We start from the raw sequence: 113,605 nt of genomic DNA, 5'->3' as shown, positions 1-113,605 counted from the left end.
ACCTGTGGGGACCTTGATGCGCGCCTCGACGCGGCCGTAGGTGAACATGTACTTGTTCGACGTGTTCATGCGGCCCGAGGTGTACTGCGCCCCGCCTGCGGCCTCCTTGCGGGCCTGGATGACCAGGTGACCCTGACCGTCCATGTTGAGGTTGCCCGACGGCGTGTAGTACTGCTGCTCGCCGTTCTGGCCGGTACCGGCGTCCACCGTCCACTTGGAGGTGTCCGGGCCCGAACCTGCAGCGCCGTTGAACTCGTCCGCGAACGCGAGGCGCGTGAAGTTCGGCGCCGGGATGTTCGAGGTCGGCGGCTGGACGGGCTGGCCGCCGGTGCCGTAGACGTCGAACCCGTACAGCGAGTACCCGTAGGCGCTGCTGCGCTTGGTCAGGTTGAGGCGGACGTAGCGACCGTCACCGGTGACGTTCAGGGTCTCCTTGAGGCCCTTGCCCGTGGTCGTCGTGTAGATGGTGTTCCAGGTGGTGCCGTTGGGCGAGACCTGGATCTGGTAGCCCGTGGCGTACGCGGGGTCCCACTGCAGGACGACCTTGGTGATGTGTGCGGTCGCGGCGAGGTCCACCTGGATCCAGCCCGGGTCGACCCAGCCGGCCGGGTTGGCGGAGGCCCAGCGCGAGGCGGCGTCGGCGTCGAGCGCCTTGTCCGGTGTGCACTGGTAGCAGGTGCCGTCATCCTGGCTGGACGACGCCGTGCCCGGCTTCTTGTAGCTGAGGAGCACGGACGTGCCGGGGTCGACCGGAGGCGTCGTGACCGGGGGTGTGGTGACCGGAGGGGTGGTCACGGGCGGGGTGGTCGAGCCGGCGGAGCCGAAGACCTCGAACTCCCAGAGCGAGACGCCGTAGCCGGTGGCCCGTGCGGTCGCGTTGAGGCGGACGTAGCGCGCGACGCCGCTCAACGCGATCGACTGCTTCGCGTTGCTCGTGATGCTCTGCGTCGACGCCGTGTTCCAGGTGGTGCCATCCGTGGACGTCTGGATCGTGTACTTGCTGGCGTAGGCCGCCTCCCAGGTGAGGTCCACCCGGCTGAGCGTCGTCGGCGAGCCGAGGTCGACCTGGAGCCACTGCGGGTCGGCGAACGCGCTCGACCAGCGGGTGCCGAGGTCGCCGTCCGTTGCCGAGCTCGCCGGCGTGGCGGCCGACTCGGAGGACGACGCCGTCGTCGGCTTGCCCTTCGAGACGAGTGTCGGGTTGGCGGGCGGGGTGGTCGAGCCGAGGACCTGGAACTCGAACAGCGAGATCCCGTACCCGGTCGCCCGAGTGGTGCCGGTGAGGCGCACGTAGCGCCCGGAGCCGTTGATCGCGAGCGCCTGCTTGGCCGGCGACGTCGCCGTGCCGTTGCTCAGGGTGTTCCAGGTCGAGCCGTTGTCCGAGACCGCGATCGTGTAGGCGGAGGCGTAGGCCGCCTCCCAGGTGAGGTCGATCTCGGTGAACGTCTGCGTCGATCCGAGGTCCACCTGGATCCACTGGTTGTCCGCGAACGAGCTGGACCAGCGGGTGCCGGCGTTGCCATCGGTGGCCGAGCTCGCGGGGGTCGCGGCGGACTCGACGGAAGAGGCGGTGGTCGTCTTGCCCTGCGACAGGACGACGGTCGCGGCGTGCGCCTGGTCGGCGTGGACCGCCGCCAGTCCGAGCGCCACCGCGAGCACTGCGAGTGCGGCGATTGCCGTGCGGCCGGCGGAACGGCCTCCCACAGCCGGCGGACCGGCTGCTGGGCGTAGAACGGGAGCCATGCTTCCCCCAAGGGTCGTCATTGACAGGGTGGGATCGGGCGGGAGAGCGCGAGGGAGCGCTCTCTGAGGGATGACCTTCTACCCGGACAAACCCCCTGTCAAGGTGAACCGAGAAGTTCCAGGGAGCGCTCCCTCGAACGTGTCACGCATCAAGACGACCGAGCGCAGCGGGTGAAAAACCGCTAGGTGTGGTCCACCGGTCACGAAGCCGCAGGCGGCCCGTCGTTTCGGCGTCGCTCTTCGTCGAGCCGACGCAGGAAGTCCGGGTCGTCGTCGGGTGCCGACGAGCGCAGGCGTTCGGGTCGCTTGGCGGGAGGAGCGTCGGAGAGCTCCGCGTAGGCGGCACGCCGGGACCAGCGCACCCCGAGCCACACCAGCACGCCCAGCAGCGGGACGAAGAGCACGAACACGATCCAGAGCAAGGGGTGGATCCCGAGCCGCTCGTCGCGCGTGCTGCGCACGATGTCGAACAGGCAGTAGATCGCCAGGCCGATGAGCGCCAGGACGACGAGGTTGCGCATCTCGTCACAATAGACGCCTGCGCGCACGGCGTCGGCTCCACCCGGCCTACCCTGTGACCGTGCCCGTCCTGCTCTTCTCGCTCCTGCGCCTGGCCCTGTTCGCGGTCTCCTTCGTCGTGCTCTGGGCCGTCGGCATGCACTCGTGGCTCGCGCCGGTCGTGGCCGCGTTCCTGGCGTGGGGCTTCTCCTACGTCCTGTTGTCAGGACCGCGGGACTCCGCCGCGCGGTACCTGGCGGACCGGTCGCAGCGGGCGCGACGAACGGACGACGACGCGGCCGTCGAGGACGCGGCCGACGACGCCGCCCGCCACGAGAGTGCCTAGAGCGGCTCAGAGCGCCAACCCGACCCCGAGCAGCACGCCGAACGCCAGCTCGAGCAGCCCGGTGAACATGAGCACCGGCACCAGGGCCCGACCGCGGGCGCCGAGCAGCACGGTCGCGGCCAGCGCGACCGACGGGAACAGCAGCAGCAGCACGATGAGCGTCCACGGGTTCGCGAACGCGCACACGATCCCGCCCAGCAGCACGGGCAGCACGACCAGCGCCGCGTACACCCGCCGGGACCGGTGGTCGCCGAGGCGCACGGCCAGCGTCCTTTTGCCGACGAGGGCGTCGGTGGGCACGTCCCGCAGGTTGTTGGCCATCAGCAGGGCGCACGCGAGCATCCCGACGGCGACAGCACCGACCCAGGCGGCCCAGGACAGCTCACCGGCCTGCGTGTAGGTGGTGCCCAGCACGGCGACCAGTCCGAAGAACGTGAAGACGCCGACCTCGCCCAGCCCGCGGTAGCCGTACGGTCTGCGGCCACCCGTGTACCCCCAGGCCGCGAGGATCGAGACGGCGCCGACGGCGAGCAGCCACCACTGGCCGGCGAGCGAGACGAGCCACAGACCCAGGATCGCGGCGATGCCGAACGCCGTGAACGCCGCGCCCTTCACGGTTCGGGGGCTCGCGGTCCCGGACGCGGTCAGGCGCAGGGGCCCGACCCGGTCGACGTCCGTGCCGCGGATGCCGTCGGAGTAGTCGTTGGCGTAGTTGACGCCCACCTGGAGGGCCAGGGCGACCCCGAGCGCCAGCGCGGCGCGGCCCAGGTCGAACGCGTCGAGCTGGGCGGCCGCGCCGCTGCCGACGAGGACCGGCGCGGCGGCGGCGGGCAGCGTGCGCAGTCGTGCGCCCTGCACCCAGTCGCTGGCAGTGGTCACGTGTCGTTCCTCCCGGTCGGGTTCGCTCGTGCGAGCAGGTCGTCGGCGAGCTGCGTGGCGGCCCGACGGTCGATCTTGCCCGGCCCGCGCAGCGGGAGCGAACCCGTGACCACGAGGTGGCGGGGTGCGTGGGCAGCGCCGAGGCGGTCGGTGACGGCGGCGCGCGCCTGCTCGAGGGTCGGCACCGTCCCCGGGCGGGGGACGACGAGCGCGACGACGACCTGCCCCCACTCGTCGTCGGCGATCCCCACGACGACCACCTCGCCGAGCGGTTCGAGCACTGCCTCGACCGCCTGCGGGGACACCTTGGTGCCCCCGCTGACCAGCACGTCGTCGGACCGACCGAGCACGGTGAGCCGGGTGCCGTCCCAGGAGCCGAGGTCGGAGGTGCGGAGCCAGCGGGTGCCTTCGAGGTGGACGAACGAGTCCTCGGCACCTGTCGTGTACCCCGTGGCGAGCACCGGACCGGCCAGCATGATGCGGCCGTCGTCGCCGATCCTGACGGAGACCCCGTCCAGCGGGACGCCGTCGTACACGCAGCCGCCGCACGTCTCGGACATGCCGTACGTGGTGACGACGACGACCCGGGCGAGTCGGGCGCGGTCGAGCAGCTCTGGTCCGGTCGCCGCCCCGCCGACGAGCACCGCGTCGAACGTGCGCAGCGCGTCGGTGCCCTCCGCGTCGTCGAGGAGGCGGGCCAGCTGGGTGGGCACGAGGGACGTGTACCGCGGGCCTGCAGCCATCGTCGCGACGGCCTGCACGAAGCGCGGTGGGCGGAACGGCCCGTCGGGGACGACGACCGGTTCGGTCCCCGCGAGCACCGACCGCACGAGCACCTGGAGACCCGCGATGTGCTGGGTCGGAAGGGCGAGCAGCCAGCTCCCCGGTCCGTCGAGCCGGTCCGCCGTGGCCTGCGCGGACGCGCGGAGGGCCGACGCCGAGAGCAGCACCCGGCGTGGCTCACCCGTCGACCCGGACGTCCGCACGACGAGGGCGACGTCGTCGGGAACCTCGACCGGCTCGTCCCCGACGCCGACGCCGACCGCCGGACCGGCACCGTCGAGGGCCGCCGCGAGGGCGGGGATCAGGAGGTCGGCGCGTGCGGGGAGGTCGCGCAGGGGCCGGCTCACCGGCTCACCCTAAGGCGCGGCCCCGGGTCCCGGGCCCGCACGGCAGGGCGCCGTAGAGTGTCGGGCGGTCCGACTGAAGGAGCTCACCGTGCCCACTGCCCTCATCCGCGCTCGCCGTGTCCCGGCGCTGCTCGTCGTCGCCGTGGGTGCCATGTCGTTGCTCGCCGCCTGCAGCGGCGGGTCGAACGACACTCCCACGCAGACCCCGCTCCCGAACGTCTCCAAGGCGGCCGCGATCGAGCCCGCGAAGGTCCCGCCACCGGCACCCGTCGTCCCGCCGCGCTGGCCGTTGACGGGCATCGCGGCCACGGACATGCCGGTGCGTCCCGCTCTGGCGGTCAAGATCGAGAACTCCAGCGACGCCCGCCCGCAGACGGGTCTGGACCAGGCGGACAACATCTGGGAAGAGGTCGTCGAGGGCGGCATCAGCCGGTTCGTGGCCGTCTACCACTCGCAGGTGCCGGCCGAGCTCGGACCCATCCGGTCGGTGCGCCCGATGGACCCCGCGATCCTGGCTCCGATGCACGGACTCATCGCGTTCTCGGGCGGGCAGGCGCCCTTCGTCGCCGCCCTCAAGGTCGCCGGCATCCAGACGATCAGCATGGACGCCGGTGCCGACGGGTTCTACCGCAAGAAGGGCGTCGGCCCGGCCCCGCACAACGTGTACGGCACGCCGCAGACGTTCTGGGGCCAGGCGGACGCCGACCACGGTGCCGCCCCGGCGCCGCAGTTCGTCGTCGCCAAGCAGGCCGATGCCGCGACCGCCATCGCGTCCGGCGCGCCCGCCGGGACGGTCCGCGTGCAGCTGTCCGGCTCCGAGAAGCCGACCTGGTCATGGGACGCGGGCTCGGGCACCTACCTGCGCTCCGAGGGCAGCACTCCGGCGGTCGTCCGCTCGGGGACACGGATCAGCGCGACCAACATCGTCACGCTGTCCGTCCAGCTGGTCGACTCCGGCACCATCGACCCCGCCGGCAACCCGGTCCCCGCCACGGTCCTCGAGGGCACCGGCGAGGGCACGCTGTCCACCGGCGGCAAGTCGGTCTCGGTGACCTGGAAGAAGGGCTCCGTGAACGAGGTGCTCACCCTGACGGCCGCCGACGGTTCCACCGCGACCCTGGCCCCCGGCGTCACGTGGATCGAGCTGGTGCCCAGGGGAACCGGTTCCGTCACGATGAGCTGACCCGGCCTGTGCTCCCGCGCCCGAACGACGGCCCGTGGGAACCTGAGGCATGAGGTCTGGGACGACAAGGGGAGTCGGTATGAGGGCAAGGACGCGTGTCGGGTCGATCGGCCTGGGGCTCGGTGCGCTGCTGGTGCTCGTGGCCTGCGGCTCTCCGGATCCCGAGCCGACTGCCGGTCCGACGAGCGTCACGGTAGGACCGACGCTCTCGTCGGAGAAGGGGGCCGCGCCCGCCCCTGCGGTGACTCCGCGCTGGCCCCTGACCGGTATCGCCGGAGACCCTGCCGCTCGGCCGTCGCTCGCGGTCAAGATCGAGAACACCTCGGCGGCCCGGCCGCAGTCGGGCCTGGAGCAGGCCGACATGGTCTGGGAGACGATCGTCGAGTTCGACGTGGCCCGGTTCGTCGCCGTGTTCCACTCGCAGGTGCCTGCCGAGGTGGGTCCCATCCGATCTGTGCGTCCGATGGACCCGCTGATCCTCGCGCCGATGCACGGGCTGCTCGCGTTCTCGGGCGGCCAGCCAGGCATCCTCGAGCTCGTCGCCGCGAGCGGCGTGCAGATGATCAGCCACGACGCAGGCGCCCCCGGCATGTACCGGACCTCGGACCGGGCGGCGCCGCACAACGTGTACGGCACCCCGACCAAGTTCTGGGCCCAGGCGGACGCAGACCACCAGGCGCCGCCGGCCGAGCAGTTCCTCATCGGGCGCAGCGCCGACCGGGCGACGGCGGTCCTCCGCGGCACTCCCGCGACCACGCTCTCCTTCCACCTGTCCACGGCGTCCAGCCCCACCTGGGCGTGGAACGCGGCGTCGAACACCTGGCTCCGGTCCGAAGGGGCCACCCCCTCCGTCGCCCGTGGGGGAGCCCGACTTTCCGCCGTGAACGTCGTCTCGATCACGGCTGCCCACCCGCCCACCAAGTACCACGCGCAGAACCACGCGTCCGTGCCGACCTATTCGCTCGTCGGATCGGGCGAGGGCGTCGTCGCGACGGGCGGCAAGGTGGTGCCGGTGACCTGGAAGAAGGACTCCCAGGACGCGTCGATGCGTCTCTTCGCGGCCGACGGCACGCCCGCCTACCTGGCGCCGGGCAACACGTGGGTCGAGCTGGTGCCCAAGGGCTCGGGATCCCTCACCGTCGGCTGACTTCGTCGGCGGAGTCCGTCGCAGGGATGACGCGCCGCCTCAGGCACGCGACCGTGGGCCGATGCGTGCGGGGGGTGTGCCCGGCGAGCCTGGGGGCATGGCAGATCTCACGCACTCCCAGAGCCGCGAGCACGACGTCCGGTCGATGGTCGCCGTCGTCGTGTCGGGTGTCGTCCTGGTCGCGCTGCTCGTCGCCGCGGCGGGCGTCGTCGGCGCCGTGGTCGACCTCGCAGGCTGGGCGGTCGGCGGTCGGTGAACCCCGGTCGCCAGGCCGGCCGGCCGGCCGGACCGGTCAGTAGGCGTACGGGAAGCCCGACCAGTCGGGCTCGCGGCGCTGCAGGAACGCGTCGCGTCCCTCGACGGCTTCGTCCGTCATGTAGGCCAGCCGCGTCGCCTCGCCGGCGAACACCTGCTGGCCGGCCAGGCCGTCGTCGGCGAGGTTGAACGCGAACTTCAGCATCCGGATGGCCTGCGGCGACTTGGTCGCGACGATCCGCGCGTACTCGAGCCCGGCCTCCTCGAGGTCTGCGTGCGCCACGACGTCGTTGACCGCGCCCCACGCGAGGGCCTGGTCCGCCGAGTACTCGCGGGCCAGGAAGAAGATCTCCCTCGCCCGCTTCTGCCCGACCTGCTTGGCCAGCAGCGCGGAGCCGTAGCCACCGTCGAACGAGCCGACGTTCGCGTCGGTCTGCATGAACCGTGCGTGCTCGCGACTGGCGATCGTCAGGTCGGCGACGACGTGCAGCGAGTGGCCCCCACCGGCCGCCCAGCCGTTGACCAGCGCGACCACGACCTTGGGCATTGTGCGGATGAGCCGCTGGACCTCGAGGATGTGCAGCCTCCCGGCCCGTGCCGGGTCGATGCCCTCGGCGGTCTCGCCCTCGGCGTACCGGTAGCCGTCACGCCCACGGATGCGCTGGTCACCCCCCGAGCAGAACGCCCAGACGCCGTCCTTCGGCGCCGGTCCGTTCCCGGTCAGGAGCACGGTGCCGACCGTCGAGGTGGTGCGCGCGTGGTCGAGCACCCGGTACAGCTCGTCGACGGTGTGCGGCCGGAAGGCGTTGCGGACCTCGGGACGGTCGAAGGCGATGCGGACGACGGGGAGGTCGGACTCGGCGCCCTCTGCTCGCGCCACGCCGCGGTGGTACGTGAGGTCGGTGAGGTCCTCGAATCCGTGGACCGTCCGCCACCGCGTGGGGTCGAAGGTGTCGCTGACGGCTGCCGGAAGGTTCACGGCACCCACCCTAACCTTTTGGTACACTTGTACCAGAACGTGCGCGTGACGGCGGACACTGCCACCCGGCGCACATGCTCGAGCGGCCCGTGGATCGTCCGGGCAGCACTGCACGGGGGTGCATCTCTATGGCGTGGGTCGTCCTCATCCTGTCCGGCACGCTGGAGGCCGGCTGGGCGCTGAGCCTCAAGGCGTCCGACGGCTTCACCAAGCTCTGGCCGAGCGTGCTCTTCGTCGTCATGCTCGTCGCGTCGATGGGCGGCCTGGCGTGGGCGCTCAAGTCGCTGCCCGTCGGTGTCGCGTACGGCGTCTGGGTGGGCATCGGCGCGGCGCTCACCGCGGTCCTCGCCATCGTGTTCCTGGGCGAGTCGGTGTCGGTGCTGAAGATCGTCTCGCTCGTCCTCGTCGTCGCCGGGGTGGTGGGGCTCAACCTCTCCGGCGGAGGCCACTGATGTCGACGTCGACCGTGCGGCCGAGGGTCGGATCCACCGGCAAGGGCGAGCGTCGCCGCGCCGATCTCGCCCGCGCGGCGGCCACGCTCATGCTCCGGGAGGGGCCGGGTGCGCTGACGCACCGCCGGGTCGCACAGGAGGCCGGGGCCTCGGTCTCCGCCACGACCTACTACTTCGGGAGTCTCGACGAGCTCGCGGAGGCGGCGGGCGCTGCCCTGGCGCAGGCGTGGGCGGCACACGCACGATCCGCCCGGTACGACGGTCAACGTGTCTCGCAGGACCCGCATGCGGCGGCGACCCTCGTCGCCGACGCCGTCCTGCCGGCAGGCGACGACGGCGAGGTGCGCAGCCACTACGAGCACCTTCTGGGTGGTGGCCGAGATGCCGCACTGGCCCGCGCGTTCGCGGCGGGCCGTTCGTCCGTCGACGACGCCGTCGAGCGGTTGGTGTCCCTCGTCGGTGCCCCGACGAGCGCTCCCGTGACGATCGCGATCGTCGACGGCGCCGTGGTGAGCGCCCTGACGGAGAACCGACCGATCCGGCCGACGGCCCAGGCCCTGCTCGTCGCGGCCTGGAGGTCTCCCGCCGACGGACGGTCGTAGGGTTGTGGCATGCCCGCTGACCTGCACGTCTGGGCCGTACCGCTGCGGACCAGGTTCCGTGGGCTGACGGTCCGCGACGGCGTCCTCGTCCGCGGGGACGCGGGCTGGGGCGAGTTCAGCCCGTTCTGGGACTACGACGCGCAGGAGTCGCTGGCGTGGTGGCGCGCGGCCCGCGAGGCCGCCGACGAGGGGTGGCCGGCGCCCGTCCGTGACCGCATCCCGGTGAACGTGACCATCCCGGCGGTCGACGCTGCCACCGCGCACCGGTTGGTGGGGGAATCGGGCGGATGCCGGACCGCCAAGGTCAAGGTCGCCGAGCCCGGGCAGTCGATCGCCGACGAGATCGCTCGCCTGGAAGCGGTCCGCGACGCCCTCGGCCCGTCCGGCGCGATCCGCGTCGACGCCAATGCCGCGTGGGACGTCGACACAGCCGTGGCACGGCTGAGGGTGCTCGACCGCGCTGCGGGGGGGCTCGAGTACGCCGAGCAGCCCGTGCCGACGGTCGACGACCTGGCGGCCCTGCGCCGACGCAGCCATGTGCCGCTCGCCGCAGACGAGTCCATCCGCCGCGCCCAGGACCCGCTGGCGGTGGCACGGGCGCAGGCCGCGGACGTGGTCGTGCTCAAGGTGCAGCCGCTGGGGGGCGTCCGTGCGTGCCTGGAGCTCGCCGAGGCGATCCGGCTGCCCGTGGTCGTGTCGAGCGCCCTGGAGTCGTCGATCGGGCTGGCGGCCGGGATCGCGCTCGCCGCCGCCCTGCCCGAGCTGCCGTACGCCTGCGGGCTCGCGACCGCGCAGCTGCTCGCGGTCGACCTCGTCGCGGAACCGCTCCTCCCGCAGGACGGTGCGATCGCGGTCCGTCGACCCGCGCCGGACAGCGCGTCGCTGACGCGCTCCGCCGCGGCGCCGGACCTGGCCGACCGGTGGCGCCGACGCATCGCGGCCGTCGAGGCTCGGGCATGATGGCAGGCGTGACGACGACGGGCGCCGGGGCTGATCCCGCGACATCTGCGGCCCGTGTCCTCGTCCAGGCGCTCGCGGCTCTCGGTGTCGAGGACGTGGTGCTCGCGCCGGGTTCCCGGAGCGCACCCCTGGCGTACGCGCTGGCGGATGCCGCGCGGGCGGACCGACCCGCGGGGGCGCCGGCGCTGCGGCTGCACGTGCGCATCGACGAGCGGTCCGCGGCGTTCGTCGCCCTCGGGCTCGTCCGCGCGTCGGCGGTCGGGATCGACGGCGGACCTGTCCCGCCGCGTCCGGTCGCGGTGGTCACGACCTCGGGGACCGCCGCCGCCAACCTGCACCCGGCGGTCCTCGAGGCGCACCACAGCGGCCTGCCGCTGGTCGTGCTCACCGCCGACCGCCCGCATGAGCTGCGGGGCACGGGTGCGAACCAGACCACCGTGCAGGTCGGCCTGTTCGGTAGCGCCGTCCGGCTCGGTCTCGACCTGCCTGCGCCCGACGGGCGGCCCGAGGAGGCCCGTGACCTGCGCCGGACGGTCGCGCGCGCGCTCGCGGCCGCGACGGGTGCGCGCACCGGCGACCCCGGCCCCGTGCACCTGAACCTCGCGTTCCGCGAGCCCCTCGTGCCCGGACCCGGACCGTGGCCGGAGCCGTCCGCCGTCGGGCTGACCCACGTGCAGCCTCGCCCCGTCCTCGCCGTGACGCCGGCTGCGGAACCGACCGCCGGCGGCCGGCGCGGTGGTGCGCCGACGGTCGTCGTGGCCGGTGACGAGGCCGGACCGCTGGCGCGCCGGCTTGCCGAGGCGAACGGCTGGCCGTTGCTCGCCGAACCGTCGTCGGGTGCGCGAGGCGGCCCCAACGCGATCGCGACCTACGTGCACCTCCTCGCGCACCCCGTGCTCGGTGGCTCCGTGCGGCGGGCGATCGTGCTCGGGCGCCCGACCCTGTCCCGGCCGGTGCAGCGGCTGCTCGGGCGCGCCGACGTCGAGGTCGTCGTCATCGGGACGCGGGGCGTCGACTGGCCGGACGCCAGCCGCAACGCGAGCGAGGTGCTGCTCGACGCGCCCGCGCGGATGCGCAACGGGCGGATGCGGGCCCCGGAGGGCTGGCTCGAGGTGTGGCAGGCCGCCGACAAGGCCGCCGGTGGTGCCGTCGACGGCGTGCTCGACGGCGCGGACGAGGGCCGGCGGTCCCGCAGCGGCACCCGGGTCACCGGTCCCGCGCTCGCGCGTGCGGTCGCCGAGGTCAGCGCGCCCGACGACGTCCTCGTGGTCGGCTCGTCGAACCCGGTGCGCGACCTCGACCTGGTGGCGCGCTGGTCGGCACCGCCCGTCGTCGTCGCCAACCGCGGCCTCGCCGGGATCGACGGCACCATCAGCACCGCGGTCGGCGTCGCCCTCGGCCTGCCGGACCGCCGCGTCCGCGCGCTCCTCGGCGACCTGACGTTCCTGCACGACGTCGGCGGGCTGCTTCGAGGACCGCTCGAGCAGGGGGCGCACCTGCAGCTCGTCGTCGCCAACGACGACGGCGGTTCGATCTTCGCGACGCTGGAACCGGGTGAGCCCGAGCGGTCGGACGTGTTCGAGCGGGTGTTCGCGACCCCGCACGGTGCCGACATCGCGGCCCTCTGCGCGGGCTACGGCGTCCGGCACACCCGGGTCGTCGACGTCGACGGCCTCCTGCCCGCCCTCGCCGCACCCGGACCGGGCCTCAGCGTGGTCGAGGTGCGTGTCGACCGGAACGGTCGACGAGCCCTCGGCGAGCGTCTGGCCTCGGAGGTTGCCGCGGCCGTGGCGCACGCGATCCAGGACTGAGGTCCTGGATCCATGTGAAACTCGCAGACAATTCCCAGGTTCTGCAGAGGGTGGTTCCAGCGCCGGCATGTGTAGTGGTACTCGACCAAGGAGGCCACAGACATGACCAGCACCCCCGAGCACGGCGCCGACGCCGGCGACCTGCACGCTGAGAACCCGACCGAGCCGATCACGCCCGTCGCGCCGAGCCAGCCCGTCGTCGCCTCGACGCAGCCCGTCGTCGCCTCGACCCAGCCGCTTCCGCCCGTCCAGGCGACGCAGCCGCTGCCGGTCGCCCCCGCGGCGCACCCCACCAACCCGTTCACCCCGCCGCACCCGGCCGCCCCGGCCGACCAGCGCGCCGCGTACGACGCCGCCCAGGCAGCCGCCGCCCAGCAGGCGGCGCTCGCCGCCCAGGCCGAGGCCGTCCGTCGGGCCCAGTGGGACGCCGCGCAGCGCGCCTCGATGCAGGACCCGGCGCTGGTGCAGCAGCCGATCGCCCACCAGTCGGCGCCCTACCAGGTGCCGCTGCAGGTGCCTGCCGGTCAGCAGCAGCTCCCGCCGACGGCCCCGGCACCGCGCAAGCGGCGCACGTGGATCCCGATCACGTCCGCGGCCGCTGCCGCCGCGATCGTCGCGGCCGTCGCGACCGGCGGCGTCGTGCACTCCCTCTCGGACGACGACGCCTCGGGCTCGGTCGGCCGTCCGGCCTCGCTCGCGACGATCGGCGCGGACAACAACAACGCCGTCCCGGTCTCCGGCTCCTCGAACGACAACCCCGACTGGGAGGCGGTCTCCAAGGCCGTGCAGGCCTCGGTCGTCGCCATCTCGGTGACCTTGAACGGCGGCAGCAGCGGCGCCGAGGGCTCCGGCGTGATCGTCGACGACACCGGCCACATCGTGACCAACAACCACGTCGTCGGCGACGCCGACAAGGACAGCATCTCCGTCACGCTCAGCGACGGCCGCATCTTCAAGGCCACCGTCGTCGGCACCGACCCGACCACCGACCTCGCGGTCATCAAGCTCACCGACCCGCCGAAGGACCTGAAGGCTGCCGCGTTCGGCAGCTCCTCGAAGGTCGTCGTCGGCCAGCCGGTCATGGCCGTGGGCAACCCGCTCGGCCTGGCGAGCACCGTCACGACGGGCATCGTGTCCGCGGTCGACCGTCCGGTCTCCACGTCGGGCGAGAACGGCGGCGACGCGACCGTCACCAACGCCATCCAGGTGGACGCCGCGGTGAACCCGGGCAACTCCGGTGGCCCGCTGTTCGACGCCTCCGGCCGCGTGATCGGGATCAACTCCTCGATCGCCACGCTGTCGCAGCAGTCCGGCTCGATCGGGCTCGGCTTCGCCATCCCGGTCGACCTGGTGAAGAACATCGCCGCACAGCTCGTCGAGGACGGCACGGCCGAGCACGCCTTCCTGGGCGTGTCCCTCTCGGACGGCACCGCGACCGCTGACGACGTGACCCGCCGCGGTGCGGTCGTCGACTCGGTCAGCGACGGCTCGCCCGCCGCGAAGGGCGGCATCAAGGCGAAGGACGCGATCGTCGCCATCGACGGCAAGGCCGTCGCCGGTGCGGAGTCCCTCACCGCCTACGTCCGGGCGCTCCCGTCCGACACCAAGGTCACGCTGACGGTCGTCCGCGACGGCAAGTCGTCGGACATCGACGTCACGCTCGCGGTCCGCCCCGAGTCCGCGGCGTCCTCGAACGGCGGCAGCAACGACAACGGCGGCAGCGACAACGGCGGCAGCGACAACGGCGGCAGCGACAACGGTGGCGACGGAAGCCAGCAGGCCCCCGACCTCGGCCAGGGCAACGGCTCCGACCAGGGTGGCGCCAACGGCCTCCCGGGCGGCATGAGCCCTGACGAGCTGTGGAAGTGGTTCCAGAGCCAGCAGCAGGGCAACGGCTGATCGACTGATCGGTCGCGATCGACCAGCTGACCGCCGGCGGCCGCCGGTCCTCGCACCCCCCCATCGGGGATCCGGCCGCCGGTCCTGGGCGGGTCATCCTCCTGCCCGGACGGTCAGTCCCAGCGGCTCGCACCCATGAGCCGCACCCCTGCGGTCCGACACGGACCGCACAGTCCCGAACCGCGTCCGCGCGGTTCGGGACTTCGGCGTTCCGAGACCGGCCGCGCGCCCGGGGCCCGTCCGCAGCGACGGCACCAGGCACAGCGGGCGCCGTCGGCGCACCAGGCGCCGCCGCCAGCGGTCGGCTCTGGGTCGCGATCCGCTGCCCGACCCGACCCCACGATTCAGAGGATCTGCCGCAGATTTACCGGCAGATCTTCTGGATCTCGGGCGAGACGAGGGCGAGACGGGCGCGCCCCGGCTCAGGCGGTGGTGACGTCGCGGCCCAGCGCGTGCCGCATCGGCTCGAGCTTGGCCTCCGACTCGGCGAGCTCGGCGGCCGGGTCGGACGCGGCGACGATGCCGCAGCCGGCGAACAGGCGGACACGGCGCGGGTCGTCGGCGTCGATGTGTGCCGAGCGCAGCGCGATGCCCCACTCGCCGTCGCCGTCGGCACCGAACCAGCCGACCGGGCCGGCGTACCGAGCGCGGTCGATGCCCTCGATGCTCCGGATCAGCTCGCGAGCGGCGACCGTCGGGGTGCCGCAGACGGCGGCCGTCGGGTGCAGCGCAGCCGCGAGCGCGAGGGACGACGGGTGCGTCCCGTCGGTCGAGGACAGGACGCCGGTGACGTCGGAGGCCAGGTGCAGGACGTTGGGCAGGTGCAGCACGAACGGCACGTCCGGGACGTTCGTCGACGAGCAGAACGGGCCGAGCGCGTCGGCGACGGACTGCACCGCGTACTCGTGCTCCTCCAGGTCCTTCGAGGAGTGCGCGAGGATCGCGGCGCGGGCGAGGTCGGCGTTGTCGTCGCCGGTCCGTCGGATTGTCCCGGCGAGCACGCGCGAGGTGACGAGCCCCTTCTCGGACCGGACGAGCAGCTCGGGGGTCGCGCCGACCAGGCCGTCGACGCTGAACGTCCAGCAGGACTCGTACTCGTCGGCCAGGCGTTCGAGCGCCCACCGGGCGTCGACGGGGTGCTCGGTGCGCGCGTGGACGTCGCGCGCGAGGACGACCTTCTCGACCTCGCCCGCCCGGACGGCCGCGATGCCCCGCGCGACGACGTCGCGCCAGTCGTCACGGTCGGCGTCCTCGTAGACCACGGTCCCGGGGTCGGTCGGGGCCACGCGCGGGCCGGTGACGTCGCTCAGCCGCGGCACCCTCCCGAGGCGGGCGCCCGTGGTGATCGTCGTGAGCCAGGTCCGTCCGCCGCGTCGGCCGACCACGACGGTGGGCACGACGACCACGCCGCCCGCCGGCGACTCGTCGTCGAACGCGAACGAGCCGAAGGCGATCGGCCCGGACCCGGGAACCTGCACCTCGTCACGCACGATCGCGTGGGTCAGGAGCTCCTGCCACGCGCGCTCGGCCTCCGCGAAGCGGTCCGGCCCGGTGACCTGGACCCGCAGGGTCTCGCCCCACGCCACCAGTCCGTCCCCGCGACGGACCCACGCGAGGGGCGTCCCCGTCGACGGGAGCAGGTCGAGCAGGTCGCTGGCGGCGCGTCGCCCGGCGAGGTCATCGAGCGCGACGGTGCGGACCACGAGCGGGTGGGGGACCGGGATCCCCGTCGTCGCCGGGGCGGTGGGCTGCTGGCTCATCGTCTCCAGGGTAAGGCTCCCGCGCCCTCGAGCCAGTCAGGCCCTCAGGCGCACCACAGGAGTCACCGGTTCGTCCCTCGCGCGGCGGACCTGCGACGATAGAGCCATGCCGCGCGCCAGCCTCGACAAGGACCCGCACGACGTCGCTGTGATGTTCGACGCCGTGGCCGCCCGCTACGACCGCACCAACGACGTCCTGTCGCTCGGTCAGGACCGTGCCTGGCGCCGCGCCACCATCAAGGCCGTCGACGCCCAGCCCGGTCAGACCGTGCTCGACCTGGCCGCCGGCACCGGCACCTCGTCGGAACCCATGGCCGACGCCGGTGTCCGCGTGATCGCCTGCGACCTGTCCGTGGGGATGCTCGAGGTGGGCAAGCGGCGCCGTCCCGACCTGGCGTTCGTCGCGGGGGACGCGTTGCACCTGCCGTTCGCCGACCAGTCCTTCGACGCGGTCACGATGTCGTTCGGCCTGCGCAACGTGTCGGATGTCGAGGGCGCCCTCGAGGAGCTCTACCGCGTGACCAAGCCCGGCGGCCGGCTGGTCGTCTGCGAGTTCTCGCGGCCCACGTTCGCGCCGTTCCGCACGGTCTACACCAACTACCTCATGCGGGCCCTGCCCCCGGTCGCGCGGGCGGTGACCAAGGCCCCCGACGCCTACGTCTACCTCGCCGAGTCCATCCGCGCCTGGCCGGACCAGACCGAGCTCGGCCGGATCGTGAAGAGCACCGGCTGGAGCGAGGTGGCCTTCCGCAACCTCACGGGCGGCGTCGTGGCACTCCACCGCGCGACGCGCCCGGCCTGACCGGAGCGCACGCGGCCGGAGCGGGGCCGGCGGGCGCGAACGCTCCGACCTAGCGCCACCTGGGGGCGCGTGAGACGCGTGCAGCCCTCCGGTGGCGGCTGGGAAGCCTCAGACGTCACTCCCGCACCAACTGGCGCTAGGTACGCACGCCTCTGCCGGATCTCCGACGAGAGCGCGGGGCCGCGCCGCGGGCGGTTCGGAGCCGGTCACGGGTCGGTCGTCGACGAGCGTTCGGCACGCCGACCTGAGGATTACCGGGACTCATCCGGTCCGGGGGGTGAACAATGGGGCGCGGCGACCAAGGCGTCGCCGGTCGGGTGCTGGTGTGGGCGTGTCTTCGGGCAGATCAGCGCCATCCCGCGCCTCTCGTCGCAAGTAAGCCAAGCCTTCGCAGACATCGATTCTGGCCGTGGTTAGACTCGCCGAACAAGTACGTGAACAGCGTCACAAGTGGGGTCACTGGTGGTGGAAGCAGCGCACGATGACGCGGACGTCATCGTCGTGGGCGCGGGCCCGGCAGGGTCCGCCGCCGCTTTTCACTGTGCCTCCGCGGGCCTGGACGTGCTGCTCCTCGAGAAGTCCGAGTTCCCCCGGGACAAGGTCTGCGGAGACGGTCTGACGCCGCGCGCCGTCGCCGAGCTCGTGCGGATGGGACTGCCGATCCGCGAGCAGGACGGCTGGATCCGCAACCGGGGTCTGCGCGTGATCGGCGGGGGACACCGCCTCGAGCTCGAGTGGCCCGAGCTGTCGAGCTACCCGTCGTACGGGCTCGCGAAGTCGCGGATGTCGCTCGACCACACGCTGGTCGACCACGCACGAGCCGCGGGCGCCAAGCTGCAGGAACGCACGAACGTCACGGGCGCACTTCGCGACGAGCGCTCGGGTCGGGTCGTCGGAGTCACGGCGAAGACCGTCGACGGGGCCGCCACGTACCGCGCACCGATCGTCATCGCGGCGGACGGAGTGTCCGCACGGCTGGCCACCGGGATGGGGCTCGAGAAGCGCATGGACCGCCCGATGGGTGTCGCGGTCCGCACCTACTTCCGCACCCCGCGGCACGACGACGCGTGGATGGAGAGCCACCTCGAGCTCTGGGACGGCGAGCCGCACAGGTCGAACCTGATGCCGGGCTACGGCTGGATCTTCGCGCTGGGCGACGGCACCGCGAACGTGGGTCTGGGCTCCGTGGCGAGCACCGCGGCGGCGACGAAGGTCGACTACAGGGCGCTGTTCGCCAAGTGGATGGCCAACGCCCCGGCCGAGTGGGAGTTCACGCCGGACAACCAGGTCGGTTCCGTCCGCGGCGCGGCGCTGCCCATGGGGTTCAACCGCGGGCCGCTGTACGGCAACGGTCTGATGCTCGTCGGCGACTCGGCCGGGATGATCAGCCCGTTCAACGGTGAGGGCATCGCGTACGGTCTACAGGCGGGCCGGGTAGCCGCCGACGCGATCGCGCAGGGGCTGGCGCGGGGGACCGCCGCCGGCCGGGAGCGCGCGTTCGCCACATACCAGCGCCGGATGAAGGATGATCTCGGCGGTTACTACACGCTCGGCCGGATCTTCGTCCGGCTCATCGAGCACCCGGAGATCATGCGGGTGTGCACGCGGTACGGCCTGCCTCGGCCGCTCGTCATGAAGTTCGTCCTGAAGCTCTTGTCCGACTGCTACGAACCACGCGGTGGTGACCTGGTCGATCGGGTCATCGCTGGACTGAGCCGGCTCGCGCCGGCCGCCTGAAGCACGACCCACCGGCAGTACCCACCCCGAAGCACCACCTCGCCGATGAGGAGTGACGCGCGATGAGCAACCCGTACGTTCCGCTGCTGTTCTTGATGGGCATCGCCGCCCTCATGGCGCTCGGCGGCGTCGGCTCCTCGGTCATCCTGGGCCCGAAGCGGTACAACCGCGCCAAGCTCGAGGCGTACGAGTGCGGCATCGAGCCCACCCCGCACGCCATCGGCGGCGGTCGCTTCCCGATCAAGTACTACCTCGTCGCGATGACCTTCATCGTCTTCGACATCGAGGTGGTCTTCCTCTACCCGTGGGCTGTCAGCTTCGCCACGCTCGCCATGTTCGGGCTCGTCGCGATGATCGGGTTCCTGCTGATCATCACGGTCCCGTTCGTCTACGAGTGGCGTCGTGGGGGCTTCGAGTGGGACTGATCGTCGTCGTCGGGGCCCGCACAGCAGCTCGTTCAACAGCATGTCCGGAGGTTTGAGATGGGGATCGAAGAGGCGCCGTCAGGCTTCCTGCTCACGACGGTCGAGGACCTCGTCGGCTACTTCCGCAAGTCGTCGCTGTGGCCCGTGACGTTCGGCCTCGCGTGCTGTGCCATCGAGATGATGGCCGCGGGCACGCCTCGGTTCGACATCTCCCGCTTCGGCATGGAGGTGTTCCGCGCGTCGCCGCGCCAGGCGGACCTGATGATCGTCGCCGGCCGGGTGAGCCAGAAGATGGCCCCGGTGGTGCGCCAGGTCTACGACCAGATGTCGGAGCCCAAGTGGGTGCTCTCGATGGGGGTCTGCGCCAGCAGCGGCGGCATGTTCAACAACTACGCGATCGTCCAGGGCGTCGACCACATCATCCCGGTCGACATCTACCTGCCGGGCTGCCCGCCGCGCCCCGAGATGCTCATCAACGCGATCCTCGCGCTGCACGAGCAGATCCAGAACGAGCCGCTCGGCGCCAACCGCAAGAACGCCGCCGCGGCGGCCGAGGCAGCCGCACTGGCCGCGACGCCGACGTCGCACATGACGGGACTTCTGAAGTGAGCGAGGAGAAGACGGATGCCGCGGCTGCGGTGAAGCCGGGCGCCCCAGCCACGGGAGCGCAGTCGACCACGGAGGCGGCCCTCGAGGCCGGCGCCCAGAACATGACCCGCACGCCGATCGACATCGTCGACGTCCGGCAGGGCATGTTCGGCGTGACCGGCTCGGGCGACACCTCCGGCTACGGCGGCCTGGTGGCGCCGATCGCGCTCCCGGGCGCGAGCGAGCGCCCCTACGGCGGCTGGTTCGACGAGGTCGTCGACATCCTGGCCGAGATCCTCGACGAGTCCGGTACGGGCTACGCCAACGCGGTCGAGTCGGTCGTGATCGACCGCGAGGAGCTCACGCTGCACGTCCGCCGTGAGCACGTGGTCGAGGTGGCGCGGGCGCTGCGCGACGACCAGGACCTGCGGTTCGAGCTCAGCCTGGGCGTCTCCGGCGTGCACTACCCCCACGACGCCGGCCGCGAGCTGCACGCGGTCTACCACCTGATGTCGGTGACGCACTCGCGACGCCTGCGCTTCGAGGTCGCGGTGTCCGACCTGGACCCGCACATCCCGTCGACGGTCGCGGTGTATCCGGCCAACGACTGGCACGAGCGCGAGACGTACGACTTCTTCGGGATCATCTTCGACGGTCATCCCGCGCTCGCCCGCATCGAGATGCCCGACGACTGGCCGGGGCACCCGCAGCGCAAGGACTACCCCCTCGGGGGGATCCCGGTCGAGTACAAGGGCGCCACCGTGCCGCCCCCGGACCAGCGGAGGTCGTACCGATGACCACTCAGACCCCCCGATCGACGGCACGGGTCGTCGACTCCGACACCGAGGGCGTCCCCTTCTTCGAGGCGTCCGGTGGGGACTGGTCCGACATCGCCGAGGAGGCCGCCCGCCTCGGCGAGGAGCGGATCGTCGTCAACATGGGCCCGCAGCACCCGTCGACCCACGGCGTGCTCCGGCTCATGCTCGAGATCGACGGCGAGACGGTGACCGAGGCCCGCGCGGGCATCGGCTACCTGCACACCGGCATCGAGAAGAACATGGAGTTCCGCAACTGGACCCAGGGCGTGACGTTCTGCACGCGCATGGACTACGTGGCTCCGCTGTTCCAGGAGGCCGCGTACTGCCTGGCCGTGGAGAAGCTGCTGGGCGTCACCGACGACGTGCCGGAGCGTGCGACCGTCATCCGGGTCCTGCTCATGGAGCTCAACCGCATCACGAGCCACCTGGTCTGCCTGGCCACCGGCGGGAACGAGCTGGGCGCGACGACGATCATGACCGTGGGCTTCACCGCCCGCGAGGAGATCCTCAAGGTGCTCGAGCTGATCACCGGTCTGCGCATGAACCACGCGTTCATCCGTCCCGGTGGCGTCGCGCAGGACATCCCCCCGGGCGCGATCGACACGATCCGCGAGGCGCTCGTCCAGGTCCGCAAGTACTTCAAGCAGCTCGAAGACCTGATGATGGCCAACCCGATCCTGCACCTGCGCCTCAAGGGCGTCGGCTACCTGGGCCTGTCGGGCTGCATGGCGCTCGGGGTGACGGGTCCTGTGCTCCGCAGCGCGGGTCTGCCGTACGACGTCCGCAAGGCCACGCCCTACTGCGGCTACGAGACGTACGACTTCGACGTCCCGGTGGCCGACACCGCCGACTCGTGGGGACGCCTCGTGGTGCGGGTCGAGGAGTGCTACCAGTCGATGAAGATCGTCGAGCAGACCCTCGACCGCCTGCAGAAGATGGGCCCTGGCCCGGTCATGGTGGCGGACAAGAAGGTGGCCTGGCCTGCGCAGATGGCGATCGGCGCGGACGGCATGGGCAACTCGCTCGACCACATCCGCGAGATCATGGGCACCTCGATGGAGGCTCTGATCCACCACTTCAAGCTCGTCACCGAGGGCTTCCGCGTGCCGGCCGGTCAGGTGTTCCAGACCGTCGAGCACCCGCGCGGCGAGCTCGGCGTGCACCTGGTGTCCGACGGAGGGACGCGTCCGTACCGCGCGCACTTCCGGGACCCGTCGTTCAACAACCTGCAGGCGACGTCCATCATGTGCGAGGGCGGGCAGGTGGCCGACGTCGTCGTCGCCGTCGCGTCCCTCGACCCTGTGCTCGGAGGGGTGGACCGCTGATGTCGGTCGAAGCTGGAAGAACGCCCGGGCAGACGCACCGCACGTCCTACGACGCCGAGACGCACGCGCGCCTGACGGCCGACTCGGACGCGATCGTCGCCCGCTACCCGCAGGCCCGCTCGGCGCTGCTGCCCATGCTCCACCTGGTGCAGTCGGAGGACGGCTACGTGAGCCCCCGTGGCATCGCGTTCTGCGCGTCGCACCTGGGCCTGACGACGGCCGAGGTCTCCGCGGTCGCCACCTTCTACACGCAGTACAAGCGGCACCCCAACGGCGACTACACGGTCGGGGTCTGCATCAACACCCTCTGTGCGGTCATGGGTGGCGACGCCATCTGGGAGGAGCTCTCGGACTGCCTCGGCGTCGGGCACGACGAGACCACGGACGACGGTCGGATCACCCTCGAGCGCATCGAGTGCAACGCCGCCTGCGACTACGCGCCGGTGGTGATGGTCAACTGGGAGTTCTTCGACAACCAGACGCCCGACAGCGCCCGCGAGATCGTCGACACGATCAGTGCAGGCAACCCGGTGGTCCCCACCCGCGGCGCTGACACGGTCGTGAGCTTCAAGGAGATGTCCCGCGTGCTGGCCGGGTTCGGCGACGGCCGCGCGAACGAGGGCGTCGGCGGCGGCGTTCCGACGCTGCGGGGGATCGAGCTGGCGCGGGCGGAGGGCTGGAAGGCCCCGCCGCTGCAGGCGTCCGGCACCGCGGCACCCGCCGGTGGCGAGCCGAAGGTCGGCGGCGAGCAGTCCAGCGCCCAGCGGCCCGCCACGACGTCCGGGGACGTGTCGCCCGCGGGCGAGCAGAAGAAGCAGACCTCCGGCGAAGCGAAGGAGTCCTGATGGCCACGACGCTCACCCCGGTGCTCACGGAGACGTGGGACGCCGACCGCTCGTGGACCCTGGCGACCTACGAGGGCGCGGGCGGCTACGAGGGCCTGCGCAAGGCGCTCTCGCTGGCCCCGGCCGACGTGGTCACGATGGTCAAGGACTCCGGCCTGCGCGGTCGTGGCGGTGCAGGCTTCCCGACGGGCATGAAGTGGGGCTTCCTGCCCGCGCCCGACGGTGGCCCGCGCTACCTCGTCGTCAATGCGGACGAGTCCGAGCCCGGGACCTGCAAGGACATCCCGCTCATGATGGCCAGCCCGCAGCACCTGATCGAGGGCATGATCATCACGAGCTACGCGATCGGCTGCGACCACGCGTTCCTCTACGTCCGCGGCGAGGTCCTGCACGTCTACCGACGCCTGCTGCTCGCGATCGAGGAGGCTCGCGCGGCGGGCTACCTGGGCACCGACATCCTCGGCTCCGGCTACGACCTCGAGATCACGCTGCACTCCGGCGCGGGCGCGTACATCTGCGGCGAGGAGACGGCGCTGCTCGACTCCCTCGAGGGACTGCGCGGCCAGCCGCGGCTCAAGCCGCCGTTCCCGGCCGTCGCCGGCCTGTACGCCCGCCCCACCGTGGTGAACAACGTGGAGTCGATCGCCTCCGTGCCCGGCATCGTCGTCGGCGGCTCGGACTGGTTCAAGGCGATGGGCACCGAGCGTTCCACGGGCCACGGCCTCTTCTCGCTGTCCGGCCACGTCACGCGGCCCGGCCAGTACGAGGCTCCGCTGGGCATCACGCTGCGTGAGCTGCTCGACATGGCCGGCGGCATCCGCGAGGGCCACGAGCTGAAGTTCTGGACGCCGGGCGGCTCCTCGACGCCGATCTTCACGGCGGCGCACCTCGACGTCCCGCTCGACTACGAGTCGGTCGCGACGGCCGGCTCCATGCTCGGGACCCGTGCCCTGCAGATCTTCGACGAGACCACCTCGGTGGTCCGTGCGGTGACGCGCTGGACCGAGTTCTACAAGCACGAGTCGTGCGGCAAGTGCACCCCGTGCCGCGAGGGCACCTACTGGCTCACGCAGGTGCTGCAGCGCCTCGAGGCCGGCCAGGGCACGTCCGCGGACATCGACCTGCTGCTCGACCTGTGCGACAACATCCTGGGTCGGGCGTTCTGCGCCCTGGGCGACGGCGCGACGAGCCCGATCACGTCGGCCGTCCAGTACTTCCGGGAGGAGTTCGAGGCGGGCACACGGACACCCGCCGACGTGCTCTTCCCACCCGAGCACAGCTCGCTGTTCACCTACACGCCGCGTCAGACCGGCGTCCTCGCGGGGGTCCACGCATGACGATCCTGTCCAGCGGGCCGACCAGCAAGCTGGTCCCGTCGGCGCCCGCCGAAGCCCGACCGACGCCGACGGACACCGTCACGTTCAGCATCGACGGGATCGAGACCGTGGTGCCCAAGGGCACCCTGGTCATCCGCGCCGCCGAGGAGCTGGGGATCCAGATCCCGCGGTTCTGCGACCACCCGCTGCTCGCACCGGCCGGCGCCTGCCGCCAGTGCCTGGTCGAGGTGTGGGCACCCGGCCGCGACGGCGCACTGTCGAAGATGCCCAAGCCGCAGGCGTCCTGCACGTTGGAAGCCAGCCCCGGCATGCAGGTCAAGACGCAGCACACGTCGCCCGAGGCGGACAAGGCGCAGCACGGCGTCATGGAGCTGCTGCTCATCAACCACCCGCTGGACTGCCCGGTCTGCGACAAGGGCGGCGAGTGCCCGCTGCAGAACCAGGCGATGAGCAACGGGCGCGCGAGCACCCGGTTCGTCGACGTCAAGCGCACGTTCCCCAAGCCGATCGCGATCTCGACGCAGATCCTGCTCGACCGGGAGCGCTGCGTCCTGTGCCAGCGCTGCACGCGGTTCTCCGAGGAGATCGCCGGCGACGTGTTCATCGACCTGCAGAAGCGCGGTGCCAACCAGCAGATCGGCCGGTTCGACACCGCGGTCCTCGGGTTCGAGGGCGAGACGCCGCTGGGTGCCGCGGCCGAGGACACGTCCGGCCGCCCGTTCGCGTCGTACTTCTCTGGCAACACCGTCCAGATCTGCCCGGTCGGCGCCCTGACCAGCGCGGCGTACCGCTTCCGGTCGCGGCCGTTCGACCTCGTCTCCACGCCCGGCGTCGGCGAGCACGACGCGCAGGGGTCGGCCATCCGGGTCGACCACCGGCGAGGCGTCGTCCTGCGCCGGCTGGCGGGCGAGGACCCGACGGTGAACCAGGAGTGGATCACCGACAAGGACCGCTTCGCCTTCACGTGGCAGACCGCCCCGGACCGCATCACGACGCCGCTGGTCCGCAACGCCGACGGTGAGCTCGAGCCGGCCAGCTGGCTGGAGGCGCTCGACGTGGCGGCTGCCGGCCTGCGCGCCGCGGCCTCTCCGGTCGACCCGCGCGAGCCCGCGACCGGCTGGGCCGTCCTGGCCGGCGGTCGCCTGACCCTCGAGGACGCGTACGCGTACGGCAAGTTCGCGCGCGTCGCGCTCGGCACCAACGACGTGGACGGTCGGGCACGCCCGCACTCCGCGGAGGAGGAGGCGTTCCTGGGCCACCACGTGGCCGGTCGCACGCTCGAGGTCACGTTCGCGGACCTCGACAAGGCACCGGCCGTGCTGCTCGTGGGCCTGGAGCTCGAGGAGGAGGCCGGGATCGCGTTCCTGCGCCTGCGCTCCGCGGTCCTGGACCACAAGACCCGCGTCCTGTCGGTCGCCGCGCTGGAGAGCCGTGGCCTCCAGCGCCTGAACGGGACCCTCGTCCCGTCGGCACCGGGCACGGAGGCGGAGGTGCTGGACGGGCTCTCCGACGACGTCGTGTCGGCGCTGGCGGCCGACGGATCCCTCATCCTCGTCGGCGAGCGTCTCGCGACCGTGACCGGTGGGTACTCCGCGGCGCTGCGGCTCGCGACGCGCACCGGTGCCCGTCTGGCGTGGATCCCGCGCCGCGTGGGCGAGCGGTCCGCCGTCGAGGCCGGCCTCCTGCCGTCGCTGCTGCCGGGCGGACGTCCCGTCGCCGACTCGGCGGCCCGCGTCGACCTGGCGGCCGTCTGGGGAGTCGACAGCCTTCCCGCCGACCCGGGGCGCTCGACGGGCGAGATCATCGCTGCTGCCCGCGCGGGTCTGCTCGGCGGGCTCGTGGTCGGCGGTCTCGAACCCGCGGACCTGCCGGACCCCGCGATCGCCCGTGAGGCGCTCGACGTCGTCCCGTTCCTGGTGTCGCTCGAGGTGCGCCGCTCCGAGGTGACCGACCGTGCGGACGTCGTCCTGCCGGTCGCGCCGCCCAGCGAGAAGTCGGGCACGTTCGTCACGTGGGAGGGACGTCCGCGCCCGTTCCCGCAGGCGCTCGTGTCGCACGCCCTCGCCGACCACCGCGTGCTCGACCGGCTCGCCGACGCCCTGGGCGTCGACCTGGGCCTGCAGTCCCTGTCCGCCGTGCACGCCGAGCTCGACCAGCTGGGCGGGTGGGACGGCTCTCGGGTCGCCGCGCCGTCCGTGGCAGCCGATGAGCCGCCGACGGTGACCCCGGGCACGGCGGTCCTCGCCACGTGGCACCAGCTGCTCGACACCGGCCGCCTGCAGTCGGGCGAGCCGTTCCTGGCGGGCACCGCCAAGCGCGCGGTCGCCCGGATCTCGCTCGGGACCGCCCAGAGCGTGGGGGTCCTCGACGGTGACCTGATCGCGGTGAGCACCGACGCCGGCACGATCACGCTGCCGGTCGTCGTCACCGAGATGCCGGACCACGTGGTCTGGGTGCCGACGAACTCGCTGGGCAGCGCCGTCCGCGACGCCCTGCACGCCGACGCGGGAGACCTGGTGCGTCTCGCACCAGGGGCTCGACAGAACCAGGAGGCCAGCGCGTGATCCCTACAGACGCCCTCGCGCCGGTCACGGCGAGCTTCAGCGACGACACCTGGTGGATCGTCCTGATCAAGGCCGTCGCGATCGTCGTGTTCTTGCTGGTCAGCGTGCTGTTCGCCATCTGGTTCGAGCGCAAGGTCGTCGGGCGGATGCAGCAGCGGCCCGGCCCGAACGTGCACGGCCCGTTCGGTCTGCTCCAGTCCCTGGCCGACGCCATGAAGCTCCTGGTCAAGGAGGACATGACGGTCACGGCGGCTGACAAGATCGTCTACGTCGTCGCACCGATGATCGCGGTGTTCTGCTCGCTGCTGGTGTTCGCGGTCATCCCGTTCGGGCCGATGGTCAACATGTTCGGCGTCGAGACGCCCCTGCAGCTGACGGACTTCCCCGTCGCCGTCCTGTACATCCTGGCGTGCGCGTCGGTCGGCGTGTACGGCATCGTGCTCGGCGGCTGGTCGTCCGGGTCGACGTACCCGCTGCTCGGCTCCGTCCGCTCGACCGCCCAGGTGATCAGCTACGAGCTCGCGATGGGGCTCTCGCTGGTGACGGTGTTCGTCGTCGCGGGGTCGATGTCGACGTCCGCGATCGTGACCTCCCAGGTCGGGCTCTGGTGGATCATCCCGCTGTTCCCGGCGTTCCTGATCTACCTCGTCTCGATGGTCGGCGAGACGAACCGCCTCCCGTTCGACCTGCCCGAGGCCGAGGGCGAGCTGGTCTCCGGCTACATGACCGAGTACTCGTCGATGAAGTTCGCGTGGTTCTTCCTCGCCGAGTACATCAACATGCTCAACGTCTCGGCGATCGCCACCACGCTGTTCCTCGGCGGATGGCGTGCACCCGCACCGATCTCCCTGATCAACGACGGCATGTTCAACCACGGCTGGTGGCCGGTGCTGTGGTTCGTCGCCAAGATCTGGATCTTCATGTTCTTCTTCGTCTGGGTCCGCGGCTCGGTGCTGCGCTTCCGCTACGACCAGTTCATGAAGATCGGCTGGAAGGTCCTGATCCCGGTCGCGCTCGGCTGGGTCGTGTTCCTCGGCGTGTTCCGGGGCACGGACCTGTTCACCGACGTCCCGATGAGGAAGATCCTCTTCGCCCTGGCGGGGCTGCTCGCCGTGGTGGTGGTCGTGTCGATGTTCCTGCCCGAACGGAACAAGGACGCTCCGCCGCCTCCAACCGGGCCCAAGGTGTACGACCCGTTCGCCGGGGGCTACCCCGTGCCGCCGATGCCCGGCCAGGTGCTGCCTCCGTCCCCGCGCAAGCAGCGGCTGGCGGAGCAGGCGAAGGCCACGGCATCCGTGACAGCCGGACCGGCGGGCGGCGACGAGATCGACAGCAGCAACGAGAGCAGCGAGGTGCACGGTGGCTGACAAGCCCACGCCCCCACGCCCCGCGGGATCCGGCAAGCAGCCGACCCGCAGGCCGGCGTCCTCCGCGGCCGCGGGCAGGCCCGCGAAGTCGGCGGGCAAGCCTGCGACGCCCGGCAAGGCCGCAGCGACGCGCCCGAAGGCCGGCGACGTCGGCACGCCCGCCGCGCCCACGGGCTACGAGTCGCTGATCGAGCCGCGGAACTGGGCGGCGACCCTCTTCGCGCCGGTCGGTGGCTTCGGCGTCACCCTCTCGAACATGTTCCGGCCGACGGTGACGGAGCAGTACCCGTCGGAGAAGGTGCCGGCCAAGCCGCGCTACCACGGTCGTCACCAGCTCAACCGCTACGCGGACGGCCTCGAGAAGTGCATCGGGTGCGAGCTGTGCGCCTGGGCGTGCCCGGCGGACGCGATCTACGTCGAGGGTGGCGACAACACCCCCGAGGCGCAGCACTCGCCCGGTGAGCGGTACGGCAGCGTCTACCAGATCAACTACCTGCGCTGCATCTTCTGCGGCCTCTGCATCGAGGCGTGCCCGACGCGGGCGTTGACGATGACCAACGAGTACGAGCTGGCGGGCCCGACCCGTGCGGGGATGATCTGGGAGAAGCAGGACCTCCTGGCGCCGCTGCGCAGCGGCATGCTGCAGGCGCCGCACCCGATGGTCGAGGGCACGACGGACACCGACTACTACCGCGGCGAGGTCACCGGGTCGACGCCTGCGCAGGTCGCCTGGGTCGCGGAGCACCGTCCCGACGACCCCACGCTGCCCGGCGGCGCGGGCCTCGAGGTCGCGAACGTGCCCGGTCCGACGGCTGCCGTCATGGCTGCCACGGTCGCGGCGGCCACGAAGCAGGGCACCCGATGAGCGCGGCGCTGCTCCACGCGCTGAGCGAGACCGGCCAGACCTCGAGCGGTGAGGCGGTCCTCTTCTGGTTCCTCGCGCCGGTCATGGTGCTGGCGGGGATCGGGCTGCTCGTCGTCAAGAAGGCCGTGCACGCGGCGCTGCTCGTGATCACGATCATGATCTCGCTGGCCATCCTCTACATCGCGCAGGGTGCGGTGTTCCTCGGGATGGTGCAGGTGGTCGTCTACACCGGCGCGGTGATGATGCTCTTCCTGTTCGTCCTCATGCTCGTGGGTGTGGACGGGTCCGACTCGCTCGTCGAGACCATCCGAGCCCAGCGGTGGATCGCCCTGATCGCGGGCATCGGTCTTGCCGCCGTGCTGGTCGGAGTCGTCGTGACAGCCGTCTACGACGCCCAGGGCTTCTCGCCCGAGGCGGTCGACAACAACCCGCAGGGCATCGCCGAGATCCTGTTCGGCCAGTACGTCTTCGCGTTCGAGGCGGTCGGCGCCCTGCTGGTCACCGCGGCGCTCGGCGCACTGGTCCTGACGCACCGGCAGCGGCTCACCCCGAAGGTCGGCCAGAGGGAACGGGCAGACGCCCGCGTGGCTGCGGGAGCGACGCTCACGCCGCTGCCCGCGCCGGGCGTGTACGCCCGGCACAACGCGATGGACGTCCCGGCGCTCGGGCCGGACGGCCGTCCGCTGGAGAGCTCGGTCCCGCGCGTCCTGCGCATCCGCGGCCAGGAGGCCGACGCCGAGGAGTTCGCCGCTCGCATCGACCGGGTGCTGGCAGGCGGGTCGGTGGTCGCGGGCAAGCAGTTCGGCACCTCGGACGACCCTGAGGCAGCAGCGACGGAGGACAACCAGTGAGCCTGTCCCACTACCTGGTCCTGGCAGCGATCCTGTTCTCGCTGGGTGCGACGACGGTTCTGCTGCGGCGCAACGCGATCATCGTGTTCATGGGGGTCGAGCTCATGCTCAACGCCACCAACCTCACGCTCGTCACGTTCTCGCGCATCCACGGTGATCTCACGGGGCAGGTGATGGCCTTCTTCGTGATGGTCGTCGCCGCAGCCGAGGTCGTCGTGGGCCTCTCGATCATCGTGGCCATCTTCCGAACCCGACGCTCGGCCTCGGTCGACGACGTCAACCTGTTGAAGAACTGAGGGGCCGGGACGTGCACACCCTGACAGCCCTGGTGGCGAGCCTGCCATCAGACACCACGATCACTCCGGTCACCGAGACGGTGCAGGCGGGCGTCCTGCTCGTGGCGCCGCTGCTCATCGGCATCCCGCTGCTCAGCGCGGCGGTGCTGCTGCTGCTCGGGCGCCGGACCGACCGCTGGGGCCATTGGCTCGGCGTGCTGGCGTCGTCCGCCGCGTTCGTCGTCGGCGCGACCGTCTTCGTCAAGATGCTCCAGCGGCCCGAGGGCTCGCGCGTGCTGGACGTGAACCTGACGCACCACTGGATCGACGCGGGCGCGTTCCACCTGAACGCGGGGATGCGTCTCGACCCGCTGTCCCTGACGTTCGTCCTGCTGGTCACGTTCGTCGGCACGCTCATCCACATCTACGCGGTCGCGTACATGGAGCACGACGCTGACCGTCGCCGGTTCTTCGCCTACCTCAACCTGTTCATCGCGGCGATGCTCACGCTGGTGCTGGCCAACAGCTACCTGCTGCTGTTCTTCGGCTGGGAGGGCGTCGGCCTGGCGTCGTACCTGCTGATCGGGTTCTGGAACTACCGGCTCGACTACGCGGTGGCCGCGAAGAAGGCGTTCGTGGCCAACCGCATCGGCGATCTCGGGCTCATCATCGCGATGGGCCTGATGTTTGCGACGTTCGGCAGCGTCAGCTTCGATTCCGTGCTCAACGGTGTGAGCGGGACGACGAGCCAGGCGACGCTCAACGGCATCGCGATCATGCTGCTGCTGGCCGCCTGCGGTAAGTCCGCGCAGTTCCCGCTGCAGTCCTGGCTCGGTGACGCGATGGCCGGTCCCACGCCCGTGTCGGCCCTCATCCACGCCGCGACCATGGTGACCGCCGGTGTCTACCTGATCGTCCGGTCGGCCCCCCTGTTCAACGCCGCACCCGACGCGCAGCTCGTCGTCGTGTGCGTCGGCGCGATCACGCTGCTGTTCGGGGCGATCGTCGGTTGCGCCAAGGACGACATCAAGAAGGCGCTGGCTGCCTCGACGATGTCGCAGATCGGCTACATGGTGCTCGCCGCCGGACTCGGTCCGGTCGGCTACGCCTTCGCGATCTTCCACCTGATCACCCACGGCTTCTTCAAGGCCGGCATGTTCCTCGGTGCCGGGTCCGTGATGCACGGCATGGACGACCAGGTGAACATGCGCCACTTCGGCGCGCTGGCCCGGTACATGAAGATCACGTACATCACGTTCGGGTGCGGCTGGCTCGCGATCATGGGAGTGCCGCCGTTCTCGGGCTTCTTCAGCAAGGACCACATCATCGAGGCGGCGTTCGTCCCGGTGGAGGGGGCGCCCTGGCGTGCCTGGGTGTTCGGGTCGGTGGCGCTGCTGGGCGCCGCGATCACCGCCTTCTACATGTCGCGTCTGTTCTTCATGACCTTCGAGGGCGAGAAGCGCTGGACGACGAGGACCGACGGCGAGCAGCAGCACCCGCACGAGTCCCCGAGGTTGATGACCTGGCCGATGATCGTCCTGGCCGTCGGGTCGTTCGGGCTGGGCTGGTACCTCAACGCCGGCAGCAAGTTCGTCGACTGGCTGACGCCGGTGCTCGGGACGCCGATCGAGGATGATCCGGTGATCCCCGCGCTGCCCCTGAAGATCGTCACCCTGGCGCTCGTGGCCGTCGGCATCGTCATCGCCTACCGGCGGTACGCCGCATCGCACGTCCCCGTCGTCCCGCCGGTCGGCACGTCGCTGACCCGTGCGGCCCGCGTCGACCTCTACCAGGACGTCGTCAACGACGTCGTGCTCGTCGAGCCGGGCCAGGCCCTGACCCGTTCGCTCGTCTACGTCGACCGCACCGCGATCGACGGCACCGTCACGAGCGTCGGCCGGTCCACGGTCGGCCTGGGTGGGCTCGCCCGACGCGTCCAGACCGGCTATGTGCGGTCCTACGCCGCCTCGATGCTGCTCGGGCTCGTCGTCCTCGTCCTCGTCGTCCTGGTCATCCAGAAGTGATGGAGCTCACACCGATGTCGTCCTCCTTCCCCTGGCTGACCGCCCTCATCGTCGTGCCGATCGTCGGCGCGGTGCTGCTCTGGGCGCTCCCGGCCGGTCTCCGCAAGCACACGAGGTCCGTCGCTCTCGTCGTGACGCTCCTCGTGCTCGCCCTCGGGGTCGGCGCGCTCCTGCTCGGTTTCGACACGGGCACCTCGGCGACGGTCCAGCTCTACGAGCAGCACGCGTGGATCCCGGCGATCGGCGTCTCCTACGCGGTCGGCGTCAACGGGGTGGGCCTCGCGCTCGTGCTCATGTCGATCGTGCTGGTCCCGCTCGTGGTGCTCGCCGCCTGGCGGGAGCAGGGATCTCGAGGCGTGCCGACGGACCGGCTGCGGCTCTACCTCGCGCTCGTCCTGCTCCTCGAGGCGTTCATGGTCGCGGTGTTCGCGGCGCGGGACGTGTTCCTGTTCTACGTCCTGTTCGAGGCCATGCTGATCCCGGTCTACTTCATGATCGGCATGTTCGGCGGCGCGCAGCGGCGCTACGCGGCGGTGAAGTTCCTGCTCTACTCGCTCGCCGGCGGCCTGATCATGCTCGTCGCGGTGATCGCGCTGTACCTGCAGGGCCCCGGAGGGTCGGACGGCTTCCTCACGGCGCACCTCACGGGTCTCGACATCGCGCCCACCACCGAGAAGCTGCTGTTCCTGGCGTTCTTCCTGGCGTTCGCCATCAAGGCGCCGATGTTCCCCGTGCACACCTGGCTCCCCGACGCGGCGCAGCAGGCGCCCGCGGGAACGTCCACACTGCTGGTCGGTGTGCTGGACAAGGTCGGCACCTTCGGGATGCTCACCCTGTGCCTGCCACTGTTCCCGGACGCGTCGCGCTGGGCGGCCCCCGTCATCATCGTGCTGGCGCTCGTCTCGATCCTCTACGGCGCGGCGCTGGCGATCGGGCAGAAGGACATCATGCGGCTGATCGCGTACACCTCGGTGTCGCACTTCGGCTTCATCGTCCTGGGCATCTTCGCGTTCACGTCCACGTCGATCGCGGGCTCGTCCTTCTACATGGTCAACCACGGGCTCTCGACGGGGGCGATGTTCCTGCTCGCCGGCTTCCTGGTCGCCCGGCGTGGCTCGCAGGAGATCTCGGCGTTCGGCGGGCTGCAGAAGATCGTGCCCGTGCTCGCCGGCTTCTTCCTGGTGGCTGGCCTGAGCGTCCTGTCCCTGCCTGGCTTGTCCACGTTCATCAGCGAGTTCCTGGTCATCGTGGGCACGTTCGCGCGGCACCCCGCCGCGTCGATCGTCTCGACGGTCGGCGTCGTGCTCGCCGCGGTCTACATCCTGTGGCTCTACCAGCGGGTGTTCACCGGACCGACCCCGGCCGACCTCGAAGGCACCCGCGACCTGAGCGGCCGTGAGCGGTGGGTCATCGCGCCGCTGCTCGCCCTCATGGTGGTCTTCGGCTTCGTGCCGCGGCCCGCGCTCGACCTGGTCAGCCCTCCGGCGACCGTCACCCTCGAGCAGGTCGGCGTGACCGATCTGCCTGCAGATGGGAGCAAGTGATGTTCACCGCACCCACGATCGACTGGGGCGCCCTGAGCCCCGTCATCATCGTCCTGGGCGCCGCGATCATCGGCGTCCTCGTCGAGGCGTTCGTCCCCGCGAAGGCACGTCGGACCACGCAGCTCGCGCTCGCGCTGGTGGCGCTGGTCGGTGCGCTCGTCGCGGTGGCGCTCCTGTGGTCGGGCGTCGAGGACACCGGCGGCACGACGGTGCTCGGCGGTTCGCTGCTCGTCGACGGACCGACGCTCGTCCTGTGGGGAACCATCTCGCTGCTCGCGCTGGTCTCGCTCCTGATCATCGCGGACCGCACGGAGACCGGTGAGGACGCGTTCGCGCCGAACGCCGCCGCGGTGCCGGGCTCGGACTACGAGGAGGTCGCCCGCCGCAAGGGGGTGCGCCAGACGGAGATCTACCCGCTGGTCCTGTTCGCGACCGGCGGCATGCTGATCTTCCCGGCCGCGGGCGACCTGCTGACGCTCTTCGTCGCGCTCGAGGTGCTCTCCCTGCCGCTCTACCTGCTCGCGGGCATGGCACGACGTCGTCGCCTGCTCTCGCAGGAGGCGTCGATGAAGTACTTCCTGCTCGGCGCGTTCGCGTCCGCGCTCTTCCTGTTCGGCATCGCGCTCATCTACGGGTACAGCGGGTCGCTGCGGTACTCGGACATCGCCACGGCGATCGGCACGCCCAACGGCATGGAGAGCCTGCTCCTGGTCGGCGCCGTGCTGATCCTCTCGGGCCTGCTGTTCAAGGTCGGCGCCGTGCCGTTCCACACCTGGACCCCGGACGTCTACCAGGGCGCCCCGACGCCGATCACCGGCTTCATGGGTGCGTGCACCAAGGTCGCCGCGTTCGGCGCGCTGCTGCGGATCGTGTACACGGTCTTCCCGGGCATGAGCTGGGACCTCGGCGTCGTGCTGTGGACGGTCGCCATCCTCACGATGGTCATCGGCACGGTCGGCGCGCTGGTGCAGAGCGACATGAAGCGGGTGCTCGCCTACTCCTCGATCGCGCACTCCGGGTTCATCCTCACGGGCATCATCGCGCTGAACCAGGCGGGCATCACCGCGGTCCTCTTCTACCTGCTCGTCTACGGCGTCGCGACGATCGGCGCGTTCGGCATCGTGTGGCTGGTGCGCGAGCGGGCGGGCCAGTCCGCCGACGGCACCCCCGGTCCCATCCTCGGCGAGGCCACGCACCTGTCGCAGTGGGCCGGTCTGGGCCGGACCAACCCGGTGCTCGCCGTGACGTTCTCCTTGTTCCTGCTCTCGTTCGCGGGCATCCCGTTGACCGCGGGCTTCATCGGGAAGTTCGGCGTCTTCGCGGCTGCGGTGGACGCCGGCGCCTGGCCGCTGGCCCTCATCGGCGTGCTCGCCTCGGCGGCAGCCGCGTTCTTCTACGTGCGCATCATCGTGCTGATGTTCTTCACCGGCCCCTCGGGCGCCGGCGAGGAGCCGGTGGCCGCGGCCGGCGCCTACGACGTCGCGGAGACCGAGCCCGGGGACCCGTCCCTCGGGGACTCGGCCCTCGCCGTCGAGACGAAGGTCGAGGCCCGATCGACCCTCACCACGACGGTCGTGAAGACCGAGGGACTCGCAGTCGCGGCGATCGCGATCTGCGCTCTGCTCACGATCCTGCTGGGCGTCGCTCCCTCGCCGGTCATCGAGGCCATCCAGACCGTGGCGTCGTTCCTTCCGTGATCACACGGCTGTGCCCGGTGCCAAGATCCGACCGTCGGGAAGATAGGTTCGTGCAGTGACCTCGATGACGGCCTTTCCGCTGGCCGATGCCGCCCTGGGCGAGCGCCTGTCCGCACGACTGGGGATCGTCGAGGAGCGGCTGCGTGACGCGGTCACCAACGTCGACCCGTTGGCCGACGACGCGTCGCGCCACCTGGTCAACGCCGGGGGCAAGCGTCTTCGCCCGCTCCTGACGCTGCTCGCCGCCGAGCTCGGCGACGGCTCCAGGCTCGAGGTGATCGACGCGGCGGTGGTGGTGGAGCTCACGCACCTCGCGACGCTCTACCACGACGACGTCATGGACTCGGCCCCGCTGCGCCGCGGTGCGCCGGCCGCGCACGAGGTGTGGGGCAACTCGGTGGCCATCCTCACGGGTGACCTGCTGTTCGCCCGGGCGTCCGCCACCGTCGCCGGACTGGGCCCGGAGGCCGTCCGCATCCAGGCGGCGACCTTCGAGCGACTCTGCCTCGGCCAGCTGCACGAGACGGTGGGTCCGCGACCCGAGGACGACCACGTCGCCCACTACCTGCAGGTACTGGCCGACAAGACGGCCTCGCTCATCGCGACGTCGGCGCGCTTCGGTGCGATGTTCTCGGGCTGCCGCCCGGACGTCGTGGCCATCGTGGCCGCGTTCGGCGAGAAGATCGGGGTCGCGTTCCAGCTTGCGGACGACGTCATCGACCTGACCTCGGACGGTGCCACGACGGGCAAGACGCCGGGTACCGACCTGCGCGAGCGTGTGCCGACGATGCCGGCGCTGCTGCTGCGCGCCCGCGCCGCCTCGTCGGACGCCACGGCGCAGGACCGCGAGGTGCTCGCGCTGCTCGACTCCGATCTCACCGACGACGGCGCTCTCGCCTGCGCGGTCGAGGCGCTGCGAGTGCACCCGGTGGTCGCCGAGACGCGCGACCGAGCGGTGACCCTGGCCCGGTCGGCCGTCCTCGAGCTGGACGCGCTCGAGGACGGACCGGTCAAGGACGCGCTGGTCTCGTTCGCGGACGCGCTGGTCGACCGCGCATCCTGACCGGTCCGGTCCGGTCCGGTGCACGCTCCGCGCACGGTCTGGCACCATGTGGCAGCGACCCGCCGATGAGTCGCCTCCGGGAGGTCCGTCGTGAGCACGCCGTGTGCGGCCTGTGGTGCGCCTGTCGCGCCCGGCGCCAGGCGCTGCGCGGCGTGCGGTGCACCCGCCCCGCCGGCTGCACGCGCCGCACCCCCGCGACCGGTTCTTGATGCGGTCGCCGAGATCACCCCGCAGACCGTCGCGCCCGTCGGCCTGCGCGTCCTGGCTTTCACCGTCGACGTCCTCGTCCTCGTCCTCGCTGCGGGCGTCGGTTACGCGGTCGCGCTCGCATCCGGTGGCCCTCGTGAGGCGGACGGGTCGTGGAGCACGGCCGCGATCGCCGTCCCCGGCCTGCTGGTCGTCGGCGCCCTGACGCAGTGGCTCGTCGAGGCGAGCACGGGCGCCACCGTCGGCAACGCCCTGTTCGGGATCCGCACGATGGGATCGCGCACCCACCGACCCGCGGGTCTGCCCGCTGTCGGGGTGCGCGTCCTCGTCGAGCTCGCCGGGGCGCTCGTCCTGCTCGTGGGTGCGTGGGTGGTCGTCTCGTCGGGCGCCTGGGACCGCTCGCCTGCCCGGCGCGGCTGGCACGACAAGGCCGCCCGCACGCTCGTGCTGAGGGCGCGTTCCGTGCGGGAGGCCGCTGCCGAGGGTCCGGGCACCGCTCCGGCCGTCGTCCGCGCGCTCGCCCCGGCGCCCGCGCTCGGTCTGGTGCGTCCCGCGCCCGGGACGGTCGCCCCGCCGCGGCCGGCTCCGGCTACCGTCGGGCCGGTCATCGGGACCGCTCCCGGTCTCGTCCGCGCCGCACCCTGGAAGTCGATCAGCGTCTCGACGGAGGTTGAACGGGTCGCGGTCATCACAGGACCGCCCGGGCGGCGTCCTGGGAAGGCAGCGGCCCCGGCGGCGCCTGCCGACGCCCGCCTGATCGACGTCCCGAACCGTCTGGTCGCCGGGATGCCGGCGCCCGCGGCACCGGGGCCGGTCATCAAGAGCCCGGAGACGGTGGCGCTCTCCATCGTCGCCAAGACCCCACGACGCATGCCGCGCCTCCCGCGGATCGGCGGCCGGTCCACACACCGACCCGACGGCCTGCTCGAGCCGGAGATCCGACCGGCCGACCCCGGCCTGCCCGAGCTGGAGCACGCCCGGCTCCGCCCGGAGGAACCGCCTGCGAGGGTGACGGACCCCGGCCTCGTGCTCGTGTTCGACACCGGGATGCGCCTCGAGGTCGAGGGCGACGGGGTGATCGGGCGGGACCCGGACAGCGAACCGGGTCTCACGCACCTCGTCGCGATCGACGATCCCGGCGGATCGATCTCTCGCGTGCACCTCGCGTTCGGGCAGGAGCGCCGCGGCAACCGCCTGTGGGTCGTCGACCGGGGCTCGACCAACGGGACGGTGCTGGTCCGTCCGGACGGCTCCGAGCTCATCCTCGCCCCGGGCAAGAGGGCGAGGATCGAGGCCGGCTGGATCGTCCGGTTCGGCAAGCGCTCCATCGAGCTGCGCAGCCGGTCGGAGCTGGACTGGCCGGCCCCGACCGACCAGCCCAGCACGGGCTAGGCGGAGACCAGGGCCTTCTCGGGCAGGCGCTCCTCGCTGTCGACGTCGACGCGCGGGAGCACCCGGTCCAGCCAGCGCGGCACCCACCAGTTGGCGCGACCGAGCAGCTTCATCGTCGCAGGCACCAGCACCATCCGGACGAGGGTCGCGTCGATCAGGATCGCGGTGGACAGGCCGATGCCGAACATCTTGGTCGCGGCGTCCGCACCCAGCACGAAGGCCGAGAACACGCAGACCATGATCAGCGCCGCCGACGTGATGACGCGGCCCGTCTTGGCGACCCCGTCGATGACGGCCAGCTCGTTGGACCCGGTCTCGGGCCCGCCGAGGGCAGCCAGCTCCTCGCGCACCCGGCTCAGCAGGAAGACCTCGTAGTCCATCGAGAGCCCGAACAGGATCGCGAACATGAACATCGGGATGAACGACACGATCGGCACGGTGGACTCGAGCCCGATGAGGTCCGCGCCCCAGCCCCACTGGAACACCATCACCATCACGCCGTAGGACGCCCCGATGCTCAGGAGGTTGAGCAGGACCGCCTTCAGGGGCACCAGCACCGACCGGAACACGAGGACCAGCAGCACGAACGACATCCCGAGCACGGTCAGGATGAACACGGGCAGCCGGTCGTTGACCCGGACGCCGACGTCGGCGAAGTTCGCGGTCTGCCCGCCGACGTGAGCGCGTGCCGGGGTGTCGACGAGTGCCGCAGGGAAGACCTCGGAGCGGAGGCGGTCGATCGTCGCGCCGGTCGCCGCGTCCTGCGGGCCCGTCGTGGCGTAGGCGACGAGCGTGCCGACGTCGCCGCGGACGACGGGTGCCTCGACGCTCTCGATTCCGGGGTCGTCGGCGATCGCGGCCGCGAGGGGGACCAGCACGGCGTCGTCGCCGCCCAGCGCGACGGCGATCACGAGCGGACCGTTGCGGCCCGGCCCGAACCCCTGGGCGACCAGGTCGTACGCCTGGCGTTGGGTGAAGCTCGGCGGCAGGGCGCCGTCGTCGGGGATGCCGACGCGCAGCGCGAGCAGGGGAGCCGCCAGCGCGACGAGCAGCGCGGTCACGCCGACGAGGTACACGCGGGGGTGTCGGGTGACGTGCCGGGTCCAGCGCGCCCAGCCCGGGCTGGTGGCGTGGACGGGCCGGCGTCCGACCACCCGCCGTCCGCCGAGGGCCAGCAGCGCGGGGAGCAGGGTGACGGAGGCGGCGACCATGATCAGCACGACCATCGAGATGGCGATCCCGCCCGCGGTCATGAACGGCACCTGAGCAACCGCCAGGCCCAGGATCGACACGACGACGATCCCGCCGGCGAACACCACGGGCCGCCCCGCCGTGGCGATCGAGCGCGCGATCGAGTCCCCGATCGACAGCCCGCGCGCGAGGTACTCGCGGTGCCGGGTCGTGACGAACAGCGCGTAGTCGATCCCGACACCGAGACCGACCATCGCCCCGAGGACGGGCGCGTAGCTGGGGATGACGATGGCGTTCGCGAGCAGCGCCATGGCACCGGTCCCCACCGCCAGCCCGAGCACGGCCATGCCGATGGGCAGCGCCGCCGCGGTCACCGACCCGAACGCCAGGAACAGGATGGCGAGGGCGGCCAGGATGCCGACGAGCTCGCCGGCGTTGCCGGTGGACTCCTCGTAGGCGAAGTAGAGGTCGCCCCCCTTCTCCACCCGCAGTGCCGGACCGCCGTCGAGCCCCTTGAGGTTGTCCAGGTCCGCGGCCGAGAGGTCCTCGACGGTCGGGTACTGGATGCGTAGGAGCGCGACGCGTCCGTCGGGGGACACGATGCCGGCCTGGTCGCTCGAGCCGGCAAGCGCCCCGGCCGGGTCGGTCGTGCCCAGGACGTGAGGCAGGGCCGCCGCGGCTCCCTGGAGCCGGTCGAGCGCGGCCCGGGCCGCGGGGTCGTCGGCGAACGAGCCGCCGCCGGCGGGCGTGACGACGACCTGCGCCGTGAGGCCCGCCTGCCCGGATCCGGCGGACTCGAGCAGGTCGTTGGCCTGCTGCGAGTCGAGGCCGGGCACACGGAACGAGTCCTCGAGCTTCGCGCCGAAGGCGCCGGACGCGCCGACGACGAGCACGGTGAGCACCAGCCACGCCGAGATCACGGCCCAGGGGCGGTGGGCCGCCGTCCGGCCCAGGCGGTACAAGGTCTGCGACAACATCGGGAGCCTCCAAGATGGGTGGGCTTCGATCGTCCCGATGCTCCCCGGGCCGCCACATCGGCCGGCAAGACCGGCGCGGCACGGCCGAACGGCTGAACGGTGCGCAGGGCGCTGGTCCTTTCGGCCGATCCGCGGAGGTGCCCACCGCAGGTCCGTGCGGTCACGCCGTCCGGCACCGACCTCGGGAGCCTCGGTGCACCGTCGACCGGCCGTCGTTATGCTGGCCGACGATCGGGCGCAGGTTCAGGGAGTGGACCCGCGCGAGCCAGCGACCGGGACGGGGCAGCGATGAAGCCTGCGAGCGCGGCTCTCGTCGCGACCCCGTGAACGACGCCCGGGTACGCCTCCGGGTCGGGGTCGCCACCGAGCGCGCCGAGCGCGACCGCAACGAGGACTCGGTCTGGACACAGGACGGGGTGTTCCTCGTCGCGGACGGCATGGGCGGGCACGACCGTGGCGAGGTGGCCAGCCGGACGGCGATCGACATCCTGCGCAGCCTGGCCGACGGTGCTCCCGGCCTGGCCGACGCCCAGCGGATCGTCCAGGAGGCGCACGCCGCGGTCCGGGGGCTGCCCAAGGGAGTCGGCAGACGACCGGGGACGACGGCGACCGGGGTGGTGCTCACCGAGCACGACGACGTGCCGTGCTGGCTGGTCGTCAACATCGGCGACTCCCGCACGTACCGGATGGCCGGCGGGGTGCTGGAGCAGGTCACGCAGGACCACTCGGAGGTCGCGGAGCTCGTCGCGGCTGGCGTCGTGGCCGCGGAGGACGCCAGCAGGCACCCGCGGCGCAACGTGGTCACGAGGGTGCTGGGCGGCGGGAACCGGGAGGTCGAGCCGGACGTCTGGCTCCTTCCGGTCAGCCCGGGCGACCGGATGCTGGTGTGCTCCGACGGCCTGACCGACCCGTTGTCCGACGCCCGGATCGAGGCCGAGCTGCGCGCCGCGGACGACCCTCAGGACGCGGCAGACCGACTGGTGGCGGCGGCGCTCGCGGCCGGTGGCACGGACAACGTGACGGCGGTCGTGGTGGACGCGACGCTCACGCGACGGTCTCGATAGCCGGCGCCGCAGACGGCGGACGCGGGTGGCGCGCGCCCGCAGCGAGACCCCGCCCGGCCGGCGGAGCGGGGCGTCGGACACCCGTCCGGCGTGGGTCGCGGTCGCGACACGCCGTCTCACGCGTGTCCGCATTCTGGCGGGCGACTCAGGGTGACCTCACCGTGCGCCCTACACTGGCCCTTGCACAGCCCTGCAGATGCCGATTTCCGCGCACCCTCGGCTGGACACAAGCCCCCAAGATCGGAAGGCAAGCGCACCCGTGAGCACCCTGCGAGTCGCCATCGTCGGCGCAGGACCGGCCGGCATCTACGCCGCCGACATCCTGTCGAAGACGGACCTCGACGTCAGCATCGACCTGTTCGAGCGCCTGCCCGCGCCCTTCGGCCTGGTCCGCTACGGCGTGGCCCCGGACCACCCCCGGATCAAGCAGATCATCGTGGCGCTGCAGAACGTGCTGAGCCGCGGCGACATCCGCCTGCTGGCCAACGTCGACTACGGCACCGACCTCAAGCTCGACGACCTGCGGCAGTTCTACGACGCCGTGATCTTCTCGACCGGCTCGATCCGCGACGCCGAGCTGCCCGTCCCGGGCATCGACCTCGAGGGCTCCTACGGCGCCGCCGACTTCGTGTCCTGGTACGACGGCCACCCGGACGTCCCGCGGACGTGGCCCCTGAACGCGCAGCACGTCGCAGTCCTCGGCGCCGGCAACGTCGCGCTCGACGTGGCGCGCATCCTGGCCAAGCACGCCGACGACCTGCTCCCGACCGAGCTGCCGGGCAACGTCTACGACATCCTCAAGGCCTCGCCCGTCACGGACGTGCACGTGTTCGCGCGCCGCGGTCCGGCCCAGGTCAAGTTCTCCCCGCTGGAGCTGCGCGAGCTGGGCCACGTCCCGGACGTCGACGTCATCGTCTACCCCGAGGACTTCGACTTCGACGAGGGCTCGATGGCGGCCATCCACTCCTCGAACCAGACCAAGCAGGTCGTCAAGACGCTGACCGACTGGACGCTGAAGGAGCCGGAGGAGAACACCGCGAGCCGGCGCATCCACCTGCACTTCCTGCACAAGCCCGTCGAGGTGCTCGGCGAGGACGGCAAGGTGGTCGGGCTCCGCACCGAGCGGACGGCGCTCAACGGCGACGGCAACGTCACCGGCACCGGCCAGACCCACGACTGGGCCGTCGGCGCCGTGTACCGCGCGGTCGGCTACTTCGGGTCGCCGCTCGTGGACATCCCCTTCGACGACGTCGCCGGCGTCATCCCGAACCGTGAGGGCCGCGTCGTCGACGTCGACGGCGAGCACCTGCAGGGTGTGTACGCGACGGGCTGGATCAAGCGTGGTCCCGTCGGCCTCATCGGCCACACCAAGTCCGACGCGTCCGAGACCATCCGGCACCTCGGCGAGGACGTCGCCGCAGGCGGCGAGGCGTTCTACACCGCCACCGACCGCGACCCGTCGGCCGTCGTCGAGTTCCTCACCAGCCGCAGGGTCGACGTCATCCAGTGGTCGGGCTGGGAGCTCCTGGACACGTACGAGCGCTCGCTGGGCGAGCCGCACGGCCGCGAGCGCATCAAGCTGGTCCCGCGCGACCACATGGTCGCCGTGGCTCTGGGGCAGACGCTCCCGCAGGACTGAACGTCAGCCGGTGATCCGCCGGAGGAACTCGCGCGTGCGTTCCTCCTGCGGGTCGCCGAGCACCTGCGCGGGCGCCCCGCGCTCGTGGATCCTGCCCTGGTGCAGGAAGCACACCTCGTCGGCGACCTCGCGCGCGAAGCCCATCTCGTGCGTGGCGACCACCATGGTCAGCCCGGTCTCCTTGAGCTCGGCGAGCAGTGCGAGCACCTCGCCGACGAGCTCCGGATCGAGGGCGCTGGTCACCTCGTCGAGCAGCATCACCGCGGGCTTGGCGACGAGGGCGCGCGCGATGGCGACGCGCTGCTGCTGACCGCCGGACAGCGCGTCGGGGAACGCCTGGGCCTTGGCGGCCAGGCCGACGCGCTCGAGCACGGCCATCGCCTCGTCCTCGGCGTCCTTGCGCGCGCTCCCGTGCACCAGCCGTGGGGCGAGGGTCACGTTGTCGAGCACGCGCAGGTGGGGGAACAGGTTGTAGGCCTGGAACACCATCCCGATGCGCGCGCGCACCGCGTTGGCGTCGAGTCGAGGGTCGGTGATGTCCCGACCCTCCAGCTCGATCTCGCCGTCGTCGATGTCCTCGAGCAGGTCGATGCACCGCAGCAGGGTCGACTTGCCCGAGCCGGAGGCACCGATCAGGACCACGACGCGGTGCGCGTCGACGTCGAGCGAGAGGTCGTCGAGGACGAGGTGGTCGCCGAACGACTTGCGGACCTTCCGGACGGAGAGCAGCGGAGCGTCGAGGCGAGCCGGCGGGAGGTGACGCGCGCGGCTCACCGCAGGGCCCCGCTGCCTGCGATGGTGCTCTGCGCGCCGATCCAGCCCGACCGCCGCGCGAGGGCGTCGGTGAACCGCGTGAGCGGGAACGTGAGGAGCACGAACATGATGCCCGCCACGACGTAGGGCGTGAAGTTGGCGTACTTCGCGGTCTCGATCTGCGCGGCACGGACGGCGTCGATCGCACCCAGGATCGAGATCAGGCCGGAGTCCTTGGACAGCGAGACCAGGTCGTTCAGCAGGGGCGGGATCACGTTGCGCACGGCCTGCGGCAGCACGACGTGGCGTAGCGACTGCCCGTGCGTCAGTCCGAGCGAGCGGGCGGCCGCCACCTGCGAGGGGTGCACCGACTCGATCCCCGCCCGGAACACCTCGGCCACATAGGCCGAGTAGGTCAGGACGAGGGCGAGCCCGCCGAGCCACACCGCGGACGTCGGGATGCCCTGCAGGCGCAGCCCGGGCAGCCCGAACCCGACGAGCAGCATCACGAGGATCAGCGGGAGCCCGCGGAAGATGTCGACGTAGGCCGTGGAGAGCGCGCGCAGCGGGAAGAACGCGGGACCGCGCACCGTGCGCATCAGCGCGAGGGCCATCGCGACGACGACGATGACGACCGCGCTGCACGCCATCACCCTGATGTTCAGCCAGAGGCCCTGCAGGATCGCGGGGAACGACGCGGTGGCGACGTCCCAGTCGAAGAACGACGCCTTGACCCGCGGCCAGCCGGGGGAGGAGACGAGGGCCAGCCAGGCGATCGCCACGAGCGCGACGGTCGACACGATGGCGACACCGGCCGAGCGGCGCGTGCGGGCACGTCGGAAGGCGTCGCGCTCCTGCTGCCGTGCCGAGGGCACCCAGGGCGTCGTCGTGCTCACTGGAGGACCGGAGCACCTGCGGCGTCGGTGAGCCACGTGGCCTCGAGGTCGGCGAGCGTGCCGTTCGAGCGCAGCGCGTCGACGGCCGTCGTGACCGCAGGCGTCAGTGGGCTGTTCTTGTCGAGCACGATCCCGAACGCGTCCCCACCGGCGCTGTCCGCCAGCTGGCCGAGCACGATGCCGCCGTCCAGCTCGGCCGCCGTGATGTACAGGGCCGTCGGCAGGTCGACCACGATCGCGTCGACGAGCCCCGAGGTCAGCGCCTGCTTGACCTGGTCGTTGTCGTTGAACACCTGGACCGGTGTGCTCGGGTCGATCGTCTCCTGCGCCGACGTGAGGCTCGTGGTGCCGACCATCGCGCCGATGCGCAGGGGCTTGAGGGCGGCCAGGGACGTCGCGTCCTGCGCCTTCGAGCCCTTCAGCGTGACGACGGCCTGCGCTGTCTCGTAGTAGGGCGAGCTGAAGTCCAGGCTGGCCCTGCGCTCATCGCTGATCGACACCTGGTTCAGGGCGATGTCGAAGTCCTTGGCGCCGGGCGCGATGATCTGGTCGAAGCTGTCGTTCACCCACGTCACGTGGTCCTTGTCGAACCCGAGCTGCTCGGCGACCGCGTACGCGACCGCGGACTCGAACCCCTTGCCGGACGACGGGTCGTTGTCGACGACCCACGGGCCGTAGGCGGGATCCGACGTCGCGACGGTCAGGACGCCGTCCTTGAGCGTCGTTAGCGAGCCGTCGGTCGCACTGGGAGCGCTCCCGGAGGAGTCGTCGGTGGGTGCGCAGGCGGCCAGGGCGAGGGCGACAATGGCGGCGAGGGCGGACCAGCGGGCGAGGCGCACAGGGGTTCTCCGGTCGATCGGTGGGTCGTGGCACCCAGGATACGAGGGAACCGGAGCGGGTCCGTGCGCGTTTCAGGGGTGCAGACGAGAGATGGGAAGACGATGGGCCACCGGCACTTCAACGGGTTGAAGACTGCTGCGCTGTTTGGTGTGATGTGGGCGATCCTGCTGGGGATCGGCTGGCTGCTGGGCGGTGGGACGCCCAAGTTCCTCGTGCTGTTCACCGCCCTCGGCCTGGTCATGACGGCGTACAGCTACTGGAACTCGGACAAGATCGCCATCCGCGCGATGCGGGCCCGGCCGGTGAGCGAGCTCGAGGCGCCCTCGATGTACCGCATCGTCCGCGAGCTGTCGACGCAGGCCCGTCAACCGATGCCGCGCCTGTACATCTCGCCGACGGCCGCCCCGAACGCGTTCGCGACCGGCCGCAACCCGGCGAACGCGGCCGTGTGCTGCACGGAGGGGATCCTCGCCCTCCTCGACGAGCGCGAGCTGCGCGGCGTCCTGGGCCACGAGCTGATGCACGTCTACAACCGCGACATCCTCACGTCGTCGGTCGCCGCCGCCGTCGCGGGCGTCATCACGTCGCTCGCGCAGTTCGCCCTCTTCTTCGGCGGGGGAGGCAACGACCGGGACCGTGGCAACCCCATCGCCGGCCTCCTGCTCGCCCTCCTCGCGCCCGTGGCCGCGATGCTGGTCCAGCTGGCCATCAGCCGCACCCGCGAGTACGACGCCGACGAGGACGGGGCCGCACTCACGGGTGACCCGTTGGCGCTGGCCTCCGCACTGCGCAAGCTCGAGCGGGGCACCCAGGCCGCGCCGCTGCCGCAGGACCGCGAGCTGGTCGACGTGTCGCACCTGATGATCGCGAACCCGTTCAAGGGCGCAGGCATGGGCAAGCTCTTCGCCACGCACCCGCCCATGGCGGACCGCATCGCCCGCCTGGAGAAGCAGGCCGACCAGCAGGGCGGCATCACCCGCTACTGAGGAGACCTCATGCTCAGCACGCCCCCGGTCCTGTGAGGGCCAAGCTCCTGCTCGCCGACGCGGCCAAGGTGTCGGACGGCAAGGTCGACGCCCTGGGCCTCGCCTGGTCGACGACGACGACCCCGACCCCGCCGGCCGCGATCATCCTCCTGCTGCAGTTCGGCTGGGACGAGACCGACCAGAGCCGAGCCGTCGTCGTCGAGCTGCTCGACGCCGACGGCAAGCCCGTCCTCGTCAACGGCCCCAACGGCACGGCACCGCTGCGCATCGAGGGCAACGTCGAGGCGGGCCGGCCGCCGGACGTCCCCGCGGGAACCCCGATCGACGTGCCCCTCGCCTTCGGCATCGGCCCGGGCATGAACCTCAGGGCCGGCCAGCGCTACGAGTGGCGGCTCTCGCTGGACGGCGAGACCCACGAGGACTGGGAGGTCAGCTTCCTGATCCGCCCGTGAGGGGCTCAGCCGCGCCCCGGGCGGCCGGGAGGTCAGCGGTAGTTCGTGAACTGGAGGTCGGCGTCGACGTCGGATCCCTTGAGCAGCGCGATGACGGCCTGGAGGTCGTCGCGGCTCTTGCCGGTCACGCGGAGCTCGTCGCCCTGGATCTGCGTCTTGATGCCCTTGGGTCCTTCGTCGCGGACGATCTTGGCGACCTTCTTGGCGGTCTCGCTGCTCAGGCCCTCCTTGATCAGGGCCTCGAGCCGGTACTCCTTGCCGGACGGCTTCGGCTCGGGGCCGTCCTCGCCGGTGTCCAGCGACTTCAGGGAGATGCCACGCTTGATGAGCTTCGTCTGGAAGACGTCGAGGACCGCCAGGACGCGTTCGCTGGAGTTGGCGATCATGAGGATCTTCTCGCCGCTCCAGGCGATCGAGGCGCCGACGCCCTTGAAGTCGTACCGCTGGGCGATCTCCTTCGCGGCCTGGTTCAGCGCGTTGTCCACCTCCTGGTGGTCGACCTTGCTGACGACGTCGAACGACGCTTCGCTCGCCATGACTTCTCCTTCTGCTCGACTGGTCCGTGCCCGCGGATAGCCACGGACGCCACGGGTGGGCGTCACCGTTTCGCTAGCACTGCCCGGGAGTTGCTATCCTTCCACCCGCACGCTGCTCGCGCGGCCGACCAGTCGAGGCTGGACGGGCGTGAGACGGTGGGCACCACCCTGGCGGGTTACCCGAGTGGCCAAAGGGGGCTGACTGTAAATCAGCTGGCAACGCCTACGGGGGTTCGAATCCCTCACCCGCCACGGAACGACAGGCCGGTCCCTCAGGGGCCGGCCTGTCGCGTTCCTGCCGATCGCGCCCGAGCGTTGACCAGGACGGCTCCGGCGAGCAGCGCCGCACCGAGGACGGCCAGCAGCGCGAGGTTGTCCAGGGCGCCGTTGCGGAGCAGCCAGGCGACCACCTGGAAGGTCGAGACGGCGAGCACGGCGTATGCGGCCGCGTCCAGCACGTGTCCCAGGCGTGCGCTCCCTCGGAGCAGGACGGCCGCGCCGACGACGAGTGCGAACGCCGCCGGCAGCACCAGGTACCACGCGGTCGCGTCGGCCACCGTCGAGTCGTGCTCTCCGGTGAACGGGAAGCCGGCCGACGACCCGAGCCCGAGGACCAGCAGGACGACCGCCACCGGGGGTGTGCGGGCGCTGAGCCGTGGCGCCGGCGTGAGGTCGCGGCGCAGGACGAGTGCCGCGAGCGCGACCAGGACGCCGACGAGCGACTCGATGACGATCGCCCTCCACGTCGCGTCGTCGGTCTCGTATCCGAGACCGGACATCAGCGTGAACAGGCCGAACCCGAGGTACGCGACGAAGCCGCCCGCGGCGCAGCCGAGCGCGACGGAGCCCAGGTTCGGCCACACGACAGACGCCACCACGAGCACGCTCAGGAGGGCGGCAGGGATGGCGAACGCCCGAGAGCTGCCTGCGCCTCCGTCGGTGATCGAGCTCGTCCAGGTCACGAAGCGAAGGCTGCCCACCGTGATGCCGACCAGCAGGAGCACCATGCCCCCGGCGGCCCACACCGGCGTCCGGGACGGTGTCGAGCCGTCGGTCGGTGCCGAGGAGCCGGACACCGGCACGACGGCCGGCCGATCGCGCGTCGCGGACCGCTGCGGCCCCGGCGCCGGATGATCGCCGGTCGGCGCTGGTGCGGGACGGTCGTCCGGGGTGCTCGACGCCCGGGTGGCCGGGCGGCCGCGTGTCTTCTTCGCCACCGTGCTGACCGCGAGCGTATGCACGCCGACCGGGGTGGTCACGCGAACCGTGCCCGCGTGGGCGACGTCGGCGTCCGGCGTGACCGTCACCCGCAGCCCTGCGTCGTCCACGTCGGCGTGGAGCCACGGCTCGTCGACGGCGACGGACGCCGATCGTGCCAAGGGCGGCCCGACGAGCCGTACCTGGTGGACCGCCGCGGAGTCGCTGCCGACGACGAGCTCGGGCGGCTCGAACGTCAGCCTGCATTCGGCGAGAGCGGTCTGGACGACGTCGTCGACGCGCCTGCTGTCGTCGCCGAGCATGCTGTTCAACGCCTGCCACGCGCCGAGGGCGACCGCGACGTCCTGGCCGACCAGCAGCTCACGGAGCTCGATCGCGACGCCGAGCCGGGTGGCGGACAACGGGCTGGCGGCCGCCTCCAGCAGCTCGGGCGCGGGAGTCCGGGCCGAGATCGTCCGACGTCCGCTGTGCGCGATCAGCAGCTCACCCTCGGAGCCGAACGCCCACAGGTGCGGCGTCTGGTGCGGGGTGGACCGACGGACCTGCTCGGTGACGTAGCCGAAGAGCTCGTGCAGACCGACCCATCCGTCGCCGTCCCGATCGGCGTCGCCGGTGGTCAGGCCACGGACGAGCGCCCCGGTGAACACCGACGGGTCAGGCAGTGCCCCTGGCGCGAGCTCGGCCCCCTCGAAGGCGTACTCGACCGCGCTGGAGGCCGTCACGACGACGCGGCCGCGCCCCCCGGACGACCGTTCCGTCTCGGCGAACGCCTCCCGCACCTGCACGTCTCCGGCACCGCGGACCACCATGCCGCGGGGGAACGCGCCGCCGTAGCAGCAGTCGAGGAACAGGGCGATGCGCTGCGCGCGGCTCTCGGCCATCTGCCGGTTCACGAAGTCCGCCGCGACCGCGGTCGAGGCGAGGCGGTCCGGGCGCGAGTCCGCTGCCGCGAGGAACAGCTCGCCACCGGCGTTCTTCAGCCCGTGTCCCGAGAAGTGCACGAGCAGCAGGTCGTCGGGATGGGCGTCGGCGAAGAAGTCCTCGACCGACAGCCGGATCTCCTGGGCGGTCCCGTTGTGCACGACGTCGACCGCGAAGTCACCGACGCCCGGCGCGGCGAGGGCCTCCGCGAGCGCGGCGGCGTCGCTCGCGGGTGCGAGCAGCCGACGGAGACCGGCATCGGCGTACTCGTCGACCGCGACGATCAGCGCCCGACGGTGGGCAGTCATGGTGCTGTGCCGCCGTGGCGCGCCAACCACGCCTGGACGAGCTGGGACTGCTGGTCGCCGGTCGCGGCGGTGAGCTCGATGACGTCGCCGTCGATCGAGACCTTGACGCCCGCTACCGACCGGTCACGCCTGAGCCACGCGGCGATGCTCTGGACGACGCTCTGCAGGAGCTGCACCGAGGGGCCGAGGGAGACCATCAGCGCGCCGATCTCGGCCGCCGACGGCCCCCGGCTGCCGGGCGGCGCCTCGCCGCCGGTGAGTGGCCGGACGTCGTCCACCGCGAGGGCGAGCAGCTCGTCCCGCAGGCGCAGTGCGCCCCGTTCGAGGTCCTCGTCGGCCCCCGGCGCGACGAGCTGCACGGTCACACCGGTCATCGTCGGCCTCCCCACAGGTGGGACACAGCCAGCCTGCACCCGGGCGCACCGAGGAGCAACGACTTTCGGCGCATGATCACGCGCTCGACGCGGATGCGCAGGCCCTCGGACGGGGCCGATTTCGCGAGGACCCCAGGGCCCGTGTAACCTTGCTCGCGCTGCCCCGATAGCTCAGTCGGCAGAGCGTCTCCATGGTAAGGAGAAGGTCAAGGGTTCGATTCCCTTTCGGGGCTCTGTGGTGTGTTCGAAGGAAGTGCCGCTGCGTAACTGCCTGCGGCACGTCCCCAGATCCCACCGACAGTGGCGGGGTAGCTCAGGTGGTTAGAGCACACGGCTCATAATCGTGGTGTCGCGGGTTCGAGTCCCGCTCCCGCTACCGCCAAGTGACACAACAGCGCGTCGGCCGGCGCGCAACGACAGAATCGCAGCGCCCTAGCAGGTGCGAGAGGTGGCAAGACCATGGCCAGCAAGAGCTCGGACGTCCGTCCGAAGATCACGCTCGCGTGCACTGAGTGCAAGGAGCGGAACTACATCACGAAGAAGAACCGTCGGAACGACCCCGACCGTCTCGAGATGAAGAAGTTCTGCCCCCGCGACAACCGTCACACGGTCCACCGCGAGACCCGCTGATCTCGCTCGCCTGACGACGAGGATGCAGGTCGACACGAGCTACGCGGGACGCGAGTACCCGCCGAACGCGGTCTACGAGGTAGGTCGCGAGAAGCTCCGGGAGTTCGCCGACGCTGTCGGTGCCTCCCACCCCGCCCACACGGATCCGTCGGCGGCGCGCGCGCTCGGTTACCCCGACGTGATCGCGCCCCCGACGTTTGCCGTCGTGGTCGCCCAGCGCGCCGAGGCCCAGCTGTTCGAGGACCCCGCAGCCGGCATCGACTTCAGCCGCGTGGTGCACGCCGACGAGCGGTTCACGCACCACAGGCCCATCCACGCCGGTGACCGGCTGGTGACGGTGCTGCACGTCGACTCGATCACCGTCCGGGCGGGCCTGGCCATGATCACGACGCGTGCGGAGATCGCCGACGAGTCCGGCGAGGCCGTGGCGACCGTCGTGTCGAGCCTCGCGGTGCGTCCGGAGGACTCATGAGCGACGACCTGACCGTCGGCACCGAGGTCGCACGTCGCGAGGTCACCGTCGACCGCGCACGGCTGGTCCGCTACGCGGGTGCCAGTGGCGACTTCAACCCGATCCACTGGAACGCGCGCGTCGCCACCTCCGTCGGGCTGCCCGACGTCATCGCGCACGGCATGTGGACCATGGGTGCCGCCGGGGCCGTCGTCGCCGACTGGGCTGGGGACCCGGGCCGGGTCGTCGACTATCAGGTGCGCTTCACGCGGCCCGTTCCCGTTCCGGACCCCGGTGCGGCGACCGTCGAGGTCGTCGCCGTCGTCGGAGCGCTGGACGCCGCGGCGGGGACCGCGCGCATCGACCTGACCGTGAGCCTCGACGGGGCCCGGGTGCTGGGTAAGGCCCAGGCGGTCGTCAGGCTGTAGGACCGTCGGACGGGGTCGGTGCCGGCCCCGTCGTCGTCCCGATCCGCAGCTCCACGGGCAGTTCTCGATACGTGGGCGGCTCACCGGCGAGCACGTCCTCCACCGCGTGCCCGATCGCCGCGCCCTTCTCGGCGAGCGGCTGCGCGACGGTCGTGAGGACGTCGGGTGCGAGCCAGGGCAGGTCGAGCCCGTCGAACCCGCACACCGACACGTCCTGGGGGACGCGCAACCCGAGCTCGCGCGCCGCCAGCACGACCCCGGACGCGAGCAGGTCCGACTGGCAGGCGACGGCAGTGGGGCGGCGGTCGGCGTCGGTCAGGAGTGCGAGACCTGCCGACCGGCCGTGCTCCACCAGCGACGCGGGGGTCTCGTAGACGGCGACCGGGGTGACGCCCGCGTCGGTGACGCCGGCCATGCGCCGCTTCGTGATCTCCCACTCGAGGTGGGTCATGCGGTCCTCGTCGACAAGGCCCTCGTTGCGGAGTCGGTTGAACGGAAGGGTGACGGTCGCGATCCGGGTGTGCCCGAGCGAGAGGAGGTGCTCGGCCGCCTGCCGGATGCCGCCGCGGTCGTCGATGCCGACCGACGCGACGTCCTCGGAGCTCTTGCCCTCGACGATGACGGCGGGGATGCCGCGTCGGCGCAGGGCGCTGAGCATCGGGTCGTCGGTGGTTCCGCCCCACATGAGCACTGCGACGTCCATGGCTGCCGTCTCGACGAGCGGGTCGACCACCGGGCCCGCCGGGTCGCTGGAGCCCGGGATGAGCAGCACGCCCAGGTCGAGCGGGCCCAGGGTGCTCACCAATCCGTCGAGCACCTGGATGGACACGGGGTCGCGGAACGATCGGCCCAGGGAGTCGCCGACGACGACCCCGACGATCCCCGAGCGCCCGCGGCGCAGCTGCTGACCGAGGGGGTTGGGCCCGGAGTAGTCGAGCCGGACGGCGGCATCGAGGACCTTCTGGCGGGTGGCGCCGGCGATGGGCCCGGCGCCGGAGAACGCGAGCGAGGCAGTCGACACGGAGACGCCCGCTGCGGCGGCGACGTCGGCCAGCGTGGGGCGGGACGGGGACAGGGCGGACCTCCGAGGTGCGTTGCTGCAGGTCGTCGAGGGCGCCTTCGAGCGGCCAACCGCGGAGGCACGACACGATTCTGTTTGACGCAGCGGCAAGCGTACCCGCAGAATGGCGCCGTCCCTCAAATCGATTCGACCCCAGCGATCGCCCGTGTGTCGAATCGATTCGACCGGCATACCAGGACAGACCACTTCTTCCTCGCCACCACCGTCTCGGAGCCCTCGTGAGTCACCCCGCCCGCCCCGGGCTGCCCGCTGCCGTGAGTCGAGCGCGTTGGCTGCTGATGGGACTGTTCGCCCTCACCGGCATCATCTTCTCCAGCTGGCTCGCACGGATCCCGGCCGTCCGGGACCTGCTCGACCTGTCGACCGCCGAGCTCGGCCTGATGCTCCTGATCGGCTCTCTGGGAGCGCTGCTGACCGTGACGTTCGCCGGGATCGTGGTGCAGCGGTTCGGCAGCCGCACCTCCCTGCTCCTGTCCACGGTGGTGCTGGCGGTCGGGTACGTGCTCATGGGCATCGGCCCGACGGCGGGGTCGGTCCCGCTGCTCGGCGTCGGCATCTTCCTGAACGGCGTGGCCATCGCGCTGGGCAACGTGCCGTTGAACGTCGAGTCCGCCCGCATCGAGCGGGCCATGGGCCGCACGGTGATCCCGCAGTTCCACGCGGCGTTCTCGATCGGCGCGGTCGTCGGGTCCGCGATCGGGGCGCTCGCGGCGCACTTCGACATCTCCGTCGCGTGGCAGTTCTGCGTGGTCGCGGCCGTCGCGGTCGCGTGGCGGCTCGGGTCGCTGCGCGGCGTGGTGCTCGACGCGGCGCCCGGCGACCGCCCGCGGACGGGGTCCGTCGCGGTGGCCTCGGGACCGGTTCGCACAGGCGCCGCGGTTCCCGCTGGTCGTCGACGTCGGATCGCCAGCGCGCTCGACTCGTGGCGCGAGCCGCGGACGCTGCTCATCGGTGTCGTCGTGATGGCCGCCGCGCTGTCCGAGGGGTCCGCCAACGACTGGCTCTCGCTCGCGGTCGTCGACGGCTTCACCGAGCCCGAGGCGGTCGGCGCCGCGATGCTCGGCGTGTTCGTCGGCGCGATGACGCTGGTCCGGCTGCTGGGTACCCACCTGATCGATCGGCTGGGCCGCGTGGTCGTCCTGCGGGCCTCCGGCTCCGTCGCGATCGTCGGGCTCCTGCTGTTCGGCTTCGCGCCCACCCTTCCGCTCGCCGGGGTCGGTGTCGTGCTCTGGGGCTTCGGGGCCGCGCTCGCCGTGCCGATCGGCATCGCGGCTGCCTCCGACGACCCGATGCGCGCCGCAGGTCGGGTCGCGGTCGTCTCGTCGTTCGCGTCCGTGGCCTCGATCGCCGCACCGCCGCTGCTCGGCCTCGCCGCCGCCGCGACCGGAGCCCGGCACGCGCTGGTGCTCATCACGGTCGCGATGGTGGCCAGCGTGCTGCTCGCCCGGCGCGTCGCCCCCGAGCGGCCGGCAGACCGGTCCTCGCAGGGGGACGGCGCCGGGCCGGACCCGGCCGTCTTCGCCGACGCCGGCACGGACCCGGTCGCGGCCTTCGACCCGATCGCGTCCTTCGACCCGGTCGCGTTCGCTCATGCGGAGCGGGACCCGGCAGCCGGAGCGGACCCCGTCGGGGCGCTCGTGTCCCGGCACGTCGTCCGGAGGCGGCTCACGCGCCGCCGTCGGCTGGTGCGTGTGCCGTGACCGACCCCGTGCAGGACGATCGAACCGTGACGACCTCCCACGCGCGCCTCGTCGAGCGCGCCTCCGTGGCGGTGTTCGTCGTCTTCTTCCTCAACGGCTTCAACTTCGCGACGTGGGCCGCGCGCCTGCCCGCGATCCGCGACGGCCTCGGGTTCTCGCCCGCCCAGATGGGTGCCCTGCTGCTCATCGGCGCGGTCGGGTCGCTGCTGTCGCTGCCCCTGGCGGGCATGGTCGTCGAGAAGCTCGGCGCCCGCCGGACGGTGTTCGCGTTCGCGGTGCTGAATGCGACCGGGCTCGTCGTCGCGTCGGTCGGGGTCGCCCTCGGTCAGGTCGTCGTCGTCGGGCTCGGGCTCGTCCTGTTCGGCGTCGGGACCGGCGTCTGGGATGCCGCGATGAACCTCGAGGGTGCGGCCGTCGAGCAGCACCTGGGCCGCACGATCATGCCGCGCTACCACGCCGGCTTCTCGTTCGGCACGGTCGCCGCCGCCGGTCTCGCTGCCGCGATGGCGGCGCTGCACGTGCCCGTCGTCGTGCACATCCCGGTCGTCGTGTTCGCCTCGGTCGTCGTCGTCGGGATCGTGGTGCGCCGGTTCCTGCCGCCCGCCGACGAGGCCGCCGTCGCGCACGAGGACGCTCCCGAGAAGGGCGCTCGCGGTGCGCTCGCCGCCTGGGTCGAACCGCGCACGCTGCTGATCGGGCTCATCGTGCTGGCGGCCGCGCTGACCGAGGGTTCGGCCAACGACTGGGTCAGCCTCGCGGTCGTCGACGGCTTCAACACCGCCGAGGCTCTCGGCGCGCTGGCCTTCGGGGTGTTCGTCGCCGCGATGACCGCCATGCGCTGGTTCGGCGGCACGCTGCTCGACAGGCGCGGTCGCGTCGTCGTCCTGCGGCTGTGCGCGGCGCTGTCGCTCGTCGGTCTGCTGGTCTTCGCCCTGGCCGGGCCGCTGTGGCTCGCACTCGTCGGCGTGGTGGCCTGGGGGACCGGGGCTGCATTCGGGTTCCCCGTCGGGCTCAGCGCGGCAGCCGACGACCCCGCGCGCGCGCCTGCGCGGGTCAGCGTGGTCGCGACCATCGGGTACAGCGCGTTCCTGGCCGGTCCGCCGCTCATCGGGCTCCTCGCCCAGCACGTCGGCTACCGGCACGCCCTGCTCGTCGTGATCGCCCCGATCGCGCTCGGCCTGAGCGTGGTGGGGGCCGCCGCTCCCTTGCGCGTCGGCGCCGACACGGCCCAGGACTAACCTGAGCGCGTGCAGACCGAGCTGAGCACCGCCGACTGTTCCCCCGCGACCGTCCCCCCGGCGATCGTGTGGCCCTCCGTCCGGTCCGCCGGGACCACGCTCGCCGACCTGACCACGCTGCGCGTCGGCGGGCCGGCCGCCCGGTACGTCGAGACGAGCACAGAGGCCGAGCTGCTCGACGCCGTACGGGCTGCGGACGCGGACGGCGAGCCCCTGCTCGTCGTCGGCGGTGGCTCCAACCTGCTCGTCTCCGACGCGGGCTTCGACGGCGTCGTCGTGCGGGACGTCCGCTCGGGCGTCGACGTCCCGGACGCCTCTGCGTGCGCCGGCGCGACCCTCACCGTCCCCGCGGGAACACCCTGGGACGACGTCGTGCGGTATGCCGTCGAGCAGGAGCTCACCGGCATCGAGGCGCTCTCGGGCATTCCCGGGTCCACCGGCGCGACGCCCGTGCAGAACGTCGGCGCGTACGGCCAGGAGGTGTCGCAGAGCATCTCGGTCGTTCGGGTGTGGGACCGCGCTCGCGGTCGGGTCCGGTCGTTGCCGCTGGTCACGCTCGCCTTCGGCTATCGCACCTCCTTGCTCAAGCGCTCGATGCACGGCGCCGACGACGCCGACCCACAGGCCCCCTGGTCGCCGACCCCGCGGTACGTGGTCCTCGACGTGACGTTCCAGCTGCGACCCGGCGACCTGTCGCGCCCTGTGGCGTACCCGGAGCTGGCGCGCACGCTCGGCATCGCGGTGGGCGAGCGGGCACCGCTGACCGACGTGCGGTCGGCGGTCCTGCAGCTCCGTGCGGGCAAGGGCATGGTGCTCGACGCTGCCGACCACGACACGTGGAGCGCGGGCTCGTTCTTCACCAACCCGCTGCTCACGCCTGCCGAGGCCGCCGCTCTGCCCGCCGACGCCCCCCGGTTCCCCGCGGCGGACGGTCTGGTCAAGACGAGCGCCGCCTGGCTCATCGACCGGGCCGGCTTCGCCCGCGGCTACGGCGCCCCCGGCCGGGCGACCCTGTCCACCAAGCACACCCTCGCCCTGACCAACCGGGGGAGTGCGACGGCGCAGGACCTGCTCGCGGTCGCCCGTGAGGTGCGCGACGGCGTCGCGTCCACCTTCGCGGTCACCCTGGAGCCGGAACCGGTGCTGGTAGGCGTCACCCTCTGACGGGCCCGCCCGGCCGCCGGCCGGGACCTCGTCCGTGCCGAGCTTGTCGATACGCACGTCATTGCTCCGAATGGCGTGCGCATCGACAAGCTGGCGAGCGGCTACCGGGCCGACGGGTGCAGTGCTGGGCCACCGGGATGCGCGAGGGCCGGGGCGGCCTGCGCCGGTGTGCCCAGGAGGGCGCCCCGCACCAGTGCGAGCGCCTCGTCGTCCGCCAGCCCGGCGGCCCGCACGGCCGCGACGTAGGTCTGCGCGGCACGCCGGGCGATGTCCGTGGGAACGGAGGCGCCGGCAGCGATGACCGTCCCCGCGCGGCGACGGGTCTCGACGACCCCCTCGGCCTCGAGCTCGTGGAACGCGCGTGCCACGGTCCCGGCCGCGAGGCCGAGGTCGGTGGCCAGGGCGCGGATCGTCGGCAGCCGGTCACCGGTGACCAGCCGACCGGCGGCGACGTGCGCGACGACCTGCGCCCGGATCTGCTCGAACGCCGGCACGCCCGAGGTGACGTCGACCTCCAGCTGGGCGCTCATGCGGTCACCAGCTCAGCCGGCACCTGAGCCGGGGCGGGCGCCTTCGCACGCGAGCCACGTACCGCGATCACGGCCGACACGACGGGGATGGACACGGCCACGTACTCGCTGGCTAGCCGGATCGTCTCCCATGCGTCCGGCCCGAGAGCCCAGGACGTCTCGAGCACGCCGATCGCACGAGCCGAGAAGAACAGGCATCCGGCGAAGGTCCACGCCAGGACGAGCTGGACCCCCGCCAGGATGCGACGGCACGAGGTGCGACGCAGAGCCACGTCCGCCGCGGGAGCGGTGTCGCTGACCGGGGGCCGACGTGCCACGAGGGCGAGCACGACGAACGTCGCCAGAAGGACGAGGACGAGCGCGAGCATGAGGGGACGTCCGTAGTGCCACCCCGGGAACGGGCGCGCGACGCGGAAGTAACCGAGGCTGTCCGCCTTGGAGAGTGCCCCACCAGGGTCGTCTGCCACGGCGCCACAGACGACGAGCACCGCTACGAGCAGGGCCGTCCACGTGCCGGTGAGGATCGACAGCCCCCGGGGGGCGATGTCCCGAACCCTGCGCCGCTCCAGCGCAGCGCGCCGCACGGCGCCCACCGGACGCGGCCACGTGACCTCGCCGATCGCTCCGACCGCCAGGAACCCCATGCCGCCGATCAGCGGCAGCGCGGCGATCATCGGTCCACCGAGGGCGAGGAGGTTGAACGCGCGTCCGCTCTCGATGACGAGAAGCGCCTGGGCAGGGGCGAGCAGCAGCACCAGCCAGGCGAACGCGACGACCCGGCGCGCATGCCTCTCGGCGGCTACCCACGCCTCCGACGGTGTGGTCGGGCCGACCGTGCGCACGGGTCGCAGGCTCCAGGCGACGACGGTGAAGAGCAGCAGGATCGGCGTCAGCAGGATCGCCTGGTAGAGCGGCACTCGAACTCCTATGTGTCAATGTATCGAATGATTGACACAATGCACCGTGGACCCTCCCCGCGTCAAGGAACGCGGGCTGGGGCGAACCGTCAGGAAGCGAGCCACGTGTCGACGCCCGCAAGCAGGCGCGTCTTGACTGCGTCGGACGCGCGGCTGGCGCGGATCGAGGAGCGCGCCAGGTCGGCGAGCTCGCCGTCGGTGAAGCCGTGTACCTGGCGTGCGATCTCGTACTGGTCGACCAGGCGGGACCGGAACAGCAGAGGATCGTCGGCGCCGAGCGCCACGGCTGCGCCCGCGTCCACCAACGAACGCAGCGGCACGTCCGCGGTCGTCGGGTAGATCCCGAGCGACACGTTCGACGCCGGGCACAGCTCGAGCGCGATCCCCGACGACACCACCCGGTCGAGCACCCGCGGGTCCTCAACCGACCGCACGCCGTGCCCGAGCCGGTCGGGACGGAGGTGGTCGAGGACGTCCTCGACGTGCGCGGGACCGAGCAGCTCTCCGCCGTGCGGGACGGAGGCGAGCCCGGCGTCGCGGGCGATGCCGAACGCGTGGGCGAACTCGGCGGTCTCGCCACGGCGCTCGTCGTTGGACAGCCCGAAGCCGATCACCTGACCGGGACCCTCGCCGGCATGGTGCGCTGCCAGGCGCGCGAGGATCCGTGCGTCGAGCGGATGCCGCATCCGGGAGGCCGCGACGATGACCCCGATGTCCAGGCCGTGCGCGAGAGAGGCAGCCCGGGCGGCGTCCAGCACGATCTCCAGCGCGGGCGTGAGGCCACCGACGAACGGCGCGTAGGACGTCGGATCCACCTGGATCTCGAGCCGCCCGGAGCCCTCTGCGGCGTCGTCGAAGGCTGCCTCGTCGACGATCCGCCGCATGTCCGCCTCGGATCGGACGCACGCCCGTGCGGCGTCGTACAGGCGCTGGAACCGAAACCAGCCGCGCTCGTCGGCGGGCACGTGCAGCGGGTCGTCGTCCAGGAGTGCGTCCGGAAGGTGCAGGCCGTGGCTCTGTGCGAGCGAGGCCAGCGTCGACACGCGCATCGATCCCGTGAAGTGCAGGTGCAGGTGGGCCTTGGGCAGGGTGGCCAGGTCTCGCACCGGGTCAGTCTGTCAGTCGCAGGAGCCCGCATCCGCCAGCCGGTAGCCGACGCCGCGCACGGTGTCGAAGTGCTCGGCGCCCACCTTGCGACGCAGATAGCGCACGTACACGTCCACGACGTTGGACCCCGGGTCGAAGTCGTACCCCCACACCTCGGACAGCAGGCGCTCGCGGCTGAGCACTTCGCCCGGGTGCCGCAGGAACGTCTCGGCCAGCGCGAACTCACGGGCCGACAGGTCCACCTCGGAGTCGCCCGACCGGATCCGACGCGTGCGCAGGTCGAGCTGCAGGGTGCCGTGCCGGAGCATCGAGGTCTCGCCCGACGGCGTGCCCGACGCGCGCAGCCGCAGCCGGACGCGCGCGAGCAGCTCCTCGAACCGGAACGGCTTGGACATGTAGTCGTCGGCCCCCGACTCCAGCCCCGTGACGGTGTCGGTCACCGACGACCGCGCCGTCAGCACGATCACGGGCACGGTGGAGCCCTGGGCGCGCAGCCGGTTCAGGACCTCGAAGCCGTCGATGTCGGGCAGTCCGAGGTCGAGGACGAGCAGGTGGACGTCGCCTGCGCGCACGCGGGAGATCGCCTCCTGACCGGTCGTCACGGCGGTCGTCTCGAAGCCCTCGGCGCGCAGGCCCTTGGCGACGAACGACGCGATCCGCTCCTCGTCCTCGGCGATCAGGATGCGGGTCATCGGCGCACCAGCGCCCGGGACCGTGTGCGCCGGGTCTCGCCGACGACGAGGTCGCGCGCCGGCAGGTCGAGCACGAACACGGCACCGCCGGACCCGACGTGCGCGGGCGGCTGCTCGACGAAGACGCGTCCGTGGTGCGCCGCCGCGATCGCCGCGACGATCGGTAGTCCCAGGCCGGCGCCGTGGGTCGTGCGATCCGCACGGCCACGGTGGAACCGCTCGAAGATCTGCTCCATCTCCTCGGGTGGCACACCGCTGCCCTCGTCGCGAACCCAGATGAGCAGGCGGTCGCCCGCGACCTCCGACCCCAGGCGCACGGTCGAGCCGGGGTCCGAGTAGCGGTGCGCGTTCGCCAGCAGCTGCAGCCACGCCTGCGTGATCCTCTGTGCGTCGAGCTGGACGACGACGTCGGCCCGCGCGGCGACCACCCAGCGTCTGTCGCCCAGCCCGCGCGCCTTGTCGTGCACGTCGTCCGTGAGGCGCCCGATGTCGGTGGGGGCGTATCGCACGAAGTCCGGCCGGTCCGCCGTAGCCAGCGTGACGAGGTCGTTCACCAGGCGCTGCATGCGGTCGAGCTCGTCCAGCGCGAGGGCCTGCGTGGCGCGGACGTCGTCGGGATCGCGCGGGTCGAGCAGCTCGAGGTGCCCGCGCACGACGGTCAGCGGAGTGCGCAGCTCGTGCCCGACGTCGTCGACGAGCTCGCGCTGCGACCCGAACGCACGCTCCAGCCGCCCCAGCATCGCGTTCACCGTACGGGCCAGGTCCGACAGGTCGTCGCGACCGGAGACGTCGATGCGTTCGGACAGGTCGGACTCGGTGATCCGACGCGTCGTGTCGCGCAGCAGCCGGACCGGCCGCAAGAGCCGCCCGACCACGAACCAGGCGACCAGTGCGATGATCGCGAGCGCCAACCCGCCGACCGCGAGGAACGTCCGGAACGAGCTGTGCAGGCTGGCCAGCTCGGCCGTCCGGTCGTACGCGACGACGAACACCCCCTGCTCGGCGTCACCCGCGATCGACGCCGGAACCGTGACGAGTCGGTACTCGGTGGTGGGTGTCCGCACGGTTCGCGTCCGGACGGGGTCGCTCGGCGGGACTGCCTCGAGCACGCTCACCAGCACCGGGTCCTCGTCCAGCCGGAGGGCCTGCGTGGCGAGCGCCGCGTACCAACGCGGTGTCGAGTCGATGAAGGTCAGCACTCCTTCGTTCTCGCTCGGCACCTGGCTGCGCACGCTCTCCTCGAGCAGCAGCGAGGTCCGTGTCCACGCCAGCCCCGTGGTCGGGTCGGCCGAGGTCTCGACGACGCGCAGCGCGGCGACCGCACGGGACAGCGAGTTGTCGATCCGCGCGTCGGTAGCACGCGTCTGGAGAGCGAAGGCGGAACCGCCGGCGGTGAGCACCGCGACCGCCGAGAGCGCGACGACAGCGGCGAGCAGACGGGCGCGGACCGTCAGGAGCGCGAGCGTTCGCCGTCCGATCGCGATCGACCCCGTGGCCGTCGTCGGCACCTCGCGCCGGGCGCGCGGCCGTGCATGAGCACGACCGGCGACACCGACGCTGCGGGACATGTCGGACAGTATGTCCGCGCGGGACCGTCCGCGGGCAGGGAAGCCGGAGGGCTACCGGGCCGACGCCTACTGCGCGAGCAGCGCCTGGATGCGGCTGATGCCCTCGATGAGGTCGTCGTCGCCGAGCGCGTACGAGAACCGCAGGTACCCGCTGGGGCCGAACGCCTCGCCGGGCACCACCGCGACCTCGGCCTGCTCGAGGATGAGAGTGGCGAGCTCGGCAGAGGTGGTCGGCGTGACCCCGCGGATCGTGCGGCCGAGCACGCCCTGCACCGAGGGGTACACGTAGAACGCGCCCTGCGGGACGGGCACCTCGAAGCCGGGGATCACGCTGAGCATCTCGACGATCAGCTTGCGCCGACGGTCGAACGCGTGGCGCATCTCCTCGACCGCTGCCAGGTCGTCGGTCAGTGCGGCGATGGCCGCCCGTTGCGACACGTTGGCGACGTTCGAGGTCAGGTGCGACTGCAGGTTGGTCGCGGCGGCGATCACGTCGGCCGGCCCGATCATCCAGCCCACGCGCCAGCCGGTCATGGCGTAGGTCTTCGCGACGCCGTTCAGCACGATCGTCGTGTCGGCGAGCTCGGGAACGACGCGCAGGATGGGCGTGAACACCGCGTGGTCGTAGGTCAGGTGCTCGTAGATCTCGTCGGTGATCACCCAGATCCCGTGCTCGAGGGCCCACCGCCCGATCTCGATCGTCTGCTCGGGGGAGTAGACCGCACCGGTGGGGTTCGAGGGGGAGCAGAACAGCAACGCCTTGGTCTGGGGGGTGCGCGCGGCCTCGAGCTGCTCGACGGTGACCAGGTAGCCCTGCTCGGCGCCGGCGAAGACCTCGACGGGCACGCCGCCGGCCAGCCTGATCGCCTCGGGGTAGGTGGTCCAGTACGGGGCGGGCAGCAGGATCTCGTCACCCGGGTCGACGATCGCCGCGAACGCCTGGTAGACGGCCTGCTTGCCGCCGTTCGTCACCAGGACCTGCGACGGCTTGACCTCGTACCCGGAGTCACGCAGCGTCTTGGCGGCCACGGCCTCACGCATCGCGGGCAACCCGGCGGCCGGCGTGTACCGGTGGTTCGCCGGGTCCTTCGCAGCCGCGATGGCCGCGTCGACGATGTACCCGGGCGTCGGGAAGTCGGGCTCGCCGGCACCGAAGCCGATGACCGGGCGCCCGGCGGCCTTCAGCGCCTTCGCCTTGGCGTCGACCGCCAACGTCGCCGATTCGGCGATCGCGGCCACTCGGGTGGAAACGCGGGGACGGGGGGAGGACGTCTGCTCGCTCACGGCCCCCATAGTGGCAGACGTCACGTGGGGCGGTGCCCATGCATTTCACTGGTCGGGCGAACGTGTTCCACGTGTCGCGACGAGACGCCGTGCAGCCGCTCGGACGACGGCGTGACCGTGGTTCGACCCAGCCGTCCTCGTCGCGTACAGTGGACCCCCGGCGGTTGACATCCGCCATGATGAGCCGTGCCCCGGCAGTGCGAGCGCGCATGCAGAAGTGCAGCGCAGTCAGTGTGCCGGGTGCTGACGGTCCCCCCTCCGGGTGGTGGCCATCGGTGCGCGCGCGGCGTTTCATGGCGGTCGAGGTCGCCGAAGGGTAGTGGCGCAATTGGTAGCGCAGCGGTCTCCAAAACCGCAGGTTGCAGGTTCGAGTCCTGTCTACCCTGCGCACGGATCCAGCCTCGCAAGGGCTGGACAGTGAGCAGGACCGCCGGTCGGTCCGGCGCGACGCGTCGGCCCGTCCGATCGTCGGGTTCCGCACGGAACCCGACCACCACGAGACGTAGGGGCCAGACGTGAGCGAAACAGCACCGGCTGCGGCGTCCGACGCCGAGGGTTCGGCGGCGCGCCCGTCGACCAAGCCTGCCCGCAAGGGCAAGGAGCGTCCCGGACTGTTCGCCCGGACCGGGTTGTTCTTCCGTCAGGTCAAGGGCGAGCTCAAGAAGGTCGTCTACCCGACGCGGCCCGACCTGGTGACCTACACCAGCGTCGTGCTGGTGTTCGTCGCCGTGATCATGGCGTTCGTCACCGTGGTGGACCTCGCGGTCGGCAAGCTCACGTTCTGGGTCTTCGGCGGCTGACGCCCGCCGTCCCGCAGACGCTCCGCTCCGGTGGGGCGCTCACCGCTCCGGCACGCCGGGGCGCATTCGCTAGAGAAGGCAGGTTCGCACGTGTCGCAGGAGTCGCAGGAGCCCACGACGGGCGCCGAGATTGAGCTCGACGACGCCCTCGCGTCGGTCGAGGCGGTCGAGGCATCGGCCGGGGACGCCGAGGGTGTCGAGCTCGTCGACGCCACCGAGAGCGACGCCGACGGCGAGGTCGACGGCTCTGAGGAGGCCGGGGACGACGCCGAGCCGCAGGACGCCGTCGAGTCCGACGAGGTCGAGGACGAGCCCGACGTCGACGAGGACCCGGTCGCCGCGTTCAAGGCCCAGCTCCGCAGCCAGCTGGGTGACTGGTACGTCATCCACTCCTACGCCGGCTACGAGAACCGCGTGAAGGCCAACCTGGAGAACCGTCGCCAGAGCCTGAACATGGAGGACTTCATCTACGCGGTGGAGGTCCCCATGGAAGAGGTCGTGGAGATCAAGAACGCTCAGCGCAAGGTCGTCAAGCGCGTGCGGATCCCCGGCTACGTCCTGGTGCGCATGGACCTGACCGACGAGTCGTGGGGCGCCGTCCGGCACACCCCGGGCGTCACGGGCTTCGTCGGCCACACCCACCAGCCGGTGCCGCTGACGCTCGACGAGGTCTTCTCGATGCTCGCGCCGTCGCTGGAGCCCAAGACCCCGACGACCGCTGCCAGCGCCGCCAAGGCCGCCTCACAGATCAAGGTCGACTTCACCATCGGCGAGTCGGTCACCGTGACCGACGGCCCGTTCGACACCTTGCCGGCGACGATCTCGGAGATCAGCGCCGAGAACCAGAAGCTCAAGGTGCTCGTGTCCATCTTCGGCCGGGAGACCCCGGTCGAGCTGTCCTTCAGCCAGGTCGCCAAGATCTGACTGGAAGCCCGTCCAGCGGACGGGTCCTGCAACCGGGTCATCGCCCACGGCGTCGGCCCACGACACAGAACGGAAGTTCAGCATGCCCCCGAAGAAGAAGGTCACCGGCCTGATCAAGCTCCAGATCAAGGCCGGCGCCGCCACCCCCGCGCCGCCGATCGGTCCGGCGCTGGGTCAGCACGGCGTCAACATCATGGAGTTCTGCAAGGCGTACAACGCGGCCACCGAGGCGCAGCGCGGCAACGTCATCCCCGTGGAGATCACGGTGTACGAGGACCGCTCGTTCACCTTCATCACGAAGACGCCGCCGGCCGCGGAGCTCATCAAGAAGGCCGCCGGTGTGGCCAAGGGCTCGCCGACGCCGCACACCGTCAAGGTCGCCTCGCTGACCAAGGCGCAGATCACCGAGATCGCGAGCACCAAGCTCGAGGACCTCAACGCGAACGACCTGGCCGCGGCCGAGAAGATCATCGCGGGCACCGCCCGTTCGATGGGCATCACGGTCCAGGGCTGATCTACCCGTAACACCCCCAGTGGCAGGGCCATGTGCGGCCCGACAGACCACGACTGCTCACAAGGAGAACCAAGCAGATGGCTAAGCACAGCAAGGCGTACCGCAACGCCGCCGAGAAGATCGAGGCGGGCAACCTCTACAGCCCGCTCGAGGCTGTCCGGCTCGCGCAGGCGACGTCGACCACCAAGTACGACGCGACCGTCGAGGTCGCCTTCCGCCTCGGTGTGGACCCGCGCAAGGCGGACCAGATGGTCCGTGGCACGGTCAACCTGCCCCACGGCACCGGCAAGACCGCCCGCGTCATCGTCTTCGCGACGGGCGAGCGTGCCGAGCAGGCCCGTGCCGCCGGTGCCGACGAGGTCGGTGGCGACGAGCTGATCGACAAGGTCGCGGCCGGATACACCGACTTCGACTCCGCCGTCGCGACGCCGGACCTCATGGGCAAGGTCGGTCGACTGGGCAAGGTCCTGGGCCCGCGTGGGCTCATGCCGAACCCGAAGACCGGCACCGTGACGATGGACGTGGCCAAGGCCGTCGCCGACATCAAGGGCGGCAAGATCGAGTTCCGCGTGGACCGTCACGCGAACCTCTGCTTCATCATCGGCAAGACGTCGTTCAGCGACGTGCAGCTGGTGGAGAACTACGCCGCCGCGCTCGACGAGATCCTGCGTCTGAAGCCGTCCGCCTCGAAGGGTCGCTACATCGCCAAGGCGACGTTCTCGACCACGAACGGCCCCGGCATCCTGGTCGACCAGAACCGGACGCGGAACCTCACCGCCGAGGACGACGCCGCCTGATTCTGGGTGTTGTCGACGAAGGCCCGGTCCCATGGGGACCGGGCCTTCGTCGTTCCACGCTCAGTACGGGAGCCACTGCGTGACGCAGGTGCCCTCTCCGTTGCTGCACTCGAGCCGCAGGGGACCGTCGGGCCGGACGTCGAACCGGAAGTACCCCACGTCGTCGGTGTCGACGGAGGCCACGTCGTCGGAGGGCGTCCGCAACGTCACGTGGCCGGGCCGCGGGGGAATGAGCTGGCCCTCGATCGAGGTGGTCTCGACCTCGACCTCCACGCTCAGCGCGTCGCCCTCGAAGACGAGAGTGCGCGAGGTGCCACCCGACCGGTCGCGAACGCCGGCCGACGCCTCGAGCGACCCCGAGTCGTAGACGAGCTGCAGCAGCATCAGGTCCATCTCGAGGCCCCCGCGCGCCTCCACCATCCCGCGGTGAGCCCGGAACGCCAGGTCGGCGCTGGCGAGGACGCGGTCGTACAAATCTGCTCCCGCGACGGCTGTCGCGAGGTTCGCGCCGAGCGCGTCGTCGTCGGCCCAGGGGGACTGGGCACGGGTGCGGTCATCCGAGTGCCAGGACATCGCGGCCTCCCTCTCCTGCTGCGGGGGCCGTCCAGGCCGCCACATAGTTCTTGATCGCGGCCGTCTCACGAAGCCGCGCGAGGCCTCGACCCCGGGTGGGGCCGATCGAGCCGATGGGCACGCCGAGCTTCTCGGCGATCTCGGCGTAGCTCAGCGGGGGGTCGACCGCCAGCATGAGCAGTACCTCGCGCTGGTGCGTCGGGAGCTCCGCGAGCCCCTCTCGCAGAGCCCGTTCGCGCTCCACCAGCAAGATGCGCTCGTCCAGGTCGGACTCCGCCGCACCGTCGAGCCGGCCACCCTGCGGGTCCACGGGCACCGTGCGGCGGTTGAGGTTGGTGACGCGGATGCACTCGTGCCGCGCCGTCGTCGCGATCCAGCCCGGCAGGGCGTGCGGGTCGCGCAGCTTGTCGAGGTTCTCCAGCAGGTTGAGCCAGACGGTCTGCGCCACGTCCTCGGCCTGGTGCGGTGTCAGCCGGAACTGCCGCACACGGGCGATCACGGCGGGCGCGTGCCGACGCACGATCTCGGTCCAGGCTCCCTGGTCGCCGTCGAGCGCACCGGCGACGAGCGCCGGAGAGTCCCACGCGCGGTACGGGTCGTCGTTGTCCACGCGTCCATCCTTTCGTCTGTCGACGTGGATGCCATCATGTCGCGCCCGCCACACTGTGCCCAGCATCATTACACCCCCGGAAGGATGCTGAAGGTCTGGCCGAAGTCCGGCAGGGGCGTGCCCGAGGCGAGCAGCTGGACGTACGCGTCTCGCGGGCCGAGCCCGTGCTCGTGCATGACGCGCGCGATGGCGCCTGCAACCTGTGGCGCGGCGAACGAGGTGCCGCTCCACCGGGCGAAGGCGCTCTCGGGGAAGGTCTCGGGGTCGGCGGTGAAGTCGGGGGACTGCTCGCCCTCGACGAACGTCGACAGGATGCCCTCGCCGACGGTGGAGCAGTCGACCCACCACCCTCTGCTCGAGAAGGTGCTCGGCCGGGCGTCGGCGGTCAGCGACCCGACGGAGACGACCCGGCGGAAGGCGGCGGGCCAGACGGGGGTCGTGTCGCCGAAGTTGCCGGCCGCGGCCACGATGAGCACCTCGCGGCCCCGTTGGACCTCGATCTCGCGGACCACCTCGAGCGCCGCGGCGACGGCGAGCGACGGCTGGTCGTACTGCGTCTGCGTGCCGAGCGACAGGTTGACGACGTCGGCCCCGTCGCGCACCGAGCGGATGAGGGCGCAGGCGACCTCGATCTCGCTGCCCGCCCCGGCGGTGCTCAACGAGCGGTAGACCTCGATGTCGGCGGTCGGGGCGACCTGCGCGACGACCCCGGCCACGAACGTCCCGTGGCCTGCCGAGAAGTCCAGGAAGCCGTCGGCGGGGGTGTTGTCGAGCGGGTCGACGTTCATCTCGTCTGCATGTGTCGCCGGGACGTCCGCACGCCGCTCGATGCCGGTGAGCCAGCCGTCGGAACGCAGGTGCGCGTCGATGCCGGTGTCGATGATCGCGACGTTCGCGCCAGGACCGTCGCCGGCGGGGTGCGTGCCGTAGTCCCCGAACGTGCCGATCGTGGGGACGGAGACGCCGTGCGGCTTCATCACGCCGGCCAGCGGCGTGACATGGGTCAGCGAGGCCGCGGCGCCGCGACGACGCAGCTCGTCGACCACGTCCTCGAGGTATCCGGGTCGTACGGTGCCCGTGGTGACCAGCCGGACGAGGCGGTCCTCCAGGTCAGGGCAGCCGACCTCGACGCGTTCCAGCCGGCGACGGGTGAGATAGGCCTGGATGGCCGGGTCCGCCCAGGACCGGGCGGTGACGAGCAGCTCGCCGCCGACCACCAGCGTCTCCTGGCCGTTCGTCGTCTCCAGCACATCGAGCGCGACGCCGCGCCTGGTGGACCAGCGCCCGCGGATCGTGCCGTTCATCCGCCGGCGCACGGCCGGGTCGACGTGACGCTGGACCAGCTCGTCGACCTGGCGTCGAACCTGCAGCCGCACGCGCGGGTCGACGTCCTCGGCTTCCTGCCCCGACGAGTAGTCCGTGCCGAATGGGCGCCCCGGAGTCGCGGGGTCGTCCGAGAAAACACTCACGTCTGCTCCTTCACGTTCCGCCTAGACTTCGGAAGATGTGCCCGCAAGGGGTCGAGGCCGGTCCGACGACTCCACACAACGATCCCTTCGCACTGTCAGAGAGCCGAGTCGCGCTCCTGATACACGTGCGTTCACTTCTTGCTGCCGCAGATGTGGACCCGGTCGCGCTCGAGACCGAGGCGGCGGCCGCGGTGGCGGCCGCCCGTCGCCGAAAAGACCCGGAGATCCTCGGCCTGAGCCTACGAGTGCTCGCGATGGCACTTCGAGCACGGATGGACGATCCGGGCGCGCGCCGGCTGCTCAACGAGGCGGTCCACGTCGCTCGTAGGCACGAGCTGCACTCGGTCGCTGCGGGCGCGCTGGTCACGCGTGCGACGGTCCTCCAAGAGCTCGGCCGGGTCAATGGGTCCATGCGCGATCTCGATGCTGCGCTCGCAGCGATCAGTCGCGCCACGGACATCGAGGCAGGGGAGCGCGCCCGCGTCCTCGAACGGATCCTCGTGTCGCGGGCCGTGGTGGCACAGAACGCGGGGATGCCCGCGGTGGCGGAGGCCCGGTACCGGGCGCTGCTGGCGGGTGGCGTCAGCTCGGAGTTCGTCGGCCGGCTGGTCCACAACAACCTCGCGCTCGCGCTCGCAGAGCGCGGGGCCTACGACCAGGCCCTGGAGCAGGCGGATGCCGCCGTCGCTATGACGGCCGACGCGCCGGGCTTCCTCGGTCCCGTGCTGCAGACCCGGGCGTGGATCGCGGTCCGGGCCGGGCGTCTGGCGCAGGGACTGGTCGACTTCGAGCGGTCCGCCCAGGCACACACGGACGCAGGCGTTCCCCTCGGCGAGTACTACTACGAGTACGCCGACGCGATGGTGGACCTGCGGCTGCTCCCTGAGGCGACCTCCGCGGCCGAGCGCGCCGTCGAGGAGCTCGTGTCGGTGGGCAGCGCTCTGATGGCGACCGAGGCCAAGCTCCGGCTCGCGCACATCTCCCTGCTCACGGGGAACCTCGAGGCCGCCCGTGACCTTGCCGACGCCGCGGCCGACGAGGCCAGGCGACAACACCGCGCGGGCTGGCGGGACAAGGCCGTGCTCGTCGGGGTCGAGGCCCGCCTGCGCCTCCGTTCGGCCGGGGTCACCGAGCTGCGCGCCGCGCGGCGGGCGGCACGCAACCTGGAGCGGGCTGGACATCTGCACAGCGCGGTCGAGGCATACCTGGTCGCCGGCCGGCTCGCGCTCGACGTCGATCGTCCCCGTGACGCGGTGCCCACGCTCGTCCGCGCTCACGAGCTCGGTCGAGAGGGTCAGGTCCTGGTCCGGCTGCGCGGCAGGTTGGCAGCTGCGCTCGCCGACAGGGCACGACGTCGGTCCGCGTCGGCGCTGGTCCAGTGCCGCGCGGGTCTGCGCGACCTGGCGGTGCACCGCTCGAACCTGCCCACCATCGAGCTGCGCGCCCTGGCCTCCGGTCACGGGGCGGAGCTCGGCGAGATCGGCCTCGGAATCGTGCTCGAGACCGGTTCTCCGGCCCAGACGCTCGCCTGGATGGAACGCACCCGCGCGGCGGCGCTCACGGCACGGTTCCCGCGGTCGGTCGACGCCGTGGTCGAGCGGCGGACGCACACGCAGGAGCAGGCAGCCTCGAGCACCGGGCGCTCGGTCGTGACGACAGAGACCGCGGACGACCACAGGATCCGCACGGCGGAGTGGGCTCGTTCCGTCGAGCCCGTCGTGGACCCTGCACAGGACCTGCGGCCGATGGGGTTGACCGCGTTGCGTGCCGAGCTCGCCGGGGCCACGCTCGTCGAGCTCGGGACCCGGGAAGGGCGGCTCGTCGCCGTCGTCGTCGAGCCGAGGCAGGCCCGCCTGGTCGAGCTCGGCGCCGCGGCCGACGTCCAGAACGAGCTGCGCCCCCTGCTGTTCGCCCTGCGGCGGCTGGCCAACCCACGCAGCCCGCAGGCGGCCGACGCGGCCCGTGCGAGCGCGGACCTGCGCATCGCCCGGCTGCGCTCGATACTCGTCGCCCCGCTCGGTGTGGACGCGGACGCCGAGCTCGTCGTCGTGCCGGTCGGGCTGCTGCACGGTGTGCCGTGGTCATGCCTGCACGACGGGCCGCTGACGCAGGCGCCGTCTGCCACCATCTGGGTCCGCACGCGCCGTGCGGCGCTCGCTCGGCCCGGCCAAGGTGCGACCGTGCTGGTCGCGGGTCCGGGACTCGAAGGCGCACGCGAAGAGGTCGAGGCGCTCGTCGACCTCCACCCCGGCGCGACGGTTCTCGAGCCGAGCTCCGGCACGGCCGCAGCGGTTGTGGCGGCACTCGCGGACGCTGACCTCGCCCATCTCGCGTGCCACGGGACGTCCCGTACGGACAACCCGATGTTCTCGTCCCTCCTGCTCGCCGACGGCCCTGTGACGGTCCAGGAGCTCCACGGCGCGGGCGTCGCGCCGCACCGCCTGGTTCTCGCGTCCTGCCACTCGGGCGCCGATGTCGCCTATCTCGGCGACGAGGTCCTCGGATTCGTGTCGGCGATGCTCGCGCAGGGGACCGCGGGGGTCGTCGCCAGCATCGCGGCGGTGCCCGACGTCGCGGCCGTCGACCTGATGCTCGAGCTGCACCGGGGGCTGCGTGAGGGACTGACGCTCGCGCGCGCCCTGCACGCGGCCCGTGGGCGCATCGACCGGGACAGCCCGGAGGGGTTCGTCAACTGGTGCACGTTCAGCGCCCACGGAGCTGCGTGACGGACCGATTTGGCTGTCACGCAGGCGTCACGTACTCTTGGGGCATCCAGAGACCGCCGGTCGTCGACCGTCGCGCGCCCACGCAGTGAGCGCCTGACGATCGCCCGAAGTCCCGCAGCACGCGGAGGCCAGCGCAGGTGAGTGTTCCCGGAAGGCCCGTGCGCAAGCCGAGCCTGATGACGAGCCCCGCGCCTGCGCGGGGCTCTTTCGTTTGTGGGGCGTGACGACCGGTGGCACCACCATCGGAAGGATTGCCATGGCGAGGCCGGACAAGGCAGCCGCTGTCGCAGAGCTCACGGACCTGTTCCGTGACTCCAACGCGGCCGTGCTGACCGAGTACCGCGGGCTCACCGTTGCTCAGCTCAAGAGGCTGCGCAAGGCGCTCAGCGGCAACGCAACGTACTCCGTGGTGAAGAACACGCTGACCGCGATCGCGGCCAAGGATGCCGGCCTCGAGGGCCTCGACGACGTGCTTGCGGGCCCGTCGGCGATCGCCTTCGTCTCCGGTGACCCGGTCGAGGCTGCCAAGGGACTGCGTGACTTCGCCAAGGCGAACCCCGCACTGGTCATCAAGGGTGGTGTCCTCGACGGACGCGCCCTGACCGCTGCGGACGTGACCAAGCTCGCGGACCTCGAGTCCCGTGAGGTTCTGCTGGCCAAGGCGGCCGGCGTGTTCAAGGCCAAGCTCTACCAGGCGGCCTACCTGTTCACTGCCCCCGCTTCTCAGGCTGTTCGCACCGTCGACGCGCTCCGGCTCAAGCTGGACGAGTCGGCCGAGGTCGCTGCCTGAGCCATTCGGCTGCAGGCGCTCATCTGAACCCCCGCCCGCGCAGGTCATCCAGGACCACCGGGCACCGAACGGAAGGAACCGCCATCATGGCGAAGCTCACCACCACCGAGCTCATCGACGCGTTCAAGGAGCTCTCCCTCATCGAGCTCTCCGAGTTCGTGAAGGCCTTCGAGGAGGTCTTCGAGGTCACCGCTGCTGCTCCCGTCGCCGTCGCGGCCCCGGCCGGCGCCGGTGGCGCCGCTGAGGCTGTCGTCGAGGAGGAGAAGGACTCGTTCGACGTCGTCCTCGAGGCTGCCGGCGAGAAGAAGATCCAGGTCATCAAGGAGGTGCGCGTCCTGACGTCCCTCGGTCTGAAGGAGGCCAAGGACCTCGTTGACGCCGCCCCCAAGGCCGTCCTGGAGGGCGTTGCCAAGGAGGCCGCCGAGAAGGCCAAGGAGACCCTCGAGGCCGCTGGCGCCACCGTCACCCTCAAGTGATCTGACCTCCGGGTTCACCGGAGATCCGACGAGGCCCGCATCCGTCACGGATGCGGGCCTCGTTGCGCTGTCCGAAGGCGCACGGAGCGTGCCGGACAGGCGCGTGTTCACCAGCCGTACACAGGCAGACTTTCCCCGGCCCGCTCGGTGTGCCACCATGTGCGCGGCGCCAATGTCGTCGCCACGTGCAGCAGCGCAGTTGACGCGGCTGACGCGGACCGGACGCCTCAGGGTCGGCCCACGCGAGTGGGACGTTCAGAGGTGTCGATGGCGGGTGGACTTTGCCCGTGCGTACGAGTATGCTAGCGCTTTGCGCTGGCCTGTGCCCGCGATCCCGTATAACCCGAGCCCACCCACGTCGTTCGTACACGTCGTGACGGGCTCGCCGGCCGGGGGATCGCGCCTAGCCAGGACCAGTGCAGCGTGCACTCGATCCGCTGGGAAGGACCCCTCTTTTGGCTGCCTCGCGCACCCCTTCTGCTCCGACCGCCGACGCCATCGCGAACCGCACCGCATCCCGTCGTATCTCTTTCGCCAAGATTCACGAGCCACTTGAGGTCCCGGACCTCCTGGGTCTCCAGACCGAGAGCTTCGACTGGCTCCTCGGTAACGAGAAGTGGCAGGGCCGAGTTGCCAAGGCCCTCGAGAACGGACGTCAGGACGTCCCCGAGACCGCCGGTCTGGAGGAGATCTTCGAGGAGATCTCGCCGATCGAGGACTTCGGCGGCTCCATGTCGCTCTCCTTCCGCGAGCACCGCTTCGAGCCGCCGAAGTACACGGCCGAGGAGTGCAAGGAGAAGGACTTCACCTTCGCCGCCCCGCTGTTCGTCACGGCGGAGTTCGTCAACTACACCACCGGTGAGATCAAGAGCCAGACGGTCTTCATGGGCGACTTCCCGCTCATGACGGAGCGGGGCACCTTCATCATCAACGGCACCGAGCGCGTCGTCGTCTCGCAGCTCGTCCGTTCGCCCGGCGTGTACTTCGAGCGCACGGCCGACAAGACGTCCGACAAGGACATCCTCACGGCCAAGGTCATCCCGAGCCGCGGCGCCTGGCTCGAGTTCGAGATCGACAAGCGCGACAACGTCGGCGTGCGCGTCGACCGCAAGCGCAAGCAGAACGCCACCGTGCTGCTCAAGGCCCTCGGCATGTCGGACGCCGAGATCCGCGAGGAGTTCGCCGCGTACCCCGCCGTCATCGACACCCTGGACAAGGACCACGTCCAGACGCAGGACGAGGCGCTGCTCGACCTCTACCGCAAGATCCGCCCGGGCGAGCCGCCCACGGTCGAGGCCGGTCGCGCGCTCATCGAGAACTTCTACTTCAACCCGAAGCGCTACGACCTCGCCAAGGTCGGCCGCTACAAGCTGAACAAGAAGCTCGGCGAGGACGTCCCGCTGGCCGACTCGGTGCTCTCGCGTGACGACATCGTCGCGACGATCAAGTACCTCGCGTCGCTGCACATCGACCTGCCGACCCTGCCCGGCCGCCGTGGCGGCGAGGCGATCGAGCTGCGCGTCGAGACCGACGACATCGACCACTTCGGCAACCGTCGCATCCGCGCGGTCGGCGAGCTCATCCAGAACCAGGTCCGCACGGGCCTGTCGCGGATGGAGCGCGTCGTGCGCGAGCGCATGACGACGCAGGACGTCGAGGCGATCACGCCGCAGACCCTGATCAACATCCGCCCCGTGGTGGCGTCGATCAAGGAGTTCTTCGGCACGTCGCAGCTGTCGCAGTTCATGGACCAGAACAACCCGCTCGCCGGCCTGACGCACAAGCGTCGTCTGTCCGCGCTGGGCCCGGGTGGTCTGTCCCGTGACCGCGCCGGCATGGAGGTCCGTGACGTCCACCCGTCGCACTACGGCCGCATGTGCCCGATCGAGACCCCTGAGGGCCCGAACATCGGCCTCATCGGCTCGCTCGCGACGTACGGACGCATCAACCCGTTCGGCTTCGTCGAGACCCCGTACCGCAAGGTCATCAAGGGCAAGGTCTCCGACGAGGTCCACTACCTGACCGCCGACGACGAGGACCGCCACGTCATCGCCCAGGCCAACGCCCCCCTCAAGGCGAACGGTGCCTTCGAGGAGGACCGCGTCCTGGTCCGCGTCAAGGGCGGCGAGATCGAGTACGTCGCCGGCGAGGCCGTCGACTACATGGACGTCTCCCCGCGCCAGATGGTGTCGGTGGCCACGGCCCTGATCCCGTTCCTCGAGCACGACGACGCCAACCGTGCCCTCATGGGCGCCAACATGCAGCGCCAGGCCGTGCCGCTGGTCCGTTCCGAGGCCCCGCTCGTGGGCACCGGCATGGAGCGGCGTGCGGCCATCGACGCGGGCGACGTCATCGTCGCGACGAAGCCGGGTGTGGTCACCGAGGTGTCCGCCGACCTGATCGTCATCGCGAACGACGACGGCACCTCCTCGACGCACCGCGTCGCCAAGTTCCGCCGCTCCAACCAGGGCACCAGCTACAACCAGCGCGTGCTGGTCGACACCGGCGCGCGCGTCGAGGTCAACTCGGTGCTCGCGGACGGCCCCGCCACGGACGAGGGTGAGCTCGCGCTCGGCCGCAACCTGCTGGTGGCGTTCATGTCCTGGGAGGGTCACAACTACGAGGACGCGATCATCCTGTCGCAGCGCCTCGTGCAGGACGACGTCCTGTCCTCGATCCACATCGAGGAGCACGAGGTCGACGCGCGCGACACCAAGCTCGGCCCGGAGGAGATCACGCGGGACATCCCCAACGTCTCCGAGGAGGTCCTCGCGGACCTCGACGAGCGCGGGATCATCCGCATCGGTGCCGAGGTCGCGGCCGGCGACATCCTCGTCGGCAAGGTCACGCCCAAGGGCGAGACCGAGCTGACCCCTGAGGAGCGCCTGCTCCGCGCCATCTTCGGCGAGAAGGCGCGCGAGGTCCGCGACACGTCGCTCAAGGTGCCCCACGGCGAGTCCGGCACGGTCATCGAGGTCCGCACGTTCAGCCGTGAGGACGGCGACGAGCTGCCCGCCGGTGTCAACGAGCTGGTCCGCGTGTACATCGCGCAGCGCCGCAAGATCACGGACGGCGACAAGCTGGCCGGCCGGCACGGCAACAAGGGCGTCATCTCCAAGATCCTGCCCGTCGAGGACATGCCGTTCCTCGCGGACGGGACCGCGGTCGACGTCGTCCTGAACCCGCTCGGCGTGCCCGGCCGCATGAACGTCGGCCAGGTGCTCGAGACGCACCTCGGTTGGGTCGCCAAGCAGGGCTGGGACATCGAGATCGCCGACGGCGACGACCTGTCCTGGCGTGACGGCGTGCCCGCGATCGCGGCGAAGTCGCCGGCCGGCAACCCGGTCGCGACCCCGGTGTTCGACGGTGTGCCCGAGGCGACCCTGACGGGTCTGCTGTCCTCGACCCTGCCCAACCGCGACGGTGTCCGCACCGTCGGTGGCGACGGCAAGGCGCGCCTCTTCGACGGCCGCTCCGGCGAGCCGTTCCCGGAGCCGGTGGCCGTGGGCTACATGTACATCCTCAAGCTGCACCACCTTGTCGACGACAAGATCCACGCTCGCTCCACGGGCCCGTACTCGATGATCACGCAGCAGCCGCTGGGTGGTAAGGCGCAGTTCGGTGGCCAGCGGTTCGGCGAGATGGAGGTGTGGGCCCTGGAGGCGTACGGCGCTGCCTACACGCTGCAGGAGCTCCTCACCATCAAGTCGGACGACGTCCCCGGACGCGTCAAGGTGTACGAGGCGATCGTCAAGGGGGAGAACATCCCCGACTCGGGCATCCCGGAGTCCTTCAAGGTGCTCCTCAAGGAGATGCAGTCGCTCTGCCTGAACGTGGAGGTGCTCTCCTCGGACGGCGTCTCCATCGACATGAAGGAGAACGACGACGAGGTCTACCGCGCAGCGGAGGAGCTCGGCATCGACCTGTCGCGGCGCCCGAACGCCAGCAGCATCGAAGAGATCTGACGTCGAGCCCTGCCGCCCTTCCGGAAGGGCGGGCGGCAGGTGCCCGCACCCTTAGCAACATTTCCGTTCAGCCGGCTCGAACAGCCGGCAAGCGAAGGAAGTAGGACCCCCCTTGCTCGACGTCAACGTCTTCGACGAGCTGCGTATCGGCCTTGCCACTGCCGACGACATCCGTGCCTGGTCGCACGGCGAGGTCAAGAAGCCCGAGACCATCAACTACCGGACCCTGAAGCCGGAGAAGGATGGCCTGTTCTGCGAGAAGATCTTCGGTCCCACCCGGGACTGGGAGTGCTACTGCGGCAAGTACAAGCGCGTGCGCTTCAAGGGCATCATCTGCGAGCGCTGCGGCGTCGAGGTGACCCGCTCGAAGGTCCGCCGTGAGCGGATGGGCCACATCGAGCTCGCCGCGCCCGTCACGCACATCTGGTTCTTCAAGGGTGTGCCGTCGCGACTCGGCTACCTGCTCGACCTCGCCCCGAAGGACCTGGAGAAGGTCATCTACTTCGCGGCGTACATGATCACCTGGGTCGACGTCGACGGTCGGCACGAGGACCTCCCCAACCTCCAGAACGGGATCGACCTGGAGAAGAAGGAGATCTCGGACCGCCGCGACAACGAGATCAACACCCGCGCCACCAAGCTCGAGGCCGACCTGGCCGAGCTCGAGGCCGAGGGTGCCAAGGCCGACGCCCGCCGCAAGGTGCGCGACTCGGCCGAGCGCGAGATGGCCCAGCTGCGCAAGCGTGCCGACCTCGAGCTCGAGCGCCTGGACACCGTGTGGGACCGCTTCAAGAACCTCAAGGTCGCCGACCTCGAGGGCGACGAGATGCTGTACCGCCAGCTCCAGGACCGCTTCGGCAACTACTTCGAGGGCTCGATGGGCGCCGCGGCGATCCAGAAGCGCCTCGAGGCCTTCGACCTGGAGGCCGAGTCGGACTCGCTGCGCGAGATCATCAAGACGGGCAAGGGCCAGCGCAAGACGCGTGCCCTCAAGCGTCTGAAGGTCGTCAACGCGTTCCTCACGACGAGCAACTCGCCCACCGGCATGGTGCTCGACGCCGTCCCGGTCATCCCGCCGGACCTGCGTCCGATGGTCCAGCTCGACGGTGGCCGCTTCGCCACCTCGGACCTGAACGACCTGTACCGCCGCGTGATCAACCGGAACAACCGCCTCAAGCGGCTGCTCGACCTCGGCGCGCCCGAGATCATCGTCAACAACGAGAAGCGGATGCTCCAGGAGGCCGTCGACTCGCTGTTCGACAACGGCCGCCGTGGACGTCCGGTGACCGGTCCGGGCAACCGCCCGCTCAAGTCCATCTCGGACATGCTCAAGGGCAAGCAGGGTCGGTTCCGCCAGAACCTGCTCGGCAAGCGCGTCGACTACTCGGGCCGTTCGGTCATCGTCGTCGGCCCGCAGCTCAAGCTGCACCAGTGCGGCCTGCCCAAGCAGATGGCGCTCGAGCTGTTCAAGCCGTTCGTCATGAAGCGCCTCGTCGACCTGAACCACGCGCAGAACATCAAGTCTGCGAAGCGCATGGTCGAGCGCGCACGCCCCGTCGTCTGGGACGTGCTCGAAGAGGTCATCACGGAGCACCCGGTGCTGCTCAACCGCGCACCGACGCTGCACCGTCTGGGCATCCAGGCGTTCGAGCCCCAGCTGGTCGAGGGCAAGGCGATCCACCTGCACCCGCTCGTCTGCGCCGCGTTCAACGCGGACTTCGACGGTGACCAGATGGCCGTCCACCTGCCCCTGAGCGCCGAGGCGCAGGCCGAGGCCCGCATCCTCATGCTCTCGAGCAACAACATCCTCAAGCCGTCGGACGGTCGTCCGGTGACCATGCCCTCGCAGGACATGATCATCGGTCTGTACCACCTGACGAACGACAAGGACGAGGCGCTCGGCGCAGGCCGCTCGTTCAGCACGGTCTCCGAGGCGATCATGGCGTTCGACCAGGGCACCCTGGACCTGAACGCCGTCATCAAGATCCGCTTCGAGGACCTGGTCCTCACAGAGGAGCAGGCACCCGAGGGCTGGACCGAGGGCGACGCGCTCGTCTTCGAGACGACTCTGGGTCGCGCGCTGTTCAACGAGCTGCTGCCGATCGACTACCCGTACGAGAACGGCGTCGTCGACAAGAAGCGCCTCTCGGTCATCGTCAACGACCTGGCCGAGCGGTACCCCAAGGTCGAGGTCGCCGCGTCCCTGGACGCGCTCAAGGAGGCCGGCTTCCGCTGGGCCACCCGTTCGGGCGTCACGATCTCCATCTCCGACGTCGCGACCCCGTCGGCCAAGGCCGGCATCCTCGAGGAGCACGAGGGCCGCGCGGCGAAGGTGCAGGGCCAGTACGAGAAGGGCCTGATCACCGACGACGAGCGTCGCCAGGAGCTCATCGAGATCTGGACGCAGGCCACGGACAAGGTCGCCAAGGCGATGCAGGAGAACTTCCCGAAGCACAACACCGTCTACAAGATGGTCGGTTCGGGAGCCCGTGGTAACTGGATGCAGGTTCGCCAGATCGCCGGTATGCGTGGCCTCGTCGCCAACCCGAAGGGCGAGATCATCCCTCGCCCGATCAAGTCGAACTACCGCGAGGGGCTGTCGGTCCTCGAGTACTTCATCGCGACGCACGGTGCCCGCAAGGGTCTGGCGGACACCGCTCTGCGGACCGCCGACTCGGGCTACCTGACCCGTCGTCTGGTGGACGTCTCGCAGGACGTCATCGTCCGCGAGGACGACTGTGGCACCGAGCGTGGTCTGACCATGCCGATCGGTGTCCCGTCGGCCGGTGCGGGCAGCCCCCTGCGTCGTCACGACAAGGTGGAGACGAGCGTCTACTCGCGCACCCTGGCGAGCGACATCGAGGTGGACGGCGAGGTCATCGGTCACGCCGGTGACGACGTCGGCGACGTGCTGCTCGACCGTCTCCTCGAGGCGGGCGTCGACACGCTCAAGATCCGTTCGGTGCTCACCTGCGAGTCCCGCGTCGGCACCTGCGCGCGCTGCTACGGCCGTTCGCTGGCCACCGGCAAGCTCGTCGACATCGGCGAGGCCGTCGGCATCATCGCGGCCCAGTCGATCGGTGAGCCCGGCACGCAGCTGACCATGCGTACGTTCCACACCGGTGGCGTGGCCTCGGCCGACGACATCACGCAGGGTCTGCCCCGCGTCCAGGAGCTCTTCGAGGCCCGTACCCCCAAGGGTGAGGCGCCCATCGCGGAGTTCTCCGGTCGCATCGCGGTCGAGGACGGGGACCGTTCGCGTCGCCTCGTGCTCACGCCCGACGACGGCTCCGAGGAGATCGCCTACCCGATCACCAAGCGCACGCGCCTGCTGATCTCGGACGGCGACCACGTCTCCGTCGGTACCCAGCTGGTCCAGGGTGCGGTCGACCCGAAGAAGGTCCTGCGCATCCTCGGCCCGCGTGCCACGCAGAAGCACCTTGTCGACGAGGTCCAGGTCGTCTACTCCTCCCAGGGTGTGGACATCCACGACAAGCACATCGAGGTCATCGTGCGGCAGATGCTGCGTCGCGTGACGGTCCTCGACTCCGGCACCACCGACCTGCTGCCCGGCGAGCTCGCCGAGCGTGGGCGCTTCGAGGACGCGAACCGCGCTGCGGTGTCCGAGGGCGGCCAGCCGGCCTCCGGTCGTCCGGAGCTCATGGGCATCACGAAGGCGTCGCTCGCGACGGACTCGTGGCTGTCGGCGGCTTCCTTCCAGGAGACCACCCGCGTGCTCACCGAGGCTGCGATGTCGGGCCGTTCCGACCCGCTGCTCGGCCTCAAGGAGAACGTCATCCTCGGCAAGCTCATCCCGGCCGGAACGGGTCTGCCCCGCTACGGCAACATCGCGGTCGAGCCCACCGAGGAGGCCAAGGCCGAGCTGTACCCGACCTTCGGCTACGACGAGATCGACTTCCCCGCCCTGGGCCTCGGCTCCGGCGAGGCGATCCCCCTCGAGGACATCGACTTCGGCGACTACCGCTGATCGATCCGACCCACCCCGCAGGGGGCTCACCGCATCGCGGTGGGCCCCCTGCGGGCTTTCGGTAGGCCGGTGACGCGTCTGGCGTCCGCCCGGGCACGACGCTAGGTTCGTGCCCGGTCGGGACGAACGTGCGGGGGCACCGTGTGAGCAGCAATCCTTTGGTCGCGGGGCGTGTGGACACCTCGGCCGCGTTCGGTGGCGCAGGCCTGCTGGAGTCCGTCAGCGACCTCTGCTCGTCGCTGGAGTCCGGGTCGTGGGTCTCGGCGGGCCTCGCGGGCCTGGGAGTCGCTCTCGACACCGCTGCAGCGGTCGTGGACCCGCTGGGCTCGCTGATCGGCGCGGGCCTGGGCTGGCTGATGGAGCACCTCGAACCGCTCAAGGGATGGCTCAACGACCTGACCGGCGACGCCGGCGCCGTCCTCGGCTTCGCTGGGACGTGGCAGAACGTCGCCGACGCAATGGGTGCCGCCGGCGACGAGCTCACGCGCATCGTGCGTGCCGACCTGGAGGCGATGTCGGGGGAGTCGATCGCGGCGTACTCCGCGTACGCGGCCGGTCTGGCGGACCGGATCCGCACGACCGGCGGATCGGCGTCCGCGATCGGCGGGGCCCTGAAGACGTGCGCGATGGTCGTCCAGGTGGTGCACGACCTGGTGCGGGACACGCTGGCACAGCTCGTCGGCTCGATCATCTCGTGGGCCGCCGAAGCCGTGTTCACGCTCGGGCTGGCGACACCGGTGATCGTCGGGCAGGTGACGACGCGGGTCTCGTCGCTGGCCACGCGGGTCGGCCGGTCCGTCACCGACGTCATCGCCTCGGCGAAGTCCTTGAAGCGCCTGCTCGAGGCGTTGCAGGACGTGCTGCGCCGCATGGCCTCGGGCGTGCGCGCCAAGCTTCCGGGCGCCAAGGCAGCCGACGCCCCGGGCCTGCTCGACCGACTTTTCCACACTCCAGAGGCGGCGGACCTGAATCGGTTCCCCGTGCCCGAGCGCATCAATCGCTACTTCGAGAGAGTCGCACCGAAGGACGGCTTCTACGACGTCGGGCTCCACGGGAACCCGAACAGCGTGTTCCTGCGGGCTGCCGATGGCACCGACGTCGCCGTCGACCACCGCGTGCTCGCGGACCTCATCAGGCGCCAGCCGGACTACGACGGTGGCCCTGTTCGGCTCTTGAGCTGTCGAACAGGAGCACGCGACGACGGATTGGCACAGCGACTGGCCGACTCCCTCGGCGAGATCGTGGAAGCGCCATCCGACACGTTGTGGATCTGGCCGAACGGCAAGATAGGCATCGGGCCGTCCGACAGCGACCTGAGTGGCGTGTGGCGATCGTTCACTCCGGGGAAAGGTGCAAGATGACTCAGCTCGAGCGCATCGGGTTCTTCAGGGAACTGCGTCATGGCCGCGCGGACGGTCCCAGCATTCACGACGCCATTCGGGAGCCGATGCGACCGAGCGACCGCGAGGCCGTCGCGGCGTACCTCGAGGCGGGGGCCGTGCTGGTTGCCACCTCGGAGCGAGCCGACGACGTCCTGGATCCCACGAGGCAGGCGGTCAGTCCCATCAACCGCCTGACAGATGGCGTGTACGTCTGGAGCCAAGACCTCGCCTACTACGTGCGGACCTATGGTGCCGCTGTCCCCGATGACCTTGTCGCACGAGCGAACGCTGGTCCTCCTCCGACGTTCACGGAGTCAGAGGTGATGGAGCTCGCCGAGGCGTTCTCGCCCCCACCACCTGACTAGTGACTAGTGAACCGGTCGTCCGAATGCCGATCATGTTGAGCCTGTGGGGGATGACGGTCATGGCGGGCATGGCCTACGGCAAGAAGGTCAGCGAGGACACGCAGAACGTGCGGTACTCGTTCGGTGCGACGCCGGGCGAGGTCGAGGGCGTGCTCGTGATCCCTGTGGAGGACGTCGACTCCTGGCACGTCGAGCGGTCGAGCGAGCGACCGACCAGCGCCCGCTGGATCTTCGCCAAGATCATTCGCGTCTGGAGCGTCTCAGGGTCGTGGCCGGACGACGCGAGGTACTCCTCCGGACGGCCTTCCTCGCGTCCGCGCATCGACTCTCCGACGGCCGGGCTGATCCGGCGCGGCTACGGGCAGGATCGCGCGACGGTGTGCTGGCGATTCCCGTCGATGATCCGGAACGGTGGTACATGGAGAGACGCGCGGTCCGGCCCTGGGCGCCGGGCGGGTCGCTGGCGGTTGAGGCAGGACAGCCGAGATCCTCGTGACCAGCGTCGGGGCCCGCGCTCTCTACCGTCGTCGCGAGACGGGCCCATGGCCGGACCGCGCAGCGCACCAGTCAGAAGACTGAGCACGACGTCACTCGTGACGAGGGTACGGTCGAGGTGTGTGGTAGGTCGCTTTGACGCCCCCTCGGACGCCAGGTAACGTAGGACACCGTGCCCGCGCCGTCGGGCTCTCGCGCATGCACCCGAAGGATCCCTCTTGCGAGCGGGTCCGTCACCGGGAGCATCGGGTGGTTTCCCTCCACCGCGTCGTCACCCCGCCAGGAGCGTTCCTGCGGGATGCGGTGCGGAAGGCCGGGGCGACACGCCCGAGCGCGGGGGTCGGTGTGGGACTCCAGACCTGAGGTAGTCGCGCGACGGGCGACGATCCCCGACCATGCCGGCCGTCCTGGGTGACGGGTCCGGTCGACCAGAGATCATCCAACAGACGGAGACGTAGTGCCTACGATCCAGCAGCTGGTCCGCAAGGGCCGGCAGGCGAAGTCGAACAAGTCGAAGACGCCTGCCCTCAAGGGCTCCCCCCAGCGACGCGGTGTGTGCACCCGCGTCTACACCACGACCCCGAAGAAGCCGAACTCCGCCCTCCGCAAGGTCGCGCGCGTTCGTCTCTCGAGCCAGGTCGAGGTCACCGCGTACATCCCCGGTGTCGGTCACAACCTGCAGGAGCACTCGATCGTGCTCGTCCGCGGTGGCCGCGTGAAGGACCTCCCGGGTGTTCGTTACAAGATCGTCCGTGGCGCACTCGACACGCAGGGCGTCAAGAACCGTAAGCAGGCGCGCAGCCGCTACGGCGCGAAGAAGGTGGGCTGATGCCTCGCAAGGGTCCGGCCCCGAAGCGGCCGCTCGTCATCGACCCCGTCTACGGGTCCCCGGTCGTCACGCAGCTGATCAACAAGGTCCTGCTCGACGGCAAGAAGTCCGTCGCGGAGCACATCGTCTACGGCGCCCTCGAGGGTGTCCGTGAGAAGACGCAGGGCGACCCGGTCGTCGTGCTCAAGCGCGCCCTGGACAACGTGCGCCCGTCGCTCGAGGTGCGTTCGCGCCGCGTCGGTGGCGCCACGTACCAGGTGCCCGTCGAGGTTCGTCCGGTCCGCCAGACCACCCTCGCGCTGCGCTGGCTCACGGACTACTCGCGCGCTCGTCGCGAGAAGACGATGACCGAGCGCCTCATGAACGAGATCCTCGACGCGTCCAACGGCCTCGGTGCCGCGGTGAAGCGTCGTGAGGACATGCACAAGATGGCCGAGTCCAACAAGGCCTTCGCGCACTACCGCTGGTAATCCCAGCACCCTCGGGCGCTGCGCCGCCGGTCCGATCCTCGGGCCGGACCGGTGGCGCCACCCAAGCCAACCTGTAAGGGGCAACTCACGTGGCACTGGATGTGCTGACGGACCTCACGAAGGTCCGCAACATCGGCATCATGGCTCACATCGATGCCGGCAAGACGACGACCACCGAGCGGATCCTGTTCTACACCGGGGTCAACTACAAGATCGGTGAGACGCACGACGGTGCGTCGACGATGGACTGGATGGAGCAGGAGCAGGAGCGCGGCATCACGATCACGTCCGCCGCGACGACCTGCTACTGGCACGACAACCAGATCAACATCATCGACACCCCCGGTCACGTCGACTTCACGGTCGAGGTCGAGCGCTCGCTGCGCGTCCTCGACGGTGCCGTCGCCGTGTTCGACGGCAAGGAGGGCGTCGAGCCCCAGTCCGAGACCGTCTGGCGTCAGGCCGACAAGTACGACGTCCCCCGCATCTGCTTCGTCAACAAGATGGACAAGCTGGGCGCGGACTTCTACTTCACGGTGAAGACGATCGTCGACCGACTCAAGGCCAAGCCGCTGGTCATCCAGCTGCCCATCGGCTCCGAGAACGACTTCATCGGCGTCGTCGACCTGGTCACCATGCGTGCCCTCGTCTGGCGCGGCGAGACCGCCCTCGGCGAGAAGTACGAGGTCGAGGACATCCCGGCCGACCTCGTCGAGAAGGCGGAGCAGTACCGCGCCGAGCTCCTCGAGGCCGTCGCCGAGACGGACGACGAGCTGCTCGAGAAGTTCCTCGGTGGCGAGGAGCTGACCGAGGCCGAGATCAAGGCGGGCATCCGCCAGCTCACGGTCAAGTCGCAGGCGTACCCGGTCCTGTGTGGTTCGGCGTTCAAGAACAAGGGCGTCCAGCCCATGCTCGACGCCGTCATCGACTACCTGCCGACGCCCCTGGACGTCCCGGCCGTCGAGGGCCACGACATGAAGGACCCCGAGCTCGTCGTCGAGCGTCACCCCGACTCGACGGAGCCGTTCTCGGCCCTCGCGTTCAAGGTCGCCTCGCACCCGTTCTTCGGCAAGCTCACCTACGTCCGGGTCTACTCCGGCAAGGTGGCGCAGGGCGCCCAGGTGCTCAACTCGACCAAGAACAAGAAGGAGCGCATCGGGAAGCTCTTCCAGATGCACTCCAACAAGGAGAACCCGGTCGAGGACGCCACGGCCGGCCACATCTACGCCTTCATCGGTCTGAAGGACGTCACCACAGGGGACACCCTCTGCGACCCGGCCGCCCCCGTGGTGCTCGAGTCGATGACGTTCCCGGAGCCGGTCATCGACGTCGCCATCGAGCCGAAGACGAAGGGTGACCAGGAGAAGCTCTCCGTGGCCATCCAGAAGCTGGCCGAGGAGGACCCGACCTTCCGCGTCAAGCACGACGAGGAGACCGGCCAGACCGTCATCGGCGGCATGGGTGAGCTCCACCTCGACATCCTCGTCGACCGCATGCGTCGCGAGTTCAAGGTCGAGGCCAACGTCGGCAAGCCGCAGGTGGCCTACCGCGAGACGATCCGTCGTTCGGTCGAGAAGATCGACTACACGCACAAGAAGCAGACCGGTGGGTCCGGCCAGTACGCGAAGGTGCAGATGACCTTCGAGCCGCTGGACACCGCGGACGGCGAGATCTACGAGTTCTCGAACAAGGTCACCGGTGGCCGCATCCCGCGCGAGTACATCCCGTCGGTCGACGCCGGGATCCAGAGCGCGATGCAGCTCGGCGTGCTGGCGGGCTTCCCGCTCGTGGGCGTCAAGGCGATCCTGCTCGATGGTGCCGCGCACGACGTCGACTCCTCGGAGATGGCGTTCAAGATCGCGGGTTCGATGATCCTCAAGGAAGCGGTCCGCAAGGCCGACCCGGTTCTGCTGGAGCCGGTCATGGCCGTCGAGGTCCGTACCCCTGAGGAGTACATGGGTGACGTCATCGGCGACATCAACTCTCGCCGCGGCATGATCCAGTCCATGGAGGACGCGACGGGCGTGAAGGTCGTCCGTGCACAGGTCCCCCTTTCCGAGATGTTCGGGTACGTCGGCGACCTGCGGTCCAAGACCCAGGGTCGTGCTGTGTACTCGATGCAGTTCGACAGCTACGCCGAGGTTCCTCGGAACGTTGCCGACGAGATCATCAAGAAGACCCGGGGCGAGTAGTCCCACAGGTCGAAACCTGTAGTTCCATCACACAAACCGACCCGTAGGACGCCGCGCCAAGCAGCTACCGTCCGGTAGCCGCACCGTCGGCCAATCTCTACCAAGTCCTGAGGAGGACACCCAGTGGGCAAGGCGAAGTTCGAGCGGACGAAGCCGCACGTCAACATCGGCACCATCGGCCACGTCGACCACGGCAAGACGACGCTGACCGCTGCCATCTCGAAGGTGCTGCACGACAAGTACCCCGACCTGAACCCCTTCACGCCTTTCGACGAGATCGACAAGGCCCCTGAGGAGAAGCAGCGCGGCATCACCATCAACATCGCGCACGTCGAGTACCAGACGGAGAAGCGTCACTACGCTCACGTCGACGCACCCGGCCACGCGGACTACATCAAGAACATGATCACGGGTGCGGCGCAGATGGACGGCGCCATCCTCGTCGTCGCCGCCACCGACGGCCCGATGGCCCAGACGCGTGAGCACGTCCTGCTCGCCCGTCAGGTCGGCGTGCCGTACCTGCTCGTCGCGCTGAACAAGACCGACATGGTCGACGATGAGGAGATCCTGGAGCTCGTCGAGGTCGAGGTGCGCGAGCTTCTCTCGGCCCAGGGCTTCGACGGCGACGACGTCCCCGTCGTGCGCGTCTCCGGCCTGAAGGCACTCGAGGGTGACCCGGTCTGGGTCAAGTCCGTGCAGGACCTGCTGGACGCTGTCGACGAGAACGTCCCGGACCCCGTCCGTGACATCGACAAGCCCTTCCTCATGCCGATCGAGGACGTCTTCACGATCACCGGTCGTGGCACCGTCGTCACCGGTCGCGTGGAGCGCGGCAAGCTCAAGGTGAACGAGGAGGTGGAGATCGTCGGCATCAAGGAGAAGGCGATCAAGACCACGGTCACCGGCGTCGAGATGTTCCGCAAGCTGCTCGACTACGCCGAGGCCGGCGAGAACGTCGGTCTGCTCCTGCGTGGCACGAAGCGCGAGGAGGTCGAGCGCGGCCAGGTCGTCGTCAAGCCCGGCTCGATCACGCCGCACACCGAGTTCGAGGGTCAGGTCTACATCCTGGCCAAGGACGAGGGTGGCCGTCACAACCCGTTCTACGGGAACTACCGCCCCCAGTTCTACTTCCGCACCACCGACGTCACCGGCGTCATCACGCTGCCTGAGGGCACCGAGATGGTCATGCCCGGCGACAACACCGAGATCCACGTGAACCTCATCCAGCCCATCGCGATGGAAGAGGGCCTCGGCTTCGCCATCCGCGAGGGTGGCCGCACGGTCGGCTCGGGCAAGGTCATCAAGATCATCAAGTGATGCTCGCCCTCCCGGGGCAGCTGATCTGACAGAAGGGCCCGGTCGCCACGGCGACCGGGCCCTTCTGCATGCGGATTCGCGCACGCAAGCCCCGCTGCGCGCCCCGCTGCGCGCCCCGCTGCGCTGCGCTCGCACCCGAGCGCCGACGGGGTGCACTCAGCTCCCCCTGCTGCGCGGCCCGCCCCGCTGTGCTCGCACCCGAGCGCCGACGGACCGTCCGTGCGCCCCCGGACCATGGGTGCGTGCTCTCCGCATGCGCGGAAACGGTCCGCCGACGGATCCCGAGCGCGAGGGATGAGGCGACCCCAGCCACCCAGCCGCCGAGCGTCTCGGTTCTCGCCATGTCTCGAGGGCTCTGGCGATCCAGGCTGGGGCGCATGAGCATCGCCGAGATCGGGCTCGTTGCGCGGGCGTCGGGTCTCGTCTCGGCCGGCGACCTGCGTCGGCTCGGTCATGACTCGCGCCGACTCGAACGGTTGGCAGCGGCTGGGGTCTTGGTGCGCGTCCGACGCGGGACGTACGTCGAGGCCGAGGTGTGGGCTGGGGCAGGCCCAGGCGGGCGTCATCGCCTGCGGGTTCTCGCCGCTGCCGGAGACCTCCCGGGCGCCGTCTTCTCCCATCAGAGCGCCGCCGCCGTCTGGGGCCTGCCGATCATCGGCGTCTGGCCCGCGGTGGTCCACGTGTCCGGAGCCTGGAACGGAGGCGGTCGCTCGTCCGGGCAGCTCCGATGGCACGGCTCGGAGCTGCCTCCCTCGCCGGAGGCCCACGACGGTGTGGTCGTGACCTCTGCCGCACGAACGGTTGTCGACCTCGCGCGGACCTGCTCCTTCGCGGCAGGTGTGACCGCCGCCGATCACGCGTTGCGGACGGGGCTCGTCACTCGAGCGGTGCTGAGCGACGAGGTCTCACGGCTCGGGTCCGCACGCGGGGTCCGCCGGGCGAAAGCGGTCGTCGGTTTCGCCGACGAGCGTGCCGAGTCGGTGGGGGAGTCCTTGAGTCGGGCGCGCATCCACGAGCTCGGGCTGGAGCCGCCCCAGCTCCAGGTAGAGGTCGTGGACGGCGCCGGCCGCGTCGGACGCGTGGACTTCTGGTGGGAGAGCGTGGGGCTCGTCGGCGAGTTCGACGGACGCCAGAAGTATCGGGTCGCAGGGATCGACGACCAGCGGGCTGTCGAGGAACGACTGTGGGCGGAGAAGCTCCGGGAGGACCGGATCCGAGCAACCGGCCGGAGGATGACGCGCTGGACGTGGACCACCGCGTTGGACGCCCGCCGGCTGGACTCGCAGCTCGCGGCGGCAGGAGTGCGACGCATCCGTCGCTGACGCGCCGCACCCTGGGCGGCAGACCCGTCGCTGACGCGCCGCACCCTGGGCGGCAGACCCGTCGCTGACGCGCCGCACCCTGGGCGGCAGACCCGTCGCTGACACGCCGCACTGTCGGCGGCAGGCGTGCGACGCATCCGTCGCTGACACGCCGCACCGTATGACCGCAGCGTGCTGCCGCCCGTACGCGACGCCTCCGTCGCGGACCCGCGCACCGGGTAGCCGCCCGGAGCGCCCGAGCGGCTGCCCCCACGTCGCGATCTGCTCCATGCGAGCCTCGATCCGTCGACGGACCGTCCAAGCACCGTCGGAGGGTGCGCCGCGGCCCTCCGTGGGCGACTCGACGGTCCGTCGGCGCGTTGCGGACCGACCGGATCGGCGGTCCGGGTCGGGTCCGGTGCAGCGCAGGTGCCCCGTGGGGTTGCCGAGATCACGTGGGAGAACTGGCCAGGTGTGACGCAGGCGATTGGAGTTCCTGCGTCCGGTCTGGCACACTGTTCAGGTTGCCTAGTCGAGGGCGGCGCGTTTGCGCGCGCGGCACACGACGGGGCTCACACACGTGGACGGCGTCTGGACCCCGGGTTCACCCGGAGGTTGGCGCCCGACAACAACCACCGATCTCGTGCCGACAACGGTACGCAGCGCAACGGTGTGTCGCGCCAAGCGACACGCCCGAGTGCGGGGGTCGGACGGAGCCGGTTTCAACAGAGAGAAGTAGACGCGCCATGGCGGGACAGAAGATCCGCATCAGGCTCAAGTCCTACGACCACGAAGTCATCGACAGCTCGGCGCGCAAGATCGTCGACACGGTGACTCGCGCTGGTGCGTCGGTCGTGGGTCCGGTGCCGCTGCCGACGGAGAAGAACGTCTTCTGCGTCATCCGTTCGCCCCACAAGTACAAGGACAGCCGCGAGCACTTCGAGATGCGCACGCACAAGCGTCTCATCGACATCATCGATCCCACGCCGAAGGCCGTCGACTCGCTCATGCGTCTCGACCTGCCCGCGGACGTGAACATCGAGATCAAGCTCTGACGCTGGGAAGGAACTGATTTCTATGGTTACCCAGCAGAACGAGCGCGCAGTCACGGCCCTCATCGGCACGAAGCTCGGCATGACCCAGGTGTGGGACGACAACGGTCGTCTCGTCCCGGTCACCGTCGTCGCTGTCGGGACGAACGTCGTGACCCAGGTGCGCTCCGCTGACGCTGACGGCTATGCCGCGGTCCAGCTGGCCCACGGCCAGATCGACCCGCGCAAGGTCACCAAGCCGCTGAAGGGCCACTTCGAGAAGGCCGGCGTCACGCCGCGCCGGCACGTGGCCGAGATCCGTACGCCGAACGCCTCCGAGTTCACGCTCGGCCAGGAGCTCACCGCAGACCTCTTTGAGGCCGGCGCGCTCGTGGACGTCATCGGCACCACCAAGGGCAAGGGCACCGCCGGTGTCATGAAGCGTCACGGCTTCCACGGCGTCGGCGCCTCGCACGGTGCGCACCGCAACCACCGCAAGCCCGGCTCGATCGGTGGCGCTTCGACGCCGTCGCGCGTGTTCAAGGGCATCAAGATGGCCGGTCGCATGGGCGTGGACCGCCAGACCACCCAGAACCTGACCGTGCACGCGGTCGACGTCGAGCGGGGCTTCCTGCTTGTCAAGGGTGCCGTTCCCGGCCCCAAGGGCGGCGTCGTGGTCGTGCGTTCCGCCGTGAAGGGGGCGTGACCATGTCTGACACGCTGACCGTCGACGTCGTCGACTTCGAGGGCAACAAGGCCGGCTCGACCGACCTGCCCGCCGAGGTCTTCGACGTGCAGACCAACATCCCGCTGATCCACCAGGTCGTCGTCGCGCAGCGCGCAGCGGCTCGCCAGGGCACCCACGACACGAAGAGCCGTGGCGAGGTCCGTGGTGGTGGGCGCAAGCCGTACAAGCAGAAGGGCACCGGCCGCGCCCGTCAGGGGTCGACGCGTGCTCCGCAGTTCGCCGGTGGTGGCGTCGTCCACGGCCCCACCCCGCGTGACTACACGCAGCGCACCCCCAAGAAGATGAAGGCCGCGGCGCTCCGTGGTGCTCTCTCGGATCGCGCTCGTGCCGGCCGCGTGCACGTTGTCACGGGCTTCGCCCCGGGCACCGCGCCGTCGACCAAGTCCGCGCTCGCGGTGCTCGACAACCTGTCCGGACGCAAGAACGTCCTGGTCGTCGTCGAGCGTCAGGACGAGATCACGTGGAAGTCGCTGCGGAACGTCGAGCGGGTGCACCTGCTGGTCGCTGACCAGCTCAACACCTACGACGTCCTGATCTCGGACGACGTCGTGTTCACGCAGGGCGCGCTCGACGCGTTCCTCGCGGGGCCTGTCAAGGGCGCTGCCGACGCGAAGGGCGACTCCAAGTGACCGACATCGGCAAGAACCCGCGCGACATCCTGCTCGCGCCGGTCGTCTCCGAGAAGAGCTATGGCCTGCTCGACGAGGGGAAGTACACCTTCCTCGTCGACCCGCGGGCGAACAAGACCGAGATCAAGATTGCCGTCGAGCAGGTCTTCGGCGTCAAGGTCGACTCGGTCAACACCGCGAACCGGCAGGGCAAGTCCCGTCGGACCCGTTTCGGCACCGGCCGCCGCAAGGACACGAAGCGTGCGATCGTCACCCTCCGCGAGGGAACGATCGACATCTTCGGTGGTCCGGTCGGCTGATAAGGACTGAGAACTCATGGGAATCCGTAAGTACAAGCCGACAACGCCGGGCCGTCGTGGCTCGAGCGTGGCCGACTTCGTCGAGATCACACGATCCACGCCGGAGAAGTCGCTCGTCCGTCCCCTCCACAAGACGGGCGGCCGCAACTCCACGGGTCGCATCACCACGCGCCACCAGGGTGGCGGTCACAAGCGTGCATACCGCGTCATCGACTTCCGTCGCCATGACAAGGACGGCGTGCCGGCCAAGGTCGCTCACATCGAGTACGACCCCAACCGCACCGCCCGCATCGCGCTCCTGCACTACGCGGACGGCGAGAAGCGCTACATCATCGCGCCGAACAAGCTGCAGCAGGGCGACCGCATCGAGAACGGCCCCGGCGCCGACATCAAGCCCGGCAACAACCTGCCGCTGCGCAACATCCCGACCGGTACGGTCATCCACGCGATCGAGCTTCGGCCCGGTGGCGGCGCGAAGATCGCCCGTTCGGCTGGTGCCTCCGTGCAGCTCGTCGCCAAGGACGGCCCCTACGCCCAGCTGCGTATGCCGTCCGGTGAGATCCGGAACGTCGACCTGCGCTGCCGCGCGACGGTCGGCGAGGTGGGCAACGCCGAGCAGTCGAACATCAACTGGGGCAAGGCCGGCCGCATGCGCTGGAAGGGCAAGCGCCCGACCGTCCGTGGTGTCGCCATGAACCCGATCGACCACCCGCACGGTGGTGGCGAGGGCAAGACGTCCGGTGGACGTCACCCCGTCAGCCCGTGGGGCCAGGCCGAGGGTCGCACCCGTCGTCCGAACAAGCCGAGCGACAAGCTCATCGTGCGCCGTCGGCGTACCGGCAAGAACAAGCGCTGATAGGAGCCTGAGATGCCACGTAGCCTGAAGAAGGGTCCGTTCGTCGACGGTCACCTGCAGAAGAAGGTCGACGTCCAGAACACCGCCGGCACGAAGAACGTCATCAAGACGTGGTCGCGCCGTTCGGTCATCACGCCGGACTTCCTCGGCCACACGTTTGCTGTGCACGACGGACGCAAGCACACCCCGGTGTTCGTGACGGAGGCGATGGTCGGGCACAAGCTCGGCGAGTTCTCCCCGACGCGCACGTTCCGCGGCCACGAGAAGGACGACCGGAAGGGTCGTCGCCGCTGACCCCCGGGTCAGCCAGGCGACGCCCTCACCGGCAGAGACAAGAAGGCAGGACAGCAATGGAAGCCAAGGCGAAGGCGCGGTTCGTCCGCGTCACGCCCCAGAAGGCCCGGCGCGTCGTGGACCTCATCCGTGGCAAGCAGGCCGGCGAGGCCGTGGCGGTGCTGAAGTTCGCACCGCAGGCCGCTGGGGAGACCGTCCTCAAGGTTGTCGAGAGCGCGATCGCGAACGCTCGTGAGGCTGCCAAGCGCAGCAACGAGCGTCTCGACGAGAACGACCTCTACATCTCCGAGGTGTTCGTCGACGAAGGTCCGACGCTCAAGCGGTTCCGTCCGCGTGCGCAGGGCCGAGCCAGTCAGATCCTCAAGCGGACGAGCCACATCACCGTGGTCGTCGCTGAGCGTGAGACATCGAAGGGAAGGGCCCGATAGTGGGACAGAAAGTCAACCCGCTCGGGTACCGCCTGGGCATCACGACCGACCACCGCTCGCGTTGGTTCGCCGACTCGACGAAGCCGGGTCAGCGCTACCGCGACTACGTGGGCGAGGACGTCAAGATCCGCAAGCTCATGAGCACGGGTCTGGAGCGCGCCGGTATCGCCAAGGTCGAGATCGAGCGCACGCGTGACCGCGTTCGTGTCGACATCCACACCGCCCGCCCGGGCATCGTCATCGGGCGTCGTGGTGCGGAGGCCGACCGCATCCGTGGCGAGCTCGAGAAGCTCACGGGCAAGCAGGTCCAGCTGAACATCCTCGAGGTCAAGAACGCCGAGATCGAGGCACAGCTGGTCGCCCAGGGCATCGCCGAGCAGCTGGCGAGCCGTGTCTCGTTCCGCCGCGCCATGCGCAAGGGCATCCAGTCGGCTCAGCGCGCCGGTGCCAAGGGCATCCGCGTGCAGGTCTCCGGCCGCCTCGGTGGCGCGGAGATGAGCCGCACGGAGTTCTACCGCGAGGGTCGTGTGCCGCTGCACACGCTGCGCGCGAACATCGACTACGGGTTCTTCGAGGCTCGCACCACCTTCGGCCGCATCGGCGTCAAGGTGTGGGTCTACAAGGGCGACATGACCGAGAAGGAGTTTGCTCGCGAGCAGGCGACCCAGGCCCCGCGCCCGGCTCGTGGCCCGCGGACGGACCGTCCCGGTGGTGGCGACCGCGGCCCCCGTGCCGGTGGCGCTCCTCGTCGTGACCGCGACGCCGCGCCCGAGGCCGAGGCTGCCGCCCCGGCCGAGGTGCCGGCTGCAACTGACAACGGATCGGAGGCCTGACCGCAATGCTCATCCCGCGCAGGCTGAAGCACCGCAAGCAGCACCACCCGGGGCGTTCCGGCGCCGCGACCGGTGGTACCGCGATCTCCTTCGGTGAGTTCGGCATCCAGGCTCTCGAGCCGGCCTACGTCACCAACCGGCAGATCGAGGCTGCACGTATCGCCATGACCCGCCACATCAAGCGTGGAGGGAAGGTCTGGATCAACATCTACCCGGACCGCCCCCTCACGAAGAAGCCCGCCGAGACCCGCATGGGTTCCGGCAAGGGCTCGCCCGAGTGGTGGATCGCCAACGTCAAGCCGGGCCGAGTTCTCTTCGAGCTCGCCGGCGTCCCGGAGCCCCTGGCGCGCGAGGCCATGCGTCGCGCCCAGCACAAGCTCCCGATGAAGACACGTTTCGTGGTTCGCGAGGGTGGTAACTGATGACTATCGGCACCAAGGAGCTGGCTCCCAGCGAGCTGGACACCTTCGACGACGACAAGCTGGTCGCCGAGCTGAAGAAGTCCAAGGAGGAGCTGTTCAACCTCCGCTTCCAGTCGGCAACCGGTCAGCTCGAGAGCCACGGGCGTCTGAAGGCCGTTCGTCGCGACATCGCGCGGATCTACACGATCCTGCGTGAGCGCGAGCTCGGCATCCGTACCGCCCCGAGCGCGAGCGAGTGAGACTGATGGCAGACGAGAAGAACGCAGAGAACACCGACGCTGTCACGGCGCTTGCAGTCAAGCGTGGCGACCGCAAGACGCGCCGCGGCTACGTGGTCAGCGACAAGATGGACAAGACCGTGGTGGTCGAGGTCGAGGACCGGGTCAAGCACCCGCTCTACGGCAAGGTCATCCGGCGCACGAGCAAGGTCAAGGCTCACGACGAGAACGGCACTGCCGGCGTCGGGGACCTCGTCCTCATCATGGAGACGCGGCCGCTGAGCGCTACCAAGCGCTTCCGCCTGGTCGAGGTCCTCGAGAAGGCTAAGTAACACAGCAGTTCCCCCAGTTGCCCACGGGCGCCGGGTGACGCAGCAGCGACACCCGGCGCAACGTGTGCATCACGGCAACTACCCGTTCGGCCAGGCTCGTTCCCCGTGGAGCGAGAACCCGCCAGACGACAGGAGAAGTAATGATTCAGCAGGAGTCGCGGCTTCGTGTCGCTGACAACACTGGTGCCAAGGAGATCCTGTGCATCCGTGTTCTCGGTGGTTCGGGCCGTCGTTACGCAGGCATCGGTGACGTCATCGTCGCCACCGTCAAGGACGCCATCCCCGGCGGCAACGTCAAGAAGGGCGACGTCGTCAAGGCTGTCATCGTGCGCACCCGCAAGGAGCGCCGCCGTCCGGACGGTTCGTACATCAAGTTCGACGAGAACGCCGCAGTGATCCTCAAGGCCGACGGCGAGCCCCGCGGCACGCGCATCTTCGGCCCGGTCGGGCGCGAGCTGCGCGACAAGAAGTTCATGAAGATCATCTCGCTGGCACCGGAGGTGCTCTGACCATGGCGAAGATCAAGAAGGGCGACCTCGTCGTCGTCATCTCCGGCCGCGACAAGGGACGCCAGGGCCGTGTGCTCGAGGTCCTCGTCGAGTCGCAGCGCCTCGTCGTGGAGGGTGTCCAGCGCGTCACCAAGCACGTCAAGGCCGGCCAGACGCAGCGCGGCACGCGCACGGGTGGCATCGAGACGATCGAGGCCCCCATCCACATCAGCAACGTGATGCTCGTGGACCCGGAGACCAAGAAGGGCACCCGGGTCGGCTACCGCACCGAGCAGGTCGAGCGCGACGGCCGTACCCGCACCGTTCGGGTCCGCGTCGCCAAGCGCTCCGGTAAGGACATCTGATGACCGAGACTCAGACAGCCGTCGAGCTGCCCCGTCTGAAGACCAAGTACAACGACGAGATCCGCAACGCGCTCTTCGAGCAGTTCGGTCACGAGAACATCAACCAGGTCGCGCGCCTGGTGAAGGTCGTCGTGAACATGGGTGTCGGCGAGGCCGCCAAGGACTCCAAGCTGATCGAGGGCGCGATCCGCGACCTCACGCAGATCACGGGCCAGAAGCCGCAGGTCACCAAGGCTCGCAAGTCCATCGCACAGTTCAAGCTGCGTGAGGGCATGCCGATCGGCGCGCACGTCACGCTGCGCGGCGACCGTGCCTGGGAGTTCCTGGACCGTCTGCTCTCGACCGCGCTCCCGCGCATCCGTGACTTCCGCGGCCTGTCGCCCAAGCAGTTCGACGGCCACGGCAACTACACCTTCGGCCTCGTGGAGCAGTCCGTGTTCCACGAGATCGACCAGGACAAGATCGACCGGGTCCGCGGGATGGACATCACGGTCGTCACGACCGCTGACACCGACGACGAGGGTCGCGCTTTCCTCAAGCTCCTCGGCTTCCCGTTCAAGGAGATCTGACCATGGCGAAGACTGCCCTCAAGAACAAGGCTGCTGCCAAGCCGAAGTTCGCGGTGCGTGGCTACACGCGCTGCCAGCGTTGCGGCCGGCCCCACTCGGTGTACCGCAAGTTCGGCCTGTGCCGGATCTGCGTGCGCGAGATGGCCCACCGCGGCGAGCTCCCCGGCGTCACCAAGAGCAGCTGGTAATTCCACGCAACACGAACGTCGGTAGGTCCAGCCCAGCAACGGGCGGGATACCCCGGCGAGGAAGGGCGGAAGCCCCATGACCATGACCGACCCCATCGCAGACCTGCTCACGCGGCTGCGTAACGCGAACTCGGCTCACCACGACACCGTGCTGATCCCGTTCTCGAAGCTGAAGTCGCACATCGCGGAGATCCTGCAGGCCGAGGGTTACATCTCGGGCTGGAAGGTCGAGGATGCCGTCGTCGGCAAGAACCTCATCATCGAGCTGAAGTACGGCCCGAACCGCGAGCGTGCGCTCGCCGGTGTCAAGCGCGTGTCCAAGCCGGGCCTGCGCGTGTACGCCAAGTCGACCAACCTGCCCAAGGTGCTCGGCGGCCTGGGCGTGGCGATCCTGTCCACGTCCTCCGGTCTCCTCACCGACAAGCAGGCCGCCAAGAAGGGCGTGGGTGGGGAAGTCCTCGCCTACGTCTGGTAAGTCCGAGACGGAAAGGAGCTAGCCATGTCCCGAATCGGCAGAGTCCCCGTCCCGGTCCCCACCGGCGTGGACGTCAACATCTCTGGTGCGGTCGTGACGGTCAAGGGCCCCAAGGGCACCCTGACGCACACGATCCCCGCACCCATCGAGGTTGCGCGCGACGAGGCAGGTGCCCTCGTGGTCACCCGCCCCGACGACGAGCGCGCCTCGCGTTCGCTGCACGGCCTCACGCGCACGCTGCTGTCGAACCTCGTCATCGGCGTGACCGACGGCTACGTCAAGAAGCTCGAGATCGTCGGCACCGGTTACCGCGTGACGGCCAAGGGTGACGACCTCGAGTTCGCGCTCGGGTTCAGCCACCCCGTCACGGTCAACCCGCCGGAGGGCATCACCTTCGTCGTCGAGGCTCCGACCCGCTTCTCGGTGCAGGGCATCGACAAGCAGCAGGTCGGCGAGGTCGCCGCGAACATCCGCAAGATCCGCAAGCCTGAGCCTTACAAGGGCAAGGGCGTGCGGTACGCGGGCGAGAACGTGCGTCGCAAGGTCGGAAAGGCCGGTAAGTAACCATGGCACTCAAGATCATCGGCAAGGGCAAGCGCATTGCCCGCCAGCGTCGTCACCTGCGCCTTCGCAAGAAGGTCTCGGGCTCGGCTGTCCGTCCCCGTCTCGTCGTGACCCGGTCCGCCCGGCACATCACGGCGCAGGTCGTGGACGACGGCATCGGCCAGACGCTCGTGTCCGCCTCGACCCTCGAGGCCGACCTGCGTGGCTCGAACGACGACAAGACTGCCAAGGCCCGCAAGGTCGGCGAGCTCATCGCCGAGCGTGCGAAGGCTGCCGGCCTTGACGCTGTGGTCTTCGACCGCGGCGGCAACAAGTACCACGGCCGCGTCGCAGCGGTTGCGGACGGCGCTCGCGAGGGCGGTCTGAAGCTGTGACGACGACGAACTCCGGAACTAAGAAGAGGACAATCTGATGGCTGCTCCTCAGCGCAGCAACACCGGCGCGCCTGCGGGCGGCGCCGGGGCCGGCGGCGGCGGTGACCGTCGTGACGGCGGTCGTGGCCGTGACGGTGGCGGCCGTGGTGGCCGCGACACCGCAGAGAAGAGCGCGTTCCTCGAGCGCGTCGTGACGATCAACCGCGTCGCCAAGGTCGTCAAGGGCGGCCGTCGCTTCAGCTTCACCGCGCTCGTCGTGGTCGGCGATGGCGACGGCACGGTCGGCGTCGGCTACGGGAAGGCCAAGGAGGTGCCCGCGGCGATCGCCAAGGGTGTCGAGGAGGCCAAGAAGAACTTCTTCAAGGTCCCCCGCATCCAGGGCACCATCCCGCACCCCATCCAGGGTGAGGCCGCTGCCGGTGTCGTCTTCCTGCGTCCGGCGTCCCCGGGTACCGGTGTGATCGCCGGTGGTCCGGTGCGCGCCGTGCTCGAGTGCGCCGGCATCCACGACGTCCTGAGCAAGTCGCTCGGTTCGTCGAACGCCATCAACATCGTGCACGCGACGGTCGCGGCCCTCAAGGGTCTCGAGCGTCCGGAGGCTGTGGCCGCGCGCCGTGGGCTCCCGGTCGAGCACGTCGTCCCGGCTGCCCTCCTGCGTGCCCAGGCTGCTGGCCTGGCTGCCGCAGCGGGTACGAAGGCAGGTGCCTGATGGCTCGACTCAAGGTGACCCAGACACGGTCGGGCATCGGCGGCAAGCAGAACCAGCGCGACACCCTGCGCACCCTCGGCCTCAAGCGGATCGGCGACGTCGTCGTCAAGGAGGACCGTCCTGAGATCCGCGGCATGGTCAAGACGGTGACGCACCTTGTCGCGGTCGAAGAGGTGGAGTGACCATGGCAGACGAGAACACGCCTGAGGAGGTGACGGCCCCTAAGAAGGCCGCCGCCAAGAAGGCCCCCGCGAAGAAGGCCGCCGACACGGAGTCCGCTCCGAAGGCGACCAAGGCCAAGGCCGCCAAGGCCGAGGCAGCAACCGAGGCTGCGCCGAAGGCGGACGCCAAGGCTGAGCCCAAGGCGAAGGCCCCGGCGAAGGCCAAGGCCGAGCCGAAGGCTGCTGCGCCGAAGAAGACCGTCTCCGCGGCTGCCGCCAAGGCTGCCGAGGAGGCTGCGAAGCCCGGCAACGGTGGCACGCTCAAGATGCACCACCTTCGTCCGGCTCCGGGCGCCAAGACCGCCAAGACCCGTGTGGGTCGTGGCGAGGCGTCCAAGGGAAAGACGGCCGGTCGTGGCACCAAGGGCACGAAGGCCCGCTACCAGGTGCCGACGCGCTTCGAGGGTGGGCAGATGCCCTTGCACATGCGCCTTCCGAAGCTGCGTGGCTTCAAGAACCCGTTCCGCGTCGAGTACCAGGTGGTCAACCTGGACAAGCTCTCGGCGCTGTACCCGAACGGTGGCGACGTGACGGTCGCCGATCTGGTGGCAAAGGGCGCGGTCCGCAAGGGCCAGCCCGTCAAGGTGCTCGGCACCGGTGAGCTCACGGTCAAGGTCTCTGTCGCGGTCGACGCCTACTCGGCGTCCGCGAAGGACGCGATCGTGGCCGCCGGTGGAAGCGTCGCGCAGGACTGATCGAAGTTCGGGACCGGTGGGGTCGTAGTTCCCCACCGGTCCCGTTCCGTTTGTTCGTCAGCATCAGTTAGGGTGCCCCGGTGCCTGCGACGCTTCGCAGGCGGCACGGCCGGAATGGACCGGTCGTACGAGATCCCGCCTCGGCGGCTCAGGAGGACACAGGTGCTCAGCGCATTCGTGCGGGCGTTCCGAACGCCCGACCTGCGGCGCAAGCTGCTCTTCACCATCGGCATCATGGTGATCTTCCGGGTGGGCTCGTTCCTGCCGACCCCCGGGGTTTCCTACCCGAACGTCCAGACGTGCATCGACGAGAGCAAGGGCAACAACGACCTTCTGGGTCTCGTGAACCTGTTCAGTGGCGGCGCGCTGCTCAAGCTCTCCGTCTTCTCGCTCGGGATCATGCCGTACATCACGGCGAGCATCATCGTGCAGCTGCTCCGGGTGGTCATTCCCCGTTTCGAGGAGCTGCACAAGGAGGGCCAGTCGGGCACCGCGAAGCTGACGCAGTACACGCGGTACCTGACCATCGGCCTGGCGATCCTGCAGTCGACGACGATCATCACGGTCGCGCGCAGCGGTCAGCTCTTCGGCACCTGCTCCGTGTCGGTCATCCCCAATGACTCCTGGTACGTCCTGCTGATCATGGTGATCACCATGACCGCCGGTACGGGCCTGATCATGTGGCTCGGCGAGCTCATCACCGAGCGTGGCGTCGGGAACGGCATGTCGCTCCTGATCTTCACGTCGATCGCGGCGAGCTTCCCGACGGCCCTGTGGTCGATCGCCGGCGGCGACAACGGTCCCGTCAAGTTCATCATCGTGCTGGCAGTGATCGTGCTGGTCGTCGGCATGGTCGTGTTCGTCGAGCAGTCGCAGCGTCGCATCCCGGTGCAGTACGCCAAGCGCATGGTCGGACGGCGCATGTACGGCGGCTCGAGCACCTACATCCCGATCAAGATCAACATGGCCGGCGTGATCCCGATCATCTTCGCGTCGTCGCTGCTGGCGGTCCCTGGGCTGCTCGCACAGTTCGGCGACCCGTCGGCTGCCTGGGTGCAGTGGATCTCGCGTCACCTCGCGCAGCAGAGCGCTCCGCTGCACCTGGCGCTCTACGTCTTCCTGATCATCTTCTTCTGCTACTTCTACACGGCGATCACGTTCAACCCGGACGAGGTCGCGGACAACATGAAGAAGTACGGCGGCTTCATCCCGGGTATCCGTGCGGGCCGACCGACGGCCGAGTACCTCGACTTCGTGATCTCGCGCATCACCGCGCCGGGCTCGATCTATCTCGCTGTCGTGGCGCTCATCCCGACCATCGTGTTCATCGCGCTCGGCGTGGGGACGAACATCCCGTTCGGCGGCTCGTCGATCCTCATCGTCGTCGGCGTCGGGCTCGAGACCGTCAAGCAGATCGAGTCGCAGCTTCAGCAGCGTCACTACGAGGGATTCCTGCGATGAGCAGACGTCTCGTCCTGCTCGGCGCCCCCGGCGCAGGCAAGGGCACCCAGGCGGTCCGCGTGGCCGAGGCGCTGGGGATCCCGGCGATCTCGACCGGCGACCTCTTCCGCGCCAACATCAAGGGCGGCACACCCCTGGGCCTCAAGGTCCAGGAGTACACGTCGCGCGGTGCTCTCGTGCCGGACTCGGTCACCAACGACATGGTGCGCGACCGCCTCGCGCAGCCGGACGCGGCGGACGGGTTCCTGCTGGACGGGTACCCGCGCAACGTCGCCCAGGTGAGCGAGCTCGACGCGATCCTCGCCGATGCCGGCGTGGCGCTGGACCTGGCCGTCGAGCTCGAGGCCGACCCGGAGGTCGTCGTGCCGCGCCTGCTCAAGCGCGCCGAGATCGAGGGCCGCGAGGATGACACCGAGGACGTCATCCGTCACCGCCTGGACGTGTACGCCCAGGAGACCGCACCTATTGCCGCCGTGTACGCCGGGCGCGGGCTGCTCACGCAGGTCGACGCGATCGGCGAGGTCGACGACGTGACCACGCGGCTCCTCGCCTCGATCGACACAGCGATCGGCTGACCGGGCGGTCACGCCATGTTCGGCCGGGAGCGTATCGAGTACAAGTCGCCCGAGCAGGTGCTGCTCATGCGTCGCGCCGGTCTCGTCGTTGCCGAGGCGCTCCGTGTCGTGCGAGAGGCTGCGGTACCGGGCGTGACGACGGCCGCGCTCGACTCGATGGCTGCCACGGTGATCGGCGACCACGGAGCGACGGCGTCCTTCCTCGGCTACCACGGCTATCCCGCGACGCTGTGCATCTCGGTCAACGACGAGGTCGTGCACGGCATCCCTGGCTCGCGTGTCCTCACTGACGGTGACCTGGTCAGCGTCGACTGCGGAGCGATCGTGGACGGCTGGCACGGCGACTCGGCCATCACGGTGGTGCTCGAGGGCGGCGACGAGCTCGACACGCAGCTGGCGGCGACGACCGAGCGCGCGCTCTGGGCCGGTATCGCGGCTCTGGCCTCGGGCGACCGGCTCGGCGTCGTGGGGGAGGCCGTCGAGGACCTCGTCGACGAGGCCCAGTCGGCCGGCCTCAACGGGGGAGCGCGCTACGGCATCGTGCAGGAGTACGTCGGGCACGGGATCGGCACGGCGATGCACCAGCCACCGGACGTCCTCAACTACCGAACGCGCGACCGGGGCCCGAAGCTGCGACCGGGCCTGTGCGTCGCCGTCGAGCCGATGCTGGTCCGCGGGTCGCGGTTCACTCGTGAGCTGGACGACGAGTGGACCGTGGTGACCGAGGACGGCTCGCGCGCCGCCCACTGGGAGCACTCGGTCGCGATCCTGGCGGACGGGATCTGGGTGCTGACGGCTGTCGACGGGGGTGCGGGGAGGCTCTCCGAGCTCGGCGTGACCGTTGCGCCGCTCGCCTGACCCTGGTCGTCGGCCGGCGACAGCGCGTGCGAATGTTCGGCGACCACCGCCGATGGAGTGAGGCGACCCGGCGGATCTGCTGAATCGGACATTCGGCGACGAATCACGCCCCACCGACCGGAATGTCGGATATGGTCCTGCCCGGCGGCGGACGATCCGCCATGGGCGCTCCGGGGCCCGCGCGGGTGACTGCGCGGTGGAGGGTGGGCGCTCACCTCAGGCAGGCTCGTGGTACCTGCGCGCCTGCACTCGATGCGATGGGTGACTCATGCAGCGCAGTGTTCGTCGTTCCCCGATCCCCTTCCTCCGCCGCGGTGGCTCCGTGGTTGCCGTGGCCTCGCTCCTTCTCGCGATCGGCGTGGGAGCTGCACAGGCGCACGACCAGCCCCAGCAGCAGTCGACGGCCGCTTATGTCTACCTCAAGAAGGATGCCGCCAAGCCGGCGTCCTGGGAGAACTCGACCCAGCAGTACCTGGTGGCGGTGTGGCCGACCGCCTCCTACCGCAACCTGACGCTCGACGCGGTGGCCTCTGCCCTTCCCGAGGGCGTGACGCTCTGCGGCGATGGCTGGGCGGTCCAGGAGGACCAGGCCGACGGCGCCACCACCGTGTTCACGAGCAAGGCGGCCCCGTCCTTCCCGACGGACTACGTGGGTTGGGGCCCGATCTTCGCGGCCGAGCACTGGGACCTCAGCTCGATGGTGAAGGTGCCGGCGTGCGCCACCGACGTCCCGACGCCGACGCCGACGCCGTCGACGCCGACCCCCTCCACACCCGCCTCGACTCCCTCGACGCACACCCCGCCTCCGTCGACGGTCCCCGTGCCCACACCGACGGACGAGGTGCTGCCCGCGCCGTCCCCGTCCGTGCCGCCGGGTGCCGAGGTCAACGCGGCGCCTACGCCGTCGCCCTCCGGGACGGTCGAGGCGCACGCGGCCCCGTCGCCGAGCTCCACCGACACGAGCGAGGTCCTGGCGGACGACGGCGAGCCCGGTGACGTGCTCGCGGCGACCGGTGCATCGCCACTGCCGGGCCTCCTCGCAGCGGTGGTCCTCGTTCTTGCGGGTGCCACCCTGGTCGTGCTGCGTCGCCGTCGCGCCTGAGGGCGACAGGTCGACGCACCGCGACTGACGGTTCGGCGTGAGCGCGAGGGCCACCTCTCCACCGAGAGGCGGCCCTCGTCGTCGACCGGGACCCGGGCCGCTCTCGTGGGTGCGGCGGCCGGTCGGGTGGTGGCCACGGCCGCCCATCCGATCCTCGATGGGCGACAGGTCCTGACGGAACGTCGACCGGTTTCGTCGCAGGCCGTCCATGCCGTAAGATAGTCCGTTGGGTGTGTGCGCCCGGTTCATCGGAACGCCTCGAGTGGTCACTGATCCGTCAGAGATCCACCCAGGGGCTCCTCGAAGGCTCGGCTCTCCGTCACGGACAGCCAGGTACGGGCACCCGCACTCTCCTCGCGAGCGACGACGGCCAGCTTCCCGCTGGGCGACGTGGCGGACGTGGGTCGAACAGTCTCGGACAAACAGTTAGCGGAGGATATGGCGAAGAAGGACGGTGTCATCGAGATCGAGGGCAGCGTCGTGGAGGCTCTGCCAAACGCGATGTTTCGCGTGGAGCTCACCAACGGCCACAAGGTGCTCGCCCACATCTCGGGCAAGATGCGTCAGCACTACATCAGGATCCTCCCAGAGGACCGTGTGGTGGTGGAGCTGAGCCCGTACGACCTGTCCCGTGGCCGGATCGTCTACCGCTACAAGTAACAGCCACTCGATCACGCCGTCAGCCTCCCCATGGGAGCGGACACGGCGGCGGAGGAAATCACGCGATGAAGGTCAAGCCCAGCGTCAAGAAGATCTGCGACAAGTGCAAGGTGATTCGCCGGCACGGTCGCGTCCAGGTGATCTGCGAGAACCTGCGCCACAAGCAGCGCCAGGGCTGACGCCCTGAAGCTCAGCAGGATCTAGCACCACCAGCACGTCAGCGCACCACCACTCCGGACGTCAGGTCCGGTGAACCCTCGGTCGGAGGCCGGGGCCCGCAGTACGCGGGGAGGTGGTGCGGAAGACCTCCGAAGCAGTTCAGGAGCCACCAGGCACATGGCACGACTTGTCGGAGTCGACCTCCCCCGCGAGAAGCGGCTCGAGATCGCACTCACCTACATCTACGGCGTCGGGCGCACGCGCGCGCAGGCGACCCTCGTCGCCACCGGGATCAGCCCGGACATCCGCGTGAAGGACCTCGGTGACACCGAGCTCGTCGCGCTCCGTGACTTCCTCGAGGGCAACTACAAGCTCGAGGGCGACCTCCGCCGTGAGGTCGCTGCCGACATCCGCCGCAAGGTCGAGATCGGCTGCTACGAGGGCCTGCGTCACCGCCGTGGCCTTCCTGTGCGCGGTCAGCGCACGAAGACCAACGCGCGTACCCGCAAGGGCCCGAAGCGCACCGTCGCCGGCAAGAAGAAGGCCGGGCGCAAGTAGCCCTCCGCCCCGGGCGCCTCGCGCCAGGGCAAGCCGCCAAGACCTCGAGAGAAGAAGAGAATGCCTCCCAAGACCCGTTCCGCCGTGCGCAAGCCGCGCCGCAAGGAGAAGAAGAACGTCTCCCACGGCCAGGCGCACATCAAGAGCACGTTCAACAACACGATCATCTCCATCACCGACCCGTCGGGCGCCGTCATCGCGTCCGCCTCGTCGGGCCAGGTGGGCTTCAAGGGCTCGCGCAAGTCGACGCCGTTCGCGGCGCAGCTTGCCGCCGAGGCTGCTGCGCGCCGCGCTCAGGAGCACGGGATGAAGAAGGTCGACGTCTTCGTCAAGGGCCCCGGCTCCGGCCGTGAGACCGCGATCCGCTCGCTCCAGGCGACCGGCCTCGAGGTCGGCTCGATCCAGGACGTCACGCCCCAGGCGCACAACGGCTGCCGTCCGCCCAAGCGCCGCCGCGTCTGACCCAGTTGTAGCCGGGTCGGTGTCTTCGGGCACCGGCCCGGCATCAGTCCGTCCGACCAGGTGGACCGAGACCAGGTCGGCTCGTAGTACTGCGCAGCGTCATATGGCGGACGCCCGCTGAGAGGAAACACACCGTGCTGATTGCACAGCGCCCCACCCTGACCGAAGAGGTCATCTCGGAGAACCGGTCGCGGTTCTCCATCGAGCCCCTGGAGCCGGGTTTCGGCTACACGCTCGGCAACTCGCTCCGCCGGACGCTGCTGTCCTCCATCCCGGGTGCCGCCGTCACGTCGATCCGTATCGACGGCGTGCTCCACGAGTTCTCGACGGTCCCCGGTGTCAAGGAAGACGTCACCGAGATCATCCTCAACATCAAGCAGCTGGTCGTCTCCTCGGAGAACGACGAGCCCGTCGTGATGTACCTGCGCAAGCAGGGTGCCGGTGAGGTCACCGCCGCGGACATCGTGCCGCCGGCCGGTGTCGAGGTCCACAACCCCGACCTGCACCTCGCGACGCTGAACGACAAGGGCAAGCTCGAGATCGAGCTGACTGTCGAGCGTGGCCGTGGCTACGTGTCGGCGAACCAGAACAAGTCGTTCGACGCCGAGATCGGCCGCATCCCGGTCGACTCGATCTACTCGCCCGTCCTCAAGGTGACCTACAAGGTCGAGGCGACGCGTGTCGAGCAGCGCACGGACTTCGACAAGCTGATCGTCGACGTCGAGACGAAGTCGGCCATCGGCCCCCGCGACGCGCTGGCCTCGGCCGGTAAGACGCTGGTGGAGCTGTTCGGTCTGGCCCGCGAGCTCAACGTCGAGGCCGAGGGCATCGAGATCGGCCCGTCGCCGACGGACGCCGCGCTCGCCGCCGACCTCGCCCTGCCGATCGAGGACCTGCAGCTCACGATCCGCTCCTACAACTGCCTCAAGCGTGAGGGCATCCACTCCGTGGGTGAGCTCGTTGCACGCTCCGAGGCCGACCTGCTGGACATCCGCAACTTCGGCGCGAAGTCCATCACCGAGGTCAAGGAGAAGCTCGCCGAGCTCGGCCTGACGCTCAAGGACAGCCCGCTCGACTTCGACCCGTCCGCCACCGCCTACTACGGCGACGACGAGGGCGACTTCGTCGAGGACGAGCAGTACTGACGCCGGGGAAACCACGGACCTGCCCGACTGGGTCCGTTGGTAGCCCATCACTGGAACTCAAGGAGTAATAACCATGCCTACGCCCACCAAGGGTCCCCGGCTCGGTGGCGGACCGGCGCACGAGCGGCTGATCCTCGCGAACCTCGCGACGCAGCTGTTCGAGCACAAGCGCATCACGACGACCGAGACGAAGGCCAAGCGCCTGCGTCCGCTCGCCGAGCGCCTCATCACGTTCGCCAAGCGTGGTGACCTGCACGCCCGCCGCCGCGTGATGACCGTCGTCAAGGACAAGTCCGTCGTGCACGTGCTGTTCACCGAGATCGCGCCGGCTGTCGCCGAGCGTCAGGGTGGCTACACGCGCATCACCAAGATCGGCCCCCGCAAGGGCGACAACGCCCCGATGGCCGTCATCGAGCTCGTGCTCGAGCCCCTCTCCCCGAAGCAGGCCGTCGTGAAGGAGGCCACCAAGGCCGCCGCGAAGGCTGCGCCGAAGGCGAAGAAGGCCGACGACGCCGACAAGGCCGAGGACGCTGTCGTGGACGCTCCGGTCGAGGATGCACCCGTCGAGGACGCTGCGGTCGAGGAGACCGACGCGCCCGAGGCCGACAAGGCCTGACGCAGCTCACGAGAGGGCCCGGAACCGCACAGGTTCCGGGCCCTCTCGCTGTCTGGCGGGTGTCTGCGTGCGTGCCTAGAGTCGCGATCATGAGCGTGCCCGTCGTGCTGGTGCACGGGCTGCGGACGTCGCGGACGATGTGGCGGGCGCAGCTCGAGTCGCTGGAGCGCGCCGGTCGGACGGCGGTCGCGGTGGATCTGCCGGGGCACGGTTCCCGGATCGGCGAACCGTTCACGCTGGACGCAGCCGTGGACACCGTGGCCGTTGCGGTCGACGAGGTCGGTGGCGGCGCGTTCGTCGGCGGACTGTCCCTCGGTGGCTACGTCGCCATCCGGCACGCTGCGAGACACCCCGAGCAGGTGAGGGGGCTGCTCGCTGCGTCGTGCTCGACGCGTCCGCACCGCATCCTGCTCTCGGGGTGGGCGTTCGGGGCGCGGTACATCGTCCGGCTGCCCGACGGGGGTGCGCGGCTGAACCAGTTCTTCGTCGATCTCGCGCTGCCGCCCACGGGAGCCGCAGATGCCGGCGCGGGCGGGTTCGCGCTGGAGGTCACCGACGACGTGCTGCGCGAGATGGCGGCGGCGACGCCGTTGGAGGACCTGGGCCGCGTCGAGGCACCGGTGTGGCTGGTGAACGGCCGCCTCGACCACTTCCGCGGTGAGGAACGCCGCTTCCTGGCTGCCTGCCGTGACGGGCGGCTCGTCGTCGTCCCGGGTGCCACGCACCTGGTGAACCTGGTCCAGCCTGCAAGGTTCACGCGCGTGCTGCTGGAGGCACTGGCCGAGGTCGAGGACCGCAACGGTCAGGAGGTGAGCCCGAGGCCGTTCATCGCGTCGGCGAACGCACCGGTGACCGAGATCTGAACGCTCCCGTCCTCCCCGATCTGCGAGACCTGCTGGAGGATCCCGGCCGGGTCGCGGTAGTAGACGAACGGGCTGACGGGTCCGGGCGCGTCCAAGCCCGCGAGGGCGACCCGCACCATGGACTGCATGGCGGTGACGACTGAGGCGTCCTCGACCACGTGCAGCACCAGGAGGTGCCGGTGCGGCACGGCGACCAGCACACCGTGTGCCGGCCGCTCGAGCTGCAGCAGCCGGGAGAGCAGCTCGTCGAGGAGGAGCAGCCTGCTCGCACCGAACAGGTCGTCGGACCAGAGCATGTGGACGACGCCTCCGCCCGGCGCGACGGACTGCTTGTGCGTCGGGACCGGGAGCCGTCGCAGGTTGGAGAGGGCGAGCGGCTCGACGGCTGCCCAGCCCCCGAAGGCCTCGAGGGAGCCGAGTGTCGAGACGCTCTCGGGATAGTCGATGCAGGCCCGCACGACGAGCCCGGGCGCCAGGTCAGGTCCGTCGCCAGGGACCTCCGAGCTCATGACGCGAGCGACGACGAGGTGGGCGACGTCGTCGATCGTCGTCGGCTCGGTGCGGTGCTGGGCCGTCACGATGATCCGGGCGTGCTCGCGCACGGCGTCGGTGCGCTGGCGCTTGGGTGTCGCGCCGAGCATCGCCGCAAGGTTGCCGAGCCCGTAGACGGCACCGGTGGCGTCGACCAGGTAGTCGTCGACGGCGCGTGGGTCGGGCGCACCGGCGCGGGCGAACTCCGCGACCGCGGTCGCGCGCAGCCACTCGGCGTCGTCGACCGACAGCATCGGCAGCGATGGGTCGGGGACGGGGGTCGGTCGCCGCGAGAAGAGGGCCATCCGGGGAGTGTAGGAGTCAGCGGCCGAGGGACCAGGCTCTGACGCCGCCGACGATGCCCGCCTGGTTCGGTACGACCACGACGTCGTCGCCGAGCCTCGCCAGCACCTGCGGCGTGACCTGCCGGGCGTTGCCACCGCCGAGGTAGAGGCGGTCCCACAAGAACACCGGACGCAGCCCCTCGACAACGCGACGCACGCGACGGGACCAGAGGCCGTCGCCGAGATGGGCGCGTTCGTTCTGCCCGATGTAGACGTCGTACGTGACGCCCCAACGGACTGGCGCGTGCGAGAGCTCGAGGTGCGGCGCGAGCTGACCGCCGTCGAAGAGCGCCGAACCCAGACCGGTCCCCAGGGTCAGGACGAGCTCGATGCCGGTGCCCGAGACGACGCCGGCACCGTGCACCTCGGCGTCGTTGAGGACCAGCGTCGGCAGCCCGAGCCTCGCCTCGACGCCGGCGCGGATGTCGCAGCCGGTCCAGGCAGCGAGCAGGTCGGGGTCCACGGCGCTGCGAGGTCCGCTGCGTGTGACGTAGTGCGGGGTCGCGACGACGACACCGTGCCGGATCATTCCCGGCATGCCGACCGTGACGCGGTCGGCCGCGGGGAGCTCGGAGGCGATGTCGGCGATCGTCGACACCAGCCGGTCGGGGGGCAGCGGATAAGGCGTCGCGACGCGGACCGCCGGGGCGTGCAGGGTGCCCGCGGAGTCGAGCACGGACGCCTTGATCCCGCCGCCGCCGCAGTCGACGGCGAGCGTGAACAGGTCTCCTTCGGTCGCGGACACGTGGCCACGCTATCGAGGGGACGCGGAGGACGCCGACCGCCTCGGCTCGCGAGCGCCGAGACCGACCTGGACGGCGTCGCGCGCATCCACATCGCTGTTCACGGTGTCCCGAGGGTGGCGCGGCGCGTCGAGGTGGGGCGCGCGACGACTAGCGTGTGGACCCGTGAACGTGAGCCCGGGCGACGACGACCGCACAGCTCCCGTCATGCGACTGCGGCTGGACCTGGCCTACGACGGCTCCGCGTTCGCGGGCTGGGCGGTGCAGCCGGGGCTGCGGACGGTCCAGGGCCTGCTCGAGGATGCGCTCGGCATGGTGCTGCGCACCGACGGACCACCGCGGGTGACCGTCGCCGGCCGGACGGACTCGGGTGTGCACGCGCGTGGACAGGTGGCACATGTCGACATCCCGGTCGATCTCCTGGAACGTTCGCGCGGGCGCGCGGAGCGGCCGATCGCCGAGGCGCTGCTCACCCGGCTGGACGGTGTCCTGCCGACAGATCTGGTCGTCCACGCCGTGACCCGTGCGCCGGAGGGATTCGACGCGCGGTTCTCAGCACTCCGGCGGCGCTACACCTACCGGATCTGCGACGACGCTGCTCGGCGGGACCCGCTGGCCCGCGCTCACGTGCTCTGGCACCGGCGGCCGCTGGACGTCGAGGCGATGGATCGCGCGGGCACACCGCTCCAAGGCCGCCACGACTTCGCGTCGTACTGCAAGCCGCGTCCCGGGGCCACCACGATCCGCACGCTGGAGGTCTTCCGCTGGTCGAGGCCGCTCGACGGGCCGGACGCGGGACTCGTCGTCGCGACCGTGCAGGCCGACGCCTTCTGCCACTCCATGGTGCGGACCCTGGTCGGCGCGAGCGTGGCCGTGGGCGAGGGGCGCCGCGGCCCGAGCTGGCCCGCCGAGCTGCTCGCCGCGAAGAGCCGGCTGGCTGGTGCGCACGTGGTGCCTGCGCACGGGTTGACCCTGGAAGAGGTGGGTTATCCGGCCGACGAGGAGCTCGGGGCGCGAGCCGCGCAGACGCGCGCTCGCAGGGAGGCGCACGACGTCGACCCCCGACCGGCGAACGCGGGCTGCTGCGGGTAGGACCCTCAGATCTCGTCGTCGTCGTCGTGGTAGCGGGACTCGTCGACGAACTCCTCGGCGATCAGGTGGACTGCGGCCTCCTCGGCGCTCGCTGCGCCGCCCGAGATGCCGGCGTCGATCGCGAACCCGTCCGTACCGCCGGCCGAGACGGCGCCGTCGTCCTCGACGAGCCGCCCCGCGCGGTACTGCTCCCGGTCGTCGAGCGGGATCTGGCGCGCCTCCCAGACCTCGGGCTCCTCCTGGCCGATGCGCTGGTCGATCGTCTCGCGGTGCGCCTCTTCCCACGGGGTCTCGCCGTAGTGGGTCGATCGCGGGCGTAGCGGCACCGAGTAGCCCTCGTCGAGGAGGTCGTCCACCCCCCGGTCCAGGAGGGTGTCCTCGCTGGAGAGCTGGTCGGTGTCGCCCTCGCTGTCGAGCTCGGGGTCGCTGCTGGTCCCGGAGGTGTCGTAGCTCATGCCACCGACCCTCGCACCCGCCGTGGCTGCGCGCCAGTATTGGAGTGCTGCTGACTCGTGCGCGCAGGGGACACTGGTCGTATGGGTCACCTCGACATCGGCGGTATCGGCTACGTGCTCTCCGACGGCCGTCCGCTCCTCGACGACGTCACCTTCCGGGTCGGTGACGGAGCGCGGGTGGCCCTCGTCGGACCCAACGGTGCGGGCAAGACCACGCTGCTGCGGATCGTCGCGGGCGACGAGCAGCCGCACGCAGGTTCGGTCGGGCGCAGCGGCGGGCTCGGGATCATGCGCCAGGACATCGGCCGGATCGATGACGACCGGTCCATCCGGGACCTGCTGTCCTCGCTGGCGGTGCCCGCGGTGCGCGACGCCGCCGTCGAGCTGAGCGCCGCTGAGATCGCGATCATGGAGACCGACGACGAGCCGTCGCAGATGCGGTACGCGCAGGCCCTGGTCGACTGGGCCGACGTGGGCGGCTACGAGGCGGAGGCCGGCTGGGACCGGGTCACCGACGCCGTGCTGAGCATCCCGTTCGACGAGGCCCAGCACCGCGAGGTGCGCTCGCTGTCCGGCGGTGAGCAGAAGCGGTTGGTCCTGGAGGCGCTCCTGCGGGGTCCCGACGAGGTCCTGCTGCTCGACGAACCCGACAACGCGCTCGACGTGCCGACCAAGCGCTGGCTCGAGGAGAAGCTGCGCGCCTCGAACAAGACCGTCCTGTTCGTGTCTCACGACCGCGAGATGCTGGCGAACGTCGCCACCCAGGTGGCCACCCTCGAGCCAGGCGTCATGGGCGCGACGGTCTGGGTGCATGGCGGCGGCTTCGGCACCTACCACCAGGCCCGGGAAGACCGGCGTTCTCGGATGGAAGAGCTGTTGCGACGATGGGAGGAGGAGCACGCCAAGCTCAAGGAGCTGGTGCTCACGCTCAAGACCAAGTCGGCGTTCAACGACGGTCTGGCCTCCCGCTACCAGGCCGCCCAGACGCGGCTGCGCAAGTTCGAGGACGCCGGTCCGCCCACCCTGCTGGCCCGCGAGCAGAACGTCCGCGTCCGGCTGCACGGCGGCCGGACGGCGAAGCGAGCGGTCGTCGCTTCCGGTCTCGAGCTGACCGGTCTGATGAAGCCGTTCGACCTCGAGGTCTGGTTCGGCGAGCGCGTCGCGGTCCTGGGCTCCAACGGGTCGGGCAAGTCGCACTTCCTGCGCCTGCTGGCCGCGGGCGGCAGCGACCCGAGCCCCGAGCACGAGCCCGCCGACGACACCCCCGTCGCGCCGGTGAAGCACACCGGCCGCGTCGTCCTCGGCCCGCGCGTGCGTCCCGGGTGGTTCGCGCAGAACCACGGGCACCCGGAGCTCGTCGGCCGCACGCTGCTCGAGATCCTGAATCGCGGCGACGGGCATCGTTCCGGCATCGGCCGGGAGCAGGCGTCCAAGGCGCTGGACCGGTACGAGCTCGTCGGCGCCGCCGAGCAGCGGTACGAGACGCTCTCCGGCGGTCAGCAGGCCCGCCTGCAGATCCTGCTGCTCGAGCTCGGGGGAGCGACGCTCCTGCTTCTCGACGAGCCCACCGACAACCTCGACCTGCACTCGGCGGAGGCGCTGGAGACGGGTCTGGCCGCGTTCGAGGGGACCGTCCTGGCGGTGACGCACGACCGCTGGTTCACGCGCACGTTCGACCGGTTCCTGGTGTTCGGCGCCGACGGCGACGTGATCGAGACGCCGGAGCCGGTCTGGGACGTGGGCCGCGTGGAGCGGGCGCGGTAGGTCTGGCGCTGCGTCGGTCTCTCCGCGGACTCGCTCGACTGGTTCCGCGCTCCGATCGCGTTGTGCGCGGTGGTTCGTATCGACCTAGCGCCTCCTGGGACGCGTGGTACCCGTGTGACTGGTCGGGCGCCATCTGAGGTCACTCCAGCGACTCCCGTACCAAGTGGCGCTGGGTTCGCGCGACTACGCCAGGCCCGACCGACCGCGCTGTGGAGAACCGCCCCCGCCGCCTGTCCGGTTTCGGTAGGTTCTGCGCATGCTCAGGGGGAGAAGGACCCGTCGCTCGCTCGCGTCCGTGGCGCTGCTGGGCGGTCTGCTGCTCACCGCGGGTTGCACGAGCGACGCGACGAAGGACCCGGACCCGACGACGACGACCGCGCCAGCTCGTACCCCGACACCCACGTCGACCCCGACCCCGACATCCCAAGCGGTCGACGTGACGATCAAGCCCGAGCGCCCATCGGCGATGGACGGCCCACCCACCGCCGACAACGCCGCGGCCGTGGCGGAGTACTTCCTCCATCTGTACCCGTACGTTTACGCGACCGCTGACCTCGCGGAATGGGATGCCCTAGCCGACCCGTCTTGCGTTTTCTGCGGCAGCGTGGACGACCACGTGGCAACTCAGGCGAGTGCGGCGCACAAGGGCTCGGGCGGAGCGGTGACTGTTGCGGACGTATCCGCGGCGGAGGTCAGCCCTTCGGCGTTCTACCTCGTCAACGTCGTCATGGATCAGGCGGCTGGGTTGGAACTCGACTCTGCAGGGACCGTGGTGGATCGCGCTCCTGCCGCCCAGTTCAAACTCGCCATCGCCCTTGAATGGAAAGCGGGCTGGTCCGTCCGCGAAGTCGATGTCACGCCGGTCTCCTGATGAGGCGATTCGTGCTGGCTGGCGCACTTGCCGTCTCGATTGTCGTATGCGGGGCCACAACGGTCGGTGCGCAACCGCCGAGCATCGGGCAAGAAACGACAGCCACTGCCGATCAGGATGCAGTCACGTTGGCTGCAGGCGCGGGCGAGCGCGATTTGCGGTCCTCTCAACGCAGCACAGTGGCGGTAGATCTGCGGCTCAGTGAGCTGCGGCGGGGGGTGGCGTGTCAGCCGCCGGCGCCGACGGGGTTGCAGGATCAGGCGTCGACGCTGACGGACACCGTGCTGAACGGTCCGTGCGTGACGGGTGC

The 113,605-nt window shown here is 70.5% G+C and carries 116 protein-coding genes and 4 tRNA genes (1 of these 120 cut by a window edge); 93 read left to right on the top strand and 27 right to left on the bottom strand.

Annotation, left to right across the window (positions count from 1 at the left end):
• Positions 1–1,704 carry the 5' portion of a discoidin domain-containing protein gene (locus tag I847_RS0113780; RefSeq protein WP_231384226.1) on the bottom strand. It extends 444 nt beyond the left edge of the window, so 1,704 of the gene's 2,148 nt are visible here — the first part of the coding sequence; the start codon lies at positions 1,702–1,704; its stop codon lies off the left edge, out of view.
• Positions 1,705–1,943: 239 nt separating this feature from the next.
• The gene (locus tag I847_RS0113775; RefSeq protein ID WP_028050162.1) at positions 1,944–2,264 is read right to left on the bottom strand and encodes a PLDc N-terminal domain-containing protein; all 321 of its coding nucleotides are present in this window, start codon (positions 2,262–2,264) and stop codon (positions 1,944–1,946) included.
• 59 nt (positions 2,265–2,323) lie between these two features.
• On the opposite strand from I847_RS0113775, the gene I847_RS0113770 reads away from it, so the two are divergent.
• Positions 2,324–2,587 (top strand): DUF4229 domain-containing protein, encoded by a 264-nt coding sequence (locus I847_RS0113770; protein ID WP_028050161.1) that lies wholly within the window; start codon positions 2,324–2,326, stop codon positions 2,585–2,587.
• A 6-nt stretch (positions 2,588–2,593) separates the two neighbouring features.
• Here I847_RS0113770 and I847_RS0113765 read toward each other — a convergent pair whose 3' ends face one another.
• Positions 2,594–3,466, bottom strand: a complete 873-nt coding sequence (locus I847_RS0113765) for a 1,4-dihydroxy-2-naphthoate polyprenyltransferase (RefSeq protein ID WP_028050160.1) — start codon at positions 3,464–3,466, stop codon at positions 2,594–2,596.
• Entirely contained in the window at positions 3,463–4,596 is a 1,134-nt protein-coding gene (gene menE / locus I847_RS23730; protein ID WP_155856152.1) for an o-succinylbenzoate--CoA ligase, read from the bottom strand. The genes I847_RS0113765 and menE overlap by 4 nt, the downstream gene beginning before the upstream one ends.
• Positions 4,597–4,684: 88 nt before the next feature.
• On the opposite strand from menE, the gene I847_RS0113755 reads away from it, so the two are divergent.
• The 3 genes from I847_RS0113755 (at position 4,685) to I847_RS27140 (ending at position 7,182) form a co-directional block, all read left to right on the top strand.
• Positions 4,685–5,779, top strand: coding sequence for a DUF3048 domain-containing protein (locus I847_RS0113755; protein WP_028050159.1), 1,095 nt, complete (start codon positions 4,685–4,687; stop codon positions 5,777–5,779).
• Positions 5,780–5,858: 79 nt separating this feature from the next.
• Positions 5,859–6,926, top strand: a complete 1,068-nt coding sequence (locus I847_RS0113750) for a DUF3048 domain-containing protein (RefSeq protein WP_034610240.1) — start codon at positions 5,859–5,861, stop codon at positions 6,924–6,926.
• Positions 6,927–7,023: 97 nt separating this feature from the next.
• A complete protein-coding gene (locus tag I847_RS27140) occupies positions 7,024–7,182 on the top strand; it encodes a hypothetical protein (RefSeq protein WP_196804561.1) in 159 nt (52 codons plus the stop codon).
• A gap of 36 nt (positions 7,183–7,218) precedes the next feature.
• On the opposite strand, the gene I847_RS0113740 is transcribed toward I847_RS27140, so the two are convergent.
• A complete protein-coding gene (locus I847_RS0113740; protein ID WP_034610325.1) occupies positions 7,219–8,160 on the bottom strand; it encodes a 1,4-dihydroxy-2-naphthoyl-CoA synthase in 942 nt (313 codons plus the stop codon).
• A 128-nt stretch (positions 8,161–8,288) separates the two neighbouring features.
• Here I847_RS0113740 and I847_RS0113735 point away from each other — a divergent pair, with 128 nt between their 5' ends.
• From I847_RS0113735 to I847_RS0113715, 5 genes are all read left to right on the top strand, one after another.
• Entirely contained in the window at positions 8,289–8,612 is a 324-nt protein-coding gene (locus I847_RS0113735; protein ID WP_028050156.1) for a multidrug efflux SMR transporter, read from the top strand.
• Positions 8,612–9,214: a TetR/AcrR family transcriptional regulator gene (locus tag I847_RS23725; RefSeq protein ID WP_051274898.1), complete on the top strand. Its 603-nt coding sequence runs from the start codon at positions 8,612–8,614 to the stop codon at positions 9,212–9,214. The genes I847_RS0113735 and I847_RS23725 overlap by 1 nt, the downstream gene beginning before the upstream one ends.
• A 9-nt stretch (positions 9,215–9,223) precedes the next feature.
• On the top strand, positions 9,224–10,174 hold the full coding sequence (locus tag I847_RS0113725) for an o-succinylbenzoate synthase (RefSeq protein WP_028050155.1): 951 nt from the start codon (positions 9,224–9,226) through the stop codon (positions 10,172–10,174).
• The gene (menD, locus tag I847_RS0113720) at positions 10,174–11,985 is read left to right on the top strand and encodes a 2-succinyl-5-enolpyruvyl-6-hydroxy-3-cyclohexene-1-carboxylic-acid synthase (RefSeq protein WP_231384223.1); all 1,812 of its coding nucleotides are present in this window, start codon (positions 10,174–10,176) and stop codon (positions 11,983–11,985) included. Before I847_RS0113725 ends, menD begins: the two co-directional genes overlap by 1 nt.
• 102 nt (positions 11,986–12,087) lie before the next feature.
• Positions 12,088–13,884 carry a S1C family serine protease gene (locus I847_RS0113715; RefSeq protein ID WP_081680929.1) on the top strand — a complete coding sequence of 599 codons (1,797 nt, stop codon included), beginning with the start codon at positions 12,088–12,090 and terminating at the stop codon, positions 13,882–13,884.
• A gap of 422 nt (positions 13,885–14,306) precedes the next feature.
• Here the strand turns inward: I847_RS0113715 and I847_RS0113710 are convergent, their stop codons facing one another.
• Positions 14,307–15,644: an isochorismate synthase MenF gene (locus I847_RS0113710; RefSeq protein ID WP_028050152.1), complete on the bottom strand. Its 1,338-nt coding sequence runs from the start codon at positions 15,642–15,644 to the stop codon at positions 14,307–14,309.
• A gap of 106 nt (positions 15,645–15,750) precedes the next feature.
• Between I847_RS0113710 and I847_RS0113705 the strand changes: the two genes are divergently transcribed.
• The 18 genes from I847_RS0113705 (at position 15,751) to I847_RS0113620 (ending at position 37,370) form a co-directional block, all read left to right on the top strand.
• Positions 15,751–16,446: a demethylmenaquinone methyltransferase gene (locus tag I847_RS0113705; RefSeq protein WP_028050151.1), complete on the top strand. Its 696-nt coding sequence runs from the start codon at positions 15,751–15,753 to the stop codon at positions 16,444–16,446.
• Between the two features lie 462 nt (positions 16,447–16,908).
• Positions 16,909–18,183, top strand: a complete 1,275-nt coding sequence (locus tag I847_RS0113700; RefSeq protein WP_369751736.1) for a geranylgeranyl reductase family protein — start codon at positions 16,909–16,911, stop codon at positions 18,181–18,183.
• Positions 18,184–18,245: 62 nt separating this feature from the next.
• Positions 18,246–18,608, top strand: coding sequence for an NADH-quinone oxidoreductase subunit A (locus tag I847_RS0113695; protein WP_028050149.1), 363 nt, complete (start codon positions 18,246–18,248; stop codon positions 18,606–18,608).
• Positions 18,609–18,665: 57 nt separating this feature from the next.
• A complete protein-coding gene (locus I847_RS0113690) occupies positions 18,666–19,217 on the top strand; it encodes an NADH-quinone oxidoreductase subunit B family protein (RefSeq protein WP_028050148.1) in 552 nt (183 codons plus the stop codon).
• The gene (locus I847_RS0113685) at positions 19,214–19,993 is read left to right on the top strand and encodes an NADH-quinone oxidoreductase subunit C (protein ID WP_028050147.1); all 780 of its coding nucleotides are present in this window, start codon (positions 19,214–19,216) and stop codon (positions 19,991–19,993) included. Before I847_RS0113690 ends, I847_RS0113685 begins: the two co-directional genes overlap by 4 nt.
• Positions 19,990–21,339: an NADH-quinone oxidoreductase subunit D gene (locus I847_RS0113680; protein WP_028050146.1), complete on the top strand. Its 1,350-nt coding sequence runs from the start codon at positions 19,990–19,992 to the stop codon at positions 21,337–21,339. The genes I847_RS0113685 and I847_RS0113680 overlap by 4 nt, the downstream gene beginning before the upstream one ends.
• Positions 21,339–22,184, top strand: coding sequence for an NADH-quinone oxidoreductase subunit NuoE (nuoE, locus tag I847_RS0113675; RefSeq protein ID WP_028050145.1), 846 nt, complete (start codon positions 21,339–21,341; stop codon positions 22,182–22,184). Before I847_RS0113680 ends, nuoE begins: the two co-directional genes overlap by 1 nt.
• On the top strand, positions 22,184–23,521 hold the full coding sequence (gene nuoF, locus I847_RS0113670; RefSeq protein ID WP_028050144.1) for an NADH-quinone oxidoreductase subunit NuoF: 1,338 nt from the start codon (positions 22,184–22,186) through the stop codon (positions 23,519–23,521). Before nuoE ends, nuoF begins: the two co-directional genes overlap by 1 nt.
• Positions 23,518–26,085 carry an NADH-quinone oxidoreductase subunit G gene (locus I847_RS0113665; protein WP_028050143.1) on the top strand — a complete coding sequence of 856 codons (2,568 nt, stop codon included), beginning with the start codon at positions 23,518–23,520 and terminating at the stop codon, positions 26,083–26,085. Before nuoF ends, I847_RS0113665 begins: the two co-directional genes overlap by 4 nt.
• Entirely contained in the window at positions 26,082–27,452 is a 1,371-nt protein-coding gene (nuoH, locus tag I847_RS23720) for an NADH-quinone oxidoreductase subunit NuoH (RefSeq protein WP_051274897.1), read from the top strand. Before I847_RS0113665 ends, nuoH begins: the two co-directional genes overlap by 4 nt.
• Positions 27,445–28,317 (top strand): NADH-quinone oxidoreductase subunit NuoI, encoded by an 873-nt coding sequence (nuoI, locus tag I847_RS23715; protein WP_034610238.1) that lies wholly within the window; start codon positions 27,445–27,447, stop codon positions 28,315–28,317. Before nuoH ends, nuoI begins: the two co-directional genes overlap by 8 nt.
• A complete protein-coding gene (locus tag I847_RS23710) occupies positions 28,314–29,168 on the top strand; it encodes an NADH-quinone oxidoreductase subunit J (RefSeq protein ID WP_051274896.1) in 855 nt (284 codons plus the stop codon). Before nuoI ends, I847_RS23710 begins: the two co-directional genes overlap by 4 nt.
• On the top strand, positions 29,165–29,464 hold the full coding sequence (gene nuoK / locus I847_RS0113645) for an NADH-quinone oxidoreductase subunit NuoK (protein ID WP_028050142.1): 300 nt from the start codon (positions 29,165–29,167) through the stop codon (positions 29,462–29,464). The genes I847_RS23710 and nuoK overlap by 4 nt, the downstream gene beginning before the upstream one ends.
• A gap of 11 nt (positions 29,465–29,475) precedes the next feature.
• On the top strand, positions 29,476–31,467 hold the full coding sequence (gene nuoL, locus I847_RS0113640; RefSeq protein ID WP_034610235.1) for an NADH-quinone oxidoreductase subunit L: 1,992 nt from the start codon (positions 29,476–29,478) through the stop codon (positions 31,465–31,467).
• Between the two features lie 14 nt (positions 31,468–31,481).
• Positions 31,482–33,011, top strand: a complete 1,530-nt coding sequence (locus I847_RS0113635; RefSeq protein ID WP_028050140.1) for an NADH-quinone oxidoreductase subunit M — start codon at positions 31,482–31,484, stop codon at positions 33,009–33,011.
• Complete coding sequence (nuoN, locus tag I847_RS0113630) at positions 33,011–34,708, top strand: NADH-quinone oxidoreductase subunit NuoN (RefSeq protein WP_034610233.1); 1,698 nt, start codon at positions 33,011–33,013, stop codon at positions 34,706–34,708. Before I847_RS0113635 ends, nuoN begins: the two co-directional genes overlap by 1 nt.
• A gap of 64 nt (positions 34,709–34,772) precedes the next feature.
• Positions 34,773–35,771, top strand: a complete 999-nt coding sequence (locus I847_RS0113625) for a polyprenyl synthetase family protein (RefSeq protein WP_196804568.1) — start codon at positions 34,773–34,775, stop codon at positions 35,769–35,771.
• A 90-nt stretch (positions 35,772–35,861) separates the two neighbouring features.
• Positions 35,862–37,370 (top strand): RDD family protein, encoded by a 1,509-nt coding sequence (locus tag I847_RS0113620; RefSeq protein WP_028050137.1) that lies wholly within the window; start codon positions 35,862–35,864, stop codon positions 37,368–37,370.
• Here I847_RS0113620 and I847_RS23705 read toward each other — a convergent pair.
• The gene (locus I847_RS23705) at positions 37,367–39,538 is read right to left on the bottom strand and encodes an MMPL family transporter (RefSeq protein WP_051274895.1); all 2,172 of its coding nucleotides are present in this window, start codon (positions 39,536–39,538) and stop codon (positions 37,367–37,369) included. The two genes, I847_RS0113620 and I847_RS23705, sit on opposite strands and share 4 nt — an antisense overlap.
• 323 nt (positions 39,539–39,861) lie before the next feature.
• Here I847_RS23705 and I847_RS0113610 point away from each other — a divergent pair, with 323 nt between their 5' ends.
• Both I847_RS0113610 and I847_RS0113605 read left to right on the top strand, forming a co-directional pair.
• On the top strand, positions 39,862–40,602 hold the full coding sequence (locus tag I847_RS0113610) for a PP2C family serine/threonine-protein phosphatase (protein ID WP_028050136.1): 741 nt from the start codon (positions 39,862–39,864) through the stop codon (positions 40,600–40,602).
• 259 nt (positions 40,603–40,861) lie between these two features.
• Positions 40,862–42,241, top strand: a complete 1,380-nt coding sequence (locus tag I847_RS0113605) for an FAD-dependent oxidoreductase (RefSeq protein WP_034610230.1) — start codon at positions 40,862–40,864, stop codon at positions 42,239–42,241.
• A 3-nt stretch (positions 42,242–42,244) separates the two neighbouring features.
• On the opposite strand, the gene I847_RS0113600 is transcribed toward I847_RS0113605, so the two are convergent.
• From I847_RS0113600 to I847_RS0113590, 3 genes are read right to left on the bottom strand one after another with little or no spacing between them, the layout of a single operon-like run.
• Positions 42,245–43,015, bottom strand: coding sequence for an amino acid ABC transporter ATP-binding protein (locus tag I847_RS0113600; protein ID WP_051274893.1), 771 nt, complete (start codon positions 43,013–43,015; stop codon positions 42,245–42,247).
• Complete coding sequence (locus tag I847_RS0113595; protein ID WP_028050133.1) at positions 43,012–43,890, bottom strand: amino acid ABC transporter permease; 879 nt, start codon at positions 43,888–43,890, stop codon at positions 43,012–43,014. Before I847_RS0113595 ends, I847_RS0113600 begins: the two co-directional genes overlap by 4 nt.
• Entirely contained in the window at positions 43,887–44,729 is an 843-nt protein-coding gene (locus I847_RS0113590; protein ID WP_028050132.1) for an ABC transporter substrate-binding protein, read from the bottom strand. The genes I847_RS0113595 and I847_RS0113590 overlap by 4 nt, the downstream gene beginning before the upstream one ends.
• A gap of 102 nt (positions 44,730–44,831) precedes the next feature.
• Between I847_RS0113590 and htpX the strand changes: the two genes are divergently transcribed.
• Together htpX and I847_RS23700 are read left to right on the top strand one after the other, a co-directional pair.
• Positions 44,832–45,716 (top strand): zinc metalloprotease HtpX, encoded by an 885-nt coding sequence (gene htpX / locus I847_RS0113585; protein ID WP_028050131.1) that lies wholly within the window; start codon positions 44,832–44,834, stop codon positions 45,714–45,716.
• A gap of 32 nt (positions 45,717–45,748) precedes the next feature.
• On the top strand, positions 45,749–46,168 hold the full coding sequence (locus I847_RS23700) for a hypothetical protein (protein ID WP_051274892.1): 420 nt from the start codon (positions 45,749–45,751) through the stop codon (positions 46,166–46,168).
• Positions 46,169–46,200: 32 nt separating this feature from the next.
• Here the strand turns inward: I847_RS23700 and I847_RS0113575 are convergent, their stop codons facing one another.
• A complete protein-coding gene (locus I847_RS0113575) occupies positions 46,201–46,704 on the bottom strand; it encodes a YajQ family cyclic di-GMP-binding protein (RefSeq protein WP_028050130.1) in 504 nt (167 codons plus the stop codon).
• Positions 46,705–46,874: 170 nt separating this feature from the next.
• Here I847_RS0113575 and I847_RS0113570 point away from each other — a divergent pair.
• Positions 46,875–46,956: transfer RNA gene (locus tag I847_RS0113570), tRNA-Tyr, on the top strand.
• Between the two features lie 20 nt (positions 46,957–46,976).
• On the opposite strand, the gene I847_RS25750 is transcribed toward I847_RS0113570, so the two are convergent.
• Positions 46,977–49,151 carry a caspase family protein gene (locus tag I847_RS25750; RefSeq protein ID WP_051274891.1) on the bottom strand — a complete coding sequence of 725 codons (2,175 nt, stop codon included), beginning with the start codon at positions 49,149–49,151 and terminating at the stop codon, positions 46,977–46,979.
• Positions 49,148–49,525 (bottom strand): hypothetical protein, encoded by a 378-nt coding sequence (locus I847_RS0113560; RefSeq protein WP_155856150.1) that lies wholly within the window; start codon positions 49,523–49,525, stop codon positions 49,148–49,150. The genes I847_RS25750 and I847_RS0113560 overlap by 4 nt, the downstream gene beginning before the upstream one ends.
• Positions 49,526–49,685: 160 nt before the next feature.
• On the opposite strand from I847_RS0113560, the gene I847_RS0113555 reads away from it, so the two are divergent.
• The 5 genes from I847_RS0113555 (at position 49,686) to I847_RS0113535 (ending at position 51,034) form a co-directional block, all read left to right on the top strand.
• A tRNA-Thr gene (locus tag I847_RS0113555) sits at positions 49,686–49,758 on the top strand.
• A gap of 69 nt (positions 49,759–49,827) precedes the next feature.
• Positions 49,828–49,901 (top strand) — tRNA-Met (locus I847_RS0113550).
• Between the two features lie 83 nt (positions 49,902–49,984).
• Positions 49,985–50,155: a 50S ribosomal protein L33 gene (gene rpmG, locus I847_RS0113545; protein ID WP_028045094.1), complete on the top strand. Its 171-nt coding sequence runs from the start codon at positions 49,985–49,987 to the stop codon at positions 50,153–50,155.
• Between the two features lie 22 nt (positions 50,156–50,177).
• The gene (locus I847_RS0113540) at positions 50,178–50,627 is read left to right on the top strand and encodes a MaoC family dehydratase N-terminal domain-containing protein (protein ID WP_028050128.1); all 450 of its coding nucleotides are present in this window, start codon (positions 50,178–50,180) and stop codon (positions 50,625–50,627) included.
• A complete protein-coding gene (locus I847_RS0113535; RefSeq protein WP_028050127.1) occupies positions 50,624–51,034 on the top strand; it encodes a MaoC/PaaZ C-terminal domain-containing protein in 411 nt (136 codons plus the stop codon). The genes I847_RS0113540 and I847_RS0113535 overlap by 4 nt, the downstream gene beginning before the upstream one ends.
• On the opposite strand, the gene I847_RS0113530 is transcribed toward I847_RS0113535, so the two are convergent.
• Positions 51,024–52,109 (bottom strand): LacI family DNA-binding transcriptional regulator, encoded by a 1,086-nt coding sequence (locus I847_RS0113530; protein ID WP_028050126.1) that lies wholly within the window; start codon positions 52,107–52,109, stop codon positions 51,024–51,026. The genes I847_RS0113535 and I847_RS0113530 overlap by 11 nt on opposite strands.
• A gap of 224 nt (positions 52,110–52,333) precedes the next feature.
• Between I847_RS0113530 and I847_RS23690 the strand changes: the two genes are divergently transcribed.
• From I847_RS23690 to I847_RS0113515, 3 genes are all read left to right on the top strand, one after another.
• Entirely contained in the window at positions 52,334–53,815 is a 1,482-nt protein-coding gene (locus I847_RS23690) for an MFS transporter (protein ID WP_231384220.1), read from the top strand.
• A gap of 26 nt (positions 53,816–53,841) precedes the next feature.
• Positions 53,842–55,053, top strand: coding sequence for an MFS transporter (locus I847_RS0113520; RefSeq protein ID WP_028050125.1), 1,212 nt, complete (start codon positions 53,842–53,844; stop codon positions 55,051–55,053).
• 63 nt (positions 55,054–55,116) lie between these two features.
• The gene (locus tag I847_RS0113515) at positions 55,117–56,217 is read left to right on the top strand and encodes a UDP-N-acetylmuramate dehydrogenase (protein ID WP_369751739.1); all 1,101 of its coding nucleotides are present in this window, start codon (positions 55,117–55,119) and stop codon (positions 56,215–56,217) included.
• A 101-nt stretch (positions 56,218–56,318) separates the two neighbouring features.
• Here the strand turns inward: I847_RS0113515 and I847_RS23685 are convergent, their stop codons facing one another.
• From I847_RS23685 to I847_RS0113485, 6 genes are all read right to left on the bottom strand, one after another.
• A complete protein-coding gene (locus tag I847_RS23685; protein WP_051274890.1) occupies positions 56,319–56,747 on the bottom strand; it encodes a GntR family transcriptional regulator in 429 nt (142 codons plus the stop codon).
• Positions 56,744–57,664 (bottom strand): hypothetical protein, encoded by a 921-nt coding sequence (locus I847_RS0113505; RefSeq protein ID WP_028050123.1) that lies wholly within the window; start codon positions 57,662–57,664, stop codon positions 56,744–56,746. The genes I847_RS23685 and I847_RS0113505 overlap by 4 nt, the downstream gene beginning before the upstream one ends.
• Positions 57,665–57,753: 89 nt before the next feature.
• Positions 57,754–58,770: an adenosine deaminase gene (locus I847_RS0113500; RefSeq protein ID WP_028050122.1), complete on the bottom strand. Its 1,017-nt coding sequence runs from the start codon at positions 58,768–58,770 to the stop codon at positions 57,754–57,756.
• A gap of 12 nt (positions 58,771–58,782) precedes the next feature.
• Positions 58,783–59,463, bottom strand: a complete 681-nt coding sequence (locus I847_RS0113495) for a response regulator transcription factor (RefSeq protein ID WP_028050121.1) — start codon at positions 59,461–59,463, stop codon at positions 58,783–58,785.
• Positions 59,460–61,031, bottom strand: coding sequence for a cell wall metabolism sensor histidine kinase WalK (locus I847_RS23680; protein WP_081680921.1), 1,572 nt, complete (start codon positions 61,029–61,031; stop codon positions 59,460–59,462). Before I847_RS23680 ends, I847_RS0113495 begins: the two co-directional genes overlap by 4 nt.
• Positions 61,032–61,097: 66 nt before the next feature.
• On the bottom strand, positions 61,098–62,324 hold the full coding sequence (locus I847_RS0113485) for a pyridoxal phosphate-dependent aminotransferase (protein WP_034610228.1): 1,227 nt from the start codon (positions 62,322–62,324) through the stop codon (positions 61,098–61,100).
• A 304-nt stretch (positions 62,325–62,628) separates the two neighbouring features.
• Here I847_RS0113485 and I847_RS0113480 point away from each other — a divergent pair.
• The 5 genes from I847_RS0113480 (at position 62,629) to rplA (ending at position 65,350) form a co-directional block, all read left to right on the top strand.
• A tRNA-Trp gene (locus tag I847_RS0113480) sits at positions 62,629–62,701 on the top strand.
• 129 nt (positions 62,702–62,830) lie between these two features.
• Complete coding sequence (secE, locus tag I847_RS0113475; RefSeq protein WP_028050119.1) at positions 62,831–63,115, top strand: preprotein translocase subunit SecE; 285 nt, start codon at positions 62,831–62,833, stop codon at positions 63,113–63,115.
• Positions 63,116–63,205: 90 nt separating this feature from the next.
• Positions 63,206–64,039, top strand: a complete 834-nt coding sequence (gene nusG, locus I847_RS0113470; protein WP_028050118.1) for a transcription termination/antitermination protein NusG — start codon at positions 63,206–63,208, stop codon at positions 64,037–64,039.
• Positions 64,040–64,121: 82 nt separating this feature from the next.
• On the top strand, positions 64,122–64,553 hold the full coding sequence (gene rplK, locus I847_RS0113465; RefSeq protein ID WP_028045082.1) for a 50S ribosomal protein L11: 432 nt from the start codon (positions 64,122–64,124) through the stop codon (positions 64,551–64,553).
• Positions 64,554–64,630: 77 nt separating this feature from the next.
• Positions 64,631–65,350 carry a 50S ribosomal protein L1 gene (gene rplA / locus I847_RS0113460; RefSeq protein ID WP_028050117.1) on the top strand — a complete coding sequence of 240 codons (720 nt, stop codon included), beginning with the start codon at positions 64,631–64,633 and terminating at the stop codon, positions 65,348–65,350.
• A gap of 60 nt (positions 65,351–65,410) precedes the next feature.
• Here rplA and I847_RS0113455 read toward each other — a convergent pair whose 3' ends face one another.
• The 3 genes from I847_RS0113455 to I847_RS0113445 form a co-directional block, all read right to left on the bottom strand.
• Entirely contained in the window at positions 65,411–65,923 is a 513-nt protein-coding gene (locus tag I847_RS0113455) for a hypothetical protein (protein ID WP_028050116.1), read from the bottom strand.
• Complete coding sequence (locus tag I847_RS0113450) at positions 65,904–66,533, bottom strand: RNA polymerase sigma factor (protein ID WP_028050115.1); 630 nt, start codon at positions 66,531–66,533, stop codon at positions 65,904–65,906. The genes I847_RS0113455 and I847_RS0113450 overlap by 20 nt, the downstream gene beginning before the upstream one ends.
• Positions 66,534–66,601: 68 nt before the next feature.
• Positions 66,602–68,002 carry a S8/S53 family peptidase gene (locus tag I847_RS0113445; RefSeq protein ID WP_155856149.1) on the bottom strand — a complete coding sequence of 467 codons (1,401 nt, stop codon included), beginning with the start codon at positions 68,000–68,002 and terminating at the stop codon, positions 66,602–66,604.
• Positions 68,003–68,127: 125 nt separating this feature from the next.
• Here I847_RS0113445 and I847_RS23675 point away from each other — a divergent pair, with 125 nt between their 5' ends.
• From I847_RS23675 to I847_RS23670, 7 genes are all read left to right on the top strand, one after another.
• Positions 68,128–70,728, top strand: a complete 2,601-nt coding sequence (locus tag I847_RS23675; protein WP_155856148.1) for a CHAT domain-containing protein — start codon at positions 68,128–68,130, stop codon at positions 70,726–70,728.
• Positions 70,729–70,984: 256 nt separating this feature from the next.
• Entirely contained in the window at positions 70,985–71,518 is a 534-nt protein-coding gene (gene rplJ / locus I847_RS0113435) for a 50S ribosomal protein L10 (RefSeq protein ID WP_028050113.1), read from the top strand.
• Between the two features lie 86 nt (positions 71,519–71,604).
• Positions 71,605–71,994, top strand: a complete 390-nt coding sequence (gene rplL, locus I847_RS0113430; protein WP_028050112.1) for a 50S ribosomal protein L7/L12 — start codon at positions 71,605–71,607, stop codon at positions 71,992–71,994.
• Positions 71,995–72,449: 455 nt separating this feature from the next.
• A complete protein-coding gene (gene rpoB, locus I847_RS0113425; RefSeq protein ID WP_028050111.1) occupies positions 72,450–75,959 on the top strand; it encodes a DNA-directed RNA polymerase subunit beta in 3,510 nt (1,169 codons plus the stop codon).
• A 112-nt stretch (positions 75,960–76,071) separates the two neighbouring features.
• Positions 76,072–79,947: a DNA-directed RNA polymerase subunit beta' gene (locus I847_RS0113420; RefSeq protein WP_028050110.1), complete on the top strand. Its 3,876-nt coding sequence runs from the start codon at positions 76,072–76,074 to the stop codon at positions 79,945–79,947.
• Between the two features lie 143 nt (positions 79,948–80,090).
• Entirely contained in the window at positions 80,091–81,308 is a 1,218-nt protein-coding gene (locus I847_RS0113415) for a hypothetical protein (RefSeq protein ID WP_155856147.1), read from the top strand.
• The gene (locus I847_RS23670; protein ID WP_051274888.1) at positions 81,305–81,694 is read left to right on the top strand and encodes a hypothetical protein; all 390 of its coding nucleotides are present in this window, start codon (positions 81,305–81,307) and stop codon (positions 81,692–81,694) included. Before I847_RS0113415 ends, I847_RS23670 begins: the two co-directional genes overlap by 4 nt.
• Before the next feature lie 73 nt (positions 81,695–81,767).
• On the opposite strand, the gene I847_RS0113405 is transcribed toward I847_RS23670, so the two are convergent.
• Positions 81,768–82,016 (bottom strand): hypothetical protein, encoded by a 249-nt coding sequence (locus tag I847_RS0113405; RefSeq protein ID WP_028050108.1) that lies wholly within the window; start codon positions 82,014–82,016, stop codon positions 81,768–81,770.
• 630 nt (positions 82,017–82,646) lie between these two features.
• Here I847_RS0113405 and rpsL point away from each other — a divergent pair.
• The 37 genes from rpsL to I847_RS23660 all read left to right on the top strand — a co-directional run bounded on the left by rpsL (position 82,647) and on the right by I847_RS23660 (position 107,495).
• Entirely contained in the window at positions 82,647–83,018 is a 372-nt protein-coding gene (rpsL, locus tag I847_RS0113400; RefSeq protein ID WP_028050107.1) for a 30S ribosomal protein S12, read from the top strand.
• The gene (rpsG, locus tag I847_RS0113395; protein ID WP_028045072.1) at positions 83,018–83,488 is read left to right on the top strand and encodes a 30S ribosomal protein S7; all 471 of its coding nucleotides are present in this window, start codon (positions 83,018–83,020) and stop codon (positions 83,486–83,488) included. The genes rpsL and rpsG overlap by 1 nt, the downstream gene beginning before the upstream one ends.
• Before the next feature lie 89 nt (positions 83,489–83,577).
• The gene (gene fusA, locus I847_RS0113390; protein ID WP_028050106.1) at positions 83,578–85,680 is read left to right on the top strand and encodes an elongation factor G; all 2,103 of its coding nucleotides are present in this window, start codon (positions 83,578–83,580) and stop codon (positions 85,678–85,680) included.
• A 123-nt stretch (positions 85,681–85,803) separates the two neighbouring features.
• Positions 85,804–86,997: an elongation factor Tu gene (gene tuf, locus I847_RS0113385; RefSeq protein ID WP_028050105.1), complete on the top strand. Its 1,194-nt coding sequence runs from the start codon at positions 85,804–85,806 to the stop codon at positions 86,995–86,997.
• 377 nt (positions 86,998–87,374) lie between these two features.
• Positions 87,375–88,319 carry a type IV toxin-antitoxin system AbiEi family antitoxin domain-containing protein gene (locus I847_RS0113380; RefSeq protein WP_081680919.1) on the top strand — a complete coding sequence of 315 codons (945 nt, stop codon included), beginning with the start codon at positions 87,375–87,377 and terminating at the stop codon, positions 88,317–88,319.
• A gap of 725 nt (positions 88,320–89,044) precedes the next feature.
• Positions 89,045–89,353, top strand: coding sequence for a 30S ribosomal protein S10 (rpsJ, locus tag I847_RS0113375; protein ID WP_013117879.1), 309 nt, complete (start codon positions 89,045–89,047; stop codon positions 89,351–89,353).
• Between the two features lie 22 nt (positions 89,354–89,375).
• Positions 89,376–90,035 carry a 50S ribosomal protein L3 gene (rplC, locus tag I847_RS0113370; RefSeq protein ID WP_034610223.1) on the top strand — a complete coding sequence of 220 codons (660 nt, stop codon included), beginning with the start codon at positions 89,376–89,378 and terminating at the stop codon, positions 90,033–90,035.
• A gap of 2 nt (positions 90,036–90,037) precedes the next feature.
• Positions 90,038–90,706, top strand: a complete 669-nt coding sequence (gene rplD / locus I847_RS0113365; protein WP_028050102.1) for a 50S ribosomal protein L4 — start codon at positions 90,038–90,040, stop codon at positions 90,704–90,706.
• Entirely contained in the window at positions 90,703–91,005 is a 303-nt protein-coding gene (gene rplW, locus I847_RS0113360) for a 50S ribosomal protein L23 (RefSeq protein ID WP_028045066.1), read from the top strand. Before rplD ends, rplW begins: the two co-directional genes overlap by 4 nt.
• 16 nt (positions 91,006–91,021) lie before the next feature.
• The gene (gene rplB, locus I847_RS0113355; protein ID WP_028050101.1) at positions 91,022–91,861 is read left to right on the top strand and encodes a 50S ribosomal protein L2; all 840 of its coding nucleotides are present in this window, start codon (positions 91,022–91,024) and stop codon (positions 91,859–91,861) included.
• 12 nt (positions 91,862–91,873) lie between these two features.
• Positions 91,874–92,155 carry a 30S ribosomal protein S19 gene (gene rpsS / locus I847_RS0113350; RefSeq protein WP_028050100.1) on the top strand — a complete coding sequence of 94 codons (282 nt, stop codon included), beginning with the start codon at positions 91,874–91,876 and terminating at the stop codon, positions 92,153–92,155.
• A gap of 56 nt (positions 92,156–92,211) precedes the next feature.
• Positions 92,212–92,583 (top strand): 50S ribosomal protein L22, encoded by a 372-nt coding sequence (gene rplV, locus I847_RS0113345; RefSeq protein ID WP_028050099.1) that lies wholly within the window; start codon positions 92,212–92,214, stop codon positions 92,581–92,583.
• Positions 92,583–93,416, top strand: a complete 834-nt coding sequence (gene rpsC / locus I847_RS0113340) for a 30S ribosomal protein S3 (RefSeq protein WP_028050098.1) — start codon at positions 92,583–92,585, stop codon at positions 93,414–93,416. The genes rplV and rpsC overlap by 1 nt, the downstream gene beginning before the upstream one ends.
• A gap of 5 nt (positions 93,417–93,421) precedes the next feature.
• On the top strand, positions 93,422–93,838 hold the full coding sequence (rplP, locus tag I847_RS0113335) for a 50S ribosomal protein L16 (protein WP_028045061.1): 417 nt from the start codon (positions 93,422–93,424) through the stop codon (positions 93,836–93,838).
• A complete protein-coding gene (gene rpmC, locus I847_RS0113330; protein WP_028045060.1) occupies positions 93,838–94,077 on the top strand; it encodes a 50S ribosomal protein L29 in 240 nt (79 codons plus the stop codon). The genes rplP and rpmC overlap by 1 nt, the downstream gene beginning before the upstream one ends.
• Before the next feature lie 5 nt (positions 94,078–94,082).
• A complete protein-coding gene (rpsQ, locus tag I847_RS0113325) occupies positions 94,083–94,388 on the top strand; it encodes a 30S ribosomal protein S17 (protein ID WP_028050097.1) in 306 nt (101 codons plus the stop codon).
• 140 nt (positions 94,389–94,528) lie between these two features.
• Positions 94,529–94,897, top strand: a complete 369-nt coding sequence (gene rplN / locus I847_RS0113320; protein WP_028045058.1) for a 50S ribosomal protein L14 — start codon at positions 94,529–94,531, stop codon at positions 94,895–94,897.
• Positions 94,898–94,899: 2 nt separating this feature from the next.
• Positions 94,900–95,241: a 50S ribosomal protein L24 gene (gene rplX, locus I847_RS0113315; protein ID WP_028045057.1), complete on the top strand. Its 342-nt coding sequence runs from the start codon at positions 94,900–94,902 to the stop codon at positions 95,239–95,241.
• A complete protein-coding gene (gene rplE, locus I847_RS0113310) occupies positions 95,241–95,810 on the top strand; it encodes a 50S ribosomal protein L5 (RefSeq protein WP_028050096.1) in 570 nt (189 codons plus the stop codon). The genes rplX and rplE overlap by 1 nt, the downstream gene beginning before the upstream one ends.
• A 2-nt stretch (positions 95,811–95,812) precedes the next feature.
• A complete protein-coding gene (locus tag I847_RS0113305) occupies positions 95,813–95,998 on the top strand; it encodes a type Z 30S ribosomal protein S14 (protein ID WP_028045055.1) in 186 nt (61 codons plus the stop codon).
• Positions 95,999–96,074: 76 nt separating this feature from the next.
• The gene (gene rpsH / locus I847_RS0113300) at positions 96,075–96,473 is read left to right on the top strand and encodes a 30S ribosomal protein S8 (RefSeq protein ID WP_028050095.1); all 399 of its coding nucleotides are present in this window, start codon (positions 96,075–96,077) and stop codon (positions 96,471–96,473) included.
• 24 nt (positions 96,474–96,497) lie between these two features.
• The gene (gene rplF, locus I847_RS0113295) at positions 96,498–97,037 is read left to right on the top strand and encodes a 50S ribosomal protein L6 (protein ID WP_028050094.1); all 540 of its coding nucleotides are present in this window, start codon (positions 96,498–96,500) and stop codon (positions 97,035–97,037) included.
• A 2-nt stretch (positions 97,038–97,039) separates the two neighbouring features.
• Positions 97,040–97,411, top strand: a complete 372-nt coding sequence (gene rplR / locus I847_RS0113290) for a 50S ribosomal protein L18 (protein WP_028050093.1) — start codon at positions 97,040–97,042, stop codon at positions 97,409–97,411.
• Positions 97,412–97,448: 37 nt separating this feature from the next.
• Positions 97,449–98,120 carry a 30S ribosomal protein S5 gene (gene rpsE / locus I847_RS0113285; RefSeq protein WP_028050092.1) on the top strand — a complete coding sequence of 224 codons (672 nt, stop codon included), beginning with the start codon at positions 97,449–97,451 and terminating at the stop codon, positions 98,118–98,120.
• Positions 98,120–98,302: a 50S ribosomal protein L30 gene (gene rpmD, locus I847_RS0113280; RefSeq protein ID WP_028045050.1), complete on the top strand. Its 183-nt coding sequence runs from the start codon at positions 98,120–98,122 to the stop codon at positions 98,300–98,302. Before rpsE ends, rpmD begins: the two co-directional genes overlap by 1 nt.
• A gap of 2 nt (positions 98,303–98,304) precedes the next feature.
• Positions 98,305–99,036, top strand: coding sequence for a 50S ribosomal protein L15 (gene rplO, locus I847_RS26240; RefSeq protein ID WP_081680916.1), 732 nt, complete (start codon positions 98,305–98,307; stop codon positions 99,034–99,036).
• 162 nt (positions 99,037–99,198) lie between these two features.
• Complete coding sequence (gene secY / locus I847_RS0113270) at positions 99,199–100,497, top strand: preprotein translocase subunit SecY (protein WP_028050090.1); 1,299 nt, start codon at positions 99,199–99,201, stop codon at positions 100,495–100,497.
• Positions 100,494–101,072 carry an adenylate kinase gene (locus tag I847_RS0113265; RefSeq protein ID WP_028050089.1) on the top strand — a complete coding sequence of 193 codons (579 nt, stop codon included), beginning with the start codon at positions 100,494–100,496 and terminating at the stop codon, positions 101,070–101,072. Before secY ends, I847_RS0113265 begins: the two co-directional genes overlap by 4 nt.
• Before the next feature lie 15 nt (positions 101,073–101,087).
• Entirely contained in the window at positions 101,088–101,930 is an 843-nt protein-coding gene (map, locus tag I847_RS0113260; protein WP_028050088.1) for a type I methionyl aminopeptidase, read from the top strand.
• Positions 101,931–102,261: 331 nt separating this feature from the next.
• Complete coding sequence (locus I847_RS25745) at positions 102,262–103,032, top strand: hypothetical protein (protein ID WP_196804560.1); 771 nt, start codon at positions 102,262–102,264, stop codon at positions 103,030–103,032.
• Positions 103,033–103,470: 438 nt separating this feature from the next.
• Positions 103,471–103,692 (top strand): translation initiation factor IF-1, encoded by a 222-nt coding sequence (gene infA, locus I847_RS0113250; RefSeq protein ID WP_013770189.1) that lies wholly within the window; start codon positions 103,471–103,473, stop codon positions 103,690–103,692.
• A gap of 65 nt (positions 103,693–103,757) precedes the next feature.
• Positions 103,758–103,871 carry a 50S ribosomal protein L36 gene (gene rpmJ, locus I847_RS0113245; RefSeq protein ID WP_013117849.1) on the top strand — a complete coding sequence of 38 codons (114 nt, stop codon included), beginning with the start codon at positions 103,758–103,760 and terminating at the stop codon, positions 103,869–103,871.
• A 157-nt stretch (positions 103,872–104,028) separates the two neighbouring features.
• The gene (rpsM, locus tag I847_RS0113240; RefSeq protein ID WP_028050086.1) at positions 104,029–104,409 is read left to right on the top strand and encodes a 30S ribosomal protein S13; all 381 of its coding nucleotides are present in this window, start codon (positions 104,029–104,031) and stop codon (positions 104,407–104,409) included.
• 60 nt (positions 104,410–104,469) lie between these two features.
• Entirely contained in the window at positions 104,470–104,871 is a 402-nt protein-coding gene (gene rpsK / locus I847_RS0113235) for a 30S ribosomal protein S11 (protein WP_028050085.1), read from the top strand.
• A 134-nt stretch (positions 104,872–105,005) separates the two neighbouring features.
• Positions 105,006–106,016, top strand: coding sequence for a DNA-directed RNA polymerase subunit alpha (locus I847_RS0113230; protein WP_028050084.1), 1,011 nt, complete (start codon positions 105,006–105,008; stop codon positions 106,014–106,016).
• A gap of 73 nt (positions 106,017–106,089) precedes the next feature.
• Positions 106,090–106,632, top strand: coding sequence for a 50S ribosomal protein L17 (gene rplQ / locus I847_RS0113225; protein WP_028050083.1), 543 nt, complete (start codon positions 106,090–106,092; stop codon positions 106,630–106,632).
• 89 nt (positions 106,633–106,721) lie between these two features.
• On the top strand, positions 106,722–107,495 hold the full coding sequence (locus I847_RS23660) for an alpha/beta fold hydrolase (protein ID WP_051274887.1): 774 nt from the start codon (positions 106,722–106,724) through the stop codon (positions 107,493–107,495).
• Here I847_RS23660 and I847_RS25740 read toward each other — a convergent pair.
• Positions 107,435–108,331 (bottom strand): hypothetical protein, encoded by an 897-nt coding sequence (locus I847_RS25740; RefSeq protein WP_051274886.1) that lies wholly within the window; start codon positions 108,329–108,331, stop codon positions 107,435–107,437. The two genes, I847_RS23660 and I847_RS25740, sit on opposite strands and share 61 nt — an antisense overlap.
• A 16-nt stretch (positions 108,332–108,347) precedes the next feature.
• Positions 108,348–109,115 carry an ROK family protein gene (locus I847_RS0113210; RefSeq protein WP_028050082.1) on the bottom strand — a complete coding sequence of 256 codons (768 nt, stop codon included), beginning with the start codon at positions 109,113–109,115 and terminating at the stop codon, positions 108,348–108,350.
• Positions 109,116–109,320: 205 nt separating this feature from the next.
• Between I847_RS0113210 and truA the strand changes: the two genes are divergently transcribed.
• The gene (gene truA, locus I847_RS0113205; RefSeq protein ID WP_034610272.1) at positions 109,321–110,205 is read left to right on the top strand and encodes a tRNA pseudouridine(38-40) synthase TruA; all 885 of its coding nucleotides are present in this window, start codon (positions 109,321–109,323) and stop codon (positions 110,203–110,205) included.
• A gap of 5 nt (positions 110,206–110,210) precedes the next feature.
• Here truA and I847_RS0113200 read toward each other — a convergent pair whose 3' ends face one another.
• The gene (locus I847_RS0113200) at positions 110,211–110,660 is read right to left on the bottom strand and encodes a DUF5709 domain-containing protein (RefSeq protein ID WP_028050080.1); all 450 of its coding nucleotides are present in this window, start codon (positions 110,658–110,660) and stop codon (positions 110,211–110,213) included.
• Positions 110,661–110,741: 81 nt separating this feature from the next.
• On the opposite strand from I847_RS0113200, the gene I847_RS0113195 reads away from it, so the two are divergent.
• The 3 genes from I847_RS0113195 to I847_RS27430 all read left to right on the top strand — a co-directional run.
• Positions 110,742–112,424 (top strand): ABC-F family ATP-binding cassette domain-containing protein, encoded by a 1,683-nt coding sequence (locus I847_RS0113195; protein ID WP_028050079.1) that lies wholly within the window; start codon positions 110,742–110,744, stop codon positions 112,422–112,424.
• A 295-nt stretch (positions 112,425–112,719) separates the two neighbouring features.
• Positions 112,720–113,295: a DUF6318 family protein gene (locus tag I847_RS0113190; protein WP_028050078.1), complete on the top strand. Its 576-nt coding sequence runs from the start codon at positions 112,720–112,722 to the stop codon at positions 113,293–113,295.
• Positions 113,295–113,605: hypothetical protein (locus tag I847_RS27430; protein ID WP_231384218.1), on the top strand; the 311-nt coding region annotated here is incomplete at its 3' end. The genes I847_RS0113190 and I847_RS27430, both read left to right, overlap by 1 nt.

This window comes from Cellulomonas sp. URHD0024, assembly GCF_000426185.1.
In the GTDB taxonomy this organism is placed as follows: Bacteria; Actinomycetota; Actinomycetes; order Actinomycetales; family Cellulomonadaceae; genus Cellulomonas.
This window is presented reverse-complemented; position numbering and strand designations above follow the sequence as displayed.

Bases quoted from the DNA above. Each gene is read 5' to 3' on its own strand.
- I847_RS0113775 (WP_028050162.1), bottom strand. From the start codon at position 2,264: ATGCGCAACCTCGTCGTCCTGGCGCTCATCGGCCTGGCGATCTACTGC.
- I847_RS0113750 (WP_034610240.1), top strand. From the start codon at position 5,859: ATGAGGGCAAGGACGCGTGTCGGGTCGATCGGCCTGGGGCTCGGTGCG.
- I847_RS27140 (WP_196804561.1), top strand. From the start codon at position 7,024: ATGGCAGATCTCACGCACTCCCAGAGCCGCGAGCACGACGTCCGGTCG.
- I847_RS0113735 (WP_028050156.1), top strand. From the start codon at position 8,289: ATGGCGTGGGTCGTCCTCATCCTGTCCGGCACGCTGGAGGCCGGCTGG.
- I847_RS23725 (WP_051274898.1), top strand. From the start codon at position 8,612: ATGTCGACGTCGACCGTGCGGCCGAGGGTCGGATCCACCGGCAAGGGC.
- I847_RS0113725 (WP_028050155.1), top strand. From the start codon at position 9,224: ATGCCCGCTGACCTGCACGTCTGGGCCGTACCGCTGCGGACCAGGTTC.
- menD (WP_231384223.1), top strand. From the start codon at position 10,174: ATGGCAGGCGTGACGACGACGGGCGCCGGGGCTGATCCCGCGACATCT.
- I847_RS0113715 (WP_081680929.1), top strand. From the start codon at position 12,088: ATGACCAGCACCCCCGAGCACGGCGCCGACGCCGGCGACCTGCACGCT.
- I847_RS0113710 (WP_028050152.1), bottom strand. From the start codon at position 15,644: ATGAGCCAGCAGCCCACCGCCCCGGCGACGACGGGGATCCCGGTCCCC.
- I847_RS0113705 (WP_028050151.1), top strand. From the start codon at position 15,751: ATGCCGCGCGCCAGCCTCGACAAGGACCCGCACGACGTCGCTGTGATG.
- I847_RS0113695 (WP_028050149.1), top strand. From the start codon at position 18,246: ATGAGCAACCCGTACGTTCCGCTGCTGTTCTTGATGGGCATCGCCGCC.
- I847_RS0113690 (WP_028050148.1), top strand. From the start codon at position 18,666: ATGGGGATCGAAGAGGCGCCGTCAGGCTTCCTGCTCACGACGGTCGAG.
- I847_RS0113680 (WP_028050146.1), top strand. From the start codon at position 19,990: ATGACCACTCAGACCCCCCGATCGACGGCACGGGTCGTCGACTCCGAC.
- nuoE (WP_028050145.1), top strand. From the start codon at position 21,339: ATGTCGGTCGAAGCTGGAAGAACGCCCGGGCAGACGCACCGCACGTCC.
- nuoF (WP_028050144.1), top strand. From the start codon at position 22,184: ATGGCCACGACGCTCACCCCGGTGCTCACGGAGACGTGGGACGCCGAC.
- I847_RS0113665 (WP_028050143.1), top strand. From the start codon at position 23,518: ATGACGATCCTGTCCAGCGGGCCGACCAGCAAGCTGGTCCCGTCGGCG.
- I847_RS23710 (WP_051274896.1), top strand. From the start codon at position 28,314: ATGAGCGCGGCGCTGCTCCACGCGCTGAGCGAGACCGGCCAGACCTCG.
- I847_RS0113635 (WP_028050140.1), top strand. From the start codon at position 31,482: ATGTCGTCCTCCTTCCCCTGGCTGACCGCCCTCATCGTCGTGCCGATC.
- nuoN (WP_034610233.1), top strand. From the start codon at position 33,011: ATGTTCACCGCACCCACGATCGACTGGGGCGCCCTGAGCCCCGTCATC.
- I847_RS0113625 (WP_196804568.1), top strand. From the start codon at position 34,773: ATGACGGCCTTTCCGCTGGCCGATGCCGCCCTGGGCGAGCGCCTGTCC.
- I847_RS23705 (WP_051274895.1), bottom strand. From the start codon at position 39,538: ATGTTGTCGCAGACCTTGTACCGCCTGGGCCGGACGGCGGCCCACCGC.
- htpX (WP_028050131.1), top strand. From the start codon at position 44,832: ATGGGCCACCGGCACTTCAACGGGTTGAAGACTGCTGCGCTGTTTGGT.
- I847_RS0113575 (WP_028050130.1), bottom strand. From the start codon at position 46,704: ATGGCGAGCGAAGCGTCGTTCGACGTCGTCAGCAAGGTCGACCACCAG.
- I847_RS25750 (WP_051274891.1), bottom strand. From the start codon at position 49,151: ATGACTGCCCACCGTCGGGCGCTGATCGTCGCGGTCGACGAGTACGCC.
- I847_RS0113560 (WP_155856150.1), bottom strand. From the start codon at position 49,525: ATGACCGGTGTGACCGTGCAGCTCGTCGCGCCGGGGGCCGACGAGGAC.
- rpmG (WP_028045094.1), top strand. From the start codon at position 49,985: ATGGCCAGCAAGAGCTCGGACGTCCGTCCGAAGATCACGCTCGCGTGC.
- I847_RS0113540 (WP_028050128.1), top strand. From the start codon at position 50,178: ATGCAGGTCGACACGAGCTACGCGGGACGCGAGTACCCGCCGAACGCG.
- I847_RS0113535 (WP_028050127.1), top strand. From the start codon at position 50,624: ATGAGCGACGACCTGACCGTCGGCACCGAGGTCGCACGTCGCGAGGTC.
- I847_RS23685 (WP_051274890.1), bottom strand. From the start codon at position 56,747: ATGAGCGCCCAGCTGGAGGTCGACGTCACCTCGGGCGTGCCGGCGTTC.
- I847_RS0113495 (WP_028050121.1), bottom strand. From the start codon at position 59,463: ATGACCCGCATCCTGATCGCCGAGGACGAGGAGCGGATCGCGTCGTTC.
- I847_RS23680 (WP_081680921.1), bottom strand. From the start codon at position 61,031: ATGTCCCGCAGCGTCGGTGTCGCCGGTCGTGCTCATGCACGGCCGCGC.
- I847_RS0113485 (WP_034610228.1), bottom strand. From the start codon at position 62,324: ATGGGGGCCGTGAGCGAGCAGACGTCCTCCCCCCGTCCCCGCGTTTCC.
- rplK (WP_028045082.1), top strand. From the start codon at position 64,122: ATGCCCCCGAAGAAGAAGGTCACCGGCCTGATCAAGCTCCAGATCAAG.
- rplA (WP_028050117.1), top strand. From the start codon at position 64,631: ATGGCTAAGCACAGCAAGGCGTACCGCAACGCCGCCGAGAAGATCGAG.
- I847_RS0113455 (WP_028050116.1), bottom strand. From the start codon at position 65,923: ATGTCCTGGCACTCGGATGACCGCACCCGTGCCCAGTCCCCCTGGGCC.
- rplJ (WP_028050113.1), top strand. From the start codon at position 70,985: ATGGCGAGGCCGGACAAGGCAGCCGCTGTCGCAGAGCTCACGGACCTG.
- rplL (WP_028050112.1), top strand. From the start codon at position 71,605: ATGGCGAAGCTCACCACCACCGAGCTCATCGACGCGTTCAAGGAGCTC.
- I847_RS23670 (WP_051274888.1), top strand. From the start codon at position 81,305: ATGACTCAGCTCGAGCGCATCGGGTTCTTCAGGGAACTGCGTCATGGC.
- I847_RS0113405 (WP_028050108.1), bottom strand. From the start codon at position 82,016: ATGCGCGGACGCGAGGAAGGCCGTCCGGAGGAGTACCTCGCGTCGTCC.
- rpsG (WP_028045072.1), top strand. From the start codon at position 83,018: ATGCCTCGCAAGGGTCCGGCCCCGAAGCGGCCGCTCGTCATCGACCCC.
- I847_RS0113380 (WP_081680919.1), top strand. From the start codon at position 87,375: ATGAGCATCGCCGAGATCGGGCTCGTTGCGCGGGCGTCGGGTCTCGTC.
- rpsJ (WP_013117879.1), top strand. From the start codon at position 89,045: ATGGCGGGACAGAAGATCCGCATCAGGCTCAAGTCCTACGACCACGAA.
- rplC (WP_034610223.1), top strand. From the start codon at position 89,376: ATGGTTACCCAGCAGAACGAGCGCGCAGTCACGGCCCTCATCGGCACG.
- rplD (WP_028050102.1), top strand. From the start codon at position 90,038: ATGTCTGACACGCTGACCGTCGACGTCGTCGACTTCGAGGGCAACAAG.
- rplB (WP_028050101.1), top strand. From the start codon at position 91,022: ATGGGAATCCGTAAGTACAAGCCGACAACGCCGGGCCGTCGTGGCTCG.
- rpsS (WP_028050100.1), top strand. From the start codon at position 91,874: ATGCCACGTAGCCTGAAGAAGGGTCCGTTCGTCGACGGTCACCTGCAG.
- rplV (WP_028050099.1), top strand. From the start codon at position 92,212: ATGGAAGCCAAGGCGAAGGCGCGGTTCGTCCGCGTCACGCCCCAGAAG.
- rplP (WP_028045061.1), top strand. From the start codon at position 93,422: ATGCTCATCCCGCGCAGGCTGAAGCACCGCAAGCAGCACCACCCGGGG.
- rpmC (WP_028045060.1), top strand. From the start codon at position 93,838: ATGACTATCGGCACCAAGGAGCTGGCTCCCAGCGAGCTGGACACCTTC.
- rpsQ (WP_028050097.1), top strand. From the start codon at position 94,083: ATGGCAGACGAGAAGAACGCAGAGAACACCGACGCTGTCACGGCGCTT.
- rplN (WP_028045058.1), top strand. From the start codon at position 94,529: ATGATTCAGCAGGAGTCGCGGCTTCGTGTCGCTGACAACACTGGTGCC.
- rplX (WP_028045057.1), top strand. From the start codon at position 94,900: ATGGCGAAGATCAAGAAGGGCGACCTCGTCGTCGTCATCTCCGGCCGC.
- rplE (WP_028050096.1), top strand. From the start codon at position 95,241: ATGACCGAGACTCAGACAGCCGTCGAGCTGCCCCGTCTGAAGACCAAG.
- I847_RS0113305 (WP_028045055.1), top strand. From the start codon at position 95,813: ATGGCGAAGACTGCCCTCAAGAACAAGGCTGCTGCCAAGCCGAAGTTC.
- rpsH (WP_028050095.1), top strand. From the start codon at position 96,075: ATGACCATGACCGACCCCATCGCAGACCTGCTCACGCGGCTGCGTAAC.
- rplF (WP_028050094.1), top strand. From the start codon at position 96,498: ATGTCCCGAATCGGCAGAGTCCCCGTCCCGGTCCCCACCGGCGTGGAC.
- rplR (WP_028050093.1), top strand. From the start codon at position 97,040: ATGGCACTCAAGATCATCGGCAAGGGCAAGCGCATTGCCCGCCAGCGT.
- rpsE (WP_028050092.1), top strand. From the start codon at position 97,449: ATGGCTGCTCCTCAGCGCAGCAACACCGGCGCGCCTGCGGGCGGCGCC.
- rpmD (WP_028045050.1), top strand. From the start codon at position 98,120: ATGGCTCGACTCAAGGTGACCCAGACACGGTCGGGCATCGGCGGCAAG.
- rplO (WP_081680916.1), top strand. From the start codon at position 98,305: ATGGCAGACGAGAACACGCCTGAGGAGGTGACGGCCCCTAAGAAGGCC.
- I847_RS0113265 (WP_028050089.1), top strand. From the start codon at position 100,494: ATGAGCAGACGTCTCGTCCTGCTCGGCGCCCCCGGCGCAGGCAAGGGC.
- map (WP_028050088.1), top strand. From the start codon at position 101,088: ATGTTCGGCCGGGAGCGTATCGAGTACAAGTCGCCCGAGCAGGTGCTG.
- infA (WP_013770189.1), top strand. From the start codon at position 103,471: ATGGCGAAGAAGGACGGTGTCATCGAGATCGAGGGCAGCGTCGTGGAG.
- rpmJ (WP_013117849.1), top strand. From the start codon at position 103,758: ATGAAGGTCAAGCCCAGCGTCAAGAAGATCTGCGACAAGTGCAAGGTG.
- rpsM (WP_028050086.1), top strand. From the start codon at position 104,029: ATGGCACGACTTGTCGGAGTCGACCTCCCCCGCGAGAAGCGGCTCGAG.
- rpsK (WP_028050085.1), top strand. From the start codon at position 104,470: ATGCCTCCCAAGACCCGTTCCGCCGTGCGCAAGCCGCGCCGCAAGGAG.
- rplQ (WP_028050083.1), top strand. From the start codon at position 106,090: ATGCCTACGCCCACCAAGGGTCCCCGGCTCGGTGGCGGACCGGCGCAC.
- I847_RS23660 (WP_051274887.1), top strand. From the start codon at position 106,722: ATGAGCGTGCCCGTCGTGCTGGTGCACGGGCTGCGGACGTCGCGGACG.
- I847_RS25740 (WP_051274886.1), bottom strand. From the start codon at position 108,331: ATGGCCCTCTTCTCGCGGCGACCGACCCCCGTCCCCGACCCATCGCTG.
- truA (WP_034610272.1), top strand. From the start codon at position 109,321: ATGCGACTGCGGCTGGACCTGGCCTACGACGGCTCCGCGTTCGCGGGC.
- I847_RS0113200 (WP_028050080.1), bottom strand. From the start codon at position 110,660: ATGAGCTACGACACCTCCGGGACCAGCAGCGACCCCGAGCTCGACAGC.
- I847_RS0113195 (WP_028050079.1), top strand. From the start codon at position 110,742: ATGGGTCACCTCGACATCGGCGGTATCGGCTACGTGCTCTCCGACGGC.